This is a genomic window from Mycoplasma hafezii (assembly GCF_049942695.1).
Taxonomy (GTDB): domain Bacteria; phylum Bacillota_I; class Bacilli_A; order Mycoplasmatales; family Metamycoplasmataceae; genus Mycoplasmopsis; species Mycoplasmopsis hafezii.
Map to the genome: position 1 here is coordinate 634,385 of NZ_CP187940.1, position 115,343 is coordinate 749,727.

At 29.9% G+C, this 115,343-nt stretch carries 76 protein-coding genes, 1 tRNA gene and 2 rRNA genes (2 of these 79 running past the window's edge); 25 read left to right on the plus strand and 54 right to left on the minus strand.

The features are described from left to right. From ACPYPZ_RS02450 to ACPYPZ_RS02485, 8 genes are all read right to left on the minus strand, one after another. Positions 1-706, minus strand: the beginning of a protein-coding gene (locus tag ACPYPZ_RS02450; RefSeq protein ID WP_426460993.1) for an IS1634 family transposase. The gene continues 944 nt to the left of window position 1, outside the view; only the first 706 of its 1,650 coding nucleotides appear in the window; it begins with the start codon at positions 704-706; its stop codon lies off the left edge, out of view. Positions 707-1,069: 363 nt separating this feature from the next. Continuing rightward, positions 1,070-1,143 (minus strand) — tRNA-Gly (locus tag ACPYPZ_RS02455). A 72-nt stretch (positions 1,144-1,215) separates the two neighbouring features. Beyond that, a complete protein-coding gene (gene nusG, locus ACPYPZ_RS02460) occupies positions 1,216-1,812 on the minus strand; it encodes a transcription termination/antitermination protein NusG (protein ID WP_426460994.1) in 597 nt (198 codons plus the stop codon). Positions 1,813-1,831: 19 nt separating this feature from the next. Continuing rightward, a complete protein-coding gene (gene secE, locus ACPYPZ_RS02465) occupies positions 1,832-2,101 on the minus strand; it encodes a preprotein translocase subunit SecE (RefSeq protein ID WP_426460995.1) in 270 nt (89 codons plus the stop codon). Beyond that, a complete protein-coding gene (gene rpmG, locus ACPYPZ_RS02470; RefSeq protein ID WP_426460996.1) occupies positions 2,101-2,250 on the minus strand; it encodes a 50S ribosomal protein L33 in 150 nt (49 codons plus the stop codon). Before rpmG ends, secE begins: the two co-directional genes overlap by 1 nt. A 38-nt stretch (positions 2,251-2,288) precedes the next feature. After that, positions 2,289-2,879, minus strand: a complete 591-nt coding sequence (locus tag ACPYPZ_RS02475; RefSeq protein ID WP_426460997.1) for a hypothetical protein — start codon at positions 2,877-2,879, stop codon at positions 2,289-2,291. Next, positions 2,872-3,576 carry a 23S rRNA (guanosine(2251)-2'-O)-methyltransferase RlmB gene (rlmB, locus tag ACPYPZ_RS02480; protein ID WP_426460998.1) on the minus strand — a complete coding sequence of 235 codons (705 nt, stop codon included), beginning with the start codon at positions 3,574-3,576 and terminating at the stop codon, positions 2,872-2,874. The genes ACPYPZ_RS02475 and rlmB overlap by 8 nt, the downstream gene beginning before the upstream one ends. 39 nt (positions 3,577-3,615) lie before the next feature. Next, positions 3,616-4,851, minus strand: a complete 1,236-nt coding sequence (locus tag ACPYPZ_RS02485; RefSeq protein WP_426460999.1) for a class I tRNA ligase family protein — start codon at positions 4,849-4,851, stop codon at positions 3,616-3,618. A 171-nt stretch (positions 4,852-5,022) separates the two neighbouring features. Between ACPYPZ_RS02485 and argS the strand changes: the two genes are divergently transcribed. The 3 genes from argS (at position 5,023) to fba (ending at position 7,944) form a co-directional block, all read left to right on the plus strand. Then, on the plus strand, positions 5,023-6,672 hold the full coding sequence (gene argS / locus ACPYPZ_RS02490) for an arginine--tRNA ligase (protein ID WP_426461000.1): 1,650 nt from the start codon (positions 5,023-5,025) through the stop codon (positions 6,670-6,672). Positions 6,673-6,773: 101 nt separating this feature from the next. Then, positions 6,774-7,061, plus strand: a complete 288-nt coding sequence (rpoE, locus tag ACPYPZ_RS02495) for a DNA-directed RNA polymerase subunit delta (RefSeq protein WP_426461001.1) — start codon at positions 6,774-6,776, stop codon at positions 7,059-7,061. Positions 7,062-7,077: 16 nt separating this feature from the next. After that, the gene (gene fba, locus ACPYPZ_RS02500) at positions 7,078-7,944 is read left to right on the plus strand and encodes a class II fructose-1,6-bisphosphate aldolase (RefSeq protein WP_426461002.1); all 867 of its coding nucleotides are present in this window, start codon (positions 7,078-7,080) and stop codon (positions 7,942-7,944) included. Between the two features lie 76 nt (positions 7,945-8,020). On the opposite strand, the gene ACPYPZ_RS02505 is transcribed toward fba, so the two are convergent. Continuing rightward, positions 8,021-8,440 carry a hypothetical protein gene (locus ACPYPZ_RS02505; RefSeq protein WP_426461003.1) on the minus strand — a complete coding sequence of 140 codons (420 nt, stop codon included), beginning with the start codon at positions 8,438-8,440 and terminating at the stop codon, positions 8,021-8,023. 1,183 nt (positions 8,441-9,623) lie between these two features. Here ACPYPZ_RS02505 and ACPYPZ_RS02510 point away from each other — a divergent pair. Continuing rightward, on the plus strand, positions 9,624-10,997 hold the full coding sequence (locus ACPYPZ_RS02510) for a dihydrolipoyl dehydrogenase family protein (protein WP_426461004.1): 1,374 nt from the start codon (positions 9,624-9,626) through the stop codon (positions 10,995-10,997). Positions 10,998-11,056: 59 nt separating this feature from the next. On the opposite strand, the gene ACPYPZ_RS02515 is transcribed toward ACPYPZ_RS02510, so the two are convergent. Together ACPYPZ_RS02515 and ACPYPZ_RS02520 are read right to left on the minus strand one after the other, a co-directional pair. After that, on the minus strand, positions 11,057-12,502 hold the full coding sequence (locus ACPYPZ_RS02515; RefSeq protein WP_426461005.1) for a hypothetical protein: 1,446 nt from the start codon (positions 12,500-12,502) through the stop codon (positions 11,057-11,059). 475 nt (positions 12,503-12,977) lie between these two features. After that, positions 12,978-28,973, minus strand: coding sequence for a hypothetical protein (locus tag ACPYPZ_RS02520; protein ID WP_426461006.1), 15,996 nt, complete (start codon positions 28,971-28,973; stop codon positions 12,978-12,980). A 202-nt stretch (positions 28,974-29,175) separates the two neighbouring features. Between ACPYPZ_RS02520 and ACPYPZ_RS02525 the strand changes: the two genes are divergently transcribed. Genes ACPYPZ_RS02525 through gatB form a run of 8 tightly spaced genes read left to right on the plus strand, consistent with a single transcriptional unit; the run spans position 29,176 to position 35,544 of the window. Continuing rightward, a complete protein-coding gene (locus tag ACPYPZ_RS02525) occupies positions 29,176-29,490 on the plus strand; it encodes a holo-ACP synthase (protein WP_426461007.1) in 315 nt (104 codons plus the stop codon). Then, positions 29,490-30,266, plus strand: a complete 777-nt coding sequence (locus ACPYPZ_RS02530; protein WP_426461008.1) for a lysophospholipid acyltransferase family protein — start codon at positions 29,490-29,492, stop codon at positions 30,264-30,266. The genes ACPYPZ_RS02525 and ACPYPZ_RS02530 overlap by 1 nt, the downstream gene beginning before the upstream one ends. After that, positions 30,247-31,047, plus strand: a complete 801-nt coding sequence (locus ACPYPZ_RS02535) for a segregation/condensation protein A (protein WP_426461009.1) — start codon at positions 30,247-30,249, stop codon at positions 31,045-31,047. The genes ACPYPZ_RS02530 and ACPYPZ_RS02535 overlap by 20 nt, the downstream gene beginning before the upstream one ends. Beyond that, positions 31,037-31,609: an SMC-Scp complex subunit ScpB gene (gene scpB / locus ACPYPZ_RS02540; RefSeq protein ID WP_426461010.1), complete on the plus strand. Its 573-nt coding sequence runs from the start codon at positions 31,037-31,039 to the stop codon at positions 31,607-31,609. The genes ACPYPZ_RS02535 and scpB overlap by 11 nt, the downstream gene beginning before the upstream one ends. A 41-nt stretch (positions 31,610-31,650) precedes the next feature. After that, entirely contained in the window at positions 31,651-32,493 is an 843-nt protein-coding gene (locus ACPYPZ_RS02545) for a pseudouridine synthase (RefSeq protein WP_426461011.1), read from the plus strand. Between the two features lie 9 nt (positions 32,494-32,502). Next, a complete protein-coding gene (locus ACPYPZ_RS02550; RefSeq protein WP_426461012.1) occupies positions 32,503-32,805 on the plus strand; it encodes an Asp-tRNA(Asn)/Glu-tRNA(Gln) amidotransferase subunit GatC in 303 nt (100 codons plus the stop codon). Next, positions 32,805-34,130, plus strand: coding sequence for an amidase family protein (locus tag ACPYPZ_RS02555; RefSeq protein WP_426461013.1), 1,326 nt, complete (start codon positions 32,805-32,807; stop codon positions 34,128-34,130). Before ACPYPZ_RS02550 ends, ACPYPZ_RS02555 begins: the two co-directional genes overlap by 1 nt. Then, complete coding sequence (gene gatB / locus ACPYPZ_RS02560) at positions 34,123-35,544, plus strand: Asp-tRNA(Asn)/Glu-tRNA(Gln) amidotransferase subunit GatB (protein ID WP_426461014.1); 1,422 nt, start codon at positions 34,123-34,125, stop codon at positions 35,542-35,544. Before ACPYPZ_RS02555 ends, gatB begins: the two co-directional genes overlap by 8 nt. 33 nt (positions 35,545-35,577) lie before the next feature. On the opposite strand, the gene ACPYPZ_RS02565 is transcribed toward gatB, so the two are convergent. Next, positions 35,578-36,249, minus strand: a complete 672-nt coding sequence (locus ACPYPZ_RS02565) for a recombination protein O N-terminal domain-containing protein (RefSeq protein ID WP_426461015.1) — start codon at positions 36,247-36,249, stop codon at positions 35,578-35,580. A gap of 134 nt (positions 36,250-36,383) precedes the next feature. Between ACPYPZ_RS02565 and ACPYPZ_RS02570 the strand changes: the two genes are divergently transcribed. Genes ACPYPZ_RS02570 through ACPYPZ_RS02590 form a run of 5 tightly spaced genes read left to right on the plus strand, consistent with a single transcriptional unit; the run spans position 36,384 to position 42,939 of the window. Then, the gene (locus tag ACPYPZ_RS02570) at positions 36,384-36,707 is read left to right on the plus strand and encodes a hypothetical protein (protein WP_426461016.1); all 324 of its coding nucleotides are present in this window, start codon (positions 36,384-36,386) and stop codon (positions 36,705-36,707) included. Continuing rightward, on the plus strand, positions 36,700-38,331 hold the full coding sequence (locus tag ACPYPZ_RS02575; protein ID WP_426461017.1) for a DAK2 domain-containing protein: 1,632 nt from the start codon (positions 36,700-36,702) through the stop codon (positions 38,329-38,331). Before ACPYPZ_RS02570 ends, ACPYPZ_RS02575 begins: the two co-directional genes overlap by 8 nt. Then, the gene (gene plsX, locus ACPYPZ_RS02580) at positions 38,331-39,317 is read left to right on the plus strand and encodes a phosphate acyltransferase PlsX (protein WP_426461018.1); all 987 of its coding nucleotides are present in this window, start codon (positions 38,331-38,333) and stop codon (positions 39,315-39,317) included. The genes ACPYPZ_RS02575 and plsX overlap by 1 nt, the downstream gene beginning before the upstream one ends. Further along, complete coding sequence (gene rnc, locus ACPYPZ_RS02585; protein WP_426461019.1) at positions 39,310-39,987, plus strand: ribonuclease III; 678 nt, start codon at positions 39,310-39,312, stop codon at positions 39,985-39,987. The genes plsX and rnc overlap by 8 nt, the downstream gene beginning before the upstream one ends. Before the next feature lie 12 nt (positions 39,988-39,999). Then, a complete protein-coding gene (locus tag ACPYPZ_RS02590; protein ID WP_426461020.1) occupies positions 40,000-42,939 on the plus strand; it encodes an AAA family ATPase in 2,940 nt (979 codons plus the stop codon). A gap of 59 nt (positions 42,940-42,998) precedes the next feature. On the opposite strand, the gene ACPYPZ_RS02595 is transcribed toward ACPYPZ_RS02590, so the two are convergent. From ACPYPZ_RS02595 to ACPYPZ_RS02610, 4 genes are all read right to left on the minus strand, one after another. Next, positions 42,999-43,973: a DHH family phosphoesterase gene (locus tag ACPYPZ_RS02595; protein WP_426461021.1), complete on the minus strand. Its 975-nt coding sequence runs from the start codon at positions 43,971-43,973 to the stop codon at positions 42,999-43,001. Next, the gene (locus ACPYPZ_RS02600; protein WP_426461022.1) at positions 43,973-44,941 is read right to left on the minus strand and encodes a DHH family phosphoesterase; all 969 of its coding nucleotides are present in this window, start codon (positions 44,939-44,941) and stop codon (positions 43,973-43,975) included. Before ACPYPZ_RS02600 ends, ACPYPZ_RS02595 begins: the two co-directional genes overlap by 1 nt. Before the next feature lie 118 nt (positions 44,942-45,059). Continuing rightward, positions 45,060-45,263: a 50S ribosomal protein L32 gene (gene rpmF / locus ACPYPZ_RS02605; protein ID WP_426461023.1), complete on the minus strand. Its 204-nt coding sequence runs from the start codon at positions 45,261-45,263 to the stop codon at positions 45,060-45,062. A 279-nt stretch (positions 45,264-45,542) separates the two neighbouring features. Continuing rightward, complete coding sequence (locus ACPYPZ_RS02610) at positions 45,543-46,352, minus strand: DNA adenine methylase (protein WP_426461024.1); 810 nt, start codon at positions 46,350-46,352, stop codon at positions 45,543-45,545. 233 nt (positions 46,353-46,585) lie between these two features. On the opposite strand from ACPYPZ_RS02610, the gene rplK reads away from it, so the two are divergent. Both rplK and rplA read left to right on the plus strand, forming a co-directional pair. After that, complete coding sequence (rplK, locus tag ACPYPZ_RS02615) at positions 46,586-47,179, plus strand: 50S ribosomal protein L11 (protein ID WP_426461025.1); 594 nt, start codon at positions 46,586-46,588, stop codon at positions 47,177-47,179. A gap of 2 nt (positions 47,180-47,181) precedes the next feature. Further along, positions 47,182-47,877: a 50S ribosomal protein L1 gene (gene rplA / locus ACPYPZ_RS02620; protein ID WP_426461026.1), complete on the plus strand. Its 696-nt coding sequence runs from the start codon at positions 47,182-47,184 to the stop codon at positions 47,875-47,877. A gap of 80 nt (positions 47,878-47,957) precedes the next feature. Here the strand turns inward: rplA and ACPYPZ_RS02625 are convergent, their stop codons facing one another. Beyond that, positions 47,958-48,308 carry a hypothetical protein gene (locus ACPYPZ_RS02625; RefSeq protein WP_426461027.1) on the minus strand — a complete coding sequence of 117 codons (351 nt, stop codon included), beginning with the start codon at positions 48,306-48,308 and terminating at the stop codon, positions 47,958-47,960. A 416-nt stretch (positions 48,309-48,724) separates the two neighbouring features. On the opposite strand from ACPYPZ_RS02625, the gene ACPYPZ_RS02630 reads away from it, so the two are divergent. Further along, positions 48,725-50,074, plus strand: a complete 1,350-nt coding sequence (locus ACPYPZ_RS02630) for an MAG3090 family protein (RefSeq protein ID WP_426461028.1) — start codon at positions 48,725-48,727, stop codon at positions 50,072-50,074. A gap of 150 nt (positions 50,075-50,224) precedes the next feature. Continuing rightward, a complete protein-coding gene (locus ACPYPZ_RS02635; protein WP_426461029.1) occupies positions 50,225-56,734 on the plus strand; it encodes a M60 family metallopeptidase in 6,510 nt (2,169 codons plus the stop codon). Positions 56,735-56,809: 75 nt separating this feature from the next. Here ACPYPZ_RS02635 and ACPYPZ_RS02640 read toward each other — a convergent pair whose 3' ends face one another. Both ACPYPZ_RS02640 and ACPYPZ_RS02645 read right to left on the minus strand, forming a co-directional pair. Continuing rightward, positions 56,810-57,526 carry a pseudouridine synthase gene (locus tag ACPYPZ_RS02640; protein ID WP_426461030.1) on the minus strand — a complete coding sequence of 239 codons (717 nt, stop codon included), beginning with the start codon at positions 57,524-57,526 and terminating at the stop codon, positions 56,810-56,812. Next, complete coding sequence (locus ACPYPZ_RS02645) at positions 57,527-58,825, minus strand: glucose-6-phosphate isomerase (protein ID WP_426461031.1); 1,299 nt, start codon at positions 58,823-58,825, stop codon at positions 57,527-57,529. It abuts the gene before it with no gap. 170 nt (positions 58,826-58,995) lie between these two features. Between ACPYPZ_RS02645 and ACPYPZ_RS02650 the strand changes: the two genes are divergently transcribed. After that, positions 58,996-64,530: a lipase family protein gene (locus ACPYPZ_RS02650; protein WP_426461032.1), complete on the plus strand. Its 5,535-nt coding sequence runs from the start codon at positions 58,996-58,998 to the stop codon at positions 64,528-64,530. A 57-nt stretch (positions 64,531-64,587) separates the two neighbouring features. Here ACPYPZ_RS02650 and ACPYPZ_RS02655 read toward each other — a convergent pair whose 3' ends face one another. From ACPYPZ_RS02655 to msrA, 28 genes are all read right to left on the minus strand, one after another. Next, entirely contained in the window at positions 64,588-65,139 is a 552-nt protein-coding gene (locus ACPYPZ_RS02655; protein WP_426461033.1) for an inorganic diphosphatase, read from the minus strand. A gap of 115 nt (positions 65,140-65,254) precedes the next feature. Then, positions 65,255-68,141: ribosomal RNA gene (locus ACPYPZ_RS02660) — 23S ribosomal RNA — on the minus strand. Positions 68,142-68,440: 299 nt separating this feature from the next. Next, positions 68,441-69,948: ribosomal RNA gene (locus tag ACPYPZ_RS02665) — 16S ribosomal RNA — on the minus strand. The 16S and 23S rRNA genes sit together here, the layout of an rRNA operon. A 244-nt stretch (positions 69,949-70,192) precedes the next feature. Then, the gene (locus tag ACPYPZ_RS02670) at positions 70,193-70,432 is read right to left on the minus strand and encodes a hypothetical protein (RefSeq protein ID WP_426461034.1); all 240 of its coding nucleotides are present in this window, start codon (positions 70,430-70,432) and stop codon (positions 70,193-70,195) included. Between the two features lie 43 nt (positions 70,433-70,475). After that, positions 70,476-71,327 carry a TIGR00282 family metallophosphoesterase gene (locus ACPYPZ_RS02675; protein WP_426461035.1) on the minus strand — a complete coding sequence of 284 codons (852 nt, stop codon included), beginning with the start codon at positions 71,325-71,327 and terminating at the stop codon, positions 70,476-70,478. A 67-nt stretch (positions 71,328-71,394) separates the two neighbouring features. Then, positions 71,395-72,057: a deoxyribose-phosphate aldolase gene (deoC, locus tag ACPYPZ_RS02680; RefSeq protein WP_426461036.1), complete on the minus strand. Its 663-nt coding sequence runs from the start codon at positions 72,055-72,057 to the stop codon at positions 71,395-71,397. Positions 72,058-72,068: 11 nt separating this feature from the next. After that, a complete protein-coding gene (locus ACPYPZ_RS02685; RefSeq protein ID WP_426461037.1) occupies positions 72,069-73,364 on the minus strand; it encodes a pyrimidine-nucleoside phosphorylase in 1,296 nt (431 codons plus the stop codon). Positions 73,365-73,366: 2 nt separating this feature from the next. Continuing rightward, positions 73,367-74,071, minus strand: a complete 705-nt coding sequence (deoD, locus tag ACPYPZ_RS02690; RefSeq protein ID WP_426461038.1) for a purine-nucleoside phosphorylase — start codon at positions 74,069-74,071, stop codon at positions 73,367-73,369. A gap of 263 nt (positions 74,072-74,334) precedes the next feature. Then, on the minus strand, positions 74,335-75,519 hold the full coding sequence (locus ACPYPZ_RS02695; RefSeq protein ID WP_426461039.1) for a phosphoglycerate kinase: 1,185 nt from the start codon (positions 75,517-75,519) through the stop codon (positions 74,335-74,337). A 121-nt stretch (positions 75,520-75,640) separates the two neighbouring features. After that, positions 75,641-76,606: a Holliday junction branch migration DNA helicase RuvB gene (gene ruvB, locus ACPYPZ_RS02700; RefSeq protein ID WP_426461040.1), complete on the minus strand. Its 966-nt coding sequence runs from the start codon at positions 76,604-76,606 to the stop codon at positions 75,641-75,643. Continuing rightward, positions 76,599-77,201 carry a Holliday junction branch migration protein RuvA gene (gene ruvA, locus ACPYPZ_RS02705; RefSeq protein ID WP_426461041.1) on the minus strand — a complete coding sequence of 201 codons (603 nt, stop codon included), beginning with the start codon at positions 77,199-77,201 and terminating at the stop codon, positions 76,599-76,601. Before ruvA ends, ruvB begins: the two co-directional genes overlap by 8 nt. 107 nt (positions 77,202-77,308) lie before the next feature. Then, positions 77,309-78,007: a hypothetical protein gene (locus ACPYPZ_RS02710; RefSeq protein ID WP_426461042.1), complete on the minus strand. Its 699-nt coding sequence runs from the start codon at positions 78,005-78,007 to the stop codon at positions 77,309-77,311. After that, positions 78,007-79,224 carry an ABC transporter ATP-binding protein gene (locus ACPYPZ_RS02715; RefSeq protein WP_426461043.1) on the minus strand — a complete coding sequence of 406 codons (1,218 nt, stop codon included), beginning with the start codon at positions 79,222-79,224 and terminating at the stop codon, positions 78,007-78,009. Before ACPYPZ_RS02715 ends, ACPYPZ_RS02710 begins: the two co-directional genes overlap by 1 nt. Before the next feature lie 6 nt (positions 79,225-79,230). Next, entirely contained in the window at positions 79,231-80,178 is a 948-nt protein-coding gene (locus ACPYPZ_RS02720) for a sugar ABC transporter permease (RefSeq protein ID WP_426461044.1), read from the minus strand. 2 nt (positions 80,179-80,180) lie between these two features. Then, on the minus strand, positions 80,181-83,234 hold the full coding sequence (locus ACPYPZ_RS02725; protein ID WP_426461045.1) for an ABC transporter permease subunit: 3,054 nt from the start codon (positions 83,232-83,234) through the stop codon (positions 80,181-80,183). 3 nt (positions 83,235-83,237) lie between these two features. Then, positions 83,238-83,750, minus strand: coding sequence for a hypothetical protein (locus ACPYPZ_RS02730; protein ID WP_426461046.1), 513 nt, complete (start codon positions 83,748-83,750; stop codon positions 83,238-83,240). A 2-nt stretch (positions 83,751-83,752) separates the two neighbouring features. After that, on the minus strand, positions 83,753-86,398 hold the full coding sequence (locus ACPYPZ_RS02735; protein ID WP_426461047.1) for a hypothetical protein: 2,646 nt from the start codon (positions 86,396-86,398) through the stop codon (positions 83,753-83,755). 15 nt (positions 86,399-86,413) lie between these two features. Continuing rightward, positions 86,414-86,863: a hypothetical protein gene (locus tag ACPYPZ_RS02740; protein ID WP_426461048.1), complete on the minus strand. Its 450-nt coding sequence runs from the start codon at positions 86,861-86,863 to the stop codon at positions 86,414-86,416. A 140-nt stretch (positions 86,864-87,003) separates the two neighbouring features. After that, the gene (locus ACPYPZ_RS02745) at positions 87,004-89,268 is read right to left on the minus strand and encodes an alpha-amylase family glycosyl hydrolase (protein ID WP_426461049.1); all 2,265 of its coding nucleotides are present in this window, start codon (positions 89,266-89,268) and stop codon (positions 87,004-87,006) included. A 77-nt stretch (positions 89,269-89,345) separates the two neighbouring features. Further along, complete coding sequence (locus tag ACPYPZ_RS02750; protein ID WP_426461050.1) at positions 89,346-89,978, minus strand: hypothetical protein; 633 nt, start codon at positions 89,976-89,978, stop codon at positions 89,346-89,348. A 64-nt stretch (positions 89,979-90,042) separates the two neighbouring features. Continuing rightward, the gene (gene pyk / locus ACPYPZ_RS02755) at positions 90,043-91,476 is read right to left on the minus strand and encodes a pyruvate kinase (protein WP_426461051.1); all 1,434 of its coding nucleotides are present in this window, start codon (positions 91,474-91,476) and stop codon (positions 90,043-90,045) included. A gap of 129 nt (positions 91,477-91,605) precedes the next feature. After that, complete coding sequence (locus tag ACPYPZ_RS02760) at positions 91,606-92,565, minus strand: MAG1430 family protein (RefSeq protein ID WP_426461052.1); 960 nt, start codon at positions 92,563-92,565, stop codon at positions 91,606-91,608. A gap of 1 nt (position 92,566) precedes the next feature. Then, positions 92,567-93,148: a ribosome biogenesis GTP-binding protein YihA/YsxC gene (gene yihA, locus ACPYPZ_RS02765; protein ID WP_426461053.1), complete on the minus strand. Its 582-nt coding sequence runs from the start codon at positions 93,146-93,148 to the stop codon at positions 92,567-92,569. Positions 93,149-93,187: 39 nt separating this feature from the next. After that, positions 93,188-93,730, minus strand: a complete 543-nt coding sequence (locus ACPYPZ_RS02770; RefSeq protein ID WP_426461629.1) for a restriction endonuclease subunit S — start codon at positions 93,728-93,730, stop codon at positions 93,188-93,190. Continuing rightward, positions 93,703-94,263, minus strand: a complete 561-nt coding sequence (locus tag ACPYPZ_RS02775; protein ID WP_426461054.1) for a restriction endonuclease subunit S — start codon at positions 94,261-94,263, stop codon at positions 93,703-93,705. The genes ACPYPZ_RS02770 and ACPYPZ_RS02775 overlap by 28 nt, the downstream gene beginning before the upstream one ends. After that, positions 94,254-94,802 carry a restriction endonuclease subunit S gene (locus tag ACPYPZ_RS02780; RefSeq protein WP_426461055.1) on the minus strand — a complete coding sequence of 183 codons (549 nt, stop codon included), beginning with the start codon at positions 94,800-94,802 and terminating at the stop codon, positions 94,254-94,256. Before ACPYPZ_RS02780 ends, ACPYPZ_RS02775 begins: the two co-directional genes overlap by 10 nt. 3 nt (positions 94,803-94,805) lie before the next feature. Further along, on the minus strand, positions 94,806-96,770 hold the full coding sequence (locus ACPYPZ_RS02785) for an HsdM family class I SAM-dependent methyltransferase (RefSeq protein ID WP_426461056.1): 1,965 nt from the start codon (positions 96,768-96,770) through the stop codon (positions 94,806-94,808). Between the two features lie 113 nt (positions 96,771-96,883). Beyond that, positions 96,884-97,354: a peptide-methionine (S)-S-oxide reductase MsrA gene (gene msrA, locus ACPYPZ_RS02790; RefSeq protein ID WP_426461057.1), complete on the minus strand. Its 471-nt coding sequence runs from the start codon at positions 97,352-97,354 to the stop codon at positions 96,884-96,886. Positions 97,355-97,529: 175 nt separating this feature from the next. On the opposite strand from msrA, the gene ACPYPZ_RS02795 reads away from it, so the two are divergent. The 3 genes from ACPYPZ_RS02795 to ACPYPZ_RS02805 all read left to right on the plus strand — a co-directional run bounded on the left by ACPYPZ_RS02795 (position 97,530) and on the right by ACPYPZ_RS02805 (position 99,643). After that, positions 97,530-97,967 (plus strand): hypothetical protein, encoded by a 438-nt coding sequence (locus tag ACPYPZ_RS02795; RefSeq protein WP_426461058.1) that lies wholly within the window; start codon positions 97,530-97,532, stop codon positions 97,965-97,967. Positions 97,968-97,985: 18 nt separating this feature from the next. Then, the gene (locus tag ACPYPZ_RS02800) at positions 97,986-98,402 is read left to right on the plus strand and encodes a hypothetical protein (RefSeq protein WP_426461059.1); all 417 of its coding nucleotides are present in this window, start codon (positions 97,986-97,988) and stop codon (positions 98,400-98,402) included. 104 nt (positions 98,403-98,506) lie between these two features. After that, positions 98,507-99,643: a restriction endonuclease subunit S gene (locus ACPYPZ_RS02805; protein WP_426461060.1), complete on the plus strand. Its 1,137-nt coding sequence runs from the start codon at positions 98,507-98,509 to the stop codon at positions 99,641-99,643. A gap of 70 nt (positions 99,644-99,713) precedes the next feature. Here the strand turns inward: ACPYPZ_RS02805 and ACPYPZ_RS02810 are convergent, their stop codons facing one another. The 7 genes in view from ACPYPZ_RS02810 to ACPYPZ_RS02840 are tightly spaced (at most 55 nt apart) and all read right to left on the minus strand, a layout consistent with a single transcriptional unit that may run on beyond the window. After that, on the minus strand, positions 99,714-101,027 hold the full coding sequence (locus tag ACPYPZ_RS02810) for an ABC transporter ATP-binding protein (RefSeq protein WP_426461630.1): 1,314 nt from the start codon (positions 101,025-101,027) through the stop codon (positions 99,714-99,716). Between the two features lie 38 nt (positions 101,028-101,065). After that, a complete protein-coding gene (locus ACPYPZ_RS02815) occupies positions 101,066-102,334 on the minus strand; it encodes an ABC transporter ATP-binding protein (RefSeq protein ID WP_426461061.1) in 1,269 nt (422 codons plus the stop codon). A gap of 9 nt (positions 102,335-102,343) precedes the next feature. Further along, on the minus strand, positions 102,344-103,381 hold the full coding sequence (locus tag ACPYPZ_RS02820; protein WP_426461062.1) for an ABC transporter permease: 1,038 nt from the start codon (positions 103,379-103,381) through the stop codon (positions 102,344-102,346). Further along, a complete protein-coding gene (locus ACPYPZ_RS02825) occupies positions 103,381-104,421 on the minus strand; it encodes an ABC transporter permease (protein WP_426461063.1) in 1,041 nt (346 codons plus the stop codon). Before ACPYPZ_RS02825 ends, ACPYPZ_RS02820 begins: the two co-directional genes overlap by 1 nt. Next, positions 104,421-107,474, minus strand: coding sequence for an ABC transporter substrate-binding protein (locus ACPYPZ_RS02830; protein ID WP_426461064.1), 3,054 nt, complete (start codon positions 107,472-107,474; stop codon positions 104,421-104,423). The genes ACPYPZ_RS02825 and ACPYPZ_RS02830 overlap by 1 nt, the downstream gene beginning before the upstream one ends. Before the next feature lie 11 nt (positions 107,475-107,485). Continuing rightward, positions 107,486-113,041 (minus strand): PDxFFG protein, encoded by a 5,556-nt coding sequence (locus ACPYPZ_RS02835; RefSeq protein WP_426461065.1) that lies wholly within the window; start codon positions 113,039-113,041, stop codon positions 107,486-107,488. 55 nt (positions 113,042-113,096) lie between these two features. After that, positions 113,097-115,343 carry the 3' portion of a hypothetical protein gene (locus tag ACPYPZ_RS02840; RefSeq protein WP_426461066.1) on the minus strand. 684 nt of this gene lie beyond the right edge of the window, so only the last 2,247 of its 2,931 coding nucleotides appear in the window; its start codon lies beyond the right edge, outside the window — the gene reads right to left on this strand; the stop codon is at positions 113,097-113,099.

Genomic DNA, 115,343 nt, shown 5'->3' on the forward strand with positions numbered 1-115,343 from the left:
TAAAAATGTATTGGTATTCCATTAATATCAGTCGCCATTCCAATCACAACTTGATCTTCTTTAAATTTTTCCATTCTTTTGAATAACCAGGATATCTTAAACCATCTCTTACAAAACTTTCAAAGTAAGTTGTGGTTGAATCAAAGAAAAATAAATTCACATTTCTATTTGTTAATTCACCTATTCTTTGGTTTAAATTAATTAATAATTGATCTTTTTTGTCGAAAATATAATCTAATAAACCGTAAAATGACGTTTTCTTAACATCTGGAGTTTCTACAAATTTATGTTTATTTTGAAAAATTCCGATCATACTTGTAGGGTCTAAAATACGTGAAGTAATTGTGTATTTCAACAATTTATCTAAATCTTTATGTTTAGATTTTTGAATGTTTGAAAATAAATTCATACTATCAATTACTTTATAAATAGTTTCAACACCATATTTAACTGTTTTTGTTTCTACGGTTTGACTATTTAATGATTTCAGTAAAATTTCTTTAACTTTTTCCTTGCTTTCAGTAGTAGGGATTTTTTCTGCTTCTTTTTTGAGAACACTAATTGGGTCAGAAACAATTTCCATTAACTTTTCCAACCTACCAATTCCTACTTGATTACTATAACCTTTTCCGTAACCGTTTGAAACTGCTACCGAAACATATGTATGATCTTTTCTTTTATGTTTGATGACAATGAATTTTTCCATATTTTCATTATATCATTTTATACAAGTAATACAAGTAAAAAAATAAGAAAATTAGTGTTACCTATTATTTACATAGTAAATAATAGAAAAAATTAGAATAAAAAATTGAGCTTCCAACTCGGAAACTCAGGAGCATATGTATATATTCCTTTCTTATGTACTTCAATCTACTCATTAATTTTGGCAATCACATTTGTCACATACAATTGCATTACATTCTTTAAGAAAGTTAAAAAACCAAATACAAGAATAGCAAATTAACCCTTGCTATTTTTTCTTGCTAATTTAAAAAGTCGCGAAAAAAATGACCCTCTTGGGTCATCAAAATAAAATTAAAGGACAATTTAATAAATGAAATTGAAATGGAGCGAGTGAAGGGAATCGAACCCTCATAGTCAGCTTGGAAGGCTGAAGTTCTGCCATTAAACTACACTCGCGTTTAATGCTTTAATATTATAACACGTTATTATTAAATACCAAAGCATTTTTTAATTTTTTTAATAATTTTATTATTCACTCAATTTAAGTAAGTCTAAGTTAAGCTCAACCATTGTTTTTTTACCGAATGTTTCGATAGAAATAGTAGCTTCATTTACTTCAACGTTAAGTTTTTCAATTGGACCAATTTCACCTTTATATGGACCATCGATTACTTCTACTAAGTCACCTACTTGTAAAGCAAGTAAGTTCTTACCTGTGTTGAATAAGTCGATTGCTTCTTGTTCTGCTTTAGACATTTTACGTATTTCAAGAGCTGAAACAGGTGTTGGTTTTGCTCCTTTTCCTGATGATCCGACTAGCCCTGTAACATATTGTGTGTTACGGATAACAAATCAAGCTTTGTCAGTCATATCCATTTTTGCAAAAATGTATCCTGGATATAAGTTAACTCATTTAACTTTATATGTGTCACCGTGAATTTTTTTATCTAATTCTTTTGGTGTAAGTGTTGGTCTTTTAAAAATTCTAAATGGACCATTTTCTGTTGCTTCTAAATCAAAGTTTCCTTCAACTTGTTCAGCAAAAATACGGTTGTTAAGTGCTTCTACAACGTTTTCTTCTTTTCCTCTAATTGTAGAAATCATATATCACTTGAAATTATTCATTTTAACCTCTTCTACTTATTTAAATTGATACTGATGAACCATTTGCACCAATTGCATTTCATAATGATTGAAAACCAATTGATACAGCGTAAACAAATAAAACAAAAATAATTGTGAAGATAATGATTTTAACGAAGTTTTTTCAGTTAGTTGACCCACTTGGTCATCTAACTCTTTTAATTTCTTTTGCTACTCTCCGAAAGAAATATCTTTTTTGTTTACCACGTTCTTTAAGTTGTTCTTCGGTAGCAACTGCGTAATTAATTTTTTCTTTTTTACGTTGAAACATTAAACTTCCTCTTTGTGTAAAGTGTGTTTTTTACAGTGAGGACAGAATTTTTTAATTTGCACTCTCGCTGCATTACCAGCACTTTTATTTTTTACATAATTTTTCTTTTTGCATTCTTCACATGCTATTGATACTTTATTGTTATTCATACATTAATTTTAACATATAGCAATTTTATTTAAAACAGTTAAAAGAGTATTTTCTCTTGAATACTTTCTAACATTTTATTTCTACGTTGAGTGGTAATAAAACTTCATTGTTTTGAAACTAAAAAATTATTTAAAATTTCTTGTTCAGTTTTATTTAATTGACTTTTAAGCCTATTTTGCAGTTCTAAAAAACTTTCCATGTTACTTTGAACATTCTCTTTATTTAGTTCTTGATGTAAATTACGAATAAAGTTATTCGTATATTGTTTATGAGCGAGATTTCTTTCAAATCTAAACTGTTTGTTATTGATTTTATTAAAATAATTTAAAGTTTGTAATTTTAAATGCGTTCAAAAAAACGAATCGAAATTAATCTTTCTGAATCGATCGGTAGTTAAATATGTTTTAATACATTCAAAACTTTCAAACAATAAATGGTTATAAACTTCAACAAACTCAAAATGATGTTCACCAATCATTCGTTTAATTTTACGAGCAAGAATACAAATATTAGGATAATGATAGTTTTCAAAATTATAGATGATTTTTTCTTTGGTGATTTTTCTTGAATTAGATAAATGAAAGAAATTTAGAATTTGTTCTGGTAATTCATTTGGAAGATTAATCATTATTAATTTTATTGATTGCATCAAACAAAATAATCCCTGTAGCAACAGACACATTAAGTGATTGCACAGTTCCGAATTGTTCGATATAAACAGCTTGGTCTACAACAGACATAACGCTTTTTGATACTCCATCACCTTCGTTTCCCATAACTATAACGCAAGGATCATTATAGTTAGTTTTGGTGTGTGGTGTCGCTGTTTCATTTAAAGTTGTTGCATAAGCTCAGTAATTAGCTTTTTGCATTTTAGTGATGGTTGCACTTAAACTATTTACTCTATAAAAATTCATTCCAACAAAACCTGCTGAACTAATTTTGAGTACTGTAGAGTTATTAACTTCTGCAGAGTTATCCTTTGGTAGAATAATATCTTTAATTCCTGCGGCATTTGCAGTACGAATAATAGCACCAAGATTATGCGGATCTTGAATATGATCTAACATTAAAACAATTTTAGGTTGTCTTTTAATTAACAAATTAAGATCGCTATACTCTAAGGGTTTAATTAAAGCGATAAAACCTTGGTGATTTTCATTTGTGAGATTTTTAAAGAAATTCATATCTTTAACTTCTACCTTAATATTTTTAGGTAAATATTTTGCGTTGTCTTTGTTTAATAAATAAACTTTTTCAACTTTCATTCCGTTTTGAATTGCTTCAAGTACAGAATTTCTTCCACACATTAATAATTGTTTCATATTTTATATGTCCTTTTGTTTGTTTTTAGTTCATCTTTTTTAGATTAAATCATTTTTTGCAAGAATATCTCTTAATGCATCAGCATTTGCAAAGTCTTTTTTAGCAACTAATTCTTTTCATTCTTGATAAGTCGCAACAAATTTACTATATTCAAAATCTTTAAATTGATATCCTAATTGGTTAAAGATTGTAATTAAATCTTGCATATCTGTCGGATTATTTTCAGTATTAATTTTTTTAATTAAATCATTGACAGACTTATTGAAGTTACTAAATTTACGTTCGAAAATCATTCTTAAAATATTTGTTGCTATATCTGTTTTTTCATTTTTAGTAACATCAAGCTTTTGCAATGCAGCATTAAAGTAAATCTTTTTGATTTTCTTATGCAATTTAGTTACGTTATTTAATAAGTTATCATCGATATTAATTAATCCTGTAAAACTATTTAATAAGAAAATAGTTTTAAGATAATCAGCAGGATATTGATTTAAAAAGTCTTTAGCTAAAATCACATTTTGTAGTGATTTAGACATTTTTTCACCATTTAAATTAATTTGACCTGTTCTTAATCATTCTTTTGCAATACTTTGGTTAGTTAAAGCTAAATATTGAATATTTTCATTTTCATGATGTGGAAAAGTTAAATCCATACCTCCACCGTGTACATCAACACCAGCATTGCCGAAGTTTTTATAAATTAAAGCAGCGCATTCAGTATGTCACCCTGGACGTCCTGTACCAATTCCTAACTTGTATGTAATTCCAACGTTAGTATTTTTTCATAAAGCAAAATCAGCTGGAAAACGTTTTTGATAGCTTTGGTCTTCAAATTGCATATTATCAAGTTTTTGATTTGATACTTGTCCATAATTAGCTTTGTTTTTTGCTACATCAAATCAAATGTTTTTTTGTTCATCATAATAAGCGTTTTCTGAGTTAATTAGCTCTTGGATAAAGTCATTAATTGTATTTAAATTTTCAGTGACATACTCAATTTTGGAAATAGTATCAACATTAAAATCTTTTAATAATTCTAAATACTTATTTCCGTACCGAGTAGCAATTTCGTTTTCAGAAACTTTTTCACTTAAAGCTTTATTAATTATCTTGTCATCAATATCAGTAATGTTATGCACGAATTCAAATTTAATACCTAAAAATCTAGCAGCTTTTAAAATTAAATCCATTGTAATTATTGGTCGCATATTACCAATGTGAACATCATTATAAACTGTTGGTCCACATACATAAACTTTATAAATATCTTCCATAGTTTCCTTATTATATCGATTATTTAACTCATTTAAGGGAGTTTTTAGGTTAAAAATAATTTTTTTGAATTTTTTAGTATATTTGCTTAAAATAAGCGTATATTTTTACAGCATTTTTTATATAATAAATTTAATTTATTATATAGTACATTTACTTTCAAAAGGAGAATAATGACACTCAAACAATCTGTAAAACAAGAGATTTTAAACAAAATTCAAGAATTACAACAAGAAGCTTACTTTGATGCAGAATTCGATGCTCAAAGTTTAGTATTTAATCTTAATGAAGCAAAAGTTCCAGAAAAACTTAATGCTGAACAAGTTGTGTATGATTATGCAACTAATATTGCTTTTATTTTAAAACAATATAAAAAAGCAGCTCCAATTCAAATTGCTGAACACTTAACTAATAAATTAAGAGATAGCAAATTATTTAAAGTAGTTGACATTGCTACACCTGGATTTATTAATATCGTACTTTCAGACTTTGCTTTTAACTCTGTAGTTAAAACAATTTTAGAACAAGAAAATAATTACGGTAAAAATGTTGTAACACCTGAAAATATTAATATTGAATATATTTCAGCTAACCCAACAGGTTTCTTACATGTCGGACACGCACGTGGTGCTTGTTATGGTGATGCATTAGTTAGAATTTTTAGACACGCTGGACACAATGTTGAAAGCGAATACTACGTAAATGATGCAGGAAACCAAATTAATGTCTTAGGAAATTCAACACGTGTAAGATATTTAGCATTATTTGGAATTGAAGAACAAATGCCAGAAGATTGCTACCGTGGAGCTGATATTATTTGAGCAGCTGAACAAGTTAAAGCAAAATATGGTGATAAATTTGTTAGCTTCACAGATGAATTATTTGCTGAATTTAAAAATGTTGTAACACAAATTTTATTAGACAAAATTAAAAGCGATATTGCTAAATTAAATATTACTTTAGATACATACTCAAGTGAAAAAGCAGTTAAAGCAAGAGGATTAACCAAAAAAGTGGTTGAAGAATTAAAACAAGACACATATATAGAAGAAGGTGCTTTATTTTTAAGAACTACTAAATATGGTGATGATAAAGATAGAGTTTTAATTAAAAGTGACGGAAGTGATTCATACTTATTACCTGATATTGCTTACCACCAAACTAAATTTGAAAAAGCTGATAAATTAATTAACATTTGAGGTGCAGATCACAGTGGATACATCGCACGTGTAAAAATCGCTATGCAATGTTTAGGATATAATCCAGATGACCTTGATATTTACACAATTCAACTTGTAAGATTAATTAAAGATGGGCAAGAATTCAAAATGTCTAAACGTGCAGGAACTAGTGTAACTTTAGAAGATTTACTTGAAGTTAGTTCACCAGATGCAATTCGTTTTACAATGTTAACTAGAGAAATCAACAATAAATTTGATTTTGATATCGACTTTGCAAACTCAAAAGATGCAAGTAACCCAGTATTTATCGTTCAATACTCACACTCAAGAAGTGTTAGCTTGCTTCAAAGATTACAAGCTGCAAGTTTAAATGAAATTGTTTATACAGATAAAGCTAAAAAAATTATTTTAGCTTTAGATGAATTACCTGAATTAGTTAGAACTATCGTTCAAACTGGAAAAGTTAACTTAATGAGTCAATATTTAATTAACTTAGCGAAATTATTTAATAGTTTTTATTCAGAAACTAAATTAATTGGACACGAAAATGAAGCAGAATACGCAGCTCTTGTTAAAGCTACTAAAATTGTTTTAGCACTAGGATTAAGCTTAATTGGTGTTTCTGCTCCTGATAGTATGTAAAATGTGGTTAAGTTTCCATTAAAAAATAAAATATTAGTAAAATACAACTATAAAAAAGTTAAAAAACTATATTATAATAACAGTATTGTGAAAGGACCAACATGAAAACAAAAACAATGCTAGAAATTGCAATCGCAAAAATTTCTGAAAATACTGCTAAATCATATACTTTTGATGAACTTTTCGATGCAGTCGAAAGTGAATTAAAAGATAAATGAGTTCACGACTTAGGTTCAAAATACGAAGATCTTCCTGAGGAAGAAGCTTACGAAAAAATCAGAACTAAAAAATTAGGTGAATTATACAGATTACTTACAGTAGATAAAAGATTCACAAGAAACCCTGATGGTACTTGAATAAGTACTACATACGAAGTGTTTAATAAATAATATTAAGGAGATAAATATGGCATTAGTAAACGCAACAGAAATGCTTAAAAAAGCAAAACAAGGTAAATACGCAGTTCCTCACATTAACATTAACAACTTAGAGTGAGCTAAAGCTGTTTTACTTACAGCACAAGAAGAAAACTCACCTGTTATTGTCGCAACAAGTGAAGGTGCTTTAAAATACATGGGTGGAATGAATGTTGTTGGAGGAATGGTTTTAGGTTTAATTAAAGACTTAAACATCACAGTTCCAGTAGCATTACACTTAGACCACGGTTCATACGAAGGATGTAAAAAAGCTATCGAAAATGAAGCTTACACATCAATTATGTTCGATGGTTCACACGCTCCATTCGCAGAAAACTACGAAAAAACACAAGAATTAGTTAAATTAGCTAAATCAAGAAACATGTCAATGGAAGCCGAAGTTGGAACAATCGGTGGTGAAGAAGATGGTATTGTTGGAAATGGTGAATTCGCAGATCCAGAAGAAGCTAGAAAAATGGCTGAACTTGGAATTGATGTATTAGCTGCAGGGATTGGAAACATTCACGGTCCATACCCTACAACATGAAAATCATTAAGCTTTGAAACATTAGAAAAAATTTCACAAGCTGCTGGAATTGGAATCGTACTTCACGGTGGAAGCGGTATTCCTACAGAACAAATTCAAAAAGCAATTAGCTTAGGAATTACAAAAATTAACGTTAACACAGAACTTCAACAAGCAAACCACAAAGCTTTAAGAGCTTACATTGAAAGTGGAAAAGACTTAGAAGGTAAAAACTTCGACCCTAGAAAACTTTACAAACCAGGTTTTGATGCTATGTGTGAAACAGTTAAAGCTAAAATTAGAGAATTTGGTTCAAACAACAAAGCTTAGTATTCTTGAAACTCGCAATAGCGAGTTTTCTTTTTGTATTAAAAAACCAGCAGTTAATGTCTGCTGATTTTTAAATCTAAATAAAGTACTGATCTATCACTTTAATTTGTATCTTTCTAATTCTAATATTAATAATAGAAAGAACAATGAAACTTATAAAAGAATAGATTGAAAGAGTGTAAACCATTCAAATTAAAGCATTTGTTGCAAAATATTGTGCTCCTTCAATACTTCAATAATTCTTAGTATATAAAATACCTAAAAGACTATATATAAGTCCAAATAACATAATTGATGAATAATAAATCAAATTGATATTATATTTGTTTTCTAATTCTAAATCGGTTTTTAATGTTTGATAAGGAATATTTGAATGTGTAGAATATCAAGATTTTATTAATTTAGATTGAAACTTTTTAAATGTACTATCTTCACTGTTATAAACTGTGTAATTTTCTTGGATGTTGTTACTGAATTTATTAAATCTTCTCACCATTATAATTAAAGAAAATAAAGAAAAAATAGCTAAAAACATAAAAGCAATAAAATATATAAATGTTCAAAAAGGATCGTCAGATTGTAATTGTGTAAATAAATAACTATTCACAACAATTCAAGTAACTATAAAAAAAGGTAAAGTCACACATGTACCAAAAAATACAACAAAATCTATTAAAGGATTTTCTCAATGGTATCGACTTAAATCATTATTATCACTAAAATGTTCCATAAAAAATAATTTTAAAGATTTATAGTTTAAAAGTGGTAATATAGCAAACACTATAATAAAAATCACAAATACAATGATTACACAAGACATAAAAGCCATTTGTCAAGGAATAGTAATTGAATTATCTTCTAAGTATCTCATAAATGATGCAATACTTACTAATAGAAGGAACAAATTCAATATAAAATGAATTTTGAAATAATTTTTTAATGATAATTTGACATTATTTACATAATAAATATCTTTTAAGTGTGACGTTTTAAAGATAAAAACTCAAGTCAGTTTAAAAAAGATATTTCTTCTTTTTATAATTTCAGAATTAAGTCATTCTATACGCTTTAGTTGATACCAGATTAAAAATATCATTATAAACATACCAATAAAAACAAGTGGAAATAAAATGATTGAAAAGTTAGTAATATTTTTGCTCATTATGATTCTATCAAGCGAAAACCCTTCGATTTTTCATTCATTTTGTGTTATATTGTAAATTGCTTTTAAGAAAAATGGTAAGAATATAAGAATCAATAATTTAAATGCATTATATATTCTATAAGTTAAATCCAATTTAACTAAAGTATCTGTCTTGATTTACCTATCTAAACTTTTAATATCCATAATATTTGCTTCCTATCTATTTCATTTAAACCATAAGTTTTGTAAGTTATCTATATAAAATTTTATTGAATTTATATTTAAAAACATAATTCAATTTTCATAAAATAAACGAAATATGAAAATAATTTAAATTTATTTCATATTAAATTAGATAATTTATCACAATAACTTATATTTAAATTTTAAATTAAATTATTTTTAAGTGATTGAATAAATTTATAAAAGTAAAAACATCAAAAAACGTTTATTTTTCTTAATTTTTTAATGTTTTTACTTTTTTAGTTATAATTAATATAATAAGAAATTGAATATTTCTATAAAAGAGGTAAATATGAAAAAATACGACTTAATTATTATCGGATGAGGTAAAGGTGGAAAAACCTTAGCTGCTTCATTAGGAAAACAAGGTTGAAAAATAGCATTGATTGAAAAAGATTCATTAATGTATGGTGGAACATGTATTAATGTTGGTTGCCTACCTTCAAAAGCTTTTGCTCATAGTGCACAAGCATTAGATGAAGTACGTAAATTAGATTTAGCAACTGATTATGAATTAAATAATAAATTCTATCAAGCATCATTAAAACATAAACGTGAATTTGTTAAAAAACTAAACAACAAAAACTTTAGTATTTTAGATACATTAGAAAATGTTGATTTATATTTGGGAACTGCATCTTTTAAAGATTCTAAAGTCATAAGTGTTCAATTAAAAGATGAGTTAATTGAACTAACTGGTGATAAAATCATTATCAACACCGGTGCTTCATTTAGAAAACTAGATATTAAAGGAATTGAAAATACACAAGGAATTATTTATAGTAATCAAGCACTAGAATTAGAACAATTACCTAAAGAAATGCTAGTAATTGGTGCTGGATTTATTGGTTTAGAATTTGCAAATTACTTCAATCAATTCGGATCAAAAGTGACAGTAATGCAACATAATGACTCATTTATGCCTAGCGAAGATCTTGAAGATTCAAATTACGTTAAAGAATTATTAACAAAACAAGGGATTGATTTAAAATTTAATACTCAAGTTTTAGAGTTTAAAAATCAAAATAATCAAGTTGTTGTTACTTATAAACAAAACGACCAAACTTACACACAAACATTTGATAATGTTTTAATCGCTGCTGGTCGTGTTCCTAATACACAAAATTTAAACTTAGAAGCAGTTGGTATTGAAACCAAAAACCAAGCAATTGTTGTCAATGATTACCTAGAAACAACAGTTAAGGATGTTTATGCAATTGGTGATGTTAAAGGCGGACCAATGTTTACTTATGTATCACTGGATGATAGTAGAATTTTACTTTCTAATTGATTAAATACTCCTAAAAAATACACTTTAAAAGATCGTGACTTATTACCTTGATCTACTTTTTTAAGTCCAACCTATGCACGTGTTGGTTATAATGAAAAAGAAGCGACTGCAAAAAATATTAAATATATTAAAAAATATTTACCAACTTCTGGAATTCCTAAAGCTCACGTAATTAATCAAACAGATGGTTTTAATAAAATTTTAATTAATGAAAATGATGAAATTATTGGTGCAACTTTAATGAATTATGAAGCACATGAAATGATTAATATTTTAACCCTTGCAATTAAATTAAAATTAAAATATCAATATTTAAGAGATTTTATTTATACACATCCTACTTTTACTGAAAGCTTAAATGATATTTTAAAATAAAAAACAGCATTGAAACAATGCTGCAAATAATAGATGTTTAAGAATATACATCTATTTTTTTATTGTTCATTTTCTAAGTGGTTAATCAATACCTTTACTAAATTAATAATTTTTAACTTAGATTTTGAAATTCTTTTCAATTTATAGGTTTCTTCATAGTGAGGTGTACTATTTACTGCTCACATTGCTGTTAAAATAAATAAAATAATAAGCACAAATAATGTAGCTAATAAATAAGGTCAGTATGTCTTTAGTGAAATACCTAAAAGAGCATAACCGAATTTATTGTCTGCATCAGCTCAACCAAAATCTATTAAACAAATAGCTAAACCTACAGCTATACCTAAGCAAAATCCACTTAGAATGATTTTACAAATTCATAAAAATGTACGTGTTCTCATTTTTATACTAAATGACTTCATTAATTTATCTATATCATTTTGTTTAACCTTTAAATCAATATTAGTTTCTAGATTATTTAGATCACTTAAAACATATAATCAAGTTAATTTGTTTTTATTCAAAGCTTTTTGGTATTTAAAATATTTAAATAAGAATAAACAAAAAACAATTACTATTAAAATCATAAAAAGCACATAATATAGTCAATTATTAAATCACGGTTTATAGCAACAACAAATTAGCCCTATAATTATTCCTATAATATAAAATCAATAACAACTGCTAAATGCATTCTTAAACAGTTCTTTAAAAGTTTTTAAATCAATTTGTTTTAATTTATTTCAACTTAATGTTGGAACTTGATTAATAAGGTTATGTCACTCGTAAGAACGAAATGAAGCTTCATCTTTCTCGGAAATATTTTTTTTAAATTTTTCAGCATTTTCTGGCTCAGGAAGTGCCATTTGAGTTATATCCTGATATAGGATAAAATTATCTAGATTAGGGTTTGCTAAATAATTCGCTAATAATTCCATTCTGATAGTATCAGCATTTAGGTAAGTTCATTTTGGTTCAAACAACTTTTTCTTATAAAATAAACCACTTCGAGCTCACAATTCATAGACAAACGCAAACCAAATCGCTGTGAAACTAATTAATAAAACTAAAAATAAATATAGTGAAAAATCATCATTAACATCATATGTATAACCAAATAATGTGAATGTCTTTAAACCAAGCAACAAACTAGATCAAAAAAGTATATTTAATAAAATACAAAATAAAAAATGATATTTAGCATTAAAACGAATGCTTGAGAATAATAATTCTCTAAATTTGGTTATTCACTGTGATTCAGAAAATAAATCATACGATTCTTCAATTTCTGAAATGGTAACTCTTTCAATATTTTCGTGCTTTTTATATTTAGTTTTTGAAGCTCCAATTAAAAAACTACTTGGAAAAGTCAATTGTAAAAGACTTTCAAATTTTTTTGTTTCTTTATAAACTTCATTATTATTTAAAGCTGTTTTGATTAATTCTGGTTTTTCACTTTGAAAAGCAATTTCAAATCACTCTACAGTCCAAATTTTATTATGCAAAATAAAATTTAAATTAAAACAAAAAATATAGAAACATATCAAAGATAAAATTAAAAAAAGAATTCTTAAATATTCAATTCGTATAATTTCTAATGGTGTGAATAGAGCAGCAGAAAAACTAAAAAGTGTAAAAAAGAAACTATAAAATAATCAAAAATTTCTAGTTCTTAAAATTTTATGAGTAGCAGCAATTATATTTTCTGGTACTTTATGTAACCTTGTCTTATGACGATATTCGGTTAAATTAATAGAATAAGGTCTTTTATAACTCGATTTTAAATAATCAAGTAAACTAATTTGTTTCATACCTATAAACTCCTAAAAGTCATAATAATAATTTAGTTTTATTTACAGCTTGGTTAGTAATTAATAGTTTCTTATTTATACAATTTTTCATTTTGCTCCTTAATTCAATTATAAGTGCAAACGATACAAAACAAAAGAAAAAATCAGCTCATTGAACTGACTTTATAAATTATTTTTTCTTGTTATTTTTAACTAAACCATAGATTGTAGCAAAGGCACTTGTACCCAAAATTCCAAGAGCTAATCATCAATATCAAGGTAATCTGTCTTTTGGTAATCTATCAGTAGTTAATGCTGTTTTAAAGACATTGTCAATCTCTTTAAATTCTGGAGAATTTACAATTTTTTGAATATCTTTAACATCTTGTCAACTGTAATCATCAGCAGATGTTGCTTGATTTTCGAAGTATTTATTATCTGTTAAAACATTTTCAAAGTCTTGATAAATCTTAGGTTGATTTACTAAGTTTTGAATTGCTTTATTAAATTCTGCTTCATTATTATTTAATAATGAGTCAATTGCTTTAATAAATTCTTGTCCATTTGTCTTGTAATTATTTACTTGATTGTTAAATTTATCAATAAGTGCTTGATTTACTGAATTTGTTGCTGTTAATGGTTTTAAATTATTAATTGCTTTTTCAAGATTATTTTTAGCTTGGTTATAAGTTGTTTCATCTTTTGCATTAGAATTTAAAAACTCTTCTAAAGCAGTATTAGCAACTTTTAGTTTATCTAATTCATTAACAATGTTTTGGAAATCTTGAAGTGAATCTTGTTTTACTCCTTGATTTACTAATTTATCTAATTTATCTTGTAAATCATTAACTACGTTTGGTTGTCAATCTTTCGGATTAGTATCAATAACTTTTTCAATTTCTTTATTAAGATCATCTAATTTTTGATCGTTAGTTTTAATCTTATCAAGTGCATCTTGCAAGATTTTATCTGCTTCTACTTTTGTTTTAGCATTATTTCAATCTTGTTTAATTTTATCTTTGTATGAATCAGATACATTTGGTAAGTTATCTAAAATATGATCAATTTGTGGTACTTTCTTACCGTTATCTGTATATTCTTGATCGCTAAATTTCTTAATTTCATCTGCTAAATTATGTAATTGATTAATTAAATCTTGTAATTTATCTGTTTCAGCAGTATTTGGAGTAGTAGTTTGATTTTTAACTACTTCTAATTGTTTTTCAACTTGATTTAAAACATCTTTATAAGCATCTTGTAATGCTTTAGTAGTGTTAAAGAAGTTATTTGACTGAGTAAAGTCTTTTCCGTTAGCTAACTCATTTTCACCATTTTGAATAATTTTTTGGTATTTAGCATCACCAGTTAAATTGTCTTTAGCTGTATTTAATTCATTAATTAAATCTTTAATTTGACTACCTAAATTATCTTTATAAACTGACCCTGTTTCTTTATTAAGTAGGTTATTTAAAGTATCTAATTTATCTTTGAATGCAGTTTGTTCTTCTGGAGTTGCATAGACATAATTGATATTACTAATTGGGTTAGTTAAGTAACTTTCTGGTAAATTATCTACATATTTTTTTGCATCTGCCATCGCATTATCAAGTTCTTTACCTTGAGCTACAATAGGAGCTAACTCATCAATTGTTTTAGCGGCAATCACTTGTTTTTGTAATGCTTCTTTTTGAGCATTATTAATATTTTTTAAATCATTAATTTGATTTAATGCATCAATTTTTGCATTATCAAGTAATTGTTTAGCTGTTTGATTATCAATTTGTTCTTGAGAAGCTTCTGGGTTATTTGCTATAGCTTTACTATTATCAATTTCAGGTGTAAATCCTGGAACTGGTTCTTTAAGAGTAGGAGCTTCTTCGATTGCTTTATTTAAATCATTTGTTTTAACATTGTGATTTAAGTCATTAATATGTTCAACAATATCGTTATAACTTGGGTTTTCACCTAAAGCTTCAGCTTCTTTAATTGCATTGTCAAGTGCATTAGATTTTGGATCAACTGCTTTTGAATTGTTAATAACATCCTCAAGAGCTTGTTTTTGTTTATTTAACTCATCTTTTAGTTTGTTAATTACATCTTGTAAGTCACTAGCAGCTTGATCGTATTCTTTAGCTGTTAAATTGTGATTATTATTAACTTCATTTGCTTTATTAATTGCATCTGCTAGTTCTTTAGCTAAAGTATTTTTTGGATCGTTAGGATCTCCAAAAGTAGGTGCTAAATCATTAGCTTCTTTTAAGGCATTAATTAAGTTATTTCTATCAATAATATTTTGCAAGTTTTTTGTTTGTTGCTCTATTTCTGCTTCAGTTTTTGCGTTTGGATTATTTAAAGATTCATTTGCAGCATTAATTGCATCAGTAAGGTCTTTTGAAGGTTTTGCTACTTTATTTGCATTATCTTTAACATTATTAAGTTCGTTTAATGCAATTTCTTTATTTAATTTATCAGCTTCATTATTAAAGAAGTTTTGATCTTTTGTTCCAAAATCATTATTTGGATCTTCAAGAATATTTTTAGCATTATTAATTGCATTTTCAAGTTCTGGACGTTTAGGATCTTGTTTTAATGCATTTTCATAAGCTTCATAAAGTTTTTCTTTTTTCAGAGCTTCTTCAATTTTTTCACGACCAGCATCAAAATCTTGATTATCTGAGTCAGCATTATTTAAAGTTTGTTCAGCTGGTTTTAAAATATCATTTACAAACTTATTATTTTGTTGCATTATCTCTGGAATAGTTGCAATGACATTTTCTAATTTATTTTTCGCAATTAAGTCTTTTAATTTTTGAATTTCTTTAACCACATTAATTGCTGGTTCTTGAGAATTTGCTACTTGGTTTGTAGCTGTATTTATTTCATTAGTTAAATAATCTTTTGCAGGGTTAATGTTTTTAGCTTCATTAATTACATTTTGAAGCTCATCTTTTAAGTTTTGAATTACTTTATTAGCTTTAGCTACTTCATCTAACAATTTATTTGCATCATTTTGATATGTATTAGCATCCTTAATTGGTGTAGCATTAAGCTCATTGTTGGCCGTAGTAATAGCTGTGCTTAAATTATTATTAGCTTCTAATACTTTATTAGCATTATCTTTAATATTTGCTGGTTCAGTATTAGTTACTCCTTCTAATAATTTATTAACTTCGTTTGCCTTAGCAATTGCTTTAGCTAGAGGTTCTTTTAAGGTTGCTTCATTTAAAAGTTCTGTAGCTTTAGTTACGATCTTATTAGCAGTATCTAAAGCAGCATCTTTTAATGCAGTTGTTTCAAAGCTTGGTTGTAGGTTAGTTATGTCTTTCTTAACTGTCTCAAAGTCTTTCTCTGCTTGATTTCCAATTGCATTAGTAATATTTTGAGCATCCTTAAAGATTTTATCTAGTTCTGGAGTTTTGTTTTCAATTCCACTAGCTTTAGCAACTGCAGATTGTAAGTCGAAAATATTTTTATCTAATTCTAAGTTATTAACTGCATTAGTAATTGCTGTTTGTTGTTCTGGAGTTAAGGTTGCTGTATCTGGAGTAGTTGCAGCAATTGCATTAACTAATTTATTAGCAGCATCAAGCATATTTTGATGTGCGTTTTCTAATGATGGATCAGTAGGTTTAGCAACGTTATTAATTGCATCGTAAGCTTTATAAACTGGTTCAAGGTTATTAGCTTTATTTAATAAGTTAGTTTGGTTAGTAATTTCAACTTTAATTTTAGCTTCTTGTTCAGCTGTGAACGGCTCTTTTAACGCTGCTTCTGTTTTATTAATAAAGCTTTGAGCATTATTTAAAGTAGTAGTTAAATTATGTGAAGGTTCTGGATTGTGTTTCTTAATTTGTTCTACTAATTCTTTTAAGTGATTTAAATCAATTGCTGTAGTTAACTTACTAATTTGTTCATTTAATGAAGCATTAGTTGGATTTTCTTCTTTCGCAACATTTGAAGCTTCAGCAATATTATCATTCATTCAATCAGCATTTTCTTTTTGAGCTTCTTTAATTAACTGATCAAGCTTATCTTTTTTACCTTTTAATTCGTCTTGTAATTGTTTAATTAAAGCTTGAAGTTTATTTGCAGCTTCATCGTATTGCTCTCTTGTTAAAGTATGATTATCATTTACTGCACTAGCTTCCTTAATTGCATCTGCAAGAGCTTTAGCTTCTTTATTATTTGGATCTTTTGGATCTCCAAAAGTTGGAAGTAAGTTATTAGCAGTTGCAATTTGATTCATTAAATTATTTCGATCTGCTGTATTTTTAAGATCTGCTGTTTGAGTATTAATTTGCTCTGTAGAAACATTATTTGGATTATTCAATGTATTTTGAGATGCAGCAATTTTATCTGTAAGTTCCTTAGATTTAGGAGTTTCTGATTCAGCAGCCACCTTAGCATTATTAAGTTCATTTAACGCAATTTGTTTAGTAAGCTCATCAGCTTTAGTATCAAAGACACTTTGAGGTTCATTTTTGTATGTTCCTTTTGGATCTTCTAGCATATCTTGAGCTTGATCAAGAGCTTGTTGTAACTCTGGACGTTTTGGATCTTGTTTTAATGCTTTTTCATATGCATCATAAAGTTTTTCTTTTTTCAGAGCTTGCTCTAATTTTTCTTGAGCAGCTACATAATCTGGACGATATGAATTTGGACTATTTAAGGTTTCAGTTACTGGATCAAGCACTTGTTGTTTAAAGGTTGGATTAGTTTTTAAACTATCTGGAACATTATTAATTGCATTTTCAAGATTATTTTTAGCTTCTAAATCTTTTAATTTACTAATTTCTTTAACAAGTTCAATCGCTTTAGCATTTGGATTACTTAGTAACGCATTTGCTGTAGCAATTTCATTAGTTAAGTAATCTTGTGCTGGAGTAATTGTTTGAGCTTTAGCAATTTCTTCTTTTAAAGCATCTTTAATTTGTGAAATTAATTTTTCAGCAATTTGAATTTGTTCATCTAAGCTATCAGCTTCATTTTCGTATTCAGTAGCTGTTTTAACTGGAACTGCATTAATTTGTTCATTTGCTAAATCAACTGCATTTTGTAAAGTTTCTTTTCTCTTTTCAATTGTCATTTCTTGATCTTTTAAGTTTTCTGGTACAGTGATTGTTCCATTATTTAAAAGTTCAAGCACTTTATTTGCTTCAGCAATTTTCTTAGCAAGCGGTTCTTTTACAGTTGCAGCTTGTAATAATTCTGTTGCTTTAGTAATAATTTGATTTGCGTTAGTTAAATTATTGTCTTTAAGAGCTTCGGTTTGAAGTTGTGGTTGTAATTCCTTGATTTTATCTCTAATTGCTTGAGCTGTTTGTAGATTTACATCCTTAATAGCACTAAGTAATGTTTGAGCATCAGCAAAAATCTTAGCAAAGTCAGTTGTTTTATTTTGAATTGGACTAGCAACTACTTCCGCTTGTTTTAATTCAAAAATTTCTCTTGCTAAATCAATGTTACTTGCAGCTTCAGTTACTGCTGTGCTTTCAGCAGCTTCAAGGTTTTCAGTATCTGGAGTAGTAGCAGCAATATCATTTAATACAGTACTTGCAAGTTCTTTCATTTGGTTATACGAATCTTGTAAGTCTGCTGGTTGAGTACTTGAAATAGCATTAACTTTATCATTTGCTAAATAAACTGGTTCAAGGTTATTAGCTTTATTTAAAGCTTTAATCTGAGCAGCAATTTTATCGTTAAACTCAGTGACTTGGTCGTTAGAAACATCTTGTTTAATTGCTGTTTCGATTTGGTTAATTAAGTTATTTGAATTATCAAGCACACCTTTAAGTTCGTGTGAAGGTGTAGGATTGCTTGTTGAAACTGCTTCAGTTCTAGTTTTTAATTTATCAAGTTCTAAAGCTACAGTTAATTTATTGATTTGATTATCAATTGCTGGATCAGTTGCAACTGGGTTGTTTGCAACATTTTCAGCATCTTTAATTAAATCGTTCATTCATGGATGGTTAGTATCTTTAGCTTGTTTAATCAATTCTTCAAGAGCTTCTTTTTTATGTGCTAATTTATCAGCAAACTCCTTAACAACTGCATTTAATTTATCAGCAGCTGCATCATATTCAGCTTTAGTTAAACCTTTGTTGTTATTTACTGTGGTTGCTTCAGTAATTGCATCTCTTAAAGTTTTTGCATCAGCACCATTTAATTTTGGTAATAAGTTATTTGCATCTGTAAGAGCATTAATTAATTTATTTCTATCAGCAACATTTTGTAAGTCTTTAGTTTGAGCTGTAATTTCAGCAGTAGTTTTGTTATTTGGATTTGCTAATGTTTCATTTGCTTTAGTAATAGCATCTTGTAACTCTTGAGATTTAGGAGTGATTTGGTCAGCAGATTGTTTTGTATTATCTAACTTATTAAGTTCAATAGCTTTTAATAATTTATCAGCTTCATTATTAAAGTCTGCTTCAGTTTTTGCTGGATTATTAGTTTTATCATCTAACATTGTTTTAGCTTCATCCATCAATGTTTGTAATGCAGCATTAATAGGGTTTTGAGCTAAAGCATCTTTATAAGCTTCATAAAGTTTTTGTTTAGTAAGCTCATATTCTAAAGCTTTAGCAGCTTTATCGTAAGCTTCAGCATTAGAGTTTGCATCATTTAACACTGTATTAGCTGGAGTTCAAGCATTAGTGTTAAAGGTAGCATTATCTTTTAATTCCTTAGGAACTGAATTCATTACATTAGCTAAATTATTTTTAGCTATTTCATTCATTAATTTGTCAGCAGCATCAATTAATTTAATTGCTGTAGCACCTTGGAGACTATCCATTGTGTTTTCAGCTGCTTTAGCATTATCTAATAATGTTTGAGCTTCAGTAATTGCATTAGTTAACTCACTTGATTTAGGGTTAGCATCTTCTGCAAGACCTAATTGTGTACTTAATTCACTAATTGCATTTGTATACTGTGTTTTAGCTTGGTTAGTATCAGCTAATAATTGTTTTGCTGTGTTATTGTATTCTTCATTTGTAGCTACTGGTTCTTGGTTAAATAAGTTTTCTGCAGCTGTGATTTTGTTACTTAAAGTTTCATAAGCTGTTTTCGTATTTGTAGCATTGGTAATTGAACTATTGTTTTTAAGTCCAGTAGTTGTAGCATTTGCAAGAGCTGTTTGCACTTTCTTAGCATATTCTAAATCTAAACTTAAATTGTTTTTAAGAATTGCATTGTTAAGTAACTCTGCAGCTTTATTAACTAATTCATTAGCAGTTGTAATGTCAGCCGCTTTAAGTTTTGGATTGGTTAAATCACCTTCTTTAATAGTATTTGCTGTTTGGTTATTAGCTTGTCAATCATTTAGGTTTTGGTTTTGTAAACCATTTAAGATGGTATTAGCATCTTTGATTGCATTTTGTAAGTCTTGACTTTGATTACTAATCTTATTAGCATTAGCAACTGCGGTTTGTAAATCAAAGATATCACCAACAAGTTTAATATTATTTGCTTGATTGTTAATTTGTGTTTGTACGTTTGGTTCAATAGTTGGAGTAGTAGGAGCTAAATTATTAACAATGTTATCTAAAATGCTTTGAGCATTATTCATTGCAGTTTGATAGTCATTTTGTAAGCTTTCAGGTTGAGTTGTTGGTAAGCTTGTTAGCTTATCATAAGCTTTAAATCCTGGTTCAATGTGACTTCCTTGGTAAATTCAACCAGTTTGGTTTGTAATACCAGTAGTAATTTCGTTTTGTAATGTTGTAGTAAATGGTTTAGTATCAAGTGTGCTTTCAGCTTGAGTTACAAACTGTGTTCCATCAGCTAAAATTTGACTTAACTCATTTGACACAGGAGCATTTTCTTTAGCAACTTTCTTAATTAATTCTTTTAAAGCATTTAAATCAATACTTGTTTCTAACTTAGCAATTTGCTCGTTAATTTGATCAAGTGTTGCAGCGTTATTAGAATCAACTGCTTTAGCATGTTTAATAATTGGATTTAATCAATCAGCATTTAATTCTTCATCTTGTTTGATTAATTCTTTTAAGCGATCTTTTTGATTGTTTAATGCTTGTTGTAATTTTTCAACTACTGCTTTAAGTGTATTAGCAGCTTCATCGTACTTAGCTTTAGTTAAAGTTTTATTAGCATTAACTTTGGTTGCTGCATCAATTGCATCTTTAAGTTCTTTAGCTTGTTTATGATTTGGATCGTTTGGATCACCAAAAGTTGGTAATAAATCATTCGCTTCTTTTAAAGCATTAACTAAATTGTTTCGATCAACTACATTTTGTAAGTCTTTAGTTTGAGCTTGAATTTGTTCAGTTGTTGAGTTAGTTGGATTACTTAAAGTGTTTTCTGCATTTGTAATAGCAGCTTTAAGTTCGTCACTTTGCTCATTTGTTGGAACATTTTTAGCATTTGTAAGTGCATTATTAAGCTCATTTAAAGCTACTTCTTTGTTTAATTTGGCAGCTTCATCATTAAAGAAATCTTCGTTTTGATCTTTATATTGATTATTTGGATCATCAAGAATTGCTTTGGCATTTTTTAACGCTTCTTGTAATTCTGGACGTTTGGGATTTTGACTTAAAGCATTATTATAAGCTTCATAAAGTGGTTGTTTTTTAATTGCTGTTTCAATTTTAGCAACTTGTTCGTTGTAATCACTAGTTGTTGAACTAGCATCATTTAAGACTTTTGTAGCTGGATCAAGAATATCTTGTTTAAATGTTTCGTTCTTTTTCAGATCGCTAGGTGTTAAATCAATTGCGTTTGATAATTTATTTTTAGCAACTTCTTTATTTAAAGCAGCAATTTCTTTTTCAACATCCACCATATTTGAATTAGGAAGTTTTAATAAACCTTCAGCACTTGAAATAGCAACTGTTAAATCTAAACTTTTTGGTTCAACTGCATTAGCTTTAGTAATTGCATCTTGTAATTTAGCTAATTCTTGATTAATAAACGAATTTGCTGTATTAATAGCAGTATTTAAGCTATTAGCTTGATCAATGTAGCTTTGAGCAGCTTCAACTGGTGTTATTGCTAATTTATTATTTGCATCTGTAATAGCAGTATTTAATGCATCATATTGCTTTTTAATATTAGCAATTTCAGTTTCTAATCCTGCTGGATTTTCGTTTGCTTTATTATTTAATCTTTCTAATACTTTGTTAGCTTCAACTACTTTTTTCTCAAGTGGTTCTTTTAAAGTTGCTTCGTTTAATAATTTAGTTGCTAAGTTAATCACTTCTTGTGGAGTTAAGTTAGTTTCTTTAAGTGCTGGTGTTTGAACTGCATTTAAAGCTTCTTTAACTTTCTCGGCAATTTGTTCGTTAGTTAAATCATTGTAATTTGCAACTGCGTTAAGAATTTTTGAAGCATCATCAAAAATTTGTTGATATCCAGTTGTTTTGTTCTCTACTGGTGTAGCTTGATTTACTGTTTGAGCTAAATGATAAATATCTAAAGCAGTATTTAATTTAGCAGCTTGATCATTAATTGTATTAGCAACTGGTGTTTCAACGTTGTACTCTTTATTAGCTGTTTCTATAGCAGTTTGTAGTTTACTGTAAGCGTCTTTATCATCTTTATTTGTAGGTTCAGTCACTGCACTAGCGTTTGCAATTGCTTTAGCAAGTGGTTCTTTAGTTACTGTATTTTCTAATTTAGTTGCTTCATTAGTTAATTCACTAATAGTTGCATTTGAAACAGTACTATTTGTAGCTTGGTTATTTGCTAACTCATTTTTAGCTTTGGTAATTAAGTTATTAGCAGTTTCAAGTTCGCTAGTTAATTTATTTGAAGGGTTAGGATTTTTAGTTTGAATGTCAGCAACTTTGTTAGCAAATTCTGCTGTGGCAATTGCTTCTTTTAATTTTGAAATTTGAGCATTTACATCATTTTCAGTTGCATTAACATTATCGTGTACTCCTTGAGCTGTTTGAATGTAGTCATTCATTCAAGCATTATTTGGAGTTTGTTTAGCTTGATCAATTAATTTTTGTAACTCTTCTTTAAGTGTTGCTACTTTATTAGCATTAGCAATAGCTTTATCAAGTTTATCTTTAGCATCAGCAATTTGCTCATCTGTAGCATTTGGATTATTTGAAATACTATTAGCATTATTTAATGCTTCTTGTAATTCATTATTTTGTTTTGAAGCTGCTGGTAAGTTATTAGCAGTATCAATTGATTTATCAAGCGCTTCTTTACGAACCGCATCTTTTAATTTATCAATTTGGTTTTGATAATCATTTACATTTGAATTTGTTCAAGTGTTTTCAGCATCTTTAATCACGTTTTGAAGTTTTGTAGATGGATTGCTAATTGCTTTAGCTTTATCAAGTTCAGTTTTTAACTCATTACGTTTAATAGCATCATTAAGTTTATTTACTGCTGTTTGAACTTCAGTAGCATTACTTACAGTATCCATTTCACCTTTAGCTGTATTAATTGCTGTTTGTAATTCTGGTGAAATTGGTGATTGACTTTCAGCATTTTCGATTGCTTTTTGTAACGGATCTTTTAAAATCTTATCTTTAACTTCAGCTAATTTATTTTGTAATTCAGCTGTAGTATGTGGTTGGTTAAGATAATCATTAACTGTGTTTTTATAGTCTTGCAATGCTTTTGATGAATTATTATCAATTTTTGATAATTCATTACGGATTTCTTGTTTTACAAAAGCATTATCTAGATCGTTTAAAGCTTTCTTTAGATTTTCTGTAGCAGTATTAATTGCTTCAACAGTTGAAACTTCACCATTAGCACTATCTTGCGGTTTAATTGTTATTGCAGCTTGGTATGCATTATTAAATGCTGCTAATTCCGGACTATTAATTGCTGCTAATTGTTTAATTAACTCTGCTTTAGAAGTTTTAGTTGTATTAGCAATGTTAATTTGATCTTGTAATAATCCCATTGCTGTGTTTTTCGCTTGAGCATTTTCAATAATAGGAACTAAATCATTAAACTTAGTAATTGTAGCAGCTTTAGTTTGAGCAGCATAATCAGCTTTTTGAGCTGGGTTTAAGTTGCTTTCAGTATTAATTTGATTTGCAACTGCCGTAGCTAATTTTTCTAAAACAGATTTATAAGCTGCATCTTTTTGTGCTTTATTAATTTGTTGACTAACAGTTGAAATATCTGTTGCTGTATTAAATTTAGGTTCAGTGATGTAAGCTTTAATCTTTGGATCTATTTCACTAATTTCTGAAACTAATTGGTTGTAGTAACCATTTAATTTATCGTATTCAGCTTTTAAATTATCATAAAGCTGAGTTACTGAAGGAGTACCTTGGTTAGTAGCACTAGGAATAATGTTGGCAAACTTACTAAAGTCAGTTGGAGAAACTAAATTATAAGCAGTAATGAAACTTGCACGATTAGAAGCTAATTTAAGTAAAGGATCTTCATTAGTTTGATTTGGATGTAATTCAGAATTAATAGTATCAACCAAATTATTTAATTTACCTGTAATTGTGTTTAACTCACTTAAAAATGTTGCAAAGTTCTTCATCTTAAGTGGTTCAATATAAAGCTTTTCATTTACGTTTGAGACATTGTCAAAATATTTATCCATATTTGAGTAAATGTGAATTGAATTACCATCAAACATACTTCAATTTGAAACATCTACTTTAAGAGCTTCTTTTTGAGCTGTTGTTAAATTTGGATAATTTTTAACTAAATCATAAGCAGCTTCTTTTTGAGCAATAATTTGTTGAACTTCATATTGTCAAGCTTGTAAGTAACTAAGAGCACTATGATGTTGATTTTCTAAAGTATCAGCAAAAGTTGTATTCGGAATATCTTCTAAAGCTTGTAAAGCGTTAGAAGCTTCATATTTACCAAATCATTGTTTTTGAGCCGGTTCATTAAATCACTCAATTAATTTATTTTTAATAAACTCATGAGTTCAAAGTTTATAAACTGGAGCATCTGCATTATTTTTTCATTCGAAGGTTTGAGCATTAAATTCTGTTTGGTGTTCTTGAATAAATTGAGAAACATCATCTTGAGTATAAAGTGGTGTTCCTTTTTTATCCATTGCAAAGTAATTGCTAAATGTATTTGGGAATTCTTTTGCAGCTACATATCTACCATTTAATAAACTATTAAATGTTTCTTTTAAAGCATTGATTAATAACTCTAATTTATCACTTTCATAAACTCAGTAGTTATTTTCGTTTATATTATATTTTGAAGCTAAAACAACACTTAAAGCAGCCGGAAGATTAGCAGTTGTAGTTGTACCATTAAATCCATTAAATGTTCCTTGGGCATCTTTACCTAAAACTTGGTATAAAGTAGCAATTAAAGGTAAAACATTTTGTGAATTCAATGGTAATTGAATTTCACCATTTACCACTCATTCTTGAGCGTGGTCTTTATTTTGAGATCCATAGAATTGACCATTACCAAAAATATAATCACTATTAGTTAATTCAACTTGTGATTTACCTTGTGGCATCACTAAATATTGATTAAATAAGTTATTTAGTTCGGTAAATTGTGTGGCTAAATTAGTAATTAATTGTTTGATTTTAGCACTATTATCTACTTTTGAGTTAATTACATCATCAACATAACTTTGGTGTAAGTTTTGGTAAATTGCTTCGTTATTTCAATTATTACCTTTAGCTGTTAAATATTGATTATCTAACTCATTAATTAAATTAAATTTAGCTACTCAATCATTATAGAAAGTGTTTAATTGTTGTTCACTAGTAAAGTGAGTTGTATCAATATCAGTTTCAAAAGCAGTTAAAATTTTATTTCCAAGTGTGTAAGGATTTTTTAAATCAACTACATTTCATTCTTGCTGTACTTTTGGATAGTTGGTATTTCCACTTGAAAGTTCTTTTGCAGATGGTTGTCATCAGTAGTTAACTGAAGCACTATCTACTGTTGTGTTAGGAATAATTCAAGCTTTATAACCATTAGCATCATAATTTGGAAGTTCTGGATGTGATTCAGTGCCTAATTGCAACTCTACTCCATCAACTTGTTTGTTAGTAAATCCTTGTAAGTTGATTGTATTAGTATATGAAGCTGTAGTGATTGGATATGAATTTTGAGTTCAAATATTATTTTGTTGTGAATTAATTAAGTTAATGAATTTTGCATAAATTAAAATTGCAGCAATTTTAAGTTCTCTATCTGGATAATTTTCTAATAATTTGTAGTTTGGATTTTCACTAGTTAAAATACCATCTAATTTGTTATTTAAATTAGTTTTTTGTTCTGCAGTTAATCCACTAAAAGCATTAACTTGAGCTTTAGCATTTAGAATATCTACATTAATTGCTTGATATGACGTTTCAATACTTTCTGGATTAAATTGTTTGTTAAAGTTTAAAACTTTTTCTAAAGTAGTATCTGCTTGTTGGGTTAATCCTTTTATTGGTTTATAAGTATCTGAAATAGTTTTAAGTAATGTTTTAGTTTGATTTAAATTAGTTAAAAATGCTTGGTATGTTGAAGTTACAACATTTGAATGTAATTTTGCGTATTTATCAGTTGGTACAACACTGTATTTATTGTAAATGCTTTGAGCATTTTGTAATTTAGTTTGTAACTCTAATAAAGCATTAACGTATTTAATTACATCTTCACGGTTAGTTAAACTTAAAACAGCGTTTTTAAATAAAGCAATTGTTCTAAGTGCAAAATATTGAGTTGATAAAGTATCGATTTTGCTAAGTGCCGTTGCAATTAATTCAGTAGCTGTTTGTTGCTTATTATCAAAACCTAAACTTTTAGCAGTCACTAAATTTTCGATTGTTTTAAAAACTGCTTGAATTAAATCGTTAATTTTCTTAGCTGATTCATTGGTATCTGTTGTTCCTTCGAATTTAGGAGTTGAAACAGATTCTCAGTTTGCAAGATTATTAATTCCATCTTTTAATTGTTTTTGAAGTTCTGGTGAGTTAAAAATATATTGAATGTATCTGGTATTTTTTTGTTTAGCTTCTGTACTTTCAGATTGTTGGTAAACATTTAATCAAAGATTATTTTTTTGGAATTCTTGTGAACTATTTGAATTAGGATCTGCTAAATAATTCATCACTGGTTGATATCAATTATTAACTTCATTTAAAACTCTTGGAGCTTCATAGTCAGCTTGTAATAAGTTATATAAATTAGTTAATCAAATATTGTTATCGCCAAAGTGAGTGCTATCTCAATCACTAAAAATTGCATTGACAAATTGTGTTGATTGATCTTTTAATAATTTTTGATTATTAAAGTCTCATTTATCATAAATTTTTAAGTTTGCAGGTCCGAAGTATGCGTGGTTCACGCTTTGAGCTGTTTCAGAACCATTTAATGCATAAAGCTTATTAAATCCATTAGTGTTATTTCATTGCACATCTGAATAGAATAATAAACTTCCATCACGTTCTCAAGAATTTGTATCAAAGAATGTACCACCTAAGTTTCCATCGGTTGCTTTATATTTTTCTCTTCAAGAAACTGAGTGGTGACTACTTTCATCATTTCCAGTATTTCCGTAGTTATAGAAGAAACCACCAATTTTAGGATCTTTAAAGTATCTCTTAAGCACTAAATTATCACTATTTAAGAAATTAGCTTCAGATTTCATATCTGCAGGTCATTTAGAAACATCAGTTCTAAATGTTAAATTAATGTTATAAACATTATTACCTTTAATGGCTGTTTGATATGTGTCTCCTTTACCCATTTCAACTATAGTTTCAGGAAATTCTGCAATCTTAGTATTTTTTCATCATAATTCATAACCATAACTATCTGGTAAGAAAACATTATTTAAATTAGCTTCACTAATTTTTTCATTTCCTACCGCTTGTTCTTGAATTTGAACTTTAATTGTACGGTAATTTGAACGATCAAAAGAAACCGAGTTAGAAGCTACTGTGTTATTTTTATCACCAAGACCATTATAACCACGGTATCAAGCTACTGTTGCAGTAATTCCAGAAGGTGTTGTTTCTGCAAATGGTCATTGATTACCAATTTCGTCCATATTATCTACAGTTTCAAACTCCATTACAACTGTAGGATTATATTTAGAATTTGCATATCAGTAATTACCATTTGAAATTCTTCCATAAAGCACAGAACCAATGTTTCTTAAGTTTTTAGCATAAGCACTTTGATCTCTAGGTTCTTTGTCGTTGAACGGTAACAAGTCTCCCATTAAGAAATTAGATCATTTATTGTCTGGTGGTCCATCCTTTTCTCTACCAGCTTGTTGTAATCAATAAACATCATTTTGAGTTGACGAATTATTATCAACTGTTTCGTATGCTAAGTTATGCAAAATATATGGTGTATTGTAATCATTTGTTCAACCTGGATCATTAGCTGGTTGTCAATTAAATTTTTGATTAAAACCAGTATTTCCAATTACAATTTGATTTACATTAAATTTATCTAAATTAAATTCGTTATTAGCGGTTCTAGTGGGACGTGGACGAAGATATACAGGAGTATTGTAGTTAAAAATTGACATATCATTATTAACCAATTCTCAAACTTTACCAACAACACCATCACTTTCTGGTTGCAATTGATATTTTTGATCTTGGAAAAACATCGCAATACGTACAGAGTTATCAACTAATTGAATATCTTTTGTTAAAGCTACACCAAAACGAATATTACCGTATGTATTAAGTTTTAATCCTTGACTAGCATTTGCTGGTGCTCCACCTCATCCTGGATTATTAGGAACATATCAGTTATTAAAAGTAGCTCTTCATCTACGTTTTTTAGGAACTGACATATTGTAAAACATATTAGATAAAGGATAAGAATCACGCATTGTTCCAGGTGTAATTTCTTCTATATTAACCACATTTTGAATACCTACACTCTTTAATGAACCTTCGTCATTCGGAATAATACTTGTACTCTTAAATGAACTTCCACCTGATAGTCCTGCATAAGAATAAAGTCCTCAAGAACCTGTATAGTTAGTTCACTCAAACGAAGTATTGTCATTTAAACGATTAGAAAAGTTTAAGAAAATATCTGTGTTATTTTGTGGACCACTCTTGGTAAAATCAATGTATGAATTTTCAACATATTTTCCAGAGAATTCGGTACTATCATTTCCAAAATATTGAATTCCAGCACTTCGACTTGCACTATTTGACATAGTAATTAGAAAAGGTGCAATTGTAGCAACTCCACTAGCCAAAGTTAATAAAATTTTTGCTTTCTGTTTCATATTTAATTCCTTTACTGTAATTTTGTATTTTTATCTATAAATAAGCACTATTAATTCATAAATAATTATATAATTTTATTTATTTAAACAGTTCATAGATTTACAGATAAAAATAACATTTATTTTATAAAATTCTAACAGCAAAATTCAAGAATGAGAAAAACAAATATTTTGATTGCTTGAATTTAATATAATTCATTTTATGAAACATATTGGCGTTGATATTACTACTATTTCAAGATTTGAAAAAGTTGATTCATATTTTGCAAGACGTATTTTAAGTGATGCAGAATTTGAGCTTTTTCAAACATTACAAGACGATAAAAAAGCAAAATTTTTAGCTCGAGCATGAGCAATTAAAGAAGCTATTTTTAAAGCAAATAATGATTATTATGAATTTAGTAAAATAAATCTTCAAAAAATCAATCACCGATGAACTTTTAAAAATTTTGAAATATCAATTAGTCACGAAAAAGATTTACTTATTGCTTTTGTGATTGAAAGAGAAGGAGATTAATGAAACAATTAGCAATTAAACCATGACTTAAAAAGATTTTTCTAGCACCAGTTTGATTACACCGTTTTAGAAAAATTTGAAAATTTTCACGTAAATACAGAAGAAACCCTGAGCAAATGTTACTAGAAGATAGACATAAGTATATGTTAAATGTGTCTAAAAAATTACTTAAACTTTATAACATTGATTTAATTATCGAAGGATATGATAATTTACCAACTAAAGGTGGTGTGTTATTAGCTCCAAACCATAAATCTAATATTGATCCATTTGTTGTAATTGCAGCACTTGAAAAACAAAGTGAAGCTTATGGAGAAAAACACAAAATCCCTAACTTCGTTGCTAAAAAAGAGTTAAACGATAAATTTATCGTAAGACATGCAATGAATTTATTAGATACATTTTTAATTGATCGTTCTAACTTTAGAGAAAGCATTCAAACAGTTTTAGAATTTGGAACATTCATTAAAGAACAAAAAACATATGGTGTTATTTTCCCTGAAGGAACTAGAGTTAAAGGTGATGAATTAGGAGACTTTAAAGCTGGAGCTTTCTTAACAGCTCAAAAGAACTACTTATCAATCGTTCCAGTTGCAATTATTAATTCTGAACACGCAATGGATAAAAAGAGAACTGGACGTTTAAATATCACTATCTCATTTTTAAAACCAATTAAGGCAAGTAGTTTAATTAACCAAGATTCGAAAGCTATAGCAGAAAAAACCAGAAAAATGATTGCAGAGGAAATTGCAAGACATGCCCAAAAAGAAAACTAATCAATATTTTAAAAAATCAGAAAAATCAGATGAATTTATTTCGAATGAATATACTTTTCAAATCGATAACTTCGATGGTCCGTTAGACTTATTACTCAGTTTAATTAAAGACAAAAAAATCAGCATTATGGAAGTCAATCTTTTAGATATTGCGAATCAATATTTAGAGATTATCAATCATTTAAAAGATAATGAAGTTGATATTGCTGGTGAATACTTAGTAATGGCTGCTACTTTAATTGATTTAAAAGCTAAAATGCTATTGCAAGATCCAAAAGATGAACCAGATGAAGAAATCGAAGAACAAAAGAACTTACTGCTTCAACAATTAATTGAATATCAACAATTTAAGGAAGTTAAAGAAGTCTTACGTAAGTTTGAAGCTGAAAGACAAAATATTTATATTAAACAGCCAAGTAGTGTAGATGAATTTATTGTAGATGACGATGATTCTAAGCTAGATGGACATTCAAACCCTTTAAAACTAATTTCTGTTTTAAGAAAAATGTTTGAACGTCGTTACGCACAACATTTAAGAGAAACAAAAATTGATAACTTCAATTTAACACCAGCTGATCAATTAGGATATTTAAAAAACTTATTAAAACAACACGAACAGCTTTCATTTGAACAAGTTTTTGATTTGCCTTCATTAAAACACTTTGTTGTTACTTTAATTGCTGTTTTAGATTTAGCAAGACAACAATATTTAAAAATTGAGCAAAATACTCAATTTGATAAAATTGTAATAACTAGAGGAGAAGCATTCTATGAAAAATAAAATTTTAGAAGCGTTACTTTATATTCAAGGTGATGAAGGTTTAACTTTAGATCAAGTTAAAGAAATTTTTAATTTAAATACTAATGCGGAAGCAAAAAAAGTAATGAACGATTTTCATAAAGCTTTTAACGAAGTTGATCGTGGTTTAAAAGTTGTAGTGTTTAATGATGTATATAAATTAGCAACACGTGAAAGCGTCAAAGAATACATTCAAAAAATGGTGAGCGTAACCAAAAAACAACGATTATCTAATGCCGCTATTGAGGTTGCTGGTATTATTGCATATAAACAACCAATTACACGTGGTCAAATTGCTACAATTCGTGGTACAGCTAGCGATCAAGTTATTAATACATTGTTAGTTAAAGGTGTAATTGAAGAAGTAGGTGTATCACCTACTCCAGGGCATCCATTACTTTACGGTGTAACTAACAAGTTTTATGATTATTTTAGAATTACTACAATGCGTGACTTACCATCATTAAATGATTTTAATTACATCGAAGGTGTAGAAAACGAAAATAATGACTTTGACTTATTTAGTAGTCAAAGAGAACAATAATCCTCTTTGAGGTTTATTTTTTTATTTTGTGAAAGGAAAATATGTTTGAATTAATCGCAACGAAAAACGATGCTGGTCGGACATTATTTAAATTATTAGTTAAATATTTAAATAATGTACCAATCAGTAAAATTGAAAAGCTGTTTCGTAAAAAAGATATTAAAGTTAACAATGTAAGAAACAACAAAAAAGATTACTTAGTACAAGAAGGCGACCATATTGTTGTTTACGGAATTGAACAGGCTCAAAAAACAGAAGTTATCAAATACAAAAAAGGTGATTTAGATATTCTATATGAAGATCAAAATATTTTAGTAATCAACAAAAAAACTGCAGTAGAAGTTCACGGAAGTGATGATTGTTTAGATTTTCAAGTGTTAGCATACTTAAAATATAAACAAACTGATAGTTTTAAACCTTCACATGTTGGTAGATTAGACAAAGAAACGAGCGGAATTATTTTATACGCTAAAACTTATCAAGCGTTAGTCCAATTAAATGAAGCTCATTCAAAATTCACAAAAAAATACCAATTTTTAAGTGATTTTAACGAAGCAAAACGTGAAGTGGTTTTATATATGTTTAAAGATTATGAAACAGGTAAAATGAAAGCATCTCGTACTGAAAGGCCTAATTCAAAACAAGCTATTACCATTTTAACTTTTGATGGAAAACGTAAACTAGCAGAAATTAAAACAGGACGTAAACACCAAATTCGTGTTGCTTTACAAAATATTGGTAAACCAATTTATGGCGATAAAAAATACGGTGGTAAAAAAGCAGAACGCTTAATGCTACATTCTTATTATTTAAAACTAGATGGTTTAAATAATGAATTAAAATATTTAAATAAAGTTGATTTTTATTGTTTACCAAAATGATAGGAGATTCTAATGAAAGAAATCAATCAAGAAAAACTTAGAGAAATCGTTAGTTCTTTAATGCTTGAACCAACCGATGAAGTTGTAGAACACATTTTAGAAAACTGACACCAATTACAAGAAGAACTTAAGGCATTAGATAAATTGGATTTAAAAAATGTTAATCCTCTTACACATTTAAATGAAACACCACTTGTGGACTTCTTACGTGAAGATGTCGAAAATACAAAATGAAGTATTACAAAAGAAGATATTCTAAAGAATGCCGCAGATAAAGATGAAGACTATGTAATTCTTACGAAGGTGGTTAAATAATGGAACGTAAATTTAAAAATTTAGGAAATTTTCAGGCAGCTCAACAAGAACTTTTAAACGATAAAAATAATGCAGTAGCTGCAGTTTATAAAACTAAAAAAGGATGTGCTCAAGGTCAAATCCTTTCAAATGTAGTTTTAACAATTAAAGATGTTTTTGCAACTGATGACCAAGTTACTCGTGCTAGTTCAAAAATTTTAGATAACTTCCAACCAAGTTATAACGCTACTTCAGTACAAAGATTATTAGATCACGGATGTATTCCAGTCGGCAAAGTAAATAATGACGAACTTGCACTTGGAGGAACCGGAACATTTAGTGGATACGGAATAATTACCAACCCACTTGATAGTTCGAGATACGCTGGCGGTTCTTCATCAGGTTCTGTTGCTACTTTTACTAAAAATGTAGGTCTTGCTTTAGGAAGTGATACAGGAGATTCTGTTCGTTTACCTGGAAGTTATAACGGAATTATTGGATTCAAACCTTCTTATGGTGCAATTAGCCGTTATGGAATGTTTGCTTACTCTTCATCATTAGACACAGTAGCTTACTTTGCTCACAATATGAATGACTTAATTTTAGCTTCATACGCACTTTATGGTGTGGATGAAAAAGATATGACCAGTGTTCACGTGAAAATGGGTAACGTAGTTAAAACAAAACCAAACAAAATTATCGTTTTAGACTTTAGTGAATTCTTAGAAGACTACACTAAAGCAAGTTTTGACAAATTAGTTGCTAAATTAAGAAACGAAAACATTAAAGTAGAAATCATTAAACCAAACTTAGATATTTTAAGAGCGATTAAACCAGTTTACCAAATCGTCTCATTCTCAGAAGCCTCTTCAAACCTTGCGAACTTAAATGGTATTGCTTTTGGTTCAAGAGTTAATGGAAATTCTTGAGAAGAAATTATGACTAATACACGTAGTGCTAAATTTGGAAAAATGGTAGAAGAACGTCTTAGTTTAGGAAGTTATTTCTTATATGAAGAAAACCAAAAAGAATTACTTGTTAGAGCACAACAAGCTCGGAGAGTAATTAAAGATTATCTTAACTCATTACACGAACAAGCTGACGCTGTACTTTATCCAGCATACGTAGGTGTAGCACCTAAATTCACCGATACAACTAAACACGATGTAATGGACTATATCTTAACAGGAAGCAACCTTGCTGGAAACCCTTCAATTACTATTCCGCTTGCAAAACATGAAGGATTACCATATAGTATTGCACTTGATGCAAAAATTTATCAAGATGAAAAATTATTAGGATACGCAGAATACTTTGAAGAAATCATTGGAGGTTTAAATGACTAATTTTGAAACAATTATCGGAATTGAAATTCACTTAGAATTAAAAACAAAAACAAAAATGTTTTCTCCAAGTAGAATCGACTTTAATGCTGAACCTAATACTTGTGCAAACCAAATTGATTTAGCTTATCCTGGAACTTTACCTATTGTTAATAAACAAGCTGTTAAATTCGGTGTAGCTTTAGCAAAAGCTTTAAATATGACAATTGATGATGAACTTCATTTTGATAGAAAGAATTACTTCTACCCAGACTTACCAAAAGGATACCAAATTACACAATTTTACCGTCCAATTGGTTCTAATGGTACTTTAGAAATTGAAACTAGCGAAGGAACTAAAACAATTAAAATTGAAAGAATTCACCTTGAAGAAGATACTGCAAGACAACACCACAGTGATGATGGAACAAAACTTGATTACAATCGTGCTGGAATTCCATTAATTGAAATTGTTACTTACCCAGTAATTAGAAATGCTGAAGAAGCTGCAGCATACGTTGATATGATTAAAAAGACAGCTCAATGTTTAGAAATTTCAGATGCTAAACTTGAACAAGGAAGTTTAAGAGCTGATATTAATATTTCACTTCGCCCATATGGTACAAAACAATTTGGAACAAAGGTCGAAATTAAAAATATGAACTCTCTTTCAAATATCAAAAAAGCAATCGAATTTGAAATTAAACACCAAAGCGAAAAATTACACAAAGGTGAACCAATTTATCAACAAACAAAACGTTTTGATGATCAAAACAATATTAACGTTGTTATGCGTACAAAAACTGGAACTGTAGACTATAAATACTTTCCAGATCCAAACATTCCATTTATTAAACTTTCAGATGAATTTATTAATTCGGTAACACTTAAAGAATTACCAAACGCTAAAAAACAAAGATATATCGACAATAACATTCAACCTATTTACATTCAATCATTAATTGATGACTTAGATTTAGCTAAATATTTTGACTCAATTCCATATGCAGATAAAGACAAACTTTCTAAAGTTTTCTTTGCGGAAATTGTGTCTCTTGCTAACACTAAAGGTGTTTTAGCATATGAGTTAGGAATTAAACCAGAACACATCGCTCAATCGCTAGAACTTCTTGAACAAGAAGTAATTTCAGGAAAGTCACTTAAAAAATTAATTCCATTACTTGTTAACTTTAATGGAGAAATTGAAGAATTACTTGAAAAACACCACTTAAAACAAATTACAGATGTTAAATTAATCACTGAACTTGTTGATAAAATTATTGCTGAAAATGAAGCACTTGTTGCTGAATATACAACTAGACCAGAACGTGTTGTTAAATTCGTTCTTGGAGCTTTAATGAAACAAACAGGTGGACAAGTTAACCCTGTTGTATCAAACGAAATTGTGGTTAAAGAATTACAAGCTAAGTTTAACTAATTTAAAATTCACTAGAGCTTTTCTAGTGAATTTTTAAATATAGTAACCATTATCCCTAATTAAAGCTTGATACATTCTTAAAACATGTAAATTCGTCGTATTAGACACCACGATTAAATATTGTTTTAAACTATGAAATGAATATCAAACAGCTTGCAAGAACTCAATTGATTGCACCTCAACTCCTTCGTGTCGATTGCAAACAAAACCACCTTCATTTAAATTAAAATGAATTAAATTACGTTCGTTTAAGCATAAATGACAACTAGTAAAATTAGGACATAGACCAAAGTAAATTAATGATTGAGCATATAAAAATGTTAAAATCTTATTTCCTGTTAAAGGACTAATTAAATCGTAAATTTCAAGGCACTGTTCAAAAACATGATTAGGTGCTTGAATATTTGCTAATAATTTCACATATTTATCAGCAAATTCTGCATTTTTAAGTTCATCAATGTTTATCGAACTAATTAAATGAGATTTTTTTAATTTACCTGTTTTTCCACTTAATCGAGCTGCAAAATATTCAACTTCAACTAATGCACCAATTTGTAAATTCACACGATTTTTTGAAAGTGGTTTATTTAAGCCTTGAGCAGCTAATTTTAAAATTCCATTTTTAGTAAAAAACGACACAATAAATAAGTTTTCAGAGTCTTCATGAATATTTAAAACGATTGCTTTTTGTATTGATTCAGCCATATTTATATCATATAAAAATGTCGAATTTTCAATGGAAAAAACTTTAAATTTAGGTACATTTTGGTGCTTTAAATATATGTTAAATAATGTAAAATATATTTACTATTATATTAGAGTAATATGTTAGGAGCAAAATGGATATCTTAGAAGTCAAAGAAATCTTTGCAAAGTCATTATTTTCAACAATCGGAATTACTAAAGTTCACCCTTTAACATTTGATGAGAACTTTACAACCGATGAGGCAATTGCATTAGATGATGAAAAATTACTTGACTACATTTATGTGGATAAAACGGATTTAGGTTGAAATTTTCAAATAGGATTATCAATACTTGATGGGATTCAAACCAAATTTATTGCTACGCAACTTAATCAAAACGTTACAAATGCATTAAAACGTAAAAAACAAAAACTAGATAAGTTGACCATTATTTTTAGAGGAGTAATTAATGAGTAAAGTTTTAAATGGTAAGGATCTAGCTGCTGCGATTATTTCTGGTTCGCACGCCTTAAGTAACGCTAGACAAAAAATCGATGCACTGAATGTTTTCCCAGTTCCAGATGGTGATACTGGGACAAACATGTCTTCTACCTTAGCATCAGTTATCCCTAATTTACAAATCGATAAGAATCCTACAGTTGAAGAAGTTTCTCAATCTGTTGCTCTAGATATGATTTACGAAGCTAGAGGAAACTCTGGAGTTATTCTTTCTCAAATTTTTAAAGGTTTCTCACTTGGATGCACTGGTAAGGTTGCTTTAACTACTAATGATTTAGTTGAAGCTTTTGAATCAGCTAGTGCTCGTGCTTACAAATCAGTATTTAAACCAGTTGAAGGAACTATTTTAACAGTTATTCGTGAAACTAGTGAAAATCTTAGAAAACACTGTTGAAATCAAGATTTAACAATTTTAGAGTTTTTTGAAGCTGTAGTTAAATTTGCTCGTAAGAGTTGTGATGAAACACCAAGCAAACTTAAAACTTTAAGAGAAGTAGGAGTTACCGATAGTGGTGGTGAAGGATTATTTACTGTCCTTACTGGTATGCTTAGTTACTTCAAAGGTGAACCAGTTGAAATTTCTGAATCAGGCGATGAAATTAGTAACTTCATTAGCGACCAAGAAGTTTATGAAGGTGAATTCGGTTACTGTACTGAAGTACTTGTAAGATTAAATGATGTTGATAAATTTGATAAAGAAGCATTTACTAAAGGATTAGAAAAATTTGCTAATTCTCTTGTAGTGGTTAATGATGATGATATTTTAAAATTACACGGGCACGTCCTAAAACCTGGTAAACTTTTAAACTTTGCTCAAAAATTTGGTGAGTTTATTAAAATCAAATCAGAAAATATGACATTACAAGCCAACCAATCAAAAGCAAACGTTGACCGTTTAAACGAAATGTCTCAAACCGCAAACCGTAAGGATATTGCAATTGTGTCATGTAACTTAGGTAACGGTATTATTAAAAGAATGAAAGAATTAGGTTGCGACTACGTAGTTGAATGTGGTCAAACTCAAAACCCATCAGCTCAAGATATTATTAAAGCGATTCAAGCAGTGAATGCCGATAATGTCTTTGTGCTTCCTAATAACGGAAACGTAATTTTAGCAGCTCAACAAGCAGCTCAAATTTACCAAGATTCAAACATTATTGTTATTCCAACCAAAACACAAATCCAAGGTATTAGTGCGATTATGAACTTTAGTCACGAAGTAGACCCAGAAGATAACATCGAAATGATGACTGATGCTATTTCTGAAGTTGCAAGTGGTGAAGTTGTTCAAGCAGTTAGAGATACCACAATTAATGATGTAAAAATTCGTTCAGGTGAATATTTAGGTATTCTTGATGGAAAAATTATTACATCAAATAAATCTCCAATTCAATCTGCTAAATACATTGTTAAACAAATGCAAAAAAACTCTCCTGAAATTATTAGTATTTATTACGGAGAAGAAGCCTCACAAGATCAAGTTGATGAATTAACCAACTTTATCGAAGGTCAATATGATGTCGAAGTTGAAACCATTGAAGGAAATCAACCTAACTATCTATTCTACATAGGAGCTGAATAATGACAAAATATACAATTGTTTTTGATTTAAATGGTAATGATAATGGACAAAAAGCAGGATTAGAAGCTGCAATTGATTTTGCTCAGCGTAATCCACTTTTTTTAATTAAGTTAATTGGTGATTTTCCTTCTTTAGATAACTTAACTAAACTTGATAATATTGAATACATTAATAATCCAAAAGTTCCAACTAATCCAAAAGATTTACGTGGATCATTAATGGAACGCACTTCAATGAATCAAGCAATCGATATGATTAAAAATAATGAAGCCGACGCAGTACTTTCTAGTGGAGATAGCGGAAGTTATATTACTGCTTTAACTTTTAAATTAGGAAGGCTTGAAGGTGTTTCTCGTCCAGCTTTTATGCCAGTATGTAATGCAATTAACGGACAAAAGTTTTTATTTATGGATGTAGGTGCTAACTTAATCGCAAAAACTGAATACTTAGTAGAATGAGCTAAGTTAGGATCAATTTTTGCAAGCGTTATGTTTAATAAAGCAAATCCAAGAGTAACTTTATTAAACATCGGAACAGAAGATTACAAAGGAAATGAAAATACTGTTGAAGCAAACAAAATCTTAAAAGAAGATCAATCAATTAATTATGTTGGATTTAGTGAACCAAGAGACTTATTCCGTGGGTATAACGACGTAGCTGTAATTGATGGTTACGGCGGAAACCTTGTGCTTAAAAGTTATGAAGGTGCTATTTTTACTTTTAAAGATTTATTAAAAGAACACTTTACAAAAACTTTCTTTAGAAAAATTTGTGCATTAGGACTAAAAAAAGCATTTAAAGAAGCTGGCGATGTGCTTGATTACCGTCAAGTTGGTTCGGCTTGAGTAATTGGTGTTAATGGTATCGCAATTAAAGCACACGGATCAAGCGATCAGCTTTCATACACTTCAGCACTTAATACAATTAAGGAAGCTCTTGAAAAAGACTTGCTAAACCAACTAAAAGGAAAATTACAAAATGACTAAGTCACATAACTTAACTGAGTTTTTTGATAATCACGATATTAAACCAAATAAATCTATTTTATATATCGAAGCATTAACTCACTCATCATTTACTAGAAATGAAAATGGAAAAATTAAGAACTACGAACAACTTGAATTTTTAGGTGATGCTGTTTTACAATTTATTTCCAGTTCTTACATTTTTTTAAAATATCCAGAATTAACCCAAGGCTTTCAAACTAGATTAAGAGCCAAAGCAGTATGTACTGATACATTAAGCAAAATTTCAGTAGATATGGGATTAATCGATATTTTAAAAACAGGTCCAGGACAAATGGAAAAAGATGTTAAAGAGTCTCACAAAGTCCAAGCAGACATTTTTGAATCAATTGTTGGAGCAATTTATATTGACCAAGGCCTAAAAAAAGCACAACAATTTATTGCAACATACATTTATCCAGTTATTGATAAAGTACACTTAGAAAATAATAAAGATGCTAAAACTGAATTACAAGAATACTTCCAAAGTTTTAGTAAAGAAAATATTACCTATCAAACAGAGCAATTAGCAAATAAACAATTTAAAGCTAAAGCAATACATGATAATCAAATTTTTGGACAAGGAACAGGTAATACTAAAAAAGAAGCAGAATTAGAAGCTGCTAAAGATGCATTAAGCAAACTTCAATAAGTGAGGTGCAAAATGAAATTAATTAAGATTGAAGCACATGGATTTAAATCTTTTGCTGAACCAATTGTTCTACACTTTGATGGTGGTGTAGCAGGAATTGTTGGACCTAATGGTTCAGGTAAAAGTAATATTAACGATGCTATTCGTTGAGTTCTTGGAGAGCAAAGCTCAAAAGAATTGCGTGGAGATAACATGGAAGATGTTATTTTCGCTGGTTCTAAAACTGTACAACCTATGAATCGTGCAACTGTAACACTTACATTTGATAATCGCGATCATAATTCAAGTATTAATACAGATTTTATTACAATCACTCGTTCATTAGAACGTGGTAAAGGTGTGAACCAATACTTTTTAAATGGTGAACCTTGTCGTCACAAAGACATTAAAGCTATCGCAATGGAAAGTGGTATCGGAAAAAGTTCTTTAGCTATCATTTCGCAAGGAACAGTTTCTGATATTGCTCAATCAAGCGATGAACAAAGAAGATTAATTTTTGAAGAAGCTGCTGGAGTATCAAAATATAAACTAAGAAAAACAGAAGCTCTTAAAAAATTAGAACGTACCGAAAGTACTTTAAAACAAGTTGAAATTGTTATTAAAGAATTACAAAAAAGACTTGAACCACTTAGAAAACAAGCTGAAAAAGCTTTGGCTTATAAAGAAAAAACAACTAAGTTAAAAGAAGTTGAAATTGCTTATTTAGCTAGTGAAATTGTTCGTTTAGAAAAACTTTATCATGAACTTGATAAGGAATTAGCAGGGGTTGAAGATACTAAAAACTCTTATCGTGAACAAATTGATTTATTCACTTTACAAATTAACGATAAACGCACAGAATTAAACGCTTTAACTAGTGAACTTAATAAGCTTCGTGGAAAAAGAGAAGCTCTTAATTTACGTCTTTCAGATCTGAAAGTAACTCAAGCTAAAGAAAACGAACGACGTGATTTAATTGCTCGTGGTGAAATTCAAACCACAACAAACGAACAAATTGAAGCGATTGTTTCAGCAATTCAGGAACTTGAACACAAGATGAATTACTTTAAAGAAACTAAGTATAATCTTGAAATCAAGATGGAAACTTCAAATAATCAGCTTGTTAGTCTTAAAAAACAAATTAACGAACAATATATTACAGTTAATGATGCAGAAAGAAAAATCGAAAGCTGTAAAACACACCTTGGAATCTTAAACGAAAAGAAAAATAGACACACTAACTTATTTAAAGGAACTAAAACTATTGTTGAAAATAGATACAACTTTAAGGGTTATAAAGGTTTAGTCAGCGACTTAATTAAAGTGCCACAAGAATATGTTTCAGCGATTGAAACAGTGCTTGCAAACGCTGTACAACATGTAGTTGTTGATAAACCAGATACTGCCGTTGAAGCAGTTAATTTCCTTAAGAAAAACAAAGGTGGACGTGCTACATTCATTCCTCTTTCATCAATTAAAGATAAATTTATTCGTGATGATTATTTACTAGTAGTTCGTAATCACCCTGGATTTATCGGTTTAGCTAGTGAACTAGTTGAAACTAAAAGCGAGTACAACGTACTTAAAAACTTCTTATTAGGAAATGTTATTGTGGTTGACGATATTAAATCAGCTGAAAAAATCTCAACCATTTTAGATAAAAAATATATGGTTGTTACTCTTGATGGAGATATCATCCGTGTTGGTGGTATTATTGTCGGAGGTACAGCTCAAGAAAGTGATGACTTCCTTGGAATAGATAATAAAATTGCTGAACTTGAAAAATTAATTCCTGGTTTAGAAAACATTAAAGCAAACGCTTTAAATCAAATTTTAAAACTTAAAAATGAACTTCAACGTGAAGAAACATTTAACAGACAACACACATCAGAATACGCAACAATTAAAGTTCGTTTAGAAAGCTCACAAGCTGAACTTGATGAGTTTAAATCACGTGCTGCTCATTTAAACCTTTCTAAACAACTCGATGAACAAAAATTAAATATTGCTCCATTAGTTGAAAAAATTCAAGAACTTGAAAATGAAGCTAGATTAATCGATTTTGATATTCAAACTAAATCACAAATTGAAAATAATTTAAAAAATGATTTAAATCAACTTGAAAGCGATAAATCTAAAACAACATCTATGTTGCTTACTTTAAACGATTCATTTAACCAAAAAATCAAGTTATATGAAAACGCTAAATTCTATTTAAAAGAACACAAAGAACGTTTATCTCAATTTTATAAATTAACACTTGAATACGCTCGTGAAAACTATGGACTTTCTATGTCGGTTGAAGCAGCTAAAAACTTAATTCAAGAACTTAGAAGTGAAATTGATGCTTTAGGTAATGTTAATTTAGAATCAATAGTTGAACTTGAAGAAGTTGAAAGCCGTTATGATAATTTCAACCAAAACTTTGAAGAATTAACCGAAGCTAAAAATACTATTTTAGGTGCTATTGCTGAAATGGATAAAATTATTATCACTAGATTAACAAATATTGTTAATGATGTAAACCAACAATTCTCAAAAGTATTTAGCTCTATGTTTGGTGGCGGAACAGCTGAAGTTAAATTTGTCGATCCACATAACGTGCTTGAAAGTGGAATTAGCATTTATGCTCAACCTCCAGGAAAAAGTATTAAAAACTTAAAATTATTCTCAGGTGGAGAAAAATCATTAATCGCTATTTCATTATTATTTGCTATTTTACGTGCTAGACCTTTACCATTATGTATTTTAGACGAAGTTGAGGCAGCCCTTGATGAAGCTAATGTAGTGCGTTATGGCGAATACTTACAAGAACTTAAAAAACAAACTCAATTCTTAGTTATTACCCACAGAGTTGGAACTATGACAAAAGTTGACTCTTTATTTGGGGCAACAATGCAAACTCGTGGAGTTACAAGTTTCTTTAGTGTTAAATTAGAAGATGCTAAGAAAATGGTTGATGAAGCAAATTAGAAAATTAAAAGACTAAATAAAAATACCAGAATTATCTCTGGTATTTTTGTTTAGCCTAATTATTTGTTTTCAGCTCTGTATCTTGCTACTTCTGCAACACAATCATCAATTACTTTTTCTACATCATCAAATGAATTAATAATTGCACCTGAAGCTCTTTCGTGGCCACCACCGCCTCATTTAACTGCTACATTACGCACAATTGGTCCATTTGAGCGGAATTCAACTCTGATTCTTCCATCTTCTTCTTCAGTAAATTGAACTCAAAATGGATAGCCTTCGATATTAGCAATAGCATTAACTCTGACTGAAGTTTGTGGTGTTTTTCCAAATCTTTTGGTATCTTCAAGACTATTTTGGATGTATGCAACTCCATCACGAGTTTTAAGTGTTGATAATAATCAAGCATTAAATTTTAAATCATCAAGTGTAACAGTAGCTAAATTAGTGTGAATAAAGTCTGAATCTAGACCTGCATCATAAAGTTTAGCAGCAAGATTTAATGTACGTGAGCAAGTATTATTAAATAAGAATCTACCACTATCTGTGTTAATTCCTAAGTAAAGTAAGTTAGCTGCACGTTTAGTAATTTTTCAGTTATTTACAACCGCAATTTCAGTTACCATTTCATCGGCTGCTGTATATGAACTATCTACTCAGCGGATGCAGCTTTCTCCTAAGTCATCATCATTAGGGTGATGATCAATTCTAATTACTTGCTTAAATAAATTTTTATCTAAAACTTCACGGCATTCAATTCTTTCCTTAAAGTTTGCGTCAACAACTACACCTAAAGATTCTTTTAATACTTCATCAGAAGGAATTTCATCCATTTTTAAATCTAAAAATGGAAATGAACCTTTAGCATCACCAATTGCGTAAACTTTTTTATTTGGAAAGTTAGTTTCTAATAATTCTTTTAAACCAAATTGTGAACCTAAACAATCACCATCTGGACGAATATGGTGAAAAATTACAATTGAGTCATATTTTTCTAATTCTTTTGTAACTAATTCTAAATTACCAATTTGCATTATTTATTTTCTCACTCTCTAATAGCTTCATTTAAATCATTTAATACACTAGGAACTTGATCTCAGCTTTGTAATGTAATACCAGCAGCATTATCGTGTCCTCCACCGTTATATTTACGTGCTACAACATTAACAAGCGGTCCATTTGAACGAAGTCTTCCACGCACTGTTCCATCTTCAAGTTGCACAAATAACGCTCAACAAGAATTATCTTCAATATTTGCCAATTCATTAACAAATAATGCCGCTTCTAAAGAATTCATTCCGTATTCAGCAAGAATTTCATTGGTAATTTCATAGTAAAGTACTCTACCTTCTTTTTTAAATTCACTAAGAATTTTTCCAACAAATTTAATTTCTTTAAAAGTACGTTTTGATAATTCTCTTAAAATATCAGCTGGGTGGAATGCACCTTCATCCATTAAGTAAGCTACTAATCTGTGTGTGCGGCTTGATGTGTCTGGGAATAAGAAACGTCCACTATCTGTGTTAATTCCTAAATAAATGTGTCCTGCTGCACGGTTTGTAACTGTTCATTTTGCATCGTAAGCAATTTGAGCAACCATTTCTGCAGCTGCAACATAGTGTTCGTCAATCCAGTTATATTCATAATCAATATCAGCATCATTAGGGTGATGATCAATTCTTAAACGTGCTGTTGTACGTTTTTCATAAAGTAAGTCAGAACATTCGATTCTGTCTCCACTAGAAGCATCAACAACAATCGCTAAAGAATTATTAAAGTCGATTTCATCATAAGAATTGAATTTGTATTCCATAAAGTCAAATACATGCATATTATTTCCTACTGTATAGACTTTTTTATTTGGATAATTAGTTCTAATTAATTCTGCAAGTCCAGCTTGTGAACCTAAACAATCACCATCTGGACGAATGTGGTGAAAAATTACAATTGAGTCGTATTTTTCAATAGCATCAATTGCTACTTGTGAATTTCCAATTTTCATATTTCTCCTTAAAATTATGTATTATCTAAATTTTACTTTATTCTGTTTTTAAAATACTAGAATGGAATAAATTTCCATAAAAAAATAGCCCAATGGGCCATTTGTATAATTTAAAAAACTATTTTTGAATACGGTCGTCTAAAGCTACATAGCCTTCAACTTTTTTACCTTTGTAAAAACCACAAAATCTACATACTACGTGTTGCTCAATTAATTTTGTACAGTTTGAGCATTTTACAAGGTTAGGTGTTTCTAACGCACTGTGTGTTTGTCTTTTGTGTTTACGTTGTTTTGAAGTTTTACGTTTTGGTACAATAGCCATATGGTCCTCCTTTGTGGTTTTTATAATTTTAGCAAAATTATTATATTATAAATTTCAATAAAGAATAGTATTTTTTTATTTAATTCTATTACTTAAAAATAGTAATAAAGAACGATTTTTATGCTTATAAATTATTTTTTCGATTCTAAAAGTTGAACAATGAATTTTTCTAATTCACCATTTTTTGCAAGATTGTAATTTAAGATATTTAAAGCATTAAAACCGTTTGTTAATTAGCTCTAAATTGTGTTAAATTAATAAGTACTAGAATAAAATAATCTAATAATTAGTAATTATGACTTCTGTCCCTTTTCTATTACTTCCATCACTATTGACAGCTCTACGAACTTGGATTGGCTCTATTTTATATTCTTGATAAAGTTCTCTAATTAATGGTGTATCGTGATTTGTTAACATTAAATAACAACCACGTTTATCAAGCTTTTTAAATTCTTTTGCAAGTCTTTTATGCGATTCATAATCAAAGCCATCTTTTGTATAAGAATCAAAAGTAGTTGCATTAAGTGGTACATATGGACTATCTATAAAAATAAAATCGTCTTTTTCAGCTAATTTAAAAATCTTTTGGAAATCACCATTAAAAATAGTTGTGTCTTTTAAAAATTCTGAAATTTCCATTAAATTCTGTGCATCAAAACTTGCACCTGAACTTTTATTATTAAATGGTACATTAAATAACCCTTTAGAGTTAACTCGAAATAAGCCGTTATAACATTTTTTGTTAATATAAATAAATAATGCAGCAAGCTCAAGGTCGTATTCAGCACTCTTTATCTTATCGTTAAATTTATCTCTAATTTTATTGTAAAATTCTTTGTCGCAATAAATACTGTCTAATTTTTCAAGCAGCTCAATTAGCGGATAAACATTGTCTCTAATTTGCTTATAAGAGTTAATTAAAACAGGATTAATATCATTAATCACTGAATTACTGTGAGCTAGTTTGAAAAAGACAGCACCACCACCAACAAAAGGTTCAATATATCTATTATATTTTTTTGGTAGGCGAGTACTAATTTGATTTATAAGTTGTCTTTTACCACCTACTCATTTTATAAAAGGTGTCATTTTTGTCTCCTTATTTTTAAGTAATAATAATTTTAAAAGATTAATAGTATTATGATCGCATAATTCAAAAAAATATTTTAATACCTAAAAATAAGGCATAAAAAACTTTGAATATTTCCTTTATTTTTAACATCATTTAAATATAATTAATAAGCAATATAAATATATTGCCTAGTGGAAGATAACTCGAATAGAAGTTACCGTTAGACCACAATATCGAAAGGATACTTAACATGGCAAAAAAAGAAATTCAAAAAGTTGCTAAGTTAGAGTTCATCGCAGGACAAGCTAAACCAGGTCCAGCTCTTGCTGGGGTTGGTGTTAACATGCCTGAATTCACAAGAGCATTTAACGACGCAACAAGAGACAGAGGAAACGAACCAGTTCCAGTACAAATTACAGTTTACAAAGACAAATCATTCGAATTCAAATTATTCACAGCTCCAGCATCATACAAAATTAAACAAGCTGCTAAAATCCAATCAGGTGCTGCTAACCCTAAAACAACAATCGTAGCTACAATTTCTAAAGAACAACTTAAAGAAATCGCAGAATACAAAATGCCAGACTTAAACACAGATGACGTTCACGCTGCTATGGCTACAATCGCTGGTACAGCTAAACAAATGGGTGTTGTAATCGAAGGTTACGACGACATTTTCAAAGCTAAAGCAGAAGCTAAAGCTGCTGCTAAAGCTCAAAAAGCTGCTATGGCTAAAGAAGCTGCTTTAGATGCTGCTCTTGAAACATTAGCAGAAACTAAAGGACAAGGTATTGAAGTTACAACAATCGCTGATGAAAAACGCGCAGAAGAAGGAGAAGAATAATTATGGCTAAAAAATTATCAAAAAACTTAAGAGCTGCTAGAGAATCATTCGACAGAACAGTTGCTTATGATTTAGCAGAAGCTATTGAATTAGCTAAAAAAACTTCTTACGCAAAATTCGATGCATCAATCGATTTAGCTTTCAACCTTAACCTTGACGTACGTAAAGCTGACCAACAATTACGTGGAGCTGTTTTACTTCCAAACGGAACAGGAAAAACAGTTAAAGTTTTAGTTGCAACAAACAACCCTGAAAAAGCTAAATTAGCTAAAGAAGCAGGTGCTGACTTTGTATTAGACGGACCAGCTGTAGAACAAAAAATTAAAGAAGATGATTTCGACTTTGACGTTATGGTTGCTGACCCAACAATGATGCCTTTACTTGGAAAATACGGAAAAAAACTTGGGCCTAAAGGTTTAATGCCAAACCCTAAAACAGGTACAGTTACTCCAACTCCAGAAAAAGCTGTTGAAGAACTTAAAAAAGGTAAAGCAAACTACCGTACAGATAAAGCAGGTATCGTTCACTCTCTTATCGGAAAATCAAGCATGTCAACAGAAGCTTTAGTTGAAAATGCTAAAACACTTATCTCATTAATCAAAAAATTAAAACCAGCTGCTGTTAAAGGAACATACATTCTTAACTTAACAGTTTCAGCTTCAATGGGACCAAGTGTTAAAATTAAATTAGAAAAATAATTTCACTAAAATAATATAAAAGCACATTTTGTGCTTTTTATTTTTCTCTATTCAAATTAAAAAGCCAGTAAGTTATTTGCTTACTGGCTTTTAGAATTATCGTTTATGATGGTTTGAAAAGTAAATTCTTTAAGGTTTTTAAATCCACTTGGAGTTTCTTTTAAACGATATAAAAATGGTGTATCCATAAAAGTCGGATGATTACGTTTAAAACTAGCTACACCTTTATTCGTTGTTTCATCAAACTTTAAAACTACAAAATTAATAATGTCGTTTAATCTTAAAATATCATTTACCTTACTACGTGGATAATCTGATACCTCTTGTTTATAAATAATAAAATTTGCTTTATCTTTCGTTTCTACAATAGCATATTTTAAGCCAGTACGAATTACTTTTCCAATAACTATATCTTTGCTTTTATATGACATAACTTTATTATATAGAGTTTTTGTTTAATATCTTAAAAAATGCTAAAAAATGCACTCGTTCAATTTTTTTAGTTCGATAAATAAGGCAAAAACGGTAAAAATTAATATTTTTTTGCTATTTCGTTCAATTTTTACAATGCAAAAACTTTTTGCTCTATTTTTTAGGCTTAAAAATTTTAAAATTTTGCTTAAATTTGCACTTTTTTGATGATTTTTAGAACTTTTAATACTATGTGCAAGTAATTTTGGTTTTTTATGGTACTTAACTTAATAAATTGAAAAAACCACCTAAATTAATTTATAATTATTTTGGTTATAAAAATGATCTTTTTATCCAAAAAATTTTAAATATTGCAATATATAAAATTAAATTTTTAAATTTTAAACAATAAAAATAAAAAAGTAAAGGGGCACATATGAAACGTTTACAATGTTTATATAAACCAAACAAAGACAAAAACTACCCATGAGCATTAAAACACCCAAAAGTTGAATCAGCTCTTGCAGTTTTCAAAACACGTAAAGATGCTATGGCATGATTCTTATCATTAGGATACGACTGTGCTACATGATTCCAAAACGATAAAAAAGTTTGAGGTGGACTTTTAATCGCTGAAAAAGATGAAAAATCAGGAAAAATGGAATACGAACTTAATGTTGAAAAATTCGACGGTAACTTAAACTACGATGAAACATTAGAAGAATTAAACATTAAACCTGATGGTTACAGAGATGAAAAAGCTGCTAAAAAAGCTTTAGATGCTGTTGTTGATTACAAAATCTTAAGTGATCACCACACATATTTCCCAGTAGATGACGATATTGTTATCGAAAGAAAAAAATCTAAAAAAGATTTAGAAATCGAAGAACTTAAAGCTAAAATTCTTGAACTTTCAGCATTACTTTCTTCTTCAAGTGCAGATTTCAGAGAAGAAGTTGCTAAATTAATGGAACAACTTCAAGATTCAAGTACAGACAAAGAATTACTTAGAAGACAAATCGAAATCTTAAAAGCTCGTCAAGAAGCTGAAGCTCAAAAAGAAAAAGAAGTTGTTGAAAAACCAGTTGAAAAAGAAGTTGTAAAAGAAATCGTTAAAGAAGTTATTAAAAAAGAAGTTCCAGCACAATCAAAAGCTGTTAAATATGTAAACTTTGATGATTTATCAGTTTCAGATAAAGTTAAAGCTTTAGCTTTATACTCTAAGAAACTTGAAAAAATCGCTGATCAATTAAAAGAACAAGCAGTTACATCAGAAGAAGATTTAAAAGAAATCACAAACAACTTATCTACAGCTGCTGCTAAATTAAAAGCTGTTGAATCATTAAAATTAGAAGATGAAGATTTAACAAAATTATTAAGATTAGCTTCATTCACATTCAAGAGAAATTACGATGCTGTTCTTAAAATGTTAGTTGGTTCAAAAGATATTAAATTCACTCCAGCTACATCAGTATACGTAGTTGATGAAAACGGAAACAACTTAAAATTAGCTCAAGTTACATCATTCGTATTATTCGATTACAAACACGTTGGATTTGTTCCAGAAAAAGATTACCACTACGCAATCTTTGAAACAAGCAACGAATCGTCTAAATTCTTAGTATTCGATTGACCAGTTGAAACAGTTTCAAAATCAGAAGTTGTTGTAACAGAAGAAAGAGAAGAAGTAGACTTCTGAGTTAAAGCTTTATTCGTATTCTTATTAGGATTCGCATACGCAGTACTTGCAACACTTGTTATTGTTTTAGCTTGTGGTGTAATTTAATCAATTAGTACATTGCAAATACAATGTCGACAAATTAATTTGTCGGCATTTTTTTATATTTTTAGTACTATTTTTCAAACTTAAATATTCAATTTTTAATATAAAATATTAATAAAACTTTTAACAAATAAAGTATTAAAGGAGATATATATGGCGAAAAAGAAAAAGGTTATTGCTTATACTACTGCTGGTGCAGTGGTACTTTCTAGCGGTGTTATTGCAACAGCTGTAGCAGTTACAGAAACTCAAAAAACACAAGCTAAAAACGATCAAATCAAGCAATTACATGCAAGATTATATGAACTACAACAAAAATTAAAAACTACATATGCTAATTTAAATGATGAGCAAATGGACGAGTTAAATCATAATGGTTTTAACACAATACTTTGTGTGCAAGATAATGAAAAAATAACTGATTTAAACAAGCTTCACGAGTTAGTTATTGAATATCAAAAACATCAACAAATGGTTGATGAAAAAATAACATCAGAAAAATCTAATTTAATTAACCAAATAACTCAATTACTAAATACAATCGAAAAAAATAAAAACAAATTAAACGAATACCAAAAATCTTCACCAGAATATAATGAAATTGATTTTTCTCCTATTAAAACAATTAACGAAAGATTAAGTGAATTAACTGCAAGTGAGTTAAAGGAAAAACAACACTCACTAATTGAAATTAATTCAAAATTAGAAAAATTATTAACTAAAAATGAACCAGTTAAACCTGCAGAAGATAATAAAGTAAGCAAATTAGAACAGCTTAAAAACGAAGTTACAGATCTTCAAAACCAAATGAATGCTAAGTTCAAGCAACTAAACGAGTACCAAAAATCACTTGAAGACTTTAAGAACATTCTACAAGAACTTTTAACACTTGAATTAACAAATAAATCCACAACTGAGTTAAATGAATTAAAAGATAAATTTAACAAGCAAATTTCTCTGTTAGATAATCTTTTAACTAAAAAAGAACCAGTCGAAGATAATAGTGAATTAATTAAAGAAATTCAAAAATTACAAAAGGACATTAAAACAAAATTTGACAATTCACAAGCAAGTATAAATTCACAACCAGGATTTGCTGAATTAAATCAAGAATTATTAACTAAATCAACTGATAATCCTGCAAAAGATGATTTAAATAAATTTAAGCAAGATTTACAAGATTTTGAAACTAAATTAGATAAGTTAATTAGTGATTATCAAACACAAGAAAGACTTAAAAACGAAGTTACAAGTCTTCAAACCCAAATGAATGCTAAATTCAACCAACTAAATGAATACCAAAAATCACTTGAAGACTTTAAGAATGCTAATCAAGAACTTTTAACACTTGAATTAACAAATAAATCTACAACTGAGTTAAACGAATTAAAAGATAAATTTAACAACCAAATTTCTCTGTTAGATAATCTTTTAACTAAAGTCAAACCAATTGAAGATAATAGTGAATTAATTAAAGAAATTCAAAAATTACAAAAAGACATTAAAACAAAATTTGATAATTCACAAGCAAGTATAAATTCACAACCAGGATTTGCTGAATTAAATCAAGAATTATTAATTAAATCAACTGATAATCTTGCAAAAGATGATTTAAATAAATTTAAGCGAGATTTACAAGAATTTGAAACTAAATTAGATAAGTTAATTAGTGATTATCAAGCACAAGAAACACTTAAAAACGAAGTTACAGATCTTCAAAACCAAATGAACGCTAAATTCAAGCAACTAAATGAATACCAAAAATCACTCGAAGACTTTAAGAATGTTAATCAAGAACTTTTAACACTTGAATTAGCAAATAAATCTACAACTGAGTTAAACGAATTAAAAGATAAATTTAACAACCAAATTTCTCTGTTAGATAATCTTTTAACTAAAACTAAACCAATTGAAGATAATAGTGAATTAATTAAAGAAATTCAAAAATTACAAAAAGACCTTAAAACAAAATTTGATAATTCACAAGCAAACATAAATTCACAACCAGGATTTGCTGAATTAAATCAAGAATTATTAACTAAATCAACTGATAATCTTTCTAAAGATGATTTAAATAAATTGAAGCAAGATTTAAAAGAATTTGAAACTAAATTAGATAAGTTAATTAGTGATTATCAAACACAAGAACAAGCAAGACAAGCAAAAATTAATACAGCTAAAGAATTGCAAAGAAAATTATCTACTGAGTTAAACAAGCTTACAAACTATCAAAAATCTCTCCCAGAATATAATCAAATTGAATGAGACTTAGTAAATAAGGAAACCAAAAACTTAACAACTACTGAATTAGAAACATTAATTACTTCTTTAAATAACAACATCACAAGAACTGAAGAACTACTTAAAAAACAAGATACAACCAAAGTTAAAACATACCAACTAATGGATTTACAAAAATTTATGTCTTTAATGAATAATAGACTAAATTCATATCAAAAAAATCTCCCTAAATATCAAGATGTTGAGCTAACACTTTTAAAACAACAAATACCTAACGAGGTAACTCAATTTGAATTTAATGAATTAAAATCAAAACTTGAAACAAATATTAAAACATTACAAGAACTAGCAAAAGAACATAGCGCTGATGAAAAAATTAATGATGATCATTCTGTTAATGAAAAACTAGAATTCTCAAAAGAAAGCAAAGATAAATACGAAATTCAAGACTATCCAAAAACAGAATTTGATAACTTTTATGGAAATAATAAAAATAAACTAGAAATTATTAACGAATATTCTCGTGAAGACATAGCAAAAAATGTCCCAGTAGCTTACACAAAAGTTGCAAATCTAGACAATTTCCCTGGATATCCTAGCTTAACCAATGATTGAAGAAGCTTAGATTCTGAATTTGCTAAAAAAACACATTCTACAACTAATGAAGAATTAAAAAATAATAGAATTATCTGACAAAGATTAATTAAGCAAGGTGACTGCGACACAAAATATGTTAAGAATGAAAGCATGTTAATGTTTACACCACCTTTTGATTCTTGACATAACCAAGATAATATTATTAGAAAAATTAACGAGAATAGATTTGATAAACACCCTTCAAGTATTAATGCTTTTGGTGATTTATCAGTGCAACCGACACAAAAAGCAGTAACAGCAAAATGAACTGTGTCTCCAACTTTCTGAGGTACTACACCAATTGGACTATATGCACCAGCTGGTGAAGTAATTACAATTCAATTACCAAAAAGCCAATTAGATTCATTAAAGAAAATGAATTTAAAAATCGTAATTGGACAAGAATTTGAAGATAACGAATCTGGAAGAGATGGAGAAACAGGAAATACTGCTCCACGTTTTGCAAAAATGAGAACCGCTTTTGATTTAGAAAGAATTTTTAAAAATCCTACTCAACATCAATTTATTACTAAAGATGGTATCGAATACGTACAATTTAAAATTGGTTCATCATTCGGTGGAACAATTTCATTTATTTGCAAAAATGACCAAGTTTCATCAAATGATTACTCTTCCAATCCTGACTTAACATTTACAATTTCTGGTGCAGTAAGAAACCTACACTATATTAACGGTGTAACTACTGCTCAAGAATGAAAAGATATGATTGAAAATACACGTACACCAATTTTTACAGCTACAGGTGATGGTGTAACTGCTTATTTAATTGGTTATAAACGTAATTTACAAGACTGAATTTATAGTGCTGGTAAAAATGTTGATACACCATATCAATATTTCTCAAAAATTAATGCATCAGCTAAAATTTCAAAATATATGACAGCTCAATTACGTGATCGTTGAGCTAAAGCTGGAGCACAACAATACTGATTAACTAAAGACTTTGATTTTACTGGTGGAATTTATGCACATAATGTTGGTGGAGCATTCTTTGTTTTACCACTTGGTGATTCTGGAGAAATTCTTAGCACCAGCGATCAAACTTTCCAACCTAACTTTAACTGAGGAGTAATGCACGAAATGAACCACTCATACGAGTGAAACGTATTTGGTTACAACAAGCCAAGAGAAGTAACAAATAACGTAAATAGTGTATTAGAATACGGAATGTTTTCTCCTATTACTGCATATCGTTCTGAAGATTTACCGATTGGTACAGGTGAATGAGGATGAGGATCACGTTCTATTCCATTTACCAGCATTAAAAACCAAACAATGAATTCAGCACAAGGATACAACACTGGAGATGATGTAACCGATTCATTATTTATGTTAGTTCAAACTTTAGGGCCTAAATACTGAATGGAATTTACAAGATTACAATACTTATTTGGATACCCAGAACAAAACTTCTTTAAAAATTATGTAAATGATCCAGAAGTTGAAAAATTACTTAATGTTTATGCTCAAACTTCTCCTTTATCAACAGCTTACTTAGCTTGTTTAGTTGCTGGTATCGACTTAACAGATTGATTTGAGCATAATAAAACTTGAGCAGACTTTGCTCTAAAAAATAACACTTTAATTTCAAAAGAAGAATTACAGGCAACTTGAGTAAAATTAAAAGCTATTATTCAAGCAAGATATCCTAAATTTACACCAATTACAAATATGTATGCTTCTGGTATTTTCTTACCACAAGCAAATAACACTTGAAGTTATTCAGGTGATATGGTTCGTCCATACCAAGTAGCTTATGATAAACCTACAGTTTTTGATATGGATAAATGAACATACATTAATAACTACGAAAATAAGAAAATTAAAATCAAATCTGCTAAAGTGTTAAATAAACCTACTATTGGAACTGTAAAAAATATTGATGCTACAAAAATTGAATATACTCCTAATGCTAATTTAAAAATAAATGAACTAGATTATTTAGAAGTTCAATTAATTGATGAGTATGACCGTGAATTCCATGTCGTAATTAGACCATTATTAGCTTATAAATTTGAAAATTCATTTACTGTAACAAAATACACAATTCCAGAAAATAGTTGATTAGAGCTAAATGGAGAATATTTAGCTTGAAGCAATAGCGAACAATATAAAAATGACCTTAAAAAAACCGGAATTAATAATTATGCACTACGTAGCACTGATACAAACGTGCGTAATAAATTAAAATTATTTGCTAACTTTAATGAATTTAGAAAACAAAATAATATTGTTTCTACTACTCAAAGTTTTAACACTAAAGCTCAAAGTCCGATTAAAACTAATATTGAAAATATTAATACTAATAACAATATTATTAAGGTTCAAACTTCATTTGTTCCAATGCAATCTGGTTTCTACCGTACAGATGTAGCAGTTGATAACCGTGAAGGCTATGTATTAGTAGTAATTAATGATAAAAGCACTAATAATGCAAAAGTTGTGCAAGCTACAAACGTTTTATATCACTTAAATAAAAATCTAACAAATAATGGTCAAATTAACTTCGAACTTGAAGCTGGAAAACTTTATGATATTCAATTATTCATTGTTTCTAAACAAACTAATAACGCAACAGTTCAAGACATCGAATTAAATTATTTAGGCACAGAAAATTTAAGCAATGATCAACTTAAAAATAAACAATTTAAAAATATTTTAAAAACATCAAATTACGCTAACGAAGAAGTGTTTGCACAATACGGAACAAATATTTTCCAACTCCAAGCAAATTGCAAACCAAGATATTACTCATGAGCACTTGAAAATATGGATATTTTCAAATACGACTTTAATACTTGAAAAACTAACGCTGCAAATGATGAAAAAACATTTACAACAGAAAAATACATTAAACCAGGAACTATACGTCATAATGTAACTCAACCAGTTCAAGTAGACGACCAAGTTAGTTCAAATGTTAAGTTAAATTTTGAAAATATTTTTGACGATTCAAACGAAGTAAATAACTGAAAAGCAAAACAAACAGGTATGGACGAAGTTACATTTGAATTTGAAGTAACTAAACCATTCTTTGTTAAAGGATTTGATTATAGTAATATTGGAAATATCAAAAATAGACCAAATATGATTGAGATTCGTTCAGCTGTTGATCAAAATGGAACTGTTAAAGATTTAATTTGAAACGGTGAAATCAACGGTTGAAACGTAGCAACCGATCAATACTTAGGTTATAACAAGGCTACAACTACATTTAACGAAGGAATTCTTTTTGCTGGAAAAATGTCAATTCGTTTATATAGAGATCTTTCACTAGCATCACAAGTTCAATCATCAAGTAGCGATACATTATTTAGATATTCATATTTACACTTTAATATGGGTAATCCAAGATATGATTATTTAATTGGAGTAAATTCTAAAAATGTTAATTTTGAAGGAACTCACCAATTTACAGATGAAAATACTAGAGTGAATAATGCAAAAGTAACTTTAAGTGGATTGAACTCAAAAATGATTGTTGAGCTTGATGAAGATGTAGACAAAATCGCACTCTTTGGTGATAGGTTTAATAGAGGTGCATTATACGATGTTTCAATCGAACAAGAGGGTCAAACAACTTTAACTCGTTCAGTATATGATACTTGAACTTCAAGAGAAAAAGAATTATTTAATGTTCCTTTAGTTGAACTAAACGAACTTCCTAAAGGTAAAAAGAAACTTATTATTAAATTAACCAATGCAAGAACACCTTTAACAATTCAATATATTGCTACAAAAAGAACTTTAGTTAAACACAGTTAATACTTAACCTACCACTTGGTAGGTTTTTATTTACCAAAGCACAAAAAAACAACCTTGTTTTCAAGATTGTTCTAATTAGTTATTCTTTAAAAGTTCTAACTCAGCATTTGTTAATTCGCGATATTCACCTATTTTTAAATCTAAAGTCGCTAAATCTAATTTCCCAATTTTTTGTCTATCTAATTCAATTACCTTATATCCAAAAGATGCAAACATCCGTTTTACTTGGTGATATTTGCCTTCATTTATCGATAATAAAGCATTGTAATCATCTAAAATTGTTAATTCAGATGGTCTGCAGATTTCACCATTAGATAAAATAATCTCTTGAGCAAATTTATGGACCAAATCGACGCTTAATTGTTTATCAACTGTAACTTTATAGGTTTTATTTAAGTGTTTTTTTGGGCTTGTTAGTTGATGTGAAAATTCACCATTGTTAGTGATGATAAGAAGTCCGGTAGTATCCTTATCTAAACGTCCAACAGTATGCAAATTTTTAATCTGACTATCAAAGTCATTCATTAACTCAAAAACAGTTTTTGAAACATCATCATAATTAGCACAAACATAATCCTTTGGTTTGTTCATCACAAAATAATAATTTTGTTTTAGACCAACAAGATAATCATTGACCCTAATCTTATCTTGTTCTAAATCAATGTTTACTATTTTTGTAACAAGAATATCATTTACATAAACTTTTTTTCTTTGGATTAATTGCTTAGCTTCTTTACGTGAAACATTAACAAAATTTGTTAAAACTCAATCTAGTCTTTTAATATTTGACAACTATTTTTTTCCTAACATTGCAAACATATTCTTTTTGTAAACTTCAACACCTGGTTGGTTAAATGGGTTTACTCCTAAAAGATATGCTGACATTGTAAGTGCTCTTTCAAAGAAGATAAATAAACTTCCAAGTGTAGCGGCATCAAATTTATCAAATAAAATGTGGATGTTTGGAACTTGTCCTACTTCTACGTGTGCTCTTGTTGTAGCTTCAAAAGCAACATTATTTACTTGGTGTAAATCTTTTCCTGTTAAGTAACTTAATTTATCTAAATCTTCTTTATCAGCTTCAAATTTGATGTTGTATGAAGGATTTTTAAGTGTTAATACTGTTTCAAATAAAATTTTGCTTCCTTCTTGAATCATTTGTCCAAGTGAGTGTAAATCAGTTGAGAAAATTGAGCTCATTGGTCAAATTCCTTTTCCATCTTTTCCTTCACTTTCTGCAAATAATTGTTTTCATCATTCAGCGAAGTATTGCATTTTTGGTTCATATGAAACCATCATTTCTGCTGCAAATCCTTTTTCTTTATGTAAGAAATATCTTGTAGCAGCATATGCATATGCAGCATTTTCACTAATTTTATCTGATGAAAGTTCCTTGTTTGTTAAAGCAGCTCCTTCTAGCATTGCTTTAGCATCAATTCCAGCACATAAGAATGGGAATAATCCAACAGCTGTTAAAACTGAAAATCTTCCACCAATGTCATCTGGAACTACAAATTTTTCATATCCCTTAGCTGTAGCTAATTCAAATAAAACACCTTTTGCTTTATCTGTTGTAGCAGCAATTAAATCTTTTGAATTGCTTTCTTTACTTTCTAATAATTCTCTAAATGCTCTAAAAGCAATAGAAGGTTCTAAAGTTGTACCAGATTTTGAAATAACATTAATTGCAAATTTCTTATCTTTTACATATTCTAATTTACTATATAAAGCTTCTGCAGAAATATCATTTCCAGCAAATACTAATTCCATTGCTGGTTTTTTATATGAGTAAGGACCATAAATAAAGTCATATCCTGTTTTAGCTCCTAAGTATGAACCACCAATTCCGATAACAACAACAACTTCAACTCCTTGTGATTGTCATTGTTTTGCTTTTGCTTCCATTCTAGCAAATTCTTCTTTATCGTAGTTAGTTGGTAAATCATATCAACCTAATCAGTCTTTTTCAGCAACTGTTTTGTTTTTAACAGCTTCGTGAATTTCTGATACTTTACCTTGAAAGTTTTCAATATCTTGTAAACCATGAGGTAAAGCGTTTTTTAAATTTAATTCTAAGTGTGTTAATTTCATACTTCCTCCATTTTGTATAAATTATATATTTTCTTGTTTGTTTTCAAGTAAGTTTTTTACTCTTTATTTACCTTTTTACACGCTTAAATCAAGCTTAAAAATTCTTTAGCACATCAAAAAAATAATGTAATATTGATAAAATTATATTATTAGAAACTTTTGGAGGAAATATGAAGAAAAATTGAAAAAAATCCTTATTAATATTCCCTTTAGCAATTTCACCAGTTGTTGCGATTTTTAGTGCAACAACTACAGAAGATGTACGAGAAAATCAAGATGATAACAATAAAGAACTTTTAACAAAAGAATATGCAGAGCAAATGAGCAGAGGTGAAATTTTATATGCACCTGATGCAAAAAATCCAAACGGATATTACGATGCACTCATTTATAATCAACCACCACTTGATCCAGATGTCGACGATGATAACGATGGTCTAAAAAATAAAGATGAAGTTTATATCACAACAATTGATGGTAAGAAGTATTATAAATACAATTCACACCCAAGGTTAAAAGATACAGATGGTGATGGAATTATTGATAGTCAAGATAGCGATCCATTACAATGGAATTGAAGTCCTAGAGATGCATCGGTTTTTGAAAAGTTAGCATATAGAGATACAGAACAAATCAAAAACATTTTAAATGATTCTACTTATAATGATTTTGAAAATCAAAAGGACGATTTAAAGAGCTTTATTGGTCAAGATGAAACAGAAAAAAATTTCACTTTCTGAGTTAATTTTCAAAGAGAATATGCAAGATACTGAAAATTAGTAATGTCATGACACAAAAGTCGAAGTGGTTTTGACGCGTACTGACTAACTAACCAAAGTGATCTTCCGTTTATTAAAAGTCAAACAATTAATGTTTTAGCAATCCGTGGTACTCAAGGTGTTTTTTCAGATGCTACTGAAGATCTAAAGCTTGGTTTTGGTGCAAAAACCGCACAAGATAAACACGCTGAAGAGGCGATAGGTTATGTAACTAATAAAGATTTTTATTTCCTTCACGATAAGATAAATGATCCTGGAACTACTTTAGAAATCCCTGTAAGTGAAATTAAGGACCGTGACCTAGTAAATGAAGTTTACATTACAGGACACTCATTAGGTGGATACTTAGCACAAGTTGCAGGGATTAAAGATCGTTCTAAATTTGGAAAACATAAAGTTACTCATATCTATACTTTTAATGCTCCTAAAATCAAAAATAGTGATTATTTAGAAGAAAGCAACAAATTAAATAGCGAAGGAAAATCAACGCACTATGTTGTGGAAAACGATAATGTGGTTAAGCCTCTAATCGGATTTTTTGAACCTAATGTTCCTTTAGGTGAGACAAACGGACAACACTCAACTAGTTCATTTTTAGAAGATGCAGTAGTTAAAAAAGCATTTGAAGCTGGTCAAAAAACAACTTGATCTGAAATTCATAATTATGAACCTGAATTAAAAAAAATAACCCTACAACCTAATTTATTAACAATTAATTACCTTTATAAATCTCAAAATCTAAAAAGCATTAAAACTATTCAATTCAATCAACAAAGATTTGCAGAAGAAATTAAAGAAAATGTACCTGAACATTATCAAATTAAACAAGGTACTATCAAAGAATTTGAAACAGTTGAAGATAAAAATGTTGAACTTGAACTTAAGAACTATCCAGTTAAATACTTATTTATATGTGACGGTAAAGAAATCGCAACAAAAACAGTAAATGTTAATCTTGAAAACCTTGCAAACTACGAACTACCTACTTTACCTAATCATTCACAACCAACTAAATTTGAATATGAATTATCAGATAAGTCACAACTTAAACGAATAACTGAATTAGCAGAAAATCAAACAATAGTAGTTCAGCTTAAAGAAACAAAGTACTATTCGCCAGATCAATATGATAGAGTTGATATTCAATTTGTAGACTCAGAAACAAATCAAGTAATTGATGAATATGTGCAAAAAGATTTACCTAAAGATCAAAATAACAATGATATAAATATTCAAGAAACTTGAATCCCAGTGGGATATCAATTACACGAATCAAACCAAAAGGTACTTAAAAATAAAAAAGTAAAAGTATTGATTGATAAGAAGACCTTCACAATCACATATAACTTCACAGCAGACCAGCCAAATCCACTAAATGAAACAAAAACATTTAAAGTTAAGTATCAAGAAAATCTTACAGCACCTGCTATTCCAGTAAGTACAAATGTTGATTATGAATATTACATTAACACCCCTTTAGAAAATATTACTGATGTTGAAGAAGATCAAACCATTAACGTTAAATTACTTGTTCGTGAAATTAAACACACAACAACAATTGAATACAAATTTAATGACGAAGTTTTAAAAACTCAAATTATCGAACATAAACCAAGTGATACTATTAACCAAAGTAATTTAGAACTTCCTACTGGATATGAATTAAAAAATGCTAATGTAGAAATTACTAAAAATTCAACTAATGTAATTGAACTTCAAAAGCAAACTTTCACAATCACATATAACTTCACAGCAGAGCAACCAAATCCACTAAATGAAACAAAAACATTTAAAGTTAAGTATCAAGAAAATCTTACAGCTCCTGCTATTCCAGTAAGTACAAATATTGATTATGAATATTATTTAGAAACTCAATTAGATAATCTTCAAAATGTTCAAGAAAATAAAGTAATTAACGTTAAATTACTTGTTCGTGAAATTAAACACACAACAACAATTGAATACAAGTTTGAAAGCAAAACAATTAAAACTCAAGTTGTTGAGTTAAAACCTAGCGAACAATTTAATAATTCTGTTTTAGAACTTCCAAATGGATATGAATTAAAAAATGCTAGTGTACAAATTACTAAAGATACAACTAATTTAGTCGAGATCCAAAAGAAAACTTATACAGTTACATATAACTTTAATTACACTCAACCAGAAGTTGGTACTCAATCAATTACAATACCAGTTTTATTTGAAGAATCATACTTGTTACCTAAAATACCTACTCCTTCAGATATTGATTATGAATATATCGCTGAGGAAAAACTACCAGTAGTTGAATCAGTAACAAAAAACGAAACTTTTGAAATTAATTTAAATTATGTTGCAAAACCTACTGTTGCAACAACCTTTGAATTCTTTTACCAAAACAACTTATTAGATACGCAAGTAATTCAATATAAACAAAGTCAACAACCAAAAGTTCAAGATTTAACTGTTCCTGTTGGATATCATTTAGCTCAAAATAATTTAGCATTAATTAAAGGAGCGACAAATAGAATTGATGTAACGAAAAATATTTATCAAATTACATTTAAATTTATCGATGAAAGCAACAATAGCGAACTTGCTACTAATACTTTAGAAGTTCCTTATAATGAAAATATCACTCTTCCAACATTACCACAGTCAAATAACATTGACTTTGATTGAAGAATAAAAGAACAATATACACCAACTCTTGCTACAGAAAATAAAGTAATCGATATCTATCTTTTAAAAGAACTAAAAGAATGAACCACAACATTTAATTTCATTAATTCTGATAATAATCAAACAATAGATAGTGCTACATATTCTCTTACAAAAGCACCTAGTTTATCAGTTTACAAACTTAATGAATTAAATATTCCGACTGGTTTTATAATTGATTCCAATAAAAACAACAGCATCACACCAAATCAAACAAATACCCTTTGAGTTACTCCACAAATATTTAATGTCACAGTTAAATATTTAACCAATGATAGTAAAGTCATTAAAACTGATGTTTTAAATATTAAATATGGTGCAACACTAAATATTAATGACTTTGTATTAGACAATGTTGGATACTTAATTGATCAACCTACAAAATCATTCACCATTATTAATAACAATCCTATTAATGTGTTAGTAAGAGCCGACGAATCTACAATCCCACATATAACTAAGTTTAATTTTATCTACAACAATAAAACAGTAGAAAACACACAAGTAATTAAATCAATTGGTAATGTAAAAGTAAAACCTAATCCGCTTGAAAATTATGACTTAGTAAATCCAGAAACAATATACGAACCAAGAAATGAAGGTGATGAAGATATAAATGTCGAAGTAACTCCAAAAACATATCACGTAGTACTTAATTATGTTCTTGATGATAAAGTTTTAAAAACTACTAATGTGCTTGAAAAATTTGGAAACACCATTTCTCCACAAGACTTTGAAGACGATAATTACAAGTACATAGTTAACACACCTAAAGTAATTACTGTTGCAAAACCAAATCAAACAGAAAAAATTAGTCTGAATAAAGATGCTAAGTTCTATGAGTTGCAATTTAAAGATGAAGATAGTAACTTAATTGGAAAACCATTTAATAAATTTCCTAGCGAACTTGCTGCAATTACAATTCCAAATCATTATGAATTAATTGACAGAAAAGCATTATCACTAGAAAAACTCATTAAAAATGAAATTAACTTTATTCAACTTAAAGCTAACTCATATACATTAATAGTTAAATATTTATTCAAAAACAAAGAAGTTTCTTCACAAACAATCACTAAAAAATATAACAGCATTGTTTCAAAAAGCGATTTACAACTTCCTAGTGAATATAAATTAACAAATGAATTTAATAATTTAAAAATTGAAGAAAACAAAGTTATTTCACTTGAATTAGAAAAAATTACAAAATCAACAAACACCACAGAAAATAAAGAAACTAACACAACTATAAATAATCCTAGCGAGTTAGTCAATGCCTTAGAATTTTTATCAGCAAATGAAAAACAAACATTCGCAAATAACATTACTAAAGCAAAAGAAATTAACAATATAAAAGCAAAAAACTATGAAACATTAACAGACAATACTTTTGTAAGTAATCAATTTAATAAAATAATTAAAAACGAAATAATTCATAATGATTATTCATCAAATACCTATAAAAAACATATTGAGACTAATACTGAAATTGTTAAAAGTCTTGATAATCTTTATAACAAATGAATTAACGATATTACAAATATTCAAAATATAAAAACCGACTTACAAAGCTTAAATCTTAATCAAGATGTCTTAAATACATATCAAAACCTACTTATATTTAACGAAAACTTTATCTACAATAAAATTATCATCACAGAGTATTTAGATGCTCAAAAGTCTTGAAAAGATACAATTCTTAAAAACTTAAATTACGAAGAGTTTAATAAAGAACCTATCAAATTTGTGGATTTAATTAATAAAATTCAAAATGAAATTAAACCAATGGAACAAGAATTAAAAGCTGCTCATTTAGTAGTGGATGCAATAGCAAATAATTCACCTGAGCAATTACAAGATGCAATTAGTAAAATTGATAATTTTACATTAAAAGACAACTATAATAAATTAGAAAGTCTTTTAATCACTAATAAATTCTTTGAATTAATCAAACAAAATAGTATTGATCCAGCAAAAATAACATTAAATGACTATCAAACTATTCACAAAATAAATGTAACAGAGTATCATTTAGTAATTCAAAAAGTTATTAATGATGCAATCAACTTAATTACAGAACCAGAACCAACTAAACAAGAAATAGCTCAATCATGATTAAAGAAAAATTGATATGTAATACCTCTTAGTATTGTAGGTATTGGATTAATTGGTTGATTAAGTTATTATCTTATTAAAAAAGGGAAAAATAAAAAGTCACATAAATAATGTGACTAATAACTAGGAGAAATCCTAGTTTTTTTATCCAATAAATTTAACTCAAAACTATAAATATTTTTCTGGGTGTTCTTGTTTCATTTTTGCAATGAAATCTTTTTTATCTAATGAACCATATTTTTCCATTAATTCAACGCATTCATCATATTCTTTAATTGCTCATTCGATATCTTCAAACCCATCTACAGATGTAATTCCTGGACGTTTTCAATTTTTGTATGTACTAAAGAATGTTTTAACTGTGTTTAAAAATGGTTCTGGTAAGTCTGTTAATGTATTAATGTGGTCTAATCTATAATCATCATCATGAACTGCGATTAATTTTGTATCTGTTTCACCATCATCAATCATTTTCATTGCACCAATAATTCTTGCGTTTAATTTAACACCTGGAGTAAATTGTTCTGGTGAATAAACTAAAACATCTAATTCATCACCATCTCAGTCTAATGCTTCTGGAATAAATCCGTAGTTAGCTGGATAAGTGAAATCACCTCTTAAAATTCTGTCTACTTCGATTTCTCCAGTTTTTCTATTGTATTCATATTTAATTTTTGAGTCTTTTGAAATTTCGATTTTTACTTGTATTATTTTTTTCATAAATTAATGATATCATAAGATACAAAAAAGCATAAAAAAATACCCTCTTGGGTAAAGTTCTTTCAAAACTGAATAGTAAATGAATAATTCATTAAAATGTCTAATATACATCTTAACTTTTAAACCTATCAATTTATTAGTAATGGTCAGCTAAATGTATTGCTACACGTACACTTCCATCCTATCAACCTCGTCGTCTACAAGGAATTTCAAGGGAATACTTATCTCTGAGGAGGCTTCCCACTTAGATGCTTTCAGCGGTTATCCTTTCCGTACTTAGCTACCCAGCTATGCTCCTGGCGGAACAACTGGAACACCAGCGGTACGTCCACTCCGGTCCTCTCGTACTAAGAGCAGCTCTCATCAATATTCCAACGCCCACATCAGATAGGGACCGAACTGTCTCACGACGTTCTGAACCCAGCTCGCGTACCGCTTTAATTGGCGAACAGCCAAACCCTTGGAACCGACTCCAGCTCCAGGATGCGATGAGCCGACATCGAGGTGCCAAACCTTGCCGTCGATGTGATCTCTTGGGCAAGATAAGCCTGTTATCCCCAGGGTAACTTTTATCCGTTGAGCGACTACCGTTCCATAACGTATAGCCGGATCACTAAGTCCTGCTTTCGCACCTGCTCGACTTGTAGGTCTCGCAGTCAAGCACACTTCTACCTTTGCGCTCTACATACGGTTTCTGACCGTATTGAGTGTACCTTTGAACGCCTCCGTTACCTTTTAGGAGGCGACCGCCCCAGTCAAACTACCCACCACGCACTGTCTCCCCTCCGGATCACGGAGGCAGGTTAGAAACTCAACATACCAAGGGTGGTATTTCAAGGTCGACTCCATTAAGGCTAGCGCCTTAACTTCAAAGTCTCCCACCTATCCTACACATGTTAGGCCAAGTTCCAATACGAAGTTGTAGTAAAGCTCCATGGGTCTTTTCGTCTTGATGCGGGTACCCGGCGTTTTCACCGGGACCATAATTTCACCGAGTCCATTGTTGAGACAGTTGAGAGATCATTGCGCCTTTCGTGCAGGTCAGTATTTAGCCGACAAGGAATTTCGCTACCTTAGGACCGTTATAGTTACGGCCGCCGTTCACCCGGGCTTCATTTCAACGCTTCGCATAAGCTAACGCATCCACTTAACCTTCGGGCACTGGGCAGGCTTCACCCCCTATACATCACCTTGCGGTTTAGCAGAGAGCTGTGTTTTTGATAAACAGTTGCCCCTCACAATTTACTGTGGCCAACTTGCGTTGGCGTCCCTTCTTGCGAACTTACGGGACCATTTTGCAGAGTTCCTTAACGATGGTTTTCTCGCGCGCCTTAGAATACTCATCTTGGGGACGTGTGTCCGTTCTCGGTACAGGTACCAAATATGTAAACGCTTAGAAGCTTTTCTTGGAAGCATTAAATCACATAATTCAGAAACTAGTTCCTATGCATCGCACATTCCGGTTATAGAGTACGCATTTAACTATACTCACCAGTCGGTGCTTACCCCCAAATCCAATAATGGGTAATGCTATCCTTCTCCGTCACTCCATCACTCATAAAAGGTAGTACAGGAATATTAACCTGTTGTCCATCGGATACGCTTTTCAGCCTCTCCTTAGGTCCTGACTAACCCTGGGTGGACGAACCTTGCCCAGGAAACCTTCCCCAATAGGCGTCGTGGATTCTCACCACGAATCGTTACTCATACCGGCATTCTCACTTCTAAACGCTCCACATATCCTCACGGTTATGCTTCGCCGCATTTAGAACGCTCCTCTAACGCACTTTCGTGCCCGTAGCTTCGGTATCATGTTTTACTCCCGTTACATTATTGGCGCATCAATCTCTTGACTAGTGAGCTATTACGCACTCTTTAAAGGATGGCTGCTTCTAAGCCAACCTCCTAGTTGTTTATGAAATCACACAACCTTTCTGACTTAACATGATTTTGGGACCTTAGCTGACGATCTGGGTTGTTGCCCTCGCGAGCCGGGACGTTAGCACCCCGGTTCCGACTGCCCGACAATGCACAATGGTATTCGGAGTTTGATTATAGTCAGTACCGCTAGGCGCGGCCATTCCATATTCAGTGCTCTACCACCAAAGTTTAACATCGGACGCTAGCCCTAAAGCTATTTCGAGGAGAACCAGCTATCTCCAAGTTCGATTGGAATTTCTCCACTATCCACAAGTCATCCGGGCACTTTTCAGCGTACTACGGTTCGGCCCTCCACTTAGGGTTAACTAAGCTTCAGCCTGCTCAATGGATAGATCACATGGTTTCGGGTATATGTCGACATACTAAACGCCCTATTAAGACTTCGATTTCTCTGCGGCTCCGCTTTTTTCCACTTAACCTCGCATGTCAACATAACTCGCCGGTCCATACTGCAAGATGTACGCCATCACTCATTAACGAGCTCTGACTAATTGTAAGTAAGTGGTTTCAGATTTTATTTCACTCCCCTCCCGGGGTTCTTTTCACCTTTCCCTCACGGTACTAGTTCACTATCGGTGTCTGGTTAGTATTTAGCCTTACCGGATGGTCCCGGCAGATTCAGACAGGGTTTCACGTGCCCCGCCCTACTCAGGATACTATCAAAAGTTCTTACCATTTCGCATACAGGAGTATCACCTTCTGTGCTATAGCTTCCCAACTATTTCTGCTATGATAAGAATTTGTAACTTTATGTAGATAGTCCTACAACCCCAGCTAATGCTGGTTTGGGCTCTTTCACGTTCGCTCGCCGCTACTGATGAAATCATTATTTATTTTCTCTTCCTGTTGCTACTAAGATGTTTCAGTTCACAACGTGTCTCGCAAATGCAACTATTTTATTCATTGCATAGCAACCAGAGATTAATCTGGTTAGGTTTCCCCATTCGGAAATCCCCGCTTCGTAGCTTATATCCAGCTCCACGAGGCTTATCGCAGGTAATCACGTCCTTCATCGACTTCCAGACCCAAGGCATCCACCACAAACTCTTACTTATTTAAAAGTTAATTTAAGTATAAACCTATTGTTGATGTATATTCAAAGACATTTCAATAAATTATTACATTGTAATAATTACTCGGTATCAATCAAAACAAATTAACCAAAATTTAATTTATTTAATTTGATGTCGTTGTAATATCTTTACTATTCAGTTTTCAAAGAACAATGAGAGAAAGTTCTCTCAAAACTAGATATATCTATGGACTATTAACATAGTACATAACAATTTACAATATTTGATAATAAAAATAGTCTGGTAATAAGATGACTTATATATAGATAAGTCGTTGTACTCCGTAGAAAGGAGGTAATCCATCCCCACGTTCTCGTAGGGATACCTTGTTACGACTTCACCCCAGTCACCAGTCCTGCCTTAGGCAGTTGTCTCCGTAGTTAACAAAACCGACTTTGGGCATTACCAGCTCCCATGGTGTGACGGGCGGTGTGTACAAGACCCGAGAACGTATTCACCGTAGCGTAGCTGATCTACGATTACTAGCGATTCCGACTTCATGTAGTCGAGTTGCAGACTACAATCCGAACTGAGAACGGTTTTTTGAGATTTGCTCCACATCGCTGTCTTGCTTCTCTTTGTACCGTCCATTGTAGCACGTGTGTTGCCCCACTCGTAAGAGGCATGATGATTTGACGTCGTCCCCACCTTCCTCCGGATTACTCCGGCAGTCTCCTTAGATCATCTAACTAAGGACAAGGGTTGCGCTCGTTGCAGGACTTAACCGAACATCTCACGACACGAGCTGACGACAACCATGGCACCATTCTGTCATTCCGTTAGCCTCCACTATATCTCTATAGCTTTGCGGAAGATGTCAAGAGTGGGTAAGGTTCTACGCGTATCTTCAAATTAAACCACATGCCTCCACCGCTTGTGCGGATCCCCGTCAATTCCTTTAAGTTTCACACTTGCGTGCATACTACTCAGGCGGATGATTTAATGCGTTAGCTGCGCCGATGGTTCCCATCAGCTAATCATCATCGTTTACGGCGTGGACTACCAGGGTATCTAATCCTGTTTGCTCCCCACGCTTTCGTCTCTCAGTGTCAATATGTGCCCAGTTAGCTGCCTTCGCCATGTTGATGTTCTTCCTAATATCTACGCATTTCACCGCTTCACTAGGAATTCCGCTAACCTCTACACAATTCTAGCGTGCCAGTATCCAACGCTATTTGGGGTTGAGCCCCAAGTTTTTACGTCAGACTTAACACACAACCTACAGACGCTTTACGCCCAATAATTCCGGATAACGCTTGCAACCTATGTATTACCGCGGCTGCTGGCACATAGTTAGCCGTTGCTTTCTGACAAGGTACCGTCAAGACAAAGGCATTTCCTCCTCTGTTTTTTCTTCCCTTATAACAGCAGTTTACAACCCGAAGGCCTTCATCCTGCACGCTGTGTCGCTCCATCAGACTTTCGTCCATTGTGGAAAATTCCCTACTGCTGCCTCCCGTAGGAGTTTGGGCCGTATCTCAGTCCCAGTGTGGCGGATCAGTCTCTCAACCCCGCTAAACATCATCGCCTTGGTAAGCCATTACCTTACCAACTAGCTAATGTTACGCACCCCGATCCTCTAGTGAAGCAAACGCTCCTTTTATATTAATTTCATGCGAAACTAATAAGTATCCGGCATTAGCGCTAATTTCTCAGCGTTATTCCAATCTAGAGGGCACGTTAAGTACGTGTTACTCACCCATTCGCCGCTAAGTTCCGAAGAACTCCGCTCGACATGCATGTATTAGGCACACAGCCAGCGTTCATCCTGAGCCAGGATCAAACTCTCGAAAAAATTGACTGTCATGTATTGTATATATCTAGTTTTCAAAGAACTTTATTTGCAATTTGTTTGCTTAAGTATTATATAAGAAATTTTTTAAAATCAAAATCTTTTTTTTAATTTTTTTATTTCTTATTTTAAGCAATTGCTTTTTGGTTATTTATTTAGTTTATCACTCAGAAAGTGATTGATAATATTCTAACACGTTTTAAAGAAAAGTCAATAAAAAAATAAGCTTTTTTGCTTATTTTCTTTTTTAATTATTATATGTTCCGAATAAACCGTGTAGTCTTTGAGATGCAGTTCATAATAAGCCATCTTTTCCAGAATCTCTATAAATATAGAAGTCTGCAATGTAAGCTATTTCAACACAAATTAACACAACTAAAACTACAAGAATAATTGATAAAACAATTGTTAAGATCTTTTTATTTCTTTTTCTTTTTTGTTCTTCTTGATCTGTTGTACTGTTAACTGTTAAGTTAGTTTGTGACATAGTCGCTCCTTTTAATATAGTTATATGAGATATATTACTAATATTATAATTTAATATTTATATAATTTAATGGTTTTATTGAATTTTTTTCTTTATTCTTTTCTAGGTCTAATTGAATTAATACAGAATTAAATTGAGTATCATTGTCGCTAACGTGGAATGGTTTACGTGCATCGTATCTCATTTTTTCATATACTTCTTCAAAATTTGCACCAATTGCACAATTTTGTGGTCCGGTCATTCCAGCATCAGTAATATAGCAAGTTCCGTTAGGTAATAATTTATAATCATTAGTTTGCACATGTGTGTGTGTTCCGCATAGAGCATCAATTTTTCCATCTAAATAAAGTCCAAACACATATTTTTCACTTGTGGTTTCTCCGTGAAAATCTATAAAGTGAAAATCTGTTGGTTCTTCATGTTCAATGACTTGATCAATTGCATCAAAGAAGTTATTCGCATATTCTTCAGTTCAAGGTTTCATAAGTTGGTTAAAAGTAATACCCATAATACTTGTTACTCTTAATGAATATTCAATATTATTTTTATTAATTTTAAAAACTTTAGTTCCTGTTCCTGGATAAGTATTATTAATATTAAGTGGACGGATAATATCAGCTGTATCAATAAATTCAAAAATTTCAGCTTCTGCTCAAACATGATTTCCCATTGTAAAAGCATCAACACCGCATTCTTTTAATTCTTTATAATCAGATAAATTAAGTCCTTTACGGCCTGTAGCATTTTCTCCTTGAGCTATAACAAAGTCAATTTGATATTCGTCTTTTAATTGAGGTAGGATTTTACCAACCGTTTTAATTCCTGGTTTACCAAAAACATCACCAATAAATAGAATGTTTAGTTTATTCTCTGTATTTAATTCTGTATTTTTCATAGTCTTATTATATATATTAAAAAAATATGTAAAAAGAAAAACTCCAAACGGAGTTTTTTTGTGTGGATTAATATCCACCTTTTGAATCTTTACCTTCAACAATTGCAACTGAACGAGATGTTCCAAAACGAGATGCACCAGCTTCGTACATTGCAACTAAGTCATCCATGTTGCTAATTCCACCAGCAGCTTTAATTAATAAACTATCTCCACAAACACTTTTCATAATTTTAACATCATCAAGTGTTGCACCACGGTATGAAAACCCTGTTGATGTTTTAATAAATTCAGCTCCTGATTTCATAACGATTTCTGTAGCTTTTTTAATTTCTTCTGTTGTAAGTAAAGCTGTTTCGATAATAACTTTTAAAATGTGTTTTCCACAAGCTTCTTTAACTTTTTTAATGTCATTTAAAACATATTCGTAATCACCTTGTTTAAAACGTCCAATGTTGATTACCATATCAATTTCGTCAGCACCGTGTTCAATAGCTAATTTTGCTTCATGTGCTTTAGCTTGAGTAATCATTGCTCCTAAAGGGAAACCAACAACACTAGTAATTCCAATGTCTGTTCCTTTAAGTTTATCAGCAACATATTTTACTCATGAAGAGTTAACACATACTGTTTTGAAACCATATTTTTTAGCTTCATCAACTAATTTATCAAGTTCTTTAGTTGTTGCTTCTGGTTTTAAATATGTGTGATCGATCATTTTGTTGTAATTCATATTTTAACTTCCTATTTTAATTTATCTAAAATGATTTTGTTTTCAACTTGTTCTGAATTAATTCTATATCCTTCTTTTAATTCATTAACAAGTTCTGTATCAATTGGGTTTGATGAATAAAGTGTAAATAATGTATCACCAACTTTAACTTCTTCGTTAGTCTTTTTATTTAAAGTAATTCCAGCCTCAAAATCAATTGAGTCTTCTTTTGTTTTTCTACCTGCACCAAGTTTCATTGATACAAGTCCAAAAGTTAAAGCATCAAAAATTTCTAAATATCCTTCTTTTTCAGCTTTAACTTCTAATTTGTGTTTAGGATTTCAGAAAGTTGCAGATTTAAGTGCTTCGACATCACCGTTTTGTACTTTAACAAATTCGTAGAATTTTTCTAATGCTTTACCGTTGTTAATTACTTCTTGAACCATTTCCATTGCTTTCTCATGTGAATCAGTAATTTTAGCTTGTTCCAAAATTGTTGCACAAGATGAAAATACTAATTCATTAAAATCAGCAGGACCTTGTCCTTTAAGTGTAGCGATAGCTTCTAGCACTTCATTTTTATTACCGATTTCTCTACCAATTGGTCTAGACATATTAGTAATTTCAGCACGAACATCAACATTAAGTTCTTTACCAATGCTAATCATTGTTCTTGCTAAGTCTCTAGCTGATTCAAGGTTTTTCATAAATGCACCATTTCCACATTTAACATCTAATAAAATAGCATTTGACCCTGTTGCTAATTTTTTAGACATGATGCTTGATGCAATTAATGGAATAGATTCAACTGTACTTGTAACATCTCTTAAAGCATAAAGTTTTTTATCAGCAGGTACTAATTTAGCACTTTGTCCGATAACTGCAATTTTGTGTTCTTTAACTTGTTCAATAAATTGTTCTTCTGTTAATTCAACAGTAAATCCTGGAATAGATTCTAGTTTATCAATTGTACCACCTGTGTGTCCAAGCCCTCTACCACTCATTTTTGCAACTGGTGCACCACAAGCTGCTACAATTGGAGCAACAGCAAGTGTAGTTTTATCACCAATTCCACCTGTAGAGTGTTTATCAACTTTGATACCTGGAATAGCACTTAAATCAATAACATCACCTGAATGCATCATATATTTTGTCATTGTAGCAATTTCTCTTGCTGACATTCCGTTAAACATAACAGCCATTAAAAATGCACTCATTTGATAGTCAGGTGTTTTTCCTTCTACATATGAAGTAATTAAGAATTTAATTTCTTCATTTGTTAATTCTTTATTTAAACGTTTTTTTTCGATTAAATCTACTACTCTCATAATTATTTAGCTAAATTTAAAGCAATCTCCATCATTTTTGTAAATGCAAGTTGACGTTCTTCAGCTGATGTTTCTTCGTGTGTAATGATGTTATCGCTTACTGTAAGTAAACAAGCAGCTTCTTTTCCTGTAACTTCAGCATTTGTAAATAAAGCGTATGATTCCATTTCAACACCAAGACTTTGTGTTGTTGCGATTCTTTCTTCTACAGGAATAACTGAGTAGAAAACATCTGAAGAGTGAACTCTACCTTCGTTTAATTCGATGTTTAATTCTTTAGCAATTCCACGAATTTCATCGTTAAGTTTTTCACTTGGTTTAGCAACATTCCCGTCTTTTCCTAAAGCAATTCTTCTGAAAACATCTGAATCTGCATATGCTTCAGTTGCAAGAACAACTTCATATAAACCTAAATCTGCTTTATATGAACCCATTGAACCGATACGAACGATTCTATCTACATCGTAAAATTTAAATAATTCGTATGAATAAATTCCGATTGAAGGACAACCCATTCCGCTAGCTGCGACTGTAATTGGTCTTCCTTTGTATGTTCCAGTAAACATAAACATATTTCTAACTGAGTTAACAAGTTTGTACCCTGGATCTAAAAATGTTTCAGCAATAAATTTTGCTCTAAGTGGATCTCCTGGCATAATAACTGTTTTAGCGATTTCACCTTTTTTCGCCTGTATATGTGGTGTCATTTTTCCTCCGATTTAATTTGTTATTATATTTTTTAATAAAAAAATGGACTATTATTTATTGCTAGTCGTTAATATTTTAGCATTTTCATATTACTATTTATTTTTTTGGTAATAATTGCACGATTTTTATGAATAATTTCCATATTTTTCCAGCTTTGTGGCAAATTACACCTAAAATCATTAGTAAATTAACTATTTAAAAAGTTAAAATAAAAAAATCAATCCACTAATGTGAATTGATCATTATATTATAGGTAACTGAATTATTTATCTTGAACTGAAGTTACACCAGGTAATTCAAGTCCTTGTAATAATTCTAAGCTTGCTCCTCCACCTGTTGATACGTGTGAGAATTTGTCTTCCATACCTAATTTTTCAACAGCAGCAACTGAGTCACCACCACCAACTACAGAGTAGCAACCTTTAAGTTCAGCGATAGCTTTACATACTGCAAGTGTTCCATCTTTGTAGTGTTCAAATTCTGTAACTCCCATAGGTCCGTTTCAAACAACTGTTTTAGCACCTTCAAGAGCTTTTTGGAATTCAATAATAGATTTAGGTCCTAAGTCAAGTCCCATGTATCCGTCTTGAATGTCTCCTTCAAAAATTTGTGGTTCAACATCAGCAAATTCTTTAGCACATGCGTGGTCTACTGGTAAGATAACTTTATCTCCGTATTTTTCAAGGAAGTTTTTAGCTAAATCTAAGTAATCGTTTTCAACTAATGAGTTTCCAACTTTGTGTCCTTGAGCTTTTAAGAATGTATAAGCCATTCCACCACCGATAATCATTTTATCTGCGATTTTTACAAGGTTTTCAAGTACTTGGATTTTATCTGAAACTTTAGCTCCACCAATAATAGCAACATATGGATGTTCTGGGTTTTTGATAGCTTTTTCTAATGATGAAACTTCTTTTTCCATTAAGTATCCTAATGCACTTTCAGCAACGTTTGATGCAATACCAACGTTTGAAGCGTGTGCACGGTGTGCTGTTCCGAAAGCATCGTTAACAAACACATCACCAAGTTTAGCTCAGTATTTACCAAGTTCTTCGTTATTTTTACTTTCAGCTTTTGAGTTTAAGTCTTCATAACGTGTGTTTTGAACTAATAAAACATCACCAGGTTTCATTTCGTTGATTGCTTCTTCTAATTTAGCACCTCTTGTTTCTGAAACAAATTTAACTGGTTGGTTTAATTGTCTTGCTAATTCAACTGCAACTGGTTGTAAGTTTTTGCTTGCTAAATCTTCTTCTGATTTAACTCTTCCTAAGTGTGAGAATAAAATAGCTTTTCCACCTTCTTTAACAATTTTTTGAATTGTTGGTAAAGCAGCAGAGATTCTTTTTGTTGATGTAATAACACCATTTTTAACTGGAACGTTAAAGTCAACTCTAACTAAAACTTTTTTACCTTTTAAGTTTAAGTCATTAATTGTTTTTTTCATAATTCTCCTTAATTATTACTGTGACATTAATTAATGTAATTATAATAAAAAACGTAATAAAAAACAGAAGTGTTTTCTGTTTTTTACGTCTATAAAACAAACATATTCGTTAAAAGGTAGTTTATTGTTCTTTTTTAATTAGTCTATGTTTGTATAAGTACTCAATTCCTTTTTTAGTTATCTTACGTCCACGTGATGTTTTATCAATTAATTTTAAATAAAGTAAAACAGGTTCAATTTCATTCATAATTGTTTCTTTAGAATGAAGTACTAATCCTGAAATGGTGTCTAATGAAGCATATTTATAATTAAATCCGTGGTATAAAATTTGCAAATATTCTATATGGTCTTTTAATAAACCATATTCATATAGATCTAATGCCTTAAATGTTTTATCAACAATTTTATTGTCAATAACACCATCATTTTGTGCGAGTGCAAAATCTTGAATTCTTTCTAAAAGATTATTTGCCAGTCTTGGAATATATCTAGAGTAACTTGCTATCTTATGTTTTAATTCATCAGTTAAACTTAAATTCATTTTCTTCGCTGATAAATCTAATATTCTTTCAATATCGCTTTCATTATAATTAACTATTCTAGCTAAATATCCAAAACGTTCTTTTAGTGGTTGAGCTATTAAATTAATTTTTGTGGTAGCACCAATTAATGTAAATGGTTTAATTTTCATCCTCATTGCTTTAGCGTTTTCTTCTACCCCAATAATTAAATCAAACACAAATTCTTCCATTGCTCCATAGAGAAATTCAACAACATTTTTATTTACACTATGAATTTCATCAATAAAAACAATATCATTTTCATTAATCACCGATAAAACATTAATTAAATCTGCTTTCTTTTCAATATTAGAACCTTGCACATAATGTATTTTACTTTTAGTTTCATTCGCAATAATTGTTGCGAGAGTTGTCTTTCCAGTTCCTGGTGAACCATATAACAAAATATGTGATACTGGTTGTTGTTTAATTTGAGCACTTTTAATCATTGCCTTTAATGTCTGAATTAATTTACTTTGACCAACAAAATCTTTAAATGTTTGTGGCCGTAAATTTTTATTAGGCATTAGCTGGGCTTACTTGGTTGCTACTAGCAATGATTTGAATTGACTCTTCTACCATTGCATCTAAATCATTTGTTTCTTGGACTTTGCTTAAAGCTAAATCGATTTGATGTTTTTTAAATCCTAAAGTTGCTAATGTTTTGCTTAACTCCTTAAATTTACTAATTGAATTATTTGGAATGTCTTTTTTATTAATATTGCTACATAATTTGGCTCACTTGTTTTTGAGTTCCACACAAATTAATTTTGCTGTTTTTTCACTCACAAAATTAAAGTGTGATAATTCTACTCAATTTTCTGTTGCAATATATTGAGCTACCGTTTCTCAACCAACATCTAAAATATTAAGAGCAATTCTTGGACCAATTTTATCTATTCCAATTAAATCAATAAATAGCAATCTTTCTTTAAAGTCTTTAAATCCATAAGTATTTGTTAAGTATTCAGTCTTATATTCATATAAATAAATTTTTAATTTTTGGCCCACTTCAAAGCGAGCATCGTTAGGAACATTAACGATATACCCAGTACCTCCACTTTCTAAAATTAAATTAGATTTATTTTTATAAACTATTTCACCAATTTTATATAAAACCATATTTTCTCCTTGTTTGTATCACATTGAATAAATAAATTTTTATTGTAGCTTTACTAAAATTGGACAAAAAAAGACAGCAAAATAAATTGCTGTCAAATTTAATTAAATTATTTATTTTGTCTTACCATAGGTTGTTCTTCAATTGCAACTACTTCTTGTTTTAATTTATCAACGTTTTTGAATTTTCTACTAAAGTAAATTGATTTAGTTAAAAATCCATATTTTTTCTTAGAAATAATTGCTAATACTAAAACAACAAATGCAAAAAACATTGCAAAGTATGTTTGAGTATAATCAGCAGAATTAATTACGTGTTTGATTTCAATTTCTTGTAATTGACTACCTTTTTCTTCTCATTTAAATGTTGAATAAGTAGTATCTACTGGTTTAACTGAGTTTTCAAAGAAAATGAAGATAAATAATAATGTAACAAATGTAAAAATTCAAGGATAAAACTTATCACCATTGTATTTATTTTTAAGTAAAAGTACTAACACAATGCTCATAAGTACAATTGAAATTACAGTTGAAGCAATTGCTGAAGAATTTAAGAAGAAGAATAAATTATATTCTGCATATGCAGGTGAAATTTGTGCTCATTTTTGTTCTTCAGTAACTACACCTGGTTTTCAACGAACATCTTTAATGTAAGGTTGAAATTCCTCTTTATCTATTTCGATAGTTTCGAGGAAATAAAAGACTTGAAAAATTAAAAGACCTAAAATAATTAATAATAAAAGAATACTAATTATTAATAATATTTTTCTGGTTCGATAGTTGGTAGAGTGTTTTGAAAACTTGTACATTAGTTAACTCTTAATGTAGTTTCTTTATCAAAAATATGAATTCTTGATTCAACAAATTCTAAATTAACAAATGAATAAAGTTCATACTCAACACTGTTAGGAGCATTAACTATAAACTCAATATCTTTGCTAACTTTAACAGCTACCAACTGATCCTTACCGATTAACTCGATATTAGCAATTTTCCCTTTGGTTCCACTTGGATGATTTTCTTCAAAGATTTTAATATCTTCACTTCTAAATCCAATTACTAATTTTTGGTTTTCTTGTAACTTAGCTAAAGTTTCTTGATCTTGCACAGGAATTGTTACAACACCATCTTCAGAAACAATTTTTCCGTTTTTAAAAACTGCATCAAAAGTATTCATAGTTGGTGAACCAATGAATTTAGCAACGAAAATGTTAGCAGGTTTAAAGTAAAGTTCTCTCCCTGTTCCGTTTTGTTGAATGTGTCCATCATTAAAGACAACAATTTGATTTCCCATTGTCATCGCTTCTAGTTGGTCGTGTGTAACGTAAATACTTGTGGTGTTAAGCATACGGTGAATATTAACAATTTCTCTACGCATGCTTTCACGAAGTTTAGCATCAAGGTTTGAAAGAGGTTCATCCATTAAGAAAACAAGTGGTTTACGAGCAATCGCACGTCCGATTGCAACACATTGACGTTGTCCCCCTGAAAGGTCTCTTGGTTTACGGTATAAGTACTCATCAATTCTTAAAATTTTAGCAACGTCTTTAACACGTCTATCAATAATATCTTTACGTTCTTTAGCAATTTTTAATCCAAATGAAATATTGTTGTAAACGTTCATATGTGGATAAAGTGCGTATGATTGGAATACCATCGCAATATTTCTTTCACTAGGAAGTAAGTTATTATATCTTTTTGAGTTGAATAATAAGTCACCTTTAGTAATTGAGTTAAGTCCAGCAATCATTCTAAGTAAAGTTGTTTTTCCACAACCTGATGGGCCTAAAAAGATACAGAATGTTCCTGGTTTAATTTCAAGGTTGATGTCTTTAAGGGTATATTTATCGTTCCCTTCATATTTTTTAGAAATATTAACTAATTGAATGTGAGCACCTTGAGTGGTTTGGGTAAATTCTCCAACCTCTGAAATCATTTTATCAAGGTCTAAGGTCTCAAATCCATCAATTACTTCTACATCTAAATTTTCAACGATTTGTTCTTCTTTTTTCTTGTTTTTAAACATAATAAACTATCCTTTCACGGCTCCATCACTTAATCCGCCAATGATAAATCTTTGGAGATACATAAATAACGCAAAGGCTGGAATAGAAGCTAACAATGTTCCCATTGTGTAAGCACCAGCTTGAATATCTTGTTGGTTGTTTAAGAATTTTTGTAAACCAACAGCAAGAGTTTTAACTTCATCAGAAGCTAAAACGAATTGAGGTAGAATAACATCTGTAAACGGAATTAAGAATGATCATAAAGCAACCATAATTAAAGCAGGTTTAATAACTGGTAAAAGAATTCTAAAGAATAATTTTCAGTTACCACAACCATCGACTTTGGCTGAATCATCAAGTTCTGAACTAACAGTATCTAAATAACTTTTAACCATAAAGGTGTTTCCAGCAATAGCTCCACCAGTATAAATTACGATTAACATAATTTGTGGTGGTATTTTGATTTCTCCACCCATTCTAACAATCATATATAAAACGATTAATGATGCCGTAGCAGGAATCATTTGAATCATCATAATAATTGTTAACGAGTGTCTTGATCCAGCGAATTTAAAACGTGAGTATGCATAAGCGTTAAACGCAACTGCAATTGTTGCAAAAAAGGCTGTAAATAATGCAATTGCAATTGTGTTACCGTATCAAACTAAAAAGTAACTATAGCTTGAAGTAAATAAATAAGTTAAGTTATCAAATCCAAAGTGAAATGGCACAACAGAAACATAACGTGGGTTAGATGTGTTGAATGAAGCAATAATTAATGAAACAATCGGAAATAGAATAACTAATGATCAAGCAATTAAAATTATGTAGTTAAAGAATAATCCAACCATTTCAGGTCCAGTCATTGGTTTAGTATCAGATTCATTAAATTTAATTCTTTTAGGTTGGAGTCTTTCTTTTTTAATTTTTAAATCATTAAAAGAAAAATCATAAAAACTTTTTTTCTTAAACATTTTTAATCTCTCCTTGACATTGATTTAATGAATCCACGGGCTGCAAATGCCACACTAACAAGTGATGCAAGTGTAATAAGAGCTGCCGCAAAGGCTTGGTTACCTTCGATCTTGAATGAACCTGTTGTAAGTTTATAAACTCATGAAATAATAATATCTGTTGATCCTTCACCAAAGACTGTTGCATAAGGGAATGCAGGTCCACCACCTGTGAAGATAGAAATTGTGGTGAAGTTGTTAAAGGCTGCGACAAATTGTCCAATTAACATCGGAGCAATTGAAATTAATAATGTCGGCATCGTTAAGTAAATAAATAAGTGTTTACTTTTTGCTCCATCTACTGAACCAGCTTCATAAATGTCTTTTGGTACAGATTGAAGTGTTCCAGTAACGAGCATAAAGATGTAAGCATAACCAATTCAAGTTTGAACAATAATAACTAAAATTCTAGTTGTTCCAATTTCAGTAAGTCATGAACGTGCTTTTAGTCCAAATAATTGAGCTAAAATGTAGTTAATAAATCCAGCATCTCCTGGTGCGAACATATTCTTAATAAAGCTAAGTGTTACGAAAGCAGGAACTGCTCATGGAATAATGAATACAATTCTAAAGAATTTACGTCCTTTAACTCTTGGGTTGTTTGCTAAAATAGCAATTAAAATCCCTAGAGCAATTGGGAAAAAGGTTGAACAGATTGTTCAAATAATTGTTCAACCAAATACGTTTCCAATTGAACCGAGTAAATCAACTTCTCTAAAGGCTCATCATTTTCCTCATTGTTCAAGTCCAACTCAATCAAAAGGTTTTTGAGGAGCTTCGTGCATATATCCATAGTTAGTAAATGATAATAAGATTGATGTTAAGACTGGTGAAATAACCACGAATAACATAAGTAGTCAACCAAATAAGGAGATTAATCAAGGGAATCCTGAGGTATTTAATCAGCGTTTGGTGTGACTTCATTTACTTGGACGAGATCCTTGGTATAACGAAATTGCGACTCTTCGTGCACCAATGGCGGCGACACAAGAATAAATAATAGTTAAGGTAAGGAATAAAACCGATAAGACCCCAACAAATAATCAAAGTCTTGAGTCGACTTTAATACCAAAATCTTGGAAGGCGTCTGCCCCTAAATCTCAAAGTCCAAAAATACCATTTGAACTTGGATATCCATATCATCCTAAACTAAATGGAATAATAGTTAATCATAAGAAAGCAGTTAGGATTAACATTAAAGTTCCTTTAATGTTTTGTCTAAATCAAATAATTTCAGGTAATCCTGGAACTAAGAACCCTAAGAGTGGAGCTCAAATTTTAAGATTTTTATTTGTCTCTACTGGGATTGATTTAACTGCTTCGTTAATCTTACTTTCAAAAATTTTCTTATTAACTTTCTTCTCTGCTCTTTTACGTTGATCAGAACTGTTTAAAATTTCTTTGTTTTTAAGAATAGTTGATTGCAATTTAACTTCATTAATTTTTTCACGTCTTAAAATTTCAAATTCGTTTTTCTTGTTTTTAAACGCTTGATCTGAAATTTCTTTTGATTTAACTCTAGCTTTAAGTTGTTCAATTTGTTTGCTGTATTCTTGGTTAATTTTGGCAAAATTACGGTTTGCACTAGTTTTTTCTGCATCAGCTGCATTATTAAGTTTTAATTCTAATAATTCTAAGTTAGCAGTAATTTTTTCGTGTAAGAATTTAATTCTAGTTTTATAGTTATCAATGAAATATTCACGATAAGCAGTTGCTTCTTCGAGTTTATATTCATATTCATAACTATAAGCTTTATAAGTTTCTGCTAGAGCTTTTGCATAAACTGATTTACTAATTAATTTTGCTTCTTTAGCAATTTCAGAAATATTTGAAGATTTAAAAAATAAATCTTTTGCCATGTTGTATTTTGTAATTGTTTGATTGTTAATTGCTTGTTGTTCGAGTGCAAGAATTTCTTGATCTAACTGTTCGTTAGTTAAAGCTAAAAATGATTTTTGATTTGAATCAACAATTTTTTCTTTAGTAACAAATGAAAGGAAATCACGTTTGTTACGAACTAATAATTTTTGCACTTGAATATTTAAATATTTTGGATATTCTTGTTTAAGTTCGCTTCTACGTTTTTTAGCTGCTGCTAAAACTTTTGCAGTAACTTCTTTGTTATGTTTTTCAGTTGCTAAAATTTGTTCTTTGTGAGCTTGAATTTTAGCTAAAGCTTCTTGTTTATATTCATCTGCTTTAATTTGTGCTTCTTGAGTTTTTAAGTTATATTCATTTTCAAGTTCCACAATTCTACGTTGAGCTTGTAAAATGATGTTCTTTCTTTCTTTTTTATAAATTTCTTTTTGTAATGGTGCGATTGCTTTGTATTTACTTAGTAAAGTTTCTTTTTGTCTAAGTAAATTTTGTCTTCTTTGTTCTAAGTTATCGTAGATGTCTTTTAATAATTGATTAGGGTTTTTAGATTTTGATAAAACATTAATTTCAAATTCAGCAAGTTTATCTTTGATTTTAGTTCAATCAAAATCATTCATACCTTCAACTTGATATGCTTTTAGGTAAAGATATAAAGTGTGGTATAAAGCATATTTTTTAAAAATTTCTAATTCTGTTTGATTTGATTTAACTTGTAATTGTTGAATGCTATCGACTTTAAACTCATATTCATCAGCTGAGTTTTCAAGTGAAATAATAAAATCCTTAATATATTTTTTATTTAATGATTTTTCTTCTTCTAATTTAGTTAATTCAAATTTAAGTAGTGAAACAATATTGTCTGCAAATTTAAGTTTAGTAATCGAATCTTTATAAACTTTAATTTTGTTTTTATAAGCAACTTTGTGTGAGTTTAATTCACGTTTTAGATTATCATTAATCTTTTGTTTTGCTCTTAAAAACAATTCTTTTTCAATCTCATTACGTGTTTTAATGTTTTGAGTTAATCTGGTAAAAACATTATCAACTTGATGTTTATACGCTTTAAGATTGTTGCTACTTTCAGGTAGCTTAGCATCAAAAGTTTCACCGTATCAGTTATACAGTTTTAACTTTTCCATCTTTTATTTTCCTTTGTGAATTTTAATTCACTCATATTTGTGTAGTTGTTTATCGCGATAGTATTTAACTGTCGAAGCAATTAAACCTACGCTAATTAATGATGAAAGTATCGCAATAATGATACCTATGGCTAATTGAATTGGGTGTTGTCCAGCACTCCCATGAATAAATGGCATTGAGGCTAGAGCAATAAATAAGACAGTTCAAATTATGAAGAAACAATATCCAACTTTAATCTTCCGTGCTGCTAGTCATACATAAATCACAAAAAAGATAATAATAAGACTATTACCAATATATGACAAGACAAAACTCGTCATTATCTTCGTAGTCTTATTACCTTCTTCTTTTAAGTTATTAACATCAATTCCGTTTGCTTTTAAAAACTCTGCACCTGTACCAACAGTAAATAGTTCTAAAATTCAAACTATTAAAGCTAGAGTTAATAAAGCTGCTAGTATGGTAAAACCATAAAATTGATATTTATCTAAATGTGTTTTAAATTTTTGATACAAAATTATTTACTGTTTTGAGTTCAGTTAATTAATAATGCACTACCAGAAGCATTGATTGTTTTTAATCTTAAAGTCATTTGGTCACTTAATTTTTGAGCCATAATTTGAGCAAATTGTTCTTCTGTAAGATCTTTATTTTTCCCTTCATTTGCTGCAATTGTTGAATAAAGTGTTGTATTTCCAAATGTTTTTTCGTTTCATGCTTCTCACACAACACCATATTGTGGGTTTGATACCCCTGGACGTTCAGCTTGGGTTACGAATTTTCCAAGTCCACCATCTTCAAGTGATTTGTGTGATGTAACTACGTTGAATACTTTCTTAGTAATTGATGTTTTTAATAATTTATCAACAATTGCACCAATTTCAGATAATTTGTATTGTGAGTTTGCTCCATCAGCTTTTTTGAATGCGATGTTGTTTAATACGTATGTTGCTAATGATTGTCTTAAAGCGTTGTTTAAGTAAGCAGCTAAGTGTGCTACAAATGCTTTTTCAAACACTTCTTTTGAAGCTGGTTTATTAGCATATTTAGAAATAAATTCATATCCTTTAGCTGATAAATCACTAACGAATTTGTTTAATTCAGCTTCAGCAGCTGTTCTTGTTGCTGGATCGAATAATTTTACAGTCATAGCTGCTAATGTATTCATAAATTCATCTTTACTATCACCATCAACACCTCAAACTGCTTTTTCAATTTTTCTAAGGTGAAGTGCATTACCATCAACAAGTGGTTGTAATGCTTCGTTGTATGTTACTTTGCCATCTGCTTCTGTATAGAATTCTGGTTTAAGAAGTTCTTTGTTAAGTTTTCAAGCTTCTGTACCTTTAGTTAATTCTGCTGGTGTAGCTGGTTCAACTGAGAACATATCAATTAAAGCGTTTTGAAGTCCTAAAGAATCTTTAAGTTGTGAGTTTAAGTATATGACTTCATCTTTTGGAAGTGTTTCAGCTTGTTCGCTTGATAATTCAAATAATGCTTTAGCACCTGAGAATTTTTCAGGGTTATTAGCTTCTGTGTATCAAGTATCACCAACGAATTTACTTTCAATTTCAGATAAAGTTGTTCCAACTTTGTTAAATGCTTCTTTGAAGTCTTTTAATCCTTGATATCCTAACCCTTGAGCAAATGCAAGGCTTTCAGCATTTTCAGCTACTTCTGTAGCATCAATGTTTGCTTTAAGAGCATCTTGTGTAAATTGTACGTATGGTACTTTTGTATCATCTTTGAAGTATGCTTGTGAAGCTTCTGGTGAATAAATAGCTAATAATAAATCTCTAAGAGCTGCTTTTCTATCTTCTGAAGCTTTAGCGTTTCTTACGTTGTATACATATCCTCATGATCCAGGAGCTTGTAAGTATGGATTGTTTTGATATGTTTTTGGAACTGCAAAGACTGATTTAACATTACCATTTTTAAATGCGTTTTGAAGTTCTCATGTACCAAGAGTTGTGTAGTGCATTTTGTTTGTTCCGAATCATGCATATAAGTTGTTTGTAACAGCACCTCAATCAAAACCAAGTGCTACTTTAAGTGCACCTTGGTCAATTCCTTTTAATCCTCAAGGTGATTTAGCGTATTCAGCATCTGACATTTGGTATACAGCATTATAAATTGGGTAAACAAGTCTTGATTGGATTGCAATAGCTGGTTGGTAGTATTGTTTGTATGCATCATCTAATGTTCAACCAGAAGCTGCTCCTGTACCTGTTCCGTATAATGTAAGGTTCATTAATCTTGCTACACTGTTAGCTCTACGATCTTCAATTTTTGTGGTTTCAAGTAATTTTTCAAAGTAACCACCTAAAATACCATTACCATATCAGTAGTTTTGTGTATATAATAAACCATTACCATTTTTAACAATGTCGTATAATGTAGCATCTTCTGAACTTAAAAGATCTTTTCTTGTTTCTGTTTCATCCATGTTAGAAGCAAGAACAATACCTTCTTGGTTGTGTCTAATTGTAACGAATTTTGAAACAAGGTTGTTATCTAAAAGACCATAGTAAGTTCCGTAAGATAAAATTTGTTCTTTTTCAGCTGGTGTCCAGTGGTATGCATTATTAAGTTCTGAAATAATTTTTGGATCAAATGCTCTGATATCCATTGTTACACCTGCTTGAGCTAAGTCTGTAACTCTATCAGATGGTGCATAAATTAAGTCAGCAACTTGTGAGTAATCTGCAGCTCCAACTGTAGCAATTTTGTTAATTGCATCAAATGCACCTTGTTGCACTAAATAAATTCTGTAACCTTTTTTAAATGATTCAGTTTGCATAAAAAGGTAAATAGCATTGTGGTACATTTTTTCTTGTGGACCATCAACTGTAAGAACAATAGTTTTTTCTTGATCTGATGGATTTGATGCAAGAGCTGGTTTGATATCTTTATCTAAATATGAGTAAATTAATCCATCTTCGTTAGCATACTTACGGTCTGGTGTAAAGAATGCGTTTGTTGATTCAACTTCTTTGTATTCTGGTTGTTTTTGAGTATCGTTTGAACCTGTTGAACTACCTGTTCCACTAGTTTCTGTTCCTGTTCCTCTACGACGGTGGCAACCTGCTGAAAGAGCTACTACTGGTACAAGTGCTGCACTAGTAACTAAAGCTGCACGAAGAAGTTTCTTATTCTTAGTCATTTTAATCTCCTAAAATTATTCGAAAGCGATTTCATTTTTTGCGTAAGCACCAGCAAATAAAATAATAGTAATTGGTGCTAATAAATAAGTAAATGCAAAAAAAGTTCCTACAATTGGAATTCATTTATTAATTTCTGTTTTCGATAATATGTAATATGTATGAACTATTAAAATTAAATTCACTAAATAAGTGGTCAAAAGGGCTGTTAGAATAATCTTAAATAGCACATTTTCTTTGAGTAAATCAATTAAAACTACTCAAAAAGAGCGTTTTTCATCAAAATTAATACTTGTTAATAAGTAAATTGAAATTGCTAATAAGATTAACACAACAATATTGTTGAATGTCATATATAAATATTCTTGAATTTTTGGTAATCTTTTACGTTCTAACGGCCATTTTCCTAGAAAAATTCAGCGAATTTTTGTCTTTAATGGAATTTTTTTTATTGTTATTTTCTTCATAATTCCTATCTAAATTTTATTTTTTTATAAAGCAATTTGCTGAAAAAAGTTTCATTTCTTGCTCTTTATATATAACAGTAATACTTGATTAGTCAAGGGAATTATAATAAAAAATTTCAACAGAATTGTTGAAATTTAAATTATTTTGAAATTAAATACACTCCGTAAAATCCTAAGCTAGTATTTTTAAAATTATTGTTGTTAATTTCAATATTTGAACTTAAGAATGTTTTTTGCACCTTAAATTCATTTTTTAAAGTTATTCCATTTAAACTACCAGTGTTTTCATATCCATAAACAAAAACAATAAAGCTTCCATTGTCATTTTGTCTGATGGTTAACATTTTTTCGTTTAATTCATTTAACCCAGTAAATAATTCTTTAGGGTTAACTATATACTTAGCTTTTTGCTCTCTTAGAGCTGGATATTCTTGTCTTAGTTTGTTAATTGTTGCAACAATGTTATATCCGCTTTGTGGATCTTGAATCATTTTTTCAATTACTGGCATTTTGCTTGAAGCTCTCTTAGCAATTAAATCACCACTTTTATATTCGTGGAAGTAGACAGTATCATTAGTATTTGCTCAGTTATATGACTCACGAATATTATAATCGCCATTACCTAAACCATTTTTAGGTCCACCAATCATATATAGTTCATTTCCATCATATAAAGTAGGCAGTCCACCACGAGAAAGTAAACTTACTAGTGCATAATTATATGCATCAATTTCAAATTGGTTTAATTTAGTTGGTGCACTTGTAACTTCAGAAGAATTATTTGCTCAACGCACTTTATTAATTCAACGATCAACATCGTGGTTATCAATAAACGGAATTCACTCTGCATTATATTTGTTTAAATTATTAATTAAGTTCTTTTCATCATCTGCAGTAATTCCAACATAGTTAACAATTTTATCTTGATTAACATATTGTTTATCTTTGTAATTTTCTCCGTCAATTACCGTTCCTAAAGCTTGACTATTTAAATTTTTAAAATAACTTTCTGCTTGCATTGGATTGTTTCATCATTCGCCAAACATTAAAACATTATCTGAACTACTTGCAATATGTTGATTTGCTCTTGCCTTTAATCCTGTGTTTGCAGCATCTCTTCATTCTTTAAATAATTTCTTACTTTTACTGTGTGCTGAATCATCTTTTGGTTTATGTGGGTTATAAGTATCATAAATGTGATAGAAAGCATCATATCTAAATCCATCGACACCTTTAGTGGTTCAAAATTGATGCACGTTTAGAATTTCCTTACGAACATCTTGGTTATCCATATTTAAATCAGGCATACCAGCTCAGAATTTTGCTGTTCAAGCTAAAGGACTAAGCGGCACATCTTGTTTAATATGTGTAAATAATGGTTTTAAATATTTTTCATCACGTGCTTCACTATTTAATTTGTTATCTGAATCAACTTTGTAAAAATTATAGTAGTCTTGATATTTTTTATCACCTTGCAATGCTCTTTGGAATCATGGATGTTCATAAGAAGTATGGTTAAATGGAACATCTAAAATAACTCTAATTCCATTTTGGTGAGCTGCAATTAAAAATTGGTCAAAAGCTTCCATTCCACCAAGTTCAGGAGCTACATCAGTATAATCAATTACATCATATCCGTGGTAACTACTTGCTGGAAAAATTGGTGATAAATATAAAGTATCAATTCCTAAATTAACAAAATAATCCAGTTTATTTTTAAGTCCAATAAAATCACCAATTCCATCGTTATTCCCATCGGCAAAAGAATATACCGTTAGTTGATACATCACATTTGAATGTTTTGCAGCAGTATTAAATGGAGCAATTGGTTTGACACTAGCTAATTCATCTGCATATGAGACATTATCCATTTTAATATCTTTAGTAAATTTGGTATCACCTCAATATTTAAAGTCTTTGTTTTGTGGTTTAACACCTAATAAATCTTGAAAGGTTTTATTTTGGTTTGGTTTATCAGCATAACGTTTAATTAAAAGATTATCGCGATACTTAGCTTTTGATAGTATTTCATTAATTTTGTTAATTGATAGAGATTTAGAAATTTCTTTACTGTACTCTTCTTTTTCTTCACTAGATAAGTTTTTAAGTTCTTTAATTTCTTTTAAATATTGTTCTTTATTAATTTGGGTTTTACTTTGTTTAATCATTACTTTTAGTTGTAGAGCAACATCATCATATTGTTCGATGGTTTCAACTTCAGTAATTAATTTTAAAGCTTGATCATGTTTATCTTCTGGTAACTTTTTAGCAATTTCAATTAACTTAACTTGTAAATCATTTTTGGTTTTATATGCATCTAATTTATTTTGTTGTTGACAAGAAACTACTGGCAAAACACATAAAGGTGTAACACTAGCAGCTATTCAAATTCTTTTTCACTTCATACTTTAATTTTATGATTTTAGTTTTTTAGCAAAATTAAGTTAAAGAAAAACTTGATGCTCCGACTGGACGCATCAAGCTACTTTTTATTAATTTCTTGGTCTTTTTGTTTATCCTTACGATCTTTTAGTTTTCTAACAATGTAAAGTGTTAATAAAATAAGAAATAACGGAACAAAAGTTGCAATACATGCAATATGTAAAGCACTTAGTTTTTTTGGAGCACTAGAATAATAAATCATATCTACTGCTTCTCTTAGTTTGTTTGTTTCTGTTTTAACTAATTCGTAATTAATATTATTTCCTAGATATTGATCATCTTGTTTAATTAATAAATCAGAGTTGTTAATTTGTTTAGTAATTTCTAAGACTGTTTCTTTACTTTTTTGAGTAGCTGAATTTCAGTTTTGATGTGCTTCAATGTTTTTGGCTTTGGCTAAATACTCAATTAAAGTAGCATAATAACCATTTAGTTTTTCATATTCAATTGCTTCATTATGAAATTTAACTGGGTCGGTAATTTTTGTAAGCGTTTCTTTAATTCTTGTTTTTAAACTACTACTTATATTTTGATATGAATCAACATATTCAAATTCTTTACCTTGTAGTTCATTAATATCTGCATTTGCATAAGCATTAAAATTACATGAAATAACGCTAAGTGGCATTAGTGCAGTAGTTACTGAACCTAAAAATAATAATTTCTTTTTCATAAATTATAAAAAATAAGCAAAAGATAACTTTTACTTATTTTTAGTTTCCTAATTATTTGTTTGATTATTCAACAACGTGTTCTGTCATTTTTTCGTTTTCAACAACAAGGTATCTGTCACCTTTTTGAACACCATATGGTAATAATGCTTCAACACCTTTGTTGCTGTCTGCTTTAATTAATGGGAATAAAGCTTCTGAATCTACTGATGTAAATACTGAAGAGTAAACTCCAAATCCTTTAACCATTCTTTGGTCTTCTAATACACCAATGATTGTTGTGTTTGGACGGAATTTAGCAACTTGTTTAAGTAAAGCACCTGTTCTTGAAAGAACAACTACAAATTTGTATTCACCGTCGATAGCTTTTCTAGCTAATTCGTAAGCGATTTTTGTTCTTTTATCTGATTGGTTTGAGTTTTCTCAAACTTTTTCTAATTGAATTGGGTAGTAGTTTCTTCCGTAGAATTCTTTTTCAGCACGTTTTGAGATAGCTGTCATTGTTTTAACAGCTTCTAATGGGAAATTACCGTTTGCTGATTCACCTGAAAGCATTGTTGAGTCAGCTCCTAATTCTACTGCGTAGTAAACGTCTGTTACTTCAGCACGAGTTGGGTGTGGGTTGTTTTCCATTGAGTCAAGCATTTGTGTAGCAACTACAACTGGTTTCCCTGCTTCTCTACATTTTCTAATCATTTTCTTTTGGTAGTATGGAACGTCGTAGTAAGGAATTTCTAATCCTAAGTCTCCACGTGCAACCATAATTCCATCTGATGCTTCGATGATTTCATCGATGTTTTTACATCCTAAGTGTGATTCAATTTTTGAAATAATTTGGATGTGTTCTCCACCGTTTTCGTTTAATAATTTTCTAAGGTCGTTAACGTTTCTTGCTGAGTTAACGAATGATGCAGCAACAAAGTTAATTCCTTCTTTAATTCCGAATTTAACGTCGTTGATGTCTTTTTCAGCTAAGAATGGTAAAGTAAAGTCAACACCTGGAAGGTTGATACGTTTGTTTGTTTTAAGTTTGTGTGTGTTTTCAGCTTTAACTTTAACGTATCCTTTACCTACTTCAGTAACAACTGTTGAAAGTTTACCATCGTCTAATAATACTTGGTTACCAACAACTAAGTCTTGTGCCATGTCGTAAGCAACTGTAATTTCTGTTGATGTTCCTTCAAAGTTTTCGTATTTTTCTTTTGTTGTGTGTACTAATACTTCTGAACCTGCTGCAATAACTTGTGCACCATCTTTCATTTTTCCTACACGGATTTCTGGACCTTTAGTATCTAAAAGTAAAGAAACTGGAATTCTAAGTTCTTGTGAAACTTTTTTAGCTAAATTGAATTTGTTTCCTTGTTCTTCGTGTGAACCGTGTGAGAAGTTAGCTCTAATACATGTTACACCATTTTCAACTAATGCTTTCATCATGTCGTAGTTATCACTTGATGGACCGATTGTTGCAATTAATTTAGTTCTTTTATCTGTAATTTTCATTTACAACTCCTAATTAATGTATAAATATCTAAGATTAGATTTTTTAAAAATATAGTTTTATTTTAACACTTCCATAATATATCATAATTTAAACTTTATTTTTTTATTTTAGAAAATGGAAATGTTTACCTATTTTGCAAACTTATAAGTAAAGGTTTGTGAAATTGTTTTTGTCATTGCTGTATCAATGTGTTTTAAATCTTCTTTAGTTGCAGCACTAATTGCTAATTTCACTGGGATTGACACATTAATTTCAGCTCCATTTGGAACTTCTTTAAAAGTAAGCTCTGCATTTTTATAATCGATTATATTAAGTGAGTTAGTAGAGATACTAAAAATACCATTAATAAAATCTGATTTAGCTGAAATAGATGTTTTAGCTTTATCGTATGCACTAGTTAGTGTTTGATAATCAGGATAGTTAACTGTATCATGAGTTTTAAGAATAATATTTAAATTAGCACTGTCTAAATAAAGTGCAGCATTAGCTTCGTTGATAGTACCATTATCATTTAATAATTTTGCAAAACCATCAAGTTCATAAATTTGGTGAACCACTTCTGTAGAATTTTGTCCGTATTCTTTTGAACGTTTGATTGTTAAAAGAATATATAACTTACCTTCAAGGTCGTTTGCATAACTATTAAAGTAAATTTTAAACTCTGGATATTGTTTAACTTCAGCTGTTTTAGAATTAGTGTAGTAAGCACCTTCACGCATCACATTAAGTAATGATCCATTTTTTGGATTTACAATGTATAAATCTTGTTCTTTTAATTGATCTAAAGTTTTAATGTTTGAAGGCATAAAAGTTTGCATTCAGTTATATTCATCTTTAAATGAACTTAAACTGGTTGTGTAAATTCTATTTTTAGCATCAATATATTTTGAAGCAAGTGTTTGACTAAGATTTGGCTGTAATTTTTCACCAGGATATAAATCAAAACCTTGGGCTAATTTTTCAAGATATTCATCACTTTCTTTTGTTACAACTTTCTTTTTAGCAATAAAAACACTTGAAGTAATAATAGTAGCAACACCAGCTGTTCCGAGTAAAGCTCAAAGAGCTAATTTCATTGATTTTTTCATATTAGTTTCCCTCATTTAAAACATTATTAATAAACTCTGTTAATTCATTAATTCCAAAGTTTGTTTCACTTGAAACAATAAAGTATTTATCAAAACGATAGTTTTGTTGGTCGGCTTTAATTTTCTTAAGTAGTGCAGCTTTATCTTTTTGTTTTAATTTATCTGCTTTAGTAAAGACTAACGTATATGGCAATTCCATTTGATTTAAGTATTCTAAAATCTCTTTATCGGTATTAGTAATTCCATGACGAGCATCAATTAAAACAAACAATCTTTTTAGATTTGGACGATACACAAGATATTCGTGAATCATATCTAACATTTTTTGTTTTTGAGTGTGTGAGATTTTAGCATATCCATATCCAGGTAAATCTACAAACACAGCACCCAGTTCATTTTCAAAGAAGTTAAGTAATTGTGTTCTCCCTGGGGTTTTTGAAACTCTAGCTATTTTTTTATTTCCAGTAATAGCATTTAGTAAACTGCTTTTACCAACATTTGAACGTCCCCAGAAAGCAACTTCATAATGTGGATGTTCATATCAGTTTGATTTTTCAGTTGATGATTTAACGAATTTAAACATTGTTGCTCCTTATAATAAATATAATTTATTATATTTTATTTAAATATTTATTTTCCTTAAATATGAAAGTATTAGTTTTAACTCTTTTACTTTCATAAAGCTTTCCATAAAAACATAATTTACATTATTATTTTCATCTACAGGAAGCATAATTTTTTGTTTTTTCATTCTTTCAGCATTAAATTTATAACCATATTTATATTTTATTTTTTGCTGTGTTATCATTTGTTTTAAAAATAAATAGCAGTATTTGTTTTGTGCTGACGGATTTATAAATGATAAACGTTTTACATCATCAGAAAAAACACATTGATAAGGATGATAAAACGAATCACAAACACTTCCATTATAATTAACACCAAGTATATTACTATCTAGCGATTCGTTTGTATTACTAATAAATGAAGTAATTCCGTTATTGAACTCCGTTGCTCCTATAAAAGGAATCTCTCCATCATTCATTTCTGATTTTGTAAGTCTAATCCCTGATCTTATTTCACAAATTTCTGATAAGAAAAATTCTTTTCAAGGAACATTCGATAATCAATTATTGTTTATATATATATATATTGTTCAAGATATTTAATAATCTCACTTATTTTTTTGTTTTCTATATTTTTGACAAAATTTTCCATATATAGTCAATTTGGATTACCTTGTTCATCAATTGGTAATATTATTTTTGTCCTGTTTAATCTGGACAATGTTGCACCATTACCACCTCAATTTAATTTTTCTATCTGTTTTTTTAACAAAATAGTCAAAAACATAGAATTATTCTTATTTAAATTTTCATTAGTTAATATTTGTATATTTTGCCCTGTAAAAAAATCATGCTCTTGATAAAAAACAGTTTGTGTGTCTAAACCAATAGTAATACAATTACCTTTATTAATTTTGTATTTTTTATCTTGATTTTCAGTAATAAACAAATTTATACCATTATTAACATTACTTCTTGTAATATATGGTATATTTCCTGATTTGGAATTCAACTTATTTTTATCTATACCACTATTCGTAGATTCGATAACAAACACACCATTTTCTCCACCAATAGAAAATTCGCTTCACTTTACATTTGTTAAAACCTCAGGAGAAACACTTAAACTCAATAATTTATTTTTGTAGTAAGTAAGTAAGTAAGTAAGTAACTACGTTGTTTTCCTTCTCTCTCTTTTATATAATTTTCCATAAATTTTCAATCTGGTTTTTCGTTATCATCAACTGGCAACATAATAATTTGATTTGACAGTCTTTTACTTGAACACATTCTATTGTATGAAAACAAATCTTTTAAAGAATTTTCAATAACACGAGCCAAAAACATACCTAGTTGAGCATTCATTTCGTAATCTTTTAATTCTAAAATATTTATTCTACCGTGTGAAACAGATAAAAAATTATAAGGTTGATAAAATACCTTACCAAACATACTAATAGTTATTTTATTTTTGGAAAAAAGCGGATTATTTTCAGTTTCAGTTTCCACAAAAGCTGTTACACCATTATTTACATTTCCTGCGGACATTAAAGGAATGTTTCCTACTTTCATTCCATCAGCCTTGTTATCTACTTTTGATAAATGAATATTAAATAAATCGCTGATTTTAAATTGAGATCAAACTTTATCATTTAAATTATATTTTTTCATTTTTTATCTATTTAAACTCTTTCTATTGTTTATTTTATTTTCCTTTTGAGGATCCTCGAAATTCTCTGAATTAAAAAGGTATTGACGACCATGGGTTATCATATTAACTTCAAAAGTTAGATAATCAGCAATTGTTTCTTCAAAATCAGCATCTGTTGGTAATTCATCATTAAAATAATAGAAAGAATGTAATCATTCATCAGTAGCTTCGATAGTAGTTTCTACACAAAATTTGCTTGGAGCTTTTATTTCATTATTTCACACCTCAAGAAGATATTGTTTTTTGTCTTTAGAACTTCCATCATCTATTAAACCAATATGTCTAAAAACAATATAACCGTCATCCTCAAAATTTATAAATTTAACTTTTGTATTTTTTTGATGTGGAATACCAGCAGTAAAAACACCTATACATGCATTAGTACCTACACCATAAAAAGTATTTTTATTTAATGTGATAACTCCATTAAGAGTATGTTTTTGTAAAATTCTTCTTTTCAATTCTTTTTCGAACTTAGTTTTACCTGTAAAAGTTGATTGTGGAACAATCACTATTGCTCTAGCTCCATCGGTCAAACTTTCTAATAAATGATTAATAAAATTTATTTCATATAATTCTGTATTATCAGATGAACCTTGTGAATAAGGTGGATTCATCATTCCAACCGTACAACCTTTTAATTGAAGTTGTTTCGGATTTTGTGATAGGAAGTCTTTATTTTCTAGATTACTTTTACCATCTCCTCTAAGGATCATATTAGTTGTTGCAATAGTGAACATGTAATCTTGTAATTCAATACCAAATAAACGATTTTTCTTAATATCCATTTTTTCAACTTCATTATCAGTTGAATCTACCATTTTATGCATTGCCGCAATTAGAAAACCAGCTGTACCACAACAAGGATCTAAAACTTTGTCAGTAGGTTTTAAATCGACTAAGTCACAAAAAAGTTCTGTGATATGTTTAGGAGTTAGAATGATACCTAAACTCTGACCATCACCACCTGAATAAGACATAAATTCACCATAAAATCTACCGATATAATCTTCTGTTGATGAGCTATACTTGATGTTTGTAAAAATAGAATTATAAAGAATTTTTGTGAAATATTTCAGTGGTGTTTCACCCAAATTAGGATTTATTTCATTAATTTTATTGTTGTCTCTAATAACATTAAATTGATTTAATAATTTATCTCTTTTAACTTCTGGACTAACGTTAACTCTTTTTAAATTGTCCTCTATAGCCTTGTAGATTTTCATTCCATCAGTGTTTATTGTATCTCCTGATAAATTATCAATTTCAAAGTTTTTATGTTCTATTTCAGATAAAGCTAATAAGATACCAGAAACGATTAATGGTTTATTTTTATCTTCTAAGTTACCATAATTTCTTAAATCTTCATGAAGTGATTTTGCTATTTTTAATATTTCTTCAGTTTTTAATTCTTCATTAGATTTAACTTGTAAAATTTCACGTTCATAATATTCATTTATATTTTGTTCATTAAACGAAACAAAAGTATGTATATCTTTTAATTCTTGGTACTCACCTCTTTCATTAACAAAAATAGGTGATATTTGATGGTGTTTTTCATCACCACTAATTCCAATTGCTATTATTTTTTTAAAAGATGTATTCTCTGCTAAATGTTTAGCATAAAACAACGCTCCGTTTACAGCGTACTCCATAATAGATTTTGTTGACTGATCTATTAAATTATTTTCATCTCTTTTTATATGCTTATCTAATGTACTTTTGTCTTCAATTACTATTAAAAAATCTTTAATCTTACCTACATATTCTGGATAACCAATTTTCTTTGTACCTTTTTTAGAAGCAGTTTTTAAAGCTTCAATAACTTCTTTAATATTACTTCCTTGGTAAACAAAGTTATTTTTTATTCCTACTTCTCTTAACATTTCATAAACTCATAAGTCGGTCATTGCTTCATTATTTTTCATTGAATCTCCTAGGACTTTTTATATTAACAATTAATATAAAAATAATACAAAATTATTAGTTTTTACATAGTATATTAGTTCGATATTGCAAAATAAAAGTCAGTATAAACTGACTAAAAATTAATGTGACAAGCAACATCTGGATGTTTGTCAGTATAATCTTGGTGATATTCTTCAGCTAGGTAGTAGTTTTGTAGTTTTAAAACTTCAGTTACAACTGGCTTATCGTAATTTTTGCTTAATTCACTAATTTTATTTAAAATCACATCTTTATCACTTTCAATTTCGTAATAAATACCATTACGGTACTGAGTTCCATGATCTGGTCCTTGGAAATTCAGTGCAGTCGGATCGATTACATCAAACAGTTTTTGTGCAACATCTGCTAATGATATTTTACTTTCATCAAAGTAAATTTCAGTGGTTTCTACTGCATTTGTACTTCCTGTGCAAACTTCTTTGTAACTAGGGTCTTCTAGATTAGAATTTGCATAACCAACTGTAGTAAAAATTACACCAGGGATTGTTTTAAAGTATCCTTGTACACCTCAAAAACAACCACCAGCAACATAAATTCGTTTCATAGTTTCCTTTCTGAATCAATAATTGCAAATATTTTACTAAAAAATTAGTTTTTAACAAAAATAAGGTGCAAAAACTGTACTTTTGTGAAAACTCATTTCATATTTTTGTTAAAAAATAATTTATAATATATTAATAGTTAATATATTATCTATAAATAAAATAAAAAGGAGTTTTATGAAAAAAGAATTATCAATTATCAAAAGAGCAATTGTTACCAATTACATTAATTTATTTTTTGGAATAATTGCAACTATTTTATTAATTATTGGATATGCAGTTTGAGGAGCAGCTTTAATTGCCACTGATAATAACGATGCGTTCACAAATATATTTGCTGGTGGCGGATTAGTATTACTTGCATTTATGTTAATTTTTGGAGTTGGAAGTTTTGTAATTTTTATTATTAATTTAATTTTCACAATTCAAGCTGCAGTCTTACAATCACCTATTAGAATAGCAGATAATTCAACTGCTAAAACCTTAATTTGAATCGGATTTGGACTTCAATTTTTCTTTAGTATTATTGGTGTAATTTTAATGTTAGTAGGACTATACAAACAAAAAACCGCTTTTACTCTAGAAGTTGCTGAAACAGTAGTTACTGAAGAATAATTATTTCAGAAAGGAAAAATGACAAAAGAATTATCAATTATTAAAAGTGCAATTATCACTAACTTTCTTCATTTATTCTTCGGAATAATTGCTTTAATTGCATTGTGAGTTGGACTTAGCTTATTTACATATTATTTAGCACCAACACCAGGACGCATACCACATGGTGAATCAGTTGGTGTAATTATTGGATGTGTGATTTGCATTTTTATAATACTTGCAGAATTTGTAATTTTTATGCTTAATTTAGTATTCACAATTCAAGCTGCTTTATTAAAGCACCCAACCAATGAAATTGATAGCTCATCAAACAAAACACTTATTTGAGTAGGGTTTGGATTGCAATTTGTTTTTGGACTTGTAGGTTCAATTTTAATGCTAGTTGGACTTTTCAAACAAAAAAGCTTATTCCAAGATGAAACAACTCAATTCTAGAAATCTCACGAACTAATTGTTCGTGTTTTTTATACTTCTTAAGCTATTTATTTACTTTAAAAAATTAAACAAGTAAAATTTTATTATTAAGAATAGGTGGTGAAATGAAAAGACATTTATTGCAAGATATGTTAGATAAATATTGCCCTGATGGAGTGGAATATTATAAATTAGATGAACTAGTTAAACTAAGAAATGGTGCTAAACCAGATAAAGGAATGTTAAATTCCAAAATTCTTTCAGATGAATATGAATATGAATTTTGGAATTCTGGTATGGAACCAATGGGTAAATACCATTCATGAAATACTCCAAAAAATTCGCTCATTATTTCTAAGGTTGGAAATGCAGGATGACCTACATGAGTTAACACTGATTTCTGAGCTGGTGATAATGTGTTTATTTTCGATTTTAAAATTGAAATGAATCATAAATACATGTATTACTTTTGATTAAATATACATAACTGAATAAAAATTAACTTGTGAAATAAAGCAGCCCTTACTTATGTAAGAACGAAAGACTTATATGAAATTACAGTTCCTTTACCACCGATAGAAATTCAAAATAAGATTGTAGAAGTATTGGATATGTTAGCGGAGCTAACAGCGGAGCTAACAGCGGAGCTAACAGCGGAGCTAACAGCGGAGCTAACACTTCAAGAAAATAAATTTAATCATTATTTAAATTTTGTAATGGATAAATTCGAATATTTAGAGACTGTAGAATTAAATGATATATGCATAGTTAAAAAAGGCGAACCAATAAATAAAAGAAAATCACCAACAATTGGATTTAAATATTATAATGGTGGTTCAAAACCCACTGCTTATTGAAATGATTGAAACACAAAACCAAATACATTAATTATGAGTAGTGGTGGTGCAAATGCTGGTTTTGTAAATTGAGTAGAAGAAAAGTTTTGAGCAGGTCCAGATTGTTTTATTTTTTATGAAAAAGATAATATCAACTTATTATTTTTATACTATTGATTTTTATATAAGCAAAAATTTATCAGTTTAAATTTAAAATATGGTGCTGCAATACCCCATGTCAAAAAATCATCTTTAATGAAAATGGAGTTCCCTTGTGTGTCTTTAGAAACACAACAAGAATTCTCTGAAAAACTTTATTTTATGCACAAATATTTTAAAAACACTTTTGATGTACTACCTAAGCTTATCGAACTCGAAAACAAACGATTTAATTACTATCTTAACAAACTTTTTGATTTTGAATAATTTTGCACAGCATAATATGCTGTGCTTTTTTATACAAAAAAATCCCAACCATGTAGGTTGAGATATTAAATTATTTTCAGAATTCTTTCTTTCAATTTTCAATTTCTTGTGGTGTTCCTAAAACGTAGTGATCGTCATTAATTTTAATTCATTCTGGTTGAATTTCATCTGTATATCCGTGAATTGCTGGATTATACACATAACCAATTAATGAACCCTTAGTTCCATGAATAGAAGGGACAGCGTCTAGAAGACTCTTTGTATAAGGGTGTAATGAATGTTTCATAATCTCTTCAGTTTTACCAATTTCAAGCAGTCTTCCACGGTTCATAACTGCAATACGGTCAGAAATATATTCAACCATACGTAAGTCGTGAGCAATGAATAAAATTGTTAAGTTGTATTTTTCTTTAAGCTCGTTAAAGATATTAACAACTTGAGCTTGAATAGAAACGTCTAGAGCAGAAATAGGTTCATCAGCTACAAGTAATTGTGGACGAAGCACAACAGAACGAGAAATACCAATTCTTTGTTGTTGTCCCCCTGAGAATTCTAATGGATAACGTCTAAGCACACTTTCATCAAGTCCAACACTTTTTAGCATTTCAACTACTAAAAATCTTTTACATTGTTTTTCTGAAAGTTTGTTTAATTCATCACGTTCAGCTTTTTTATTAAGTAAAAATTCATAAGCTTCTTTAGAAGCTAATGTTTGAATGTCACTTAACATTCTTTCATATAAAGCTGCATATGCTGCATTTTCATCTTTAGCAATTGCGATATTTAATTCTTTTCTAAAGTCTCCAAATAAAACTTTGTGTTCTGCTTCATTTAAAAATTGTGTATATAACTCTTTTTCAACTTCTTGGTCAAAGTTATATAAATAAATTTCTTTAGCATTTTTAGTGTTTTCAAGTCCTTCAGATACAACTGCTTCAACATTTACGTGTGGGTTTAATGAGTTAGCTGGGTCTTGGAAAATCATTTGAACTTTATTAACCATAAAGTTTTCAATTTCTTTATATTCTTTTAATTTTTTACCTACTTTAAATCCACGTTTAAGTTTCTTAGGTAAAGTTTTTTCAAGTAATTTGATTTCTCCAAAACTATAAGGAACAAGTCCAACTAATGTTTTACCGATAGTACTTTTACCACTTCCAGATTCTCCAACAAGTCCAAGTACTTCACCTTGGTAAATGTTTAATGAAAAGTCTGAAACAGCTTTGAAAGCATTTGAACCTGAACCATAAGTAATATCAACATTTCTTAATTTAACTAGAATATCTTCGTTATGCTTTGGTGTAAGCATATCTTCTAAACCATCTGTTAAGTAACGATAGTAAGTTACTTCTTGAAACAATTTACGTTTTGTTTCAGTATACATTGGTTTATCAATAACTTGTTCTTTTTGTTCTTTCATAGTTATTTAGCTAAACGAATAACTTTTTCTGAACCATTAGTTGCATTTTTTGCAACTACTTCAGATAAGTTATTTTTAGCAGCATATTCCTTTCATAATTGTTGAATTACTTTTGGTGGTTCATATGCAGGCGCATTAACATCAAGTAAAGCACTTTTAACACGGTGTGTTTCTGATAATCAGTAAAAGTCAGGCTCTTTTTCAAAATCAATTCCTAAAGCATAATCGTTTCTAGGCGCGAACGCATCACCAACAATGTTGTTTAAGCTAGCTGGCACACTTCCACGAATTGTTTTAAGTCTTGTTCCTGTGTTAACATCAGGCATACTTGAGATTAACCCTCAAGTATATGGGTGTTGTGGAAACTCTAGAATTTCTCTTGCAGTTCCTTCTTCAATAATTTGACCAGCGTACATAATTGAAATGTAATCACTAATAGAAGCAACAACCCCTAAGTCGTGAGTAATGAATACGATTGATAAGTGTAATTTTTCTTGTAAGTCTTTAATAACGTCTAATACTAAAGCTTGAACAGTTGGGTCTAAAGCTGTAGTAGGTTCATCCATAACTAAAATCTTAGGTTCTAAAGCAACAATCGCAGCAATAACTACACGTTGGATCATTCCCCCTGACATTTCGTGAGGATAAAGCTTCATCACAGCTTCTGGATCGGCAATCTTAGTCATTTTAAGATATTCAATTGCTCTAGCGTATGCTTCTTTACGGTTTTTTACCACCTTGTTAATAAGCATACCTTCCATAATTTGTTCTCCAACTTTCATAGTTGGATTTAATGTAGACATTGGGTTTTGGAAAACAGCAGAAACAACTTTTCCACGGTATTTTGAACGTTCTCAGTCTTTTAAAGTAAAGTGTTCAACATTGTTATTGTATAGTTTGATTTCACCACTATCAATTACAGCATTATCACCAGTTAATCCATATAGAAGTGAGGTAATAACACTCTTTCCACTTCCTGATTCACCGATAATAGCATGAACCTTACCTTCGTAGATTTGAATACTTGGTCCACGAAGAACCTTGTTTTTTTCTCCTGGACGTGCTGGGTTAGTGAATGATAAATAAATATCATCAATTTGAGCAGCAACTTTTAATTTTGTCCCATCGTTAAATGTTTTGTATTGTACATCTTTGTAAAATTCTTCTCAGTTAAAAACTTTGTCTCTTTTACGTGAGAAGTTAAAGCTATCTAAGAAACTTTTAAAAGCAGAAACGTGTTTCTTTTTCTTTTTGTCGTTTGTGTGTGACATTTGTTTCTCCTATCTTTGTCTTCTTAAAGCATCTTGCACACTAGCACCAATAAGTTGCACACTAGCTGTAATTGCGATTAAGAATGCTGATGGTACAAATACATATCTTAAGAATGTAGGGAATATTTTTTGTCCTTCTGAAATTAAGTTTCCTAATGTTGGAACATCATCAATTGCAAGTCCAATGAATGCAAGTGATGTTTCAGAAAGAATTACACCAGGGATTGTGAAAACAAGTTGTGTAATTAAGATTGGTAAAATAACTGGAACATAGTTTTTAAGGATTTTATACATTGGAGTTCCAAGAACTCTAGATGCAGCTACTCATTCAAGGTGTTTAGCACGTTTAACTTGTGCTCTAATTTGGTTAGCCATTCCAATTCATCCTGTTAATGATAATGAGAAAACAACAACTCAGAAGCTAGGACTTAAAATAATAGTTAAAAGAATTAAGATGATGATACTTGGAACAACAGAGATAATTTTGATGATGAAAGTCATAATCTTATCAAAGAGTTCAAATTGCCCCATCATAATTCCGATTGAAAGTCCAATAATAACTTCGATTGCAGTAACAGCAAGAGATAAGGCAAGTGAATAACGCATACCTCATCAAAGTCTTGCTCAGAAGTCTCTACCTACACTATCAGTTCCAAGAATGTGGTAAATTCCACGTGAATCTGTTTCACCAATAGTTAAGTTTTTATCAATAACATATGAAGAGTTAGGGTCTTGAGTTGTAAATGGAATGATAATAGATGCAACGATGATTGTAACTAAAAGTAAAAATCCAAAAACACCAGCGAAGTTTTGTGAAAAACGATAAACAAATTCTTTAAATAAGTTTGCTTCTTTTCCTAAGTGACTTCCTTCGTTATATTCAAAAGTGTTTCCAATAATTTTTCAAGCTTGATAGTTAAATGGTTGAGCTAATGGGTTTGGTCCATCTTTTTCAATTGGTTCAGCATTATTTTCTTTGGCTCTAATTTTGTCAGCTCTATTTTTAAATCATAAAGCTATTTTGTTTTTAGGCTGGTTTTTATCCATTATTTACCTCTTCTTCTAACACGTGGGTCAATTGCTTCGTAAAGAATATCACGTGTTGCATATGAAAGGATTGTAAGGAGAGCAAAGATAATAATTAAGAAAAGAATAACGTTGTAGTCTTTTGTTTGAATTGCTTGTAAAAGTGTAGCTCCTGAACCAGGAATGAAGAAGATTTGTTCGATGAAAATACTTCCGATAAATGAACCGAAAATAACAGCTGGGAAAAATGTTGCAATAGGGAATAAAGCAGGTTTAAGTGCGTGTTTTCACACGAAACGGCTTTTTGTAAGTCCTTTTAAGTATGCAAATTTAGCGTGAACTGAGTTAAGTTCTCTGTTAAGTTCTGTTCTGATGTATTTAATATAAACAATAATACTTCCAAGTGAAAGTGCAATACCAGGTAGAATGTAGGTACTAAAATCATTAGCATCGAATACATAAGGTATGCCGACTACCCGACCAATAAAGATTAAGATTAAAGCGAAAATAATTGAAGGTACTGATGAGAAAATACTTACTAACACAGTAGCAACGTTATCAACGATACCACCTGGGTTTTTACCAACTCAAATACCAAGTGAAATTCCGATTGTTACTGTTAAGAAAACAGATCAAATTCCAACTAAGAATGATTTATAGAAACGAGTTCAAATAAATGCATTAATTTCTTGTCCAGGGAATAATGATAAAGAAATACCAAAATCACCGTGGAATAAGTTATGTATGTAATTTACATAACGTTGCATAAGTGGTAAGTTAAGTCCGTATTTTTGCTCAATTGCTTCACGAATACTTGCATCTTTAGCAGAAGCTACAAGTGAGTTAGAACCAGGAACGGCGTTAATTAAGAAGAATGTGATTGAAATAACAATTAAACCAATGATAAGAAACTCAGCAAAGATTTTTACCATTTTTCATAAACCTTTTAAAATAGGTGAATCAATTGCTGTTAATCTTTTGAAAATTGAAATTTCTTCATTACGGTTTGACTTGAAGATAACTTTGTTATCACTGTAAACCATTTTTTTGTTTTTATCCATTAACTTTCACCTCCTAATTTTCTTGGTAATCCTGGTCTTGGTGGTTTAGTAACGTCGTATGCATATTGTAAATCAAATGTATAAACACCTGAAATACCAGCAAGTTTTGTTACTTCTCAGTTAGTATCAACTTCCATTAAAGGAACTACCATACTTGCATCTCTAACGATTTTTTCAAATGATGCAATTAATCCGTAGATGTAGTCTTGTGCTCATCCTTGAGCTAATTCATCATTTGTAAAGTTACCTGAGAAAAATGCATTTAATCTATCTGTATATTTTTGAATTGTTTCTGTACTTCTTTGGAATGATAAATCGATTACTTTTAATCAGAAATCAAGTTTAGCACCCATTTTAGTTTCGACAATTCCTTCGTTTAATCTTTCTCTTGTTTTAGTTGTTATTTTCGCAATTTCTTCAATTCCATATTTATCAATAGCTCAGTTAACAGCAGCATGTCTTAATTTAGTAATTTGAATGTTGCTGTTAGTACTTAAAAGATATTGAAGCATATCTTTAACAAATCTTTGTGAGTATACTTGTTTATCAGTAACATCACTATTTAATAATTTGTCTGAGAATTGTGCAAAGTATTTTTCAGCAAACCCAATAATTTTTGGTTTGTTTTGTGATTCCTTAGCTTCATTAAATTCAGCTTTAATTGTTTCATCTTGATTAATTAATTTCATTAATTCATCAGCTTCTGGTTTTAAAGCTTCTTCTAATGAACCATTAAATAATTCATTAACTAATAACTTAGTAAAGTAATCAGCATAAATGTAATCACCTACTGGGTTATCTTTAAATCCGAACTCACTTCCTTCAAGTGTGTTAATTCCATCACGTTTGAAGAAAGCAGCAATATAGTCTTGAGCAGAGTTTCCACCAATTTTATCGTAGTTTTGGTAAACAAAGTCAAATTGACCTGTTTCGTAGAAGCTACCAAAAACGTTTTCTGGTAAGCTCTTAATTTCAACACGAATAAATCCATCACTCATAGCTTCGATTTTTTCTTTTAAGAATTGTCCAGCTTTCTTTTGTTCATCTGAAGAGTTATTTAAGTATTTTAAAGTAATACCTTCAAGCCCTGGGTGAGCTTTTTTGAATTCTTCAAGATAGAATTTAGCTGTGTCTAAATCGTAACCATAATCAGTTCTAACTGTGTTTTCAAAGTTAAATGATTTTGAAAGGTGCACGATGTAGTCATAGTTTAAAAGTTCAAATTGTTTTCCGTTTTTAGCACCAATTTTCTTTTGGTTAAAGAACATTTCAAGGTTTCTTCCATCGAATGTTTTATATTGTCCGTAAGCTGTTCAGTTTGTAACAGGGAATGAGAACTCTCATCCTACGTAACGTAACATTTCTTCACGGTCAAGTGCATAGAAAATAGCGTTTCTGATGTTTTGATCTTGAATGTAACTGTGTGCGTTTGTTTCAGGGTCAAGGTTAAATCCTAAAGCGATTGTTCCATATCCTGAGTTTTTCTTTAAATATTGTTTTGTTTCTGGATTAGTTCAGAAATTATTAATTTCATTTCCAGGAATGATTGTTTGTGAAATGTACCCATCTTTAAAGAAGATAGCGTTAATGTTCTTTTCAGTTGAGAAAAGAATTTTAATTCTACGTGGAATAACGTTATCAACATCAAAGTAATCTTCGTTTTTAGTTAAAACGATGCTTCCTTGCGGTCCAAGAATAACATCATCAGGTGACATGTTAAATGGTCCACTAGTTAAGAATTTTTTCGCTGTTGTTCCGTATTCTGAAATTCCACCAACTTCGGTTTCAACATATTTACGGTTGATTGGGTAAAGTTGCATCATAATGTGAGTTAATAAGAATGATAAATCAGGAGTTTTGTTTTCATCAAAAATCATTGTGAAGCTGTTTTCATCAAACGCTAATGATTTAATTGCTGGTTTAATTGTTTGTTCAACTGATTTAAACTCAAATGATTGGTATGGATTAATAAATGGGTTTTTAACTAATGTAACTTCCACGATTTTATTTGGATTAGCAGCATCACGAATTTTGAATTTTTGATTATCTGCTGCAAGGTTAAAATCAGGGTTAATGTCTAAGTTTTTAATAATGTCTTGGTTGCTGTAATCTAAGAAAATCTGTCCAGTGTAAAATCCAAATTTTAAAGCAGCTTTTTTAATTGCTTCAACTTCTTGATCGTCACCTTTAATTTGTGATTCTCAAACTTTAGCTGTTGGATCTTGTACGTAACGATATTGACTTAATTCACTTTTAATGTATGGACGTCTACCTCATGGGTTTTTGTAGAATTGACCGTGCTTTTTGTTGTATTCAACTTGAGCGTTAGTAAATTCTTCAGCAGCATGAATAGACATTTTCTTGATTTGGTCGAATTTTTCAGAACCATTGTTGTAATCAAGAATGTATTCTAAGTAGTCTCTTAAGTCTTGTGCTGTAACAATATCACCATTTGATCAAACGTTTTTACCGTTATTTACAATACCGGTAATTGCCATATAGTTGTTTGAGTTTTTAGGGTTAGCAAAAGCATAAACAGTAGAACCTTCACGGTATCCTTCACCTTCACTTGCTCTTCCTAAACCACCAAACACTTGGAAGTCATGTAATCCATAAGCTGATCCAAGAACATTGCCATATCCTTTTTCATCAGCTAATTTAGAAGTATTCGGACCACCTTGTGGGTTTGTTTTAGTTTTATCAAAGTAGAAATCAAAACTTGAAGAACCTTGACCAGCATTAGTATCAACCATTACCATGTTGTATTTTGCAGTGTTTAAAACACTCTTTAAAGCATCTGTTGGTCCGTTTTTTAGAAACGCATCAACTAATGAAGGAGCAATTTTATTAACTGATTGTTTTAAAACATAGTTTAAATTGTTAAGTGGTTCTGTAGCTAAACCTAAATCGTAGTTTGCTGGATCTAATTTCTGGAATGGATTTGGATCAGTTTGTTTAGTTTCATCATCACATCTAGCTGCGACAACTGGTACAGCAGTAAATGCTGAAGCAACTAATAAAACCTGTCCAAGTCTTTTTGTAAACTTTTTCATATTACTCCTTTCTATCCTAAGATGTTGAATTGGTAATCGATTGTTAATAATACTTTACCTGTTGGTTTTCCATCTTCATCTTTTTCTTGAATTAATTTAACTGGTGCTTGTGAAAGTAATTTACCGTTTTCAGCTAAGGCTGGAACATCACCTAAAGTCATATCCACGATTGTTTCTTTGTTTTCATCAACAAATTGTACGTAGTATGTTGATTTAGGTTGTAATAAACTTCCACGGTATTTTCCCATATAGTCAAAGTCTGAAATTCAGCTTGTGTATCCGTAATCAGCAAGTGTTTTCTTAGAGTTTGTTTCACCTTGTTTTTGTAAGTAGAATACGTTGTTTGTGTTAGTTGTATTAACTGGTAAGTAAGCTACATCTTTCGCATCATCTTTGTTTGTGAATTTGATGTATTTAACTTTTTCAGCGTGTTTTGTTTCGATGTATCCAAACATTGCTAGAGCATCGAATTTTTTGTTTCTGAAGATACCTGTAATGTTTCTTGAACCAACCCCAAAGTTAAGAAGTTGTGAAACAAAGAATGCTTCAGGAACGTTATCAATTTTTGTTGTTCCGTCAAATGATGTTAAACGTTGATCTTTTTCTGGAATTTTAACTGGGTTTCCGTTGTTATCGTAAAGTTCCATATTAATCATTAATTTTTGTCATCTATCTTTAAAGTAACCATTTGATTTAGTAATTAATTGTCCAAAGTATGATGAGTTTCTTTGATCAGTTTGATCTGGTACAAATGAATTTTCATCAAACACGACATTATCTTCGTTGTATTTATCTCTGATATCTTGCACGTCTGTACCTAATTGACTTAAGTATTCTTTTTGTTTGTTAATTTCAGCTTGTAAAGCTTCAATTTGTTTTTGAGCAAGTTCTTTATCAGGGTTGTTTTCTTGTTCTTTAATTTGTAATTTTAATGATTCGATGATTGGTTTAGCAATTTGAGCTTTTTTGTATCCTTCAGTTCTTACTTTAGTAATTTCTGCGTTAGTTGCGTTAAATAAGTCGAATTGACTAACGGTAATTTGAGCAAGGTTCATTTCATTGTTATTAATTTTTGTTTCATTAATAGGTGCAAGTTGAGTTGCATCAACAATATAATCAAGTCCTGTAGTTGCTTCATTTACGTTATTTAAGAAACTTGGAAGGTTACCAAAGTTATTAACGTTTGGAACGTATGTTGTTTGTACGTAATCACGTGTTAATGTTTCAGGGAATGAGTAGATGTAATCCGTGAACTTGTCGTTAATTAATGGTTCAACTCTACTTAAGTTGTAGTTTTGGAAGTCACTTGAAGGTGCTCCAGTTGAAGGGTTGCTAAAGACCATGTTGTTTAAGAATGCATCTGTATTAATTCCTTTATTTTTAAGCATTAATACGTTTCCGATTAACATATATAAGTCAAATGAGTTAAGGTTATTTAAATCTGCTAAATCAGTAATTCCAGCTTTTGTAGCTGTATCTAAAATTAATTCTTGTAATTTCTCAATTGTTAAACTAATTCTTTCTTGTCCATTTGGAATAAATGATTTATCAAGGTAGAAGTTGTTTTTTAAGTGTGGAACTAACATTGGAATTCCATAGTCAGTTGAGAAAATAGCTTGGTTTTTAACTAATTCATATGCTGGGTTAAAGTCTTTAACTGTAAAGAATAATCCAGAGTTTCTCATTCTTTTCATTGCTGCATTAGCAAGTGATTGTTCGTTTTGCACGATTTTATTAATTGCAGCTTTTTCATCAGCATTTGCTGTTGTTAATGATTTAAGTAATTGAGCTTTGAAAATGTTTAAGTTGAATTTAGTTTTAACATATTCGATGTTTGCATTAAAGTCTACATCTGTACGTGCTTGGTTTAACCCTACACGAGTAAATTGTGAGTAATCAACTGAGAAGAATTCAAAGTAAGCTTGATAATCACTAAAGACAAGTGCTTTTTGTAATTTTCCATTTACAACTACATCTTGCATTGGAACAAATGATGCTTGTAAAGCTGAATCTACATTATCAAATGAGTTAAGTAATACAACTACTGGATCGTGTGGACTACTTGGTTGGTCTGAGAATGTACCATTTGCTAAGAAACCAATTTTAGCATTGGCAGAATTTGATTGGTTTAAAAGATATAAATCAAATCCAGCGATAAAGTTTCCGTATGGAACTGTTAATTGGTATTTTTCAGCTGTGTCTTTAACGTTTTTAATTACTTGGTAAATAATGCTTGTGGTATTTGAGTTCGCAACATAAGGGAATGAGTATTTTTGAGCTTTGTTGTTAGCACCTTTAAAGTAAATAACTGGGTTAATTGCAGCAAGTGAACCATCGTATTTACCTACGTTTTTAGTTGCGTTAATAATATTTAAGTGCTCAGGCATTCCGTTAAAGTTAAATTTACTTAAAGCAGACATTCTACCAATTCATCATGAAAGAGCATTGTTGTCTTTCATTAATGATAAGTATGAGTATCCTGTTCTAGTTTTCTTATCGATTGAATATCCATAAACGTTGTAGTATGGATCAGTTTCAACAGGGTCTTTACGTGATTTAACTGTATCAGCTCATTGTTTGAAGTTTTCACCACTAATTGGGTTAGTGAAAGTAATTTCAGGTTGTCCACCTAAAATAGTTGAGGCTTGGTTTCAACCACTGTCGTAACCATTTTTATCAATTAAGTTAATAATTGCATCATTAATAACTTTAATTTTTGTTTCAATGTAGTGACGAGATGCAGCATCAAGTGGTGTGTTAAGTGGAATATCAATAACTGGGTTTCCATTTCTATCAAACACATTAACTTTAGTATAAACTGTACGTCCATCTACTTTCTTAGAGTCAACGATATGTAAAGTTACATCACCGTTAGCATCAACACTGTATGGAATTCTTTGTCCAACACCATCAACGATTACGTTCATGATTTTTTCACCAGTGATTTCTTCAAACTCATTTTGTTTTGTTGATTTAAATGCTGAAAGTGTTCCTTCGATGAATGGGTTTAATGTTCCTGAGTTACGGTCAAATGAGTTAGCGATATATAAGTCACCTAAACGAACGTCTCTTAATTTTGCAACATCAAGCATTGTGTCGTAGTTTTGTAAGAAACGACGAAGTTTATTGTCGATAACTTTATAAACATCATCAGTTTTTTCAGGTGTTCCTCAAACATCGGCATCTGTTTCTTTAAATCATCCGTCTTTATTAACGTGTTTAAAGTTAAAGTGAATGAATTCACCTTTTTCTTGTGGGTTACCTAAAGCATCAACACGAACAATATCAAGTCCTGTTCTAGCTTTAAGGTAGTTCATTAAAGCATTAACAGCGTAGTAAGATTGAATGTTAACTCCACCACGTGTGCTAAGTCCACCAACAATAACTGAGTTATTTTGGTTATTTAACGCTTGAGATCCTTCAAGTGTATAGTGGTGTCCGTATTCGTGAGCACCTACGTATTTTAAGAAGTCAGTTGAAATTCCTTCGTAATTATCAATTAAAGCATTTAATACTAAAGGAAGCCCAATTCTATCTCCGTCATTAAGTCCTTTGTATTTTCCATCAACTACCTTGTATTCGTAAAATCCTTCATCGTTTAAAGTTTCTTCAACGTGAGGTCCATCAAATTCTTTTAATAAGTGTGGGTATTTAGTAAGAATAATGTCAAGTAAACCAGAATATACTTCGCTATATAATTGATATTCTCTAGCAGCTAAACCTTTAATTTGATTCCCTTGCGGATCTTTTAAAGTAACATTTTCAGGACCAGCAGCAAGTACTGTTGGTTTAATTGTTCCTGTATATCCTAAAGCTTGTTTAAATTGGAAGAACTCAATTTTTTGATTTAAGTTTTCTAATTCTTTTGAGTTAAATTTAACAATTTTAACTTTCGGAGCTAATGCACTATCTTGGTTTTTGTTTTCAAGGTAAGCATATAAGTTAAATGAACCATCTCCAGCTTTTTCTTTTTTAAACTGTGTTACTTTATATGCAATTTGTGAGTCTAAAAACTTTTGGTTTAATGAATCCTGTGCTTGAGCTAATGAACCATAGAAGAAGTTCTTGTCTTCTTTTTGATATCAGTAAATTGTTTTACCAATAAATCCTTCATATCCATAAAAGTCTAAGAAGTTTTCAAATTTAGTATTTACTGCTTTACGGTATGTTTCTAAAGAAACCATATCAAAGAATGTATCTGGAACTTCTTTGTAGTAGTGATCAAATCCATGTTTATCTGAATCGCTAACAAATGAAACTTTCATAACAATTGGAGTAACTTTTCCAGATGGATCAACAGTAGTTTCTTTAGTTACGTCTGCAACTTCATAAAGTTTAAATTGCTCTAAAGTTAAATCTCCATAAAATTCAGGATTTTTAGCTTTAAGTTCAGCAAATTGTTCAGCTGTAATATCTTTAGGTAAAACTAATAATGGTTTTTGAGTTACTGTTCCTTCTGATGTTTCAACAGTAGTTTCATCTCCAGCTGGTTCAGCATTACTTGCAAGCTGTTTTTTGAGCATTTCTTTAACTTCTTCAGGTACACCAGGCATATTCTCAAGAACTTGTTCCACTAATTTTGGATCAAGTTGTCCCATTGATTGTTTAATTACTTTTTTAAGTTCTTCAGGAATTCCTGGAAGTGAGTCGATTAATGAATCAATTGGAGCTTTCTTAGTATCTTCTTTATAAACAAGGAATTGTTTATCAACTAAACGTCCTGGAATTAAAATTCCGTTAAATAATTCGATGTTTGGACGTTTATCTCTTGAAGCGCCTTGAACATTTGAAGTATATGAATCAGTAAATGATCTATCTTGGTTGTTTAATAAGGCGTTAGCCATTGGGATATTTTTAAGATATTGTTCTAAAGTTTTTAAATTAGCGTTTTTAGCAAAGGTTGAATAAGCAAGTGAATCAGGTGCAAGCCCACGACCACCAGCTTGGTTGTAAATTGGTAATGAACCAAAGAAAGCATCAGGGAAAAACTTAATTTCACTTGATTCTTTTTTATCTGTGGCGTGCGAACCTAAAGTAATTGAGTTACCACGTTGTTCAGCTCCACGCACGATTCTAAAACTTTCAAGTGTTAAAATATCTGGTCCTCAAGCTACGTTATTCATAAATCATTTTGTAAATTCAATAAATTGAGCTGGTTTGACTGCAAGAACATATTCGTTATAGAAACTAAAAGAAGCATATTTAACTTCTAAAATAAAGTCTTCTTGATAAATTTCATAGTACTTTTTAAAGAAAGTATCTAAATCCATTTTTTCACTTGGATTATCAATAAATCAATATAAAGTTCCGTCTGCGTTTGTCTTAGCGACCTTCTGGTCTTTTAAAGGATTTAAAACAGCTAATGTAGGGTTAAGTTCACCCTTTTCATTTCTAATTTTTGAGTAATTATTAGCTAATTCTTTTGCTGTAAAAGGTTTTTCTGAACCCTTAACTTCATCTGAGTTTGATGCATAACCGTACATTGCACCGTATGCAGCACCAAAACCAGCACCAATTACACCTAAAGAAATTAATACCTTAGTTGTTAAGCTAAGTTTTTTAGCCATATAAATCTCCTTTCTATAAAATCAAAAACCATACTTAACGTACGGTTTTTGCTAGTTATTTCATATATTTTTTATTAAGGAAGTCTAATACTTCGTATGAAGCAACCTCACTTGCATATAAACTAGCAAGTTTAAGTTGAGTAAGTTGTACTTGTTTTCCACTTTCGTATTGTGATGGATCAAATTTTGCATAAGCATTTTTTGAAAATTGGTAGTGTGGATCATTTAAGACTGCATAATAATCTTTTCTAGCATTATCTAATTTTGTTTTAAGTTCTGCTGTATCTTGTTCTGCTTTTTTAGCTGTAATATATGCTTCATAAGCAGCAAAGTATTTTTGTTCAGCAGCTAATAAGTTTACTTTAACTTTATCAGGTGTGTATTGAGGCATAACTTGATCACCATTGTAAGCTGCATCTGTATTTTCAATATCATCAATATCTAAGTTAGTAATGTGAATATATGGTTTAGTTGATGTATCTTGGTGTCCTGTAAAGTTTCATTCAGAGTTATATGATTTAAATAAATCAAGTGCTCCTTTATCAACTTCTTTTTCTGGGTTAAGTAGCACAGCAGCTAAATCTGGACGATATTTTAAGTTTCATTGTCTAATGAATGCATAAAGTTCTTGGTTAGGAACTGTGTAATTTTTAGGATCAACAGTATCGCTTGAAGCTTTTTCGTAGTTTTCTTTAGCTACTTTGTAGTCCGCTTCTTTAGCTTGTAATTCATCTTGGATTGTTTGTAATCTTCCTGTTCAGAATTTTTTCATATCACTAGCAAATGATTTTTGAGATCATCCAAAAGTTGTGACAGTATCTAATTTGCTAAATGCATCATTAATTTCTTTTGCTTTGCTTTCAAAGAAATCTTCGTAGAAATATTCTCTAAAGAATGAATCTTTGTATTTGTCGCTTTTTTCTTCAGTATTTACTTTAGCAACACCTTCAAATGCTGTGTGAAGTTCAGTAATAAGTTTTTTGTAAGCAGCAATTTTAGCAGCTTCATCCATATTTGCAGCTTCAAAGTTTGGTCATTCAACTTTGTCAAATAATGGAGTAATAAATTCTTTGTAGAACTCATCTTCTAATTTCGCATCATTTAAGTCCGCTTCTCTTTGTTTTAATTTCTTTTGTAATTTTGTTGGTTTTGATTTTAATTTAAACATTTCGTCATTTTCTGCTGTAGTAGGATCGATTCCAACTAACTCATAATGATTGTAAATATCAAGCATATTTTCAGTATATGCTTTAGCAAGCATTAACGCAATGTATTTATCAAATAATTCAACAAAGTTGCTTTCAGGCATTCTTTTTGCTTTTGAAAATTTACCGTTTAATTCTTCTCTTAAGTTATATCAAGGTGTGTATGAAGCATCATCACTAAGTTCTTTGCTTGCAGCTTTATATACTGGTTGAAGTAATTTTGTAATTGCTTCGTTAAGTTTAGTAATTTCTGCTTTAACTTTGTTAGTTTGTTCTTGAATGTGTGTGTCAGGAACAACTAATTGTTGAATTCCCATTTGAGCTTCTGCAAATGTTCCTAAGAATTCGTAGTAAGTATGAGCACTCATATTGTATTTGTAGTTTAATGAATTCTTTAAGTATTCATCTCATACTTTGTAAATTTTTCTATAAGCAATAGAGTTTAAGTATTTATCACCTTCAGATGCTCAGAAACGACTAAGTTGAGTTAATGTGTTTTTGTAGAACACATCAAGTTTTTTAGTTGTATCTGAATCATATAAACGACCATAAAGAGGGTATTCTGACATTTTAACTGTTGATTTAAGTTGTGGATGTCATTGGTCTAAAGCAAGTTCTTTTAAAATTTTGTATTTTTGAAGTGTTTCTTCGTATGTAACGAACGCAAATACTTGATCTGCATAGTATTTAGCATTTGCTTCTGCTTTAACATATTTGTTTTTAAGGTTTTCTAAAGTTAATAACACTGATTTTTTGAATTCTTCAAGTAATTTTTGGAATTCTGGTGAATTTTGGTCTAATTTACCATCTGCTAAAAATTGTGCATAAACTTTTGGATCGTTATTTTTAATATCGTTGTAAAGAGCATCAAAGTTCGCAACTCTTCATTCAAATAAAGCTGTTAAGTATTTACTTTTTGGTCATGGTAAATCGAATTTAAAAATTGGTTCATATTGGATACCTAATTTTTTAATTCTATCCATTGTAATCGCAAGGTCCATTCTGAATTCTTTTCTTGTTTCAAAACGTTCTGGTGTTTTTAAAGTTTGTTCTTTTGCAAGTTTTGTTGATTGCATTAATTGTTCAAGAGTATCAGC